Source organism: Xanthomonas sp. D-36-1 (assembly GCF_017746155.1).
GTDB classification, from domain to species: Bacteria; Pseudomonadota; Gammaproteobacteria; order Xanthomonadales; family Xanthomonadaceae; genus Xanthomonas; species Xanthomonas cissicola.
In genome coordinates this window covers 1-115,343 of the sequence record NZ_JAGHWR010000018.1, presented here as the reverse complement: position 1 = coordinate 115,343, position 115,343 = coordinate 1, and the positions used below count along the sequence as shown (strand labels likewise).

Here is a 115,343-nt window from a genome sequence, read left to right as displayed (position 1 = left end):
GTATGCGTTAGACCACCCTCACCAAGGGCCTGTGCAGCTATACCGGCTTGCAGAACACGGGCAGTGGGATGCGGTGCAGATCACCTTGCCAAAGACGCTACCGCCACCGCGTGGGCTGCGCAGTACGCGTACCGGGCGACTCCAGGTGCAGTTGGGCGCGCGCTGGCACGCCGTGTTGCCAGCAATGACGGCTGCAGATGGCACCCTCCTGGCGGCACGCGTTGCCGCGTCTCCGTCACTCGAGGAAGTCGCCGCTGCCAGTACCCAGTCCGGTACCAATGCCCACATAAACCAGCAGCAGGCAAGTCGGATCAGTACGCCCGACCACGACGCGGCGATCAGCACGACCTTGCTGGGCACCACGTCCACCGATCCGTTAAGTTTGAGCTCGAATGTGCAGGTCCTGGTCGAGAGTGGTCGCGCTCAGGCCACCGCGCTCGCGCAAGTGATGACAGACATAGTCGGAGGTGCTGTGCGCACGCTGGCCGGATGGACCGGCGTGACACAGCCACCCACACCGCAGCAACAGCGACTTGCCGGCGTCCGCCAGGAGGCGATGCAGGCCCAGTCGCTTGCGCTGGAACTGTTCGAGAGTTTGCCTGTCCTGGCCGAGGTGCGTATTGCCGCTGCGGCGTCTGAGCGCCAACCGGTTGATGGGCTTTCGGCTGAACAGAATGCGCGCCTGGTGGCCTTGCGCGAAACGGCCTTGACCGGGCTGTTGCGCGATCTGCGCAAGATCGGATTCCGCGATGGCGCGCTGGCCGCCGATTTTTCCATGGCGGACGGGGCCTCCATCCAGCGGACAAGTTCGACTCCCAGCTATCGCGTCGCCGAACTTTGGCGGCGGGCGCGTTCTGCGGTCACTCGCGCTGTGGTGCAGAAGGATGATGACCTGATGCCCTCATTTGACCGTTGCATCGCTGCGCTGGCCGGTGGCGCAGCGCTACATCCGCAGGCACTGAGCGACATCGAGCATGCGCTGCTTGCCGAGTTGCGTGAGGTCGTCCATCGACTCAAGACCGCCAAGGTCGCTTTGCCGGCCCAGAAGGAGCAAGCCGCCAACGCAGCCGATGCGCCCAATGCGCTGCGCAGCGCCTGCCTGCTCGCAGGCTTGGTTGAGTACGACGCGCTGCTGGGCGTTCACGACGCGCAGGCGCTGGAGGCAGCCGACGCCAGGCGGCAGCAGTCCGGGTTGCATGCGCTGGCCAAGCTGGGGCTGTCGTCCTGGCGCGAACTGGAGGCATTCGATGACGTGGTGTCGACCTTTCGGCAAGAGGTCACTACTCCCGGCAGCGCCCGCCAGCTGCAGCTGCTCAAGAGTCTTGGTCTGCCGCAGGGGAGCGCCCCAGATGAAATGGCATCGCGCATGATCGATGTGCTGCAGGACCTGTTCAATCGCAGCACCTTCTTCTCGACTCGGGTGCGCTCGGCCGAGCTGCGCGGCTCGCTGGGGTCGGTGCAATGGATGCATGTAAATCTGATCAATGTCGGTATGGGAGGGGAGGCCATCCACGCGCTGGGCGTCGAGCGCATCGGCGATTCGAAGGACGGCGACGCGGGATTGGTGGCCTTCTTCGTGCGCCACGCAAAAGCGACCGCGTCCGCAACCGCAGGGCTGAGCATCGATCTTAAACCGGGCCCGGGGACCGGCGGACATGTGTATGTGGACGCCCCGGGGCAAACAGTGTCTGCAACCTGGGGCGGCGCGGCCAATCTAGGCGTGGGGGGGACCTATCAACATGGCGTGGGCGCGGCAGTCATCCTGTCGCCGGACACCATCCCCGAATTTGCCAGACTGTTGTTCGACCGCTACGCCGGCGATACCACCTGCCTGTTACGTGCAGGTGTGAATGATGGGGCGATCGGCCTGGATCTGTTTGAAACCAACATCAACGCGTCGCTCAACGTCAACCTGGCTGTGAATCCCCTGGCAGTCAGGCATCCCTTCGGCGCGAAACAGCCCACCGCACAGGGCGCAGCCACCGGCAGTCCGCGCAGCGCGATTACGGTGTCGGTGCCGGTCGGCATGACGGCGCAGATCGGGGTGCAATGGAGCCAGATGGAATTGCATCTGGACCACGCCTGGCAAGACATCATCGGCCTGGAATTCCAGGGTCGCATCGGCATTAATGCCGAGGTCAATGCCGGCATCAATTCAGGTGGCACATTGACTTCGGTACTCGGACGCAATTTCAAACGGCTGGTCAATGCCGTCACCGGTGCCGGCACGCTGCAGCTGGCCGGTGTGCGAGTGGCGTCTAGCGACGTGCAGTTGCCAACCAACGCAATACTGGACGATACGCGCACCGGTCCGTTATTGGGCACTGCCAGCTACAAGCGCACCCTGGATACGCATGCCGCGCAGCCGGTGACGCGGCATCGATGGGACACGTTGCGCGCACGGCTCACGGCCGTTTTTCCAGAAAGCAGCGCCGAACTGGGCGCGATGGAGTATCCGTCCACGCCGGAAGAGCGCAGTGCCGTGCTGCGCAAGGCGCTCGAACGTATCCAGGGTCCCGACGCGCTGGCCATCGAAGCTGGCGCGGCACTCGGCGGAGCAGCCCTGGCGCGACAGCGGACGCTCGCCGCGCAAGCGACTGGTGCCGCGGCGGCATCGCTGTGGAAAGGCGGTACGGCGGCCGAGCGCGCGGCAGTGGTCGACATGCTGCATCAGCTGCGGCAGGAGGACGCTGCAGCCATCCAGCAGCGGGCGCGCGTGATTCCCGGCGCCCGCGTAGAGATCAACATGTTCGGACGCGAATCGCTCGACGCGGTAATCAGTCATGCCATCGGCCACTGCGCGCTGGGCGAGAAGATGCGCGACGTTGCCGAGATACGACGCAAGATTCCCGGGCTGGATGAGGCGTTGCGCAGATTCAAGGACATCCCGTATGTCAATCAGGTTCGTTTCGTGTTTGAGATGCGGCCGCAGGCGATGGTGGCGATCAACGACGCCCTAGCCGCCAGGCAGCATGCGCAGTCAGCAGCTGCACTGGGATTGCCGGTGTCCAGCGACGGGATGTCCTGGCAGGACGTTCTGGTTGCCGCGCAGCAATCGCCGGATCTGTACCGGCTTGCGGCCATCGCCGTTCACAATACCGACGAAAATCCGGTCACCAGTCGTGTCGGTCTGCCGCTGCTCAATGTGGTGTCGACGGCGGTCGCCTCGCACCAGTTGTTCGAGGCGGAGATTCAGTTCCGTTACGGGTTGTACGACCGCATCGAAGGGGCGGAAGTCCTCGAAGCCGGTGCGCGTGCGCTGCGCCGCCCCCTGGACCGTCTGCAGCAGGCCGGCGTGCAGGCGCTTGGGCAACCTCAGCGTGCGCAAGTGCCGCAACCGGGCAGGGTCTCCCCGCGGGCCGAGCGCCCAGGGTTACAGGAGGCGCGCGAGCTTGCATTTGAACGGCATCTGCAGACGGGCACGCCGCCGGAGGGTCCTCATCTACGCGCGTTGACGCGCGAATTGGCACGCCTGGAAGAACAAACGCTTGGAGTTGATGCGCAGCGCCGCAACTGCGCTGCGCTGATGGAGGCAGTGGGGCTCGCACAGGCCAAGGCAGGCGAACGCATCGACCGCTTGTTGGCCAGACTTGCGCCAACAGGCCAGGACATCACCGAAGCGGCGATCGCGCCGTGGAGCTTGCGCCAAGCGCTTGCGTCGTTGCACGCCTGCAGGGAGGTGGTGACACAGGCCGAGCATGCGCTTGACCAGGCGCACGGTCGCCTAAATCACCTGATGGCCGGGCGCAGCGCAATGGAGGAGATTGCGGTAGCTCAGCATGCGTTCGAATTACTGCGGCAGGCTGCACAAAGTGAGTCGTCACTGATTGCAGCGATCGACTACCTTCTGCGCCAGACTGCAGAGGCGTATAACGCGCAAGAGGCGCAACTGCAGGACCTGGACGACAGGTTGAACGACCTGTTGCAGCGTCTGGCGGATCTGCAGCGCGTGTCTGAGCTAGAGCGTCAGTCTATCGAACATGCCGAGCGCGATGCCGACATCCGACGCCAAGCGCTGCGGGTATTGCGCATGCATGCCACGAGCACCGATGCGTTGGCGAACGACACCGCCAGCGAGGATGAGGCAGTGCGGGTACTCGAAGAGGCGCAAACGAAACTGAGCAGGGTCCAGCAGCAATCGGCAGAGACACGCGATCGCATCGTTGCGCTGATGTCGTTAGCGCACGGCGTGCGCGCCAGGCTGGCTGAAGAATCAGATGCGTTAGGCGACATCGATGCACAGACACGTGCAGCACGGCAAACCATGACACGTGCGCACGACCTCGGTGAAAAGGCGCGGGCTGCCATGCTGGCGATGTTGGGCGCACCCTTCGGCGACGATGCCGCGCTAGCGGCCGATGCCGGCGATGACATCACCCTGGCCGATGAGCAATGAGCCTGATGCGCCGGGCACGCTTGAATGCCGTCCTGACCGCGCAGGCGTACGCGCGATGCGCGGGCGCGCTGCATGACAGGAGGGCGCGAGACCGGCGGCGGGGCGCTGCGGGTTGGAGCGTCAACCAGGCGCGTGTAGCCGAGGATGATCGCGACGTAGCGATTATATAGATAGACCGTACCGATGGCCTGCGCAGCACGCTGGTCATCGCAGTGTGCATCAGCGCAGCTGTTCAAAACTGGCCGACACAACCGGTAGCGTCGGGCGGCCGTGTCACCCACATATCGAACAGCTCCCGCTCCAAGGTCGGCGGTGTGGCCGGAGTAGCTCAGCGGCTCACCGGGCGCCAGCAGCGCCAGGTCGGCACAGCGCCCGGCTGCTACCTGGGGTCTGCAGCGCTCGGATAGCGGGTGGGCGCAGGTGCAGCGCTCCGCGGCCTGCGGCAGGCCGAGGTTTGTCATTCGGTGGCGTTCTTCGCCACTGGTCGCGCAACAGACCTGATAAGTGGCCGAAACCGCGTGCGCAACACAAAGGACCTGCAGACCGAACTACGGCATCAGTTCGATACACGGGTGGTGGAAGCCGTAGCGGCGGTGGTCGATTCGGAAAACGGCACTGGTCAGCAATTGCGGCGCGCATGCGCCCGAAGCATTGGATGCGCTTTACCGGCAGCTGGAAGACACCCTGGTGCAGCTGTTGCGCCTGCATGTGTGCAGGGGCCGCGGAATGTCGGCCGACGATTCGACCAAATCCTGCGCTTGCGACCAACCGGCCTGAAAGCGTCGGCCAACAACGAGTTGGTCTTGAGGCGGCTGTTGCCTGCCAGATCACCATAGCTGTGGTCACGGTGCGCATAGGTGCTAGCGAGACATCAGGCAAGAAGAAGTCCGCGCGACGCTGATGCGGCGACTGGCATGTACTGCACCGCTCACACTCGACGCTGCACCGCTCCGATAACACGATGGGCCCAGTGCACCGAATGCATTGGGCCCATTGTCGTGACCCATGAGAGCAGCGGCAACGTGGCTGCGTTTTCGTAACCCGTCTTATCGCTGCGCCATGCATTCATACAGGCGCAACGTGCCACGCAGGTCAGTCCGCCATCACCTTGTCCGGTGTCATCGGTGTGCTGCGGATGCGCTTGCCGGTCGCGTGGAAGATGGCGTTGCAGATTGCCGCAGAAACGCCGACCAGGCCGATTTCGCCAACGCCTTTCGCCCCCAGGCTGCTGACGACACGGTCGTCTTCGTTCGCGAAGATCACGTCGATGTCGTGGATGTCGGCGTTGGCGGAGACGTGATACAGCGCCAGGTCGTGATTCATGAAGCGGCCGAAGCGATGGTCCGATTGGGTGTGCTCGTGCAGCGCCTGGCCAATGCCCCAAACCACGCCACCCACGATCTGGCTGCGTGCGGTGATCGGATTGAGGATGCGCCCGGCGGCAACGGCGCTGACCACGCGGGTGACCCGCACCGTGCCCAGTTCTTCGTCCACCCGCACCTCCACAAAAACGGCGCCGTGCGTGGCACGGGTGTATTTGCGTTGCTTGAGTACGTTCGGCAGCAGCAGGAACTTATCTTCGATCTGTTCCAGCCCTGCAGTGCGCAGCAGGTCGGTCAAGGCGATGGCGCTGCCGGCATCGGCCCGCAATGCCAGCTTGCCGTCGGCAAAGACCACATCGTCAGGCTTGGCTTTTGCGAAGCGCGATTCGGGCAGCGCCTGTGCCAGCCGTAGTAACCGGCCACGCAGCTTGCCGCACACGCCATCCACCGCCGAGCCCACCGTGGTGACGTGCGAGGAGCCGCCTTCGATCGGCGCGACCGGCAAGGTGGAGTCGCCAAGTTGAAACGTCACCCGCTCCAATGGCAGGCCCAGCGCTTCGGCAGCGATCATCGCCATCACCGTGTAGGTGCCGGTGCCGATATCGCTGGCCGCGCTGCTGACCACCAAACGGCCGTCGGCATGCAGCGCCGCATGTGCGCGCGCGAACATCTGCATCGCATCCCATTGCCCGGTGGCCATGCCCCAGCCCACCCACTCGCTGCCTTCCTTGCGCGCGCGTGGTTGCAGGGGTCGTTGCGCCCAACCGAAGCGCTCTGCCCCTTGCTCGTAACACTGGCGCAGCGCCTTGGTGGAGTAGGGCTTGTCGTCGGCCGGATTGACCTCGGCGTAATTCTTCAGGCGCAGTGCCAACGGATCGATGCCGACCTCATAGGCCAACTCGTCCATCGCCACTTCCAGCGCATGCACACCGTGCGCGGCGCCGGGTGCACGCATGTCGATCGGGCTGTATTGGTCCAGGCTCACCAGCTTGTAGCCCAGGTGCACGTTGTCGCAGGCATACAACTGCCCGCTCCAGTTGACCACCACCTCCACGTAGTCTTCGATGCGCGAGGTTTCGGCGATGGCTTCATGCCAGACCGAACGTAGGGTGCCGTCGCGGTCTGCGCCGAGCTTGAGCCGCTGCAGCGTTTCCGGGCGGTGGCCGAAGGTGAACATCTGTTGCCGTGTCAGCACCACACGGACCGATCGATCCAGCAGGATCGACGCCATCACCGCCAGCGGCAGTTGATACTGCGGGCGCAGCCCGGAGCCGAACGCGCCGCCCACGTACGGGTTGCGCACGGTCACCTTGCGCTTGCTGAGCCCAAACACGTGCGACACATACCAACGGCTGTTCTGCGACCCCTGGGTTTTGTCGTAAATGGTGAAGTGGCCGTCGGCGTCGCGGATGACGGTGGAAGCGAACAACTCCATCGGGTTGTGGTGCTCAACGCCGCTGTAGTAGTCGGCCTGTACCTGGCACTCGGCATTGTCGAATGCGCTCTGCGGATCGCCCTTGTCCTTGGGCGGCGGCGAAAAACCGGCCTTCAACGGCTTGGGCGTGTGCGCACGGTCCAGGTTGGTCATCAGGTTGGTGTCGTGTGGATCCTGCAGCAACTCCACTTCCACCAGATGCGCCGCATGGCGCGCCGCTTCGAAGGTCTCGGCAACCACCAGCGCGATGGGCTGGCCGCTGTACAAGATCTTGTTGTCGTACAACGGACGGAACGGCGAACCGGCCGGCGCCGTCATGTCCTTGTAGAACAGGTCCATGCCGCGCATATGCGGGCGGTTTTCGTGGGTGACGATCTCCAGCACGCCGGGGACTGCGCGTGCTGCATCCAGATGGAAGGCAACGATCTCACCCTTGGCAATGCTGCTGTTGACCACCACCCCATAGGCCAGATCCGGCACCGGCCATTCGGCGGCATAACGTGCCTGTCCGGTGACTTTTGCGCGTCCGTCGATGCGCGTGACGCCGGTGCCGGTGGGGCGATAACCGGTACCGCTGTCGGCAACCGGCGGGTTCAGCTCGCTGTCGGACAGGTCGGTGCTGCGTGCGTTCATGGCGATTCCTCCAGCGCACTGGTGCGCCCGCGGTTGTCGATGGTGCCCTCGCGCGCAACGCTCAATGCGCGCACGATGGCGCGGCGTGCCAGCGGCAGCTTGAAGGCGTTTTCGCCTTGCGGTTGCGCACCTTGCAGCAGCGTGTCCGCCAGGCGGCCGAAGGTGTCGGCATTGGCCGGCTGGCCGACCAGCTGTGCTTCTGCATCGGCATTGCGCCAGGGTTTGTGCGCCACGCCGCCCAGTGCCACACGCACGTCGCGGATGCTGCCGTCTTCGTCCAGATCCAACGCGGCCGCTACCGAGACCAGCGCGAACGCATACGAAAGGCGCTCGCGGATCTTGAGGTAGGCGCTGTGCGCAACGAAGCGCTGCGCATCGGGCAGATCGATATGCACGATCAATTCGTCCGGCGCCAAGGTGCTATCCAGTTCCGGGCGATCGCCAGGCAGGCGGTGGAACTGCGAGAACGCAATGTCGCGCTCTCCCCGGGCGCCCTGCACATGCACCACGGCATCCAGCGCAGCCAAGGCCACGCACATATCCGATGGATGCGTGGCGATGCAGTGCGCGCTGGCGCCGAGAATGGCGTTGTATTTGGTCAGCCCGCCAATGGCCGAACAGCCGGTGCCCGGGTCGCGTTTGTTGCAAGGGGTGGCATGGTCGTAGAAATACATGCAGCGCGTGCGCTGCAGCAGGTTGCCGCCATTGCTGGCCATGTTGCGAATCTGCGGCGAAGCGCCGGCCAGAATCGCCGCGCTCAACAAGGGGTAACGCGTTTCGACCTCCGGGTGATATGCGGTGTCGGCATTGCGCGCCAACGCACCCAGGCGCAGGCCGCCGTCGGGCTGGGCGCTGATGCTGTCCAGCGGCAGCCGATTGATGTCGACCAGGCTGCTGGGGCGCATCAGCTGCAGTTTCATCAGGTCGGTGAGATTGGTGCCGCCGGCGATGAAGCGCACCGGTGCCTGGGAGGGCACCGGCTGCGTGTCGCCGCTGCGCACTGCAATGGCGCCAAGTGCGGCATCGACGGTGTCCGGGCGTGCGTAGGTGAGCGGAATCATGCCGGCACCGTCCCGGGCGTCCACGGCGTGGCCGCGCTGTCGCTGCTGTCGCTGGGCATGCCCAGCACCTCCATCACGGCATCGGTGATCTGCGGATAGGCACCGCAACGGCAGAGATTGCCGCTCATCAGTTCACGCACCTGGTCGCGGTCGTGCGCCTTGCCTTCGTTGATCAAGCCCACGGCCGAGCACAGCTGCCCCGGAGTGCAGTAACCGCACTGAAACGCGTCGTTGGCGATGAAGGCGCGTTGCAGCGGATGCAGTGCATCGCCATCGGCCAGCCCTTCGACGGTGGTGATGTCGGCACCGTCCTGCATGACGGCCAGGGTCAGGCAACTGTTGATGCGGCGGCCATCGACCAGCACCGTGCAAGCGCCGCATTGGCCATGGTCGCAACCTTTCTTGGTGCCGGTGAGGTCGAGGCGATCGCGCAGCAGGTCGAGCAGGCTCACCCAGGCTTCGAGCTGCAAGTGATACGGCTGACCGTTGATGCGCAGGTTGACTGGGTAGGTCGGCGCACTGGTGGTGGCAGTGGCCGGCGCCGTGTCATGGGCAGTGGCGGGTGTGGCAGTCATGCGAACCCCGTGGCGATGGCTGAGGAGGAACACCACCTTGACGGCGCTGCGGTCAACGCAAAGTGACCACGGCTGCGATTGGCGGCGATACAACGCGGCGTACGCGCATTCAGGAGCGGCATCGTGGTCCTGCACGCTCGTGCCTGCATGCGGTGCGTGTGAAGTGCCATCCCATGCGCTGAATTCGTCAGCTTTCCGCGCGCGTCAGCGCGCTGGTGTCCCAGTTGTTGCGACGTGCCGCCGTTATCCTGACCGCATGAAGAAGAGGCGGCAGCAATGAGCCGGCGTGGTGGCAGTGCGGATCTTCCCTTGCATGGAGGTCGCGTCCCGCGTTGGTTGGGCGAGCGGATGACGCGGCTTGGCGCAGTGATGTGCGAGGCGATCGTGCACAGCTATGGGCGCGATGAATTGTTGCGGCGGCTTGCGCACCCGTTCTGGTTTCAGTCATTCGGTGCGGTCATGGGCATGGACTGGCATTCGTCCGGCATTACCACCAGCGTGATCGGCGCGCTCAAGCGTGGGTTGACGCCACTGGCCGGCGAACTGGGCATTCATGTCTGTGGTGGGCGCGGCCGGCATTCGCGTGCCACGCCTTCCGAATTGCTGGCGGTGGGCGATGCGGTCGGGCTGGACGGCGCCGCTTTGGCACAGGCCAGCCGCCTGGTCGCCAAGGTGGACAGCGCTGCCGTGCAGGACGGCTTCGATCTGTACCTGCATGGTTTCATCGTCAGCGACGATGGCCGATGGGTGGTGGTGCAGCAAGGCATGCACGGGCAGCGCAAGCAGGCGCGCCGGTATCACTGGCTCTCCGAAGGCCTGAGCAGTTTTGTGGATGCGCCGCATGCTGCCATCGATGGCGCGCATCAAGGCAACATCGTCAATCTCGCCGACCACCGTGCCGCTGCCTCGCGCGATGCGCAGGTGGAACTGCTGCGCAGCACAGCGCCGGACCGGCTGGCACGCCAATGGCAACGGATTGCGGGTGTGGAGGCGCCTGCGGCACGAGGTCCGCTCACCGGCGATCTGTTCGCCGGCCACGCCTGGGACCCGGCACAACACCCGCATCTGTCCATGCCCGATCATCATGACGTGCGCAGCTAAAACGTGATTACACGACGACTGCACGCAAGCTTGGCCGCCGCCGCCGAGGCGGGACCGCGCGATTTCACCGCGCTGCTGCAAGTGCCTGGTGTGGGTGCGCGCACGTTGCGCTCGCTGGCGATGGTGGCCGAGGTGATGCACGGCACGCCATGCCGTTTCAGCGACCCGGCGCGCTTTTCGCTTGCGCATGGCGGCAAGGACCGGCAACCGTTCCCGGTGCCCACACGCGTGCTCGATCACACCATTGGCGTACTCAAGCAGGCGATGCAGCAGGCCAAACTGGGCAACGACGAACGCCTGCAGGCGATTGCGCGGCTGGACGCACAGGCGCGTCGGCTCGAAGCCAGCGCACGAGGGCCGACGGTGGACGACTACATCGCGCAGGAACGTCGCGATTCGCATCGCTATGGCGGGCGCAGCGTGTTCGGCTGGGAGCCGGCGCCGGAGGATGCGTGCGCGGTGCAAACCCAAGCGCATGCAGGTCGCCGATGAGCGTGCGCGCACGTAGCAGCACGCCAGTGGCCATCGACGGACGCTGCTTCACCTATGTGTTCCCGTGCCAGTGGGAAGACCATTGCAAGATCGGTTTCTCGCGCGACCCGCTGGGGCGCATCGCTAGCCTGCATCCGCGCTGGTTCGATTTTTTCGATCTGGAGCACGGGCTGCTGGTGGAAACCGAGCGCGAGCGCGATGCGCGCGATCTTGAGCTGCAACTGCGGCGCCCGCTGCTTGCGCACAACGCACCGGCACCGATGGCGATCCGCGCAGTGGCCGGTGGGCATACAGAATGGTTTCGGGGCGTGGGCGATGCATTGCAACGTGCAGTAGCGCAACTCCAGCAGGGCGGGTATCGCGTGTTCGTGTTGCGCGAGTGGCTGCAGGCGGCGATGGCTCAGCGTATCGATCGGCTCTACTACTGGGCCGCGGTGCAGTTGAGTGCGGACGAACTGGATGGCCTGGTCGGTCCTACGCCAGCACAACGTGCGCTGCGCGATGTGCTCGATGGCTATCGCGCATTGGATTTTCCCATGCAGCAACATCTGCCCGAACACATTTGGGCTTGGTATTGCCGCAACAGCTGAGCATGTTGCCAGCACGTTGACGTGCGTCGCCTCAGCATCGCCTCAACCCTGAGGAGTGCCTTATGCAGATTGCACAACTGACATTGACCGACGCGTTCAAGGTGCTGTTTTCGGTGCGCCAGGTGCAAGCCGCCGAAATGGTGATTGCACCTGGCGAGGGCGAAGGCGGGCCAGACAATCGCCACCGAGGTGCCGATCAATGGTTGTACGTGGTGGATGGCACCGGCGAGGCGGTCGTCGAGGGGCAGACGCATGCACTGCAGGCCGGTAGCCTGATCGCCATCGAGCGCGGTGAAACGCACGAGATCCGCAATACCGGGAACACACCGCTGAAGACGGTCAATTTCTATCACCCGCCCGCCTACGATGCCCAAGGCGAACCCTTGCCAGCCGGTGAGGCGCAGTGATCGCTGGCGGTGCCGCATGTGGTCGATTGGATCGGTCACTGCGCAAGTGCATGACTTTGGAGAAGCGACAGGCGTGCTTCAACGCCAGGTGAGCAATGCGCCCACTGCGCGTTGACGCCGCGCTTGTTACATCGAGCTGCCGTTCACAATCTGGGAAGTGCCATGCCACAGACCAAGACACGCCGCGCTGCTGCCAAGGACAAGCGCGAAGGAAAATCGGCCAGCACCCAGGCCGGCGAATATGTCAAAGAAGAAATCGACCAGGTGCGCGACGGCGCGCATGGTGTGAAAAGCACCAAGCAGGCCATTGCGATCGGCTTGTCCAAGGCGCGCCGCGATGGCGTGGATGTTGCACCGCGCAGTTCCGCGTCCAAGGCCACCAAGAAAAAAGCCGCGCAGGACAAGGCAGCTGCAACCTCCAAAAAGCCGGTGTCGCCTACGCGCTCGGCCGGTGCCAAGAAAGCCCTCAAGACCGCCAGCAAGGGCACTACCGCCAAGAAGACGGTGGGGAAAAAGGCATTGTCCAAACAGACCACGAGTGCCGCAAAAAAGCGCACCGCCAGCGACCGTTCGACGGCAGCAAAGAAGGCGGCAAAGACCAAGGGCCCGGCAATACGCAAGGCCGCCGCGAAGAAAGCGGCAGCGACGCGCAAGCGTGCCGAAGCCAAGAACGCTTAGCGCGACAAGCTAAGCGTGGCGAGCAGTTTTCAGGTGCGCAGGACGGAGCGGAGTCGTTGAGGATGAGTGGTAAACGCCGTCTCGGGTATCGACCTTGCCCGCCTGTTTGCTGTGCAGCCATTTTTGAAGTTGCTTCTAGAATCCGGCAAATAGGTGTCCGCGCATCAGGCATGAGTAGCGGGTCTGATGCGGCATGTCTTTCACTTCAGCCGTAGTTCGGTGCTGACTCATGTACGCGTTGCTGGTGCCGGGATTGCAACCGTGGACGTAGCCATGCTGCGCACGCTGCTTCATCGAGCGAACCCTCTGCCAGACCGATATAAAAACCGTAGAGTTCCAGGTCACCTGCCTGCAAGGTGGCTCCATTGAGCACGATGAAGGTTTCGCAGGCCACCGCTGCTGTGCGCTTGTTGCCGTCGACAAATGGATGATTACGGGCCAGGCCATATGCCAGGCTCGCTGCTAGCGCCGCCAAGTCCGGAGGTGGGTCGCCATATGCCGATAGTTGTTTAGGTCTAGCAAGGGCGGAGTCGAGTAACGCATCGTCGCGCACACCGCTCCCGCCACCATGTTCGGCCAGCTGGCGGTCGTGGATAGCCAAGACAAGTGGCCGCTCGATCCAGATGATCATGCGTGTGCGTTACTGCGCCAGTTTGTTGAGCAAGGTGCGGCGCTCACGCATCACCTGCTCGGCCACATCCATCTGCGCGGCCAACGTCGGGTCGAATGCGGTCAGCTTGATGCCGTCGGGCGTTTCCAGTGCATAGAGTTCGTCGCCCTTTCCAAGCCGCAGGCGGGCCAGCAGTTCCTTGGGCAGGATGACGCCGGCGGAATTGCCGATGGCAGTGATCTTGAGTTTCATGGCGGCATCTCACGTTAATACGAAAGTTATAACCCTGTCGTCAGCCAGTCGCAAGTGACGTGCTGAAGCGGCTCAGCAAGCCGGTCTCGCCTGCTGCGATCGATAGGTGTACAAATGTACACCTTGTCCCGTTCTGCTGCCGCGCCCCGATGCCATCGCTTCCCCCCCAACGTGCCGCCGTGCTGGCGTTCCTGCAGGAGCAGGCCCAGGCAGGCGTCTCGCCCAGTCTGGCCGAGATCGCGCAGGCCTTCGGGTTTGCCTCGCGCAATGCCGCACAAAAGCACGTGCAGGCGCTGGCCGATGCCGGATTGATCGAGCTGCTGCCCAATCAGAAACGTGGCATCCGTCTGCCGGGGGGCGCCGGTCGCGATGAATTGCTGGCCTTGCCGGTGCTGGGGCGGGTGGCAGCAGGCCTGCCGATCGGTGCGGACATCGGCCTGGAGCGTCAGCTCTGGCTGGACCGCGCGCTGTTTTCGCTGCGTCCGGATTACCTGTTGCAGGTGCAGGGGGATTCGATGATCGATGACGGCATTCTGGATGGCGACCTGGTTGGCGTGCATCGCAGCAATGAGGCGCGCGACGGGCAGATCGTGGTGGCGCGGGTGGATGGCGAAATCACCATCAAGCGCCTGGAGCGCGGCGCCGAACGCATCCGCCTGCTGCCGCGCAATCGTGCGCATGCGCCGATCGTGGTGGCGGCCGATGCCGACTTCGCGATCGAAGGGCTGTACTGCGGCCTGATCCGGCAGGGCTGAGATGAGCCAGGAGCCGGCGCGCATCAGCCAGGACGGGAATGCGGCAGTGGCACTGCCGCTGGACGCCCTGCTGGCCGCGCGCACCGTCTGGCGTGCAGGCCAGGGCACGGCCACCGTCAATGGCGGCGAATCCACCGGGCATGTGGCATTGGATGCGTTGCTGCCCGATGGCGGCTGGCCGCGGCGTGCCTTGACCGAGTTGTTGTTGCCTGCGCACGGCATCGGCGAGATCGCCTTGTTGCTGCCCACGCTGGCACGCATGACTGCCAGCAGCAGCCGGGTCGTGCTGGTCGCGCCGCCGTTCATTCCTTACGCGCCGGCCTGGCAGGCGGGCGGGGTGGTGCTGGAGCATCTGGAAGTGGTGCAGGCCGAGCCGCGCGAAGCGTTATGGGCGTTCGAACAATGCTTGCGCAGCGGCGCTTGCGCTGCGGTACTGGGCTGGCCGCAAACCGGCGATGCGCGTGCGCTGCGCCGGCTGCAGGTGGCGGCCGATAGCGGCAACTGCTGCGCCTTCGCGCTGCGCGACCGCCGTCATGCGGTGAATGCATCGCCGGCGGCCTTGCGGCTGGAATTCCTGCCCGAGCGCGATGCCTGGCAGGTGCGCAAGTGCCGCGGCGGGCAGGTACCGTCGCAGCCGTTGCGGCTGGCGCATTGAGGCGCGCGCATGTTGTGGGCCTGCATCTTGCTGCCGCAGCTGGCGCTGGACGCCGTCCTTCGGCGTCTGGAAGCGCCGCAGGCGCCGCTGGTGCTGGTGGAAGGCCCGGCGCAGCTGCGCAGCCTGCATTCGGTCAATGCCGCCGCTGGTGCGGCTGGGTTGAAGGCCGGCATGCGGCTATCGGCGGCGCATGCCTTGATGACTCAGGTAAGCACCATCGATTACGACGCGCAAAACGAAGCGCGCACGCAGCGCTTTCTTGCGGCCTGGGCATATCGGCATAGTTCGCTGGTCAGCCAGCAGTGGTCGCGCGCCATCGTGCTGGAAGCCGGTGCCAGCTTTCGCCTGTTCGGCCCCTGGCCGCGCTTCGAGCGTCGCCTGCGCGATGAGCTGCAGGCCTTGGGCTTCCAGCACCGGCTTGCGCTGGCGCCCACGCCGCGCGCCGCGCGCGTGCTGGCAGGGCTGCGCGACGGCATGGTGGTGACGCAATTGCCGGCCCTGCACAGCACGCTCGACAAGGTGCCTGTGCGCCGCGCTGCATTGCCCGACGATGCCGGCGAGCGCCTTCAGCACATGGGCGTGCGCACGCTCGCGGCGGTGCGTGGGTTGCCGCGCGACGGGTTGCGCCGGCGTTTCGGTGCGGGCCTGCTCGATCATCTGGATCGCCTCTACGGGCAGGTCGACGACCCACTGGAGTGCTACGCGCCGCCAGACCACTTCGACCACCGCGTGGAGTTGGGGTATGAGGTGGAAACGCATCCGGCGCTGCTGTTTCCGTTGCGTCGGTTGATCGGCGACCTGTGCACGTATCTGTCCATTCGCGATGGCGGCGTGCAGCGGTTTTTATTACGCCTGGAGCACGAAGAAGGTGCGACCGATGTAGAGATCGGCCTGCTCACGCCGGAACGCGCGCCCACCTTGCTGTTCGAGCTGGCCCGCAACCGGCTGGAGCGGGTGGAGATTCCGCGGCCGGTGGTGGCGATGCGCTTGCTGGCACGGCAGCTGCCGCCGTTCGTACCGGCCATGCGCGACCTGTTCGATCAGCGCGCGCAGCAATCGGTGGAGTGGCCGCAACTGCGCGAGCGCCTGCGTGCACGGCTGGGCGATGACGCGGTCTATCGCGTCTTGCCGGCCGACGACCCGCGCCCGGAGCGCGCGTGGCGCCGCGCCATCGGCGATGCGATGCGCGAAGCCGCCGCGCCGCAGCGTCCGCCGCGCCCCACCTGGTTGCTGCCGCAGCCGGTGCCGCTCCACGACCCGCACCTGCGCATCGTGTCCGGCCCGGAGCGGCTGGAAAGCGGTTGGTGGGACGACGATGAAGCGCGTCGCGATTACTACGTGGTGGAGACAGCACGCGGCCGGCGTGGCTGGGCATTCGCCGCGCCCGGTCGGGTGGACGGCTGGATGCTGCATGGGTGGTTTGCGTGAGCGCAGGGATGCCATTGCAGGATCCGAGCACGGGCCGCCTGGCGCTGGTCGCGGGGTGGGTGCAGGCTGCAGGTGCCGGGCCTTCAAAAAGAACGCAGCAGGAGCTGCAGCGACGCGATCCACCGCGGACTGCAAAGGCCGTGCGAGACAGCATGGCGCTGTTGAAGGCATCCAGCATCCATGAGCTGGGATGACGCCATTGATGGCGTAGACCGCGACACGCCCGGTGGGCGCATGCCGCGTGCCTGGAATGTGGCTGCACGCCTGCGCGCGGCCAATGACGATATCGTCCATGCGCAGCAGGCCGATGATCTGCCTGCATATGCCGAGCTGCATTGTCTGTCGGACTTTTCGTTCCTGCGCGGTGCCTCCAGTGCCGAGCAGTTGTTCGCACGCGCGCAGCATTGCGGCTACAGCGCCTTGGCCATTACCGACGAATGCTCGCTGGCCGGCATCGTGCGTGGCCTGGAAGCGTCGCGTGCCACCGGCGTGCGGTTGATTGTCGGCAGCGAATTCACCCTGGTCGATGACATCCGCTTGGTGCTGTTGGTGGAAAATGCGCACGGTTACCCGCAGCTGTGCGGGTTGATCACTACCGCGCGGCGTGCGGCAAGCAAGGGCGCCTATCGCTTGGGTCGCGCCGAGGTGCAAGCGCAGTTTCGCGACGTGGTGCCGGGCGTGTTTGCGCTGTGGCTACCCGGCGCGCAGCCGCAGGCAGAGCAGGGCGCCTGGTTGCAACAGGTCTTCGGCGAGCGGGCGTTTCTGGCAGTGGAACTGCATCGCGAACAGGACGATGTCGCGCGCCTGCAGGTCCTGCAAGCGCTGGCGCAGCAATTGGGCATGACCGCGTTGGCGAGTGGCGATGTGCATATGGCGCAGCGTCGCGAGCGCATCGTGCAAGACACCTTGACCGCCATCCGCCACACGCTGCCGCTGGCCGAGTGCGGCGCACACCTGTTCCGCAATGGCGAGCGGCATCTGCGAACCCGGCGCGCGTTGGGCAATATCTACCCGGATGCGTTGTTGCAGGCCACCGTGGAGTTGTCGCAGCGTTGTACCTTCGATATTTCCAAGATCAGCTACACCTATCCCAGAGAGCTGGTGCCGGAAGGCCACACGCCCACCAGCTATCTGCGTCAGCTCACCGAAGCAGGCATCCGCAAGCGCTGGCCGGGCGGCATCTCGGCAAAGGTGCGCGAGGACATCGAAAAAGAGCTGGCGCTGATCGCGTTCAAGAACTACGAAGCGTTCTTCCTCACTGTGCAAGATGTGGTGCGCTTCGCACGCGATCAGGACATTCTCTGCCAGGGCCGTGGCTCATCGGCCAATTCGGCGGTGTGCTATGCGCTGGGCATCACGGCGGTCAACCCGGATGAAACGCGGTTGTTGATGGCGCGCTTCCTGTCCGAAAAACGCGACGAGCCGCCGGACATCGACGTGGACTTCGAGCACGAACGCCGCGAGGAAGTGCTGCAGTACGTCTACAGCAAATACGGGCGCGAACGCGCGGCGCTGGCGGCGACGGTGATCTGCTATCGCGGCAAAAGCGCCGTGCGCGATGTGGCCAAGGCCTTCGGCCTGCCGCCGGACCAGATTGCGTTGCTGGCCAATTGCTACGGTTGGGGCAATGGCGAAACGCCGATGGAACAGCGCATCGAAGAAGCCGGGTTCGATCTGGCCAACCCGCTGATCAACAAGATCCTGGCCGTTACAGAGCATTTGCGCGATCACCCACGGCACCTGTCGCAGCATGTCGGCGGTTTCGTGATCTCCGACGAGCCGCTTTCGCTGCTGGTGCCGGTGGAAAACGCGGCCATGCCTAATCGCACCATCATCCAGTGGGACAAGGACGATCTGGAAACCATGCAGCTGCTCAAGGTCGATTGCCTGGCGCTGGGCATGCTCACCTGCATCCGCAAGACGCTGGAGCTGGTGCGCGGCCACCGTGGGCGCAATTACAGCATTGCCACGCTGCCAGGCGATGACGCGCCAACCTACAAGATGATCCAGCGCGCCGACACCGTCGGCGTGTTCCAGATCGAATCGCGTGCGCAGATGGCGATGCTGCCGCGGCTCAAACCTGCAGAGTTCTACGATCTGGTCATCGAAGTGGCGATCGTGCGCCCCGGGCCGATCCAGGGCGACATGGTGCACCCATATCTGCGCAGACGGCAGGGCCGCGAAGAAGTGAACTACCCGTCGCCTGCGGTTGAAGACATCCTCAAGCCCACGCTGGGCGTGCCGTTGTTTCAGGAGCAGGTGATGGAACTGCTGATGCATGCTGCCGATTACAGCGAGGACGAAGCCGACAACTTGCGTCGCTCGATGGCCGCATGGCGGCGCGGCGGCGACATGGAACAGCATCGCACGCGCGTACGCGAACGCATGCAGGGCAAAGGCTACGCCTCCAGCTTCATCGACCAGATCTTCGAACAGATCAAGGGTTTTGGTTCCTACGGTTTTCCGCAGAGCCATGCCGCCTCGTTCGCCAAACTCGTCTATGCCAGCTGCTGGCTCAAACGCCACGAGCCGGCCGCCTTCGCCTGCGGGCTGCTCAACGCGCAGCCGATGGGCTTTTATTCGGCCAGCCAGATCGTGCAGGATGCGCGCCGCGGCAGCCCCGAGCGCGAGCGCGTGGAGGTGCTGCCGGTGGATGTGTTGCACAGCGACTGGGACAACACCCTGGTCGGCGGCCGGCCGTGGCGCAGCGCTGCCGATCCCGGCGAACAACCGGCGATCCGGTTGGGCATGCGGCAGGTCGCCGGACTGTCGCAAGTGGTGGCGCAGCGCATCGTTGCCGCACGCACGCAGCGGGCGTTCGCCGATATCGGCGATCTGTGCCTGCGCGCCGCACTCGACGAAAAAGCACGCCTGGCATTGGCAGAAGCAGGCGCCTTGCAAGGCATGGTGGGCAACCGCAATGCCGCGCGCTGGGCAATGGCCGGTGTGGAGGCGCGTCGCCCACTGTTGCCGGGCAGCCCGGAGGAGCGCCCGGTGGAGTTCGAGGCACCGCGCGCGGGCGAAGAAATCCTTGCCGATTACCGCTCGGTCGGCCTGAGTCTGCGCCAGCATCCAATGGCGCTGCTGCGCCCGCAGATGCGCCAGCGGCGCATCCTGGGTCTGCGCGAATTGCAGGGCCGCCGCCACGGCAGCGGCGTGCATGTGGCCGGCCTGGTCACCCAGCGCCAGCGCCCGGCCACCGCCAAGGGCACCATCTTCGTCACCCTGGAAGACGAGCAGGGCATGATCAACGTCATCGTCTGGTCGCACCTTGCGCTGCGTCGCCGCCGTGCGCTGCTGGAATCGCGCCTGCTGGCCGTGCGTGGTCGCTGGGAACGCGTGGACGGCGTAGAGCATCTGATCGCCGGCGACCTGTACGACCTCAGCAACTTGCTCGGCGACATGCAGCTGCCCTCGCGCGATTTCCATTGACGCTTTTCGGGCCTTGGATTGCGGCTAGATTCTATGTGCGTTCCATACCCAACTGCTGGCTTTTGGGAACGCTCCGACCTTCCTGACAACCGTTTTTTTCAGGAAGAGGCCTTCGCGGTAGAGCGTCACCATGAAGATCATATTCGTCATGTTGCTGGCGTCGGTTGCAGCTAGGGCGCAAGCTCCGACACCTCAAGCACGGTGTAGTGAGAGTGAAGCAATGAACAACGACGCAAGAATAATCGCGGTGGACCACACAGGCTTCGCGGTATCGTCATTGGACGAAGCTGTTCGGTTCTGGACAGGAGCACTCGGCTTCAAGCTTGAGCGACAGTCGGAGATGGGGGGCGATTTCCTGTATCAGGTGACTGGCGTCGATGATCCCAATGTAAAAACGGCAATCGTCAGGGCACCAGACGGTTATGCGATCGAACTATTACAATATTCAAAAGGGCGCCAGAACGGGGCGGTGCCGAACAGCGCGGGGGCGATTGGTGCGGCCCACCTAGCTCTGACCGTAAACGACATTCATGCCGCTATTGCCCGCGTCGAGGCAGCAGGATGGAAGGCGAAGGGTAGTCCACTGCCGATCGCGGGTGGGCCAAGGAAGGGAACGCTGGTGGCCTACGTTTCAGGCCCCGACCATATAACGATAGAGCTCATGCAGCCGTAGGCCCATTAATGGGTCTACGGAAGTTTTCCCGCTTACCATCGTTATTGGGAAGGATGCCGATATTGGTCAGACGCTGACGGGTTCGCGCCGTTGCTCCAATGTCTGGACGAATACGGCTAGGCTGATCGATGCCAGACGTTCGACCAGCAGCCGTTCGGCTTCCTGTAGCGCATCGCTCACCGCCTCGTTGACGACTGCCGCGATCTGGCACCCGGGCTCAGGACGTTCGATTCCGGTCGCCAATAGGCGGGGCCGCCAATCTGTCCAAATCGCTGGGTGGTGCCAAGGCCGACTGACGCAATCGATGCGGTCATGTGCCAGTAAGTTGTCGAGCTCGCTTGCTGGGCTGGCTGTTTCAGGCCAATTGGCGAAGCAACGTCCTGTGCAACGCAGCCACAAGCGTGAGTGAATGCATCTGCACGCCGGTCATTGGCAGTAAGCCGGTCCGTGCTACACCATGCAGGTCCGCGCAGCCGCGCTGGCTTGTCTTTCACCCACCAGGCGATCATGAAGTTGGAGGCGTTGTTCGACCAGTTGCACACCTTGCCCACCGTGCCCAAGGTGGCGCAGGACCTGATCCGTCAATTCGACGATCCGCAGACCGATATCGATACGCTGGCGCACAGTATCGAGCGCGATCCGGTGATTGCCGCCAAAGTGTTGCGGCTGGCCAATTCGGCGCGCTTCCATGGCTTGCGCGATTCCACCAGCGTGGAAGACGCGGCCATGCGGCTGGGCTTCAACACCCTGCGCACGCTGGTGCTGGCGTCGGCGATGACTGGCGCGTTCCGGGCTGGCCCGGGCTTCGACCTCAAGGCCTTCTGGCGGCACAGTTTCGAAGTGGCCGGCATCTGCCGCCTGCTGGCGCGCCAGCAGGGGGTTGACCCGGAGACCGCCTTCACCTGCGGGATGATGCACAACATCGGCGAGCTCTTGATCCAGTCCGGAGCGCCGGAATACGCCAGCCGCATCAATCACGAAACCTCCTCTGCCGGTCATGCGGCCGAAGAAACCCTGCAACTGGGCTTCGGCTATCCGGAAGTCGGGGCCGAGCTGGCACGTCGCTGGCAGTTGCCCGTGGTGATCCAGGAAGCCATCGGGTATCAGGTCCGGCCTGCCGCGGCCCCGGACGGTGCGCGCATGCCATTGCTGGTGGCCCAGGCGGTACTGGTCTGCGATGCGCTGCATGCGCATGGCGGCGCCAACGCGGCGGCATTGGAAGCGATACGCAGCCCGCTGATGGACGGTGTGGATCTGGACGCGTTGTTCGCCGCGTTGCCGGAGGTCATCGAGGCAGATCGCGCCTTTGCCGAGTTGCTGCACTAACCCAGGGCAGGACGCTGCATCATTCCCCGCGCAGCGGCGCATGCGCAGTCTGTTGCGCCTTGCGTCGCACGCGCGGTGTCGGGCTGCTGCCATGCAGTGATCGCCGCGTCGGGCGCAGATGCCGACAGGCACTGGCCCGATAACGCCCCCGCCTGGCGGCAACTGGCGCCAGGTGACAGACGCGGCGCACTTGTATCGACGCTGGCGCGAACGTGCTTCGAAACGTGCCCGCGTCCTCAAGAGCAACGCGCCGGATACCGCCGCGCTTGGCAGATTGCAACCCAGGCAGCAGCGCGTGCGTCGGGTCGCCCCTGTGAAGCCCACCCGCCACAGCGCGCACACTGTCACGCCGCGCCGCAGCTGGACGCGGATGGGCGCAGGCGCTAGCGTTGCAGGGATTTTTTGCCTACAGGGGAATGCCCAATGAGCCACGACGCGCAGCCGCGCCAGCTCACCTTCCGTGCCGTGGCGCTGGCCATCGTGCTGGCGGTGGTGCTTTCGGCCGCCAATGCCTACCTCGGCCTGTTCGCCGGTCTGACCATCGCCACCGCCATCCCGGCAGCCGTCGTGTCGATGGGCGTGCTGCGCCTGTTGGGCGGTGGCACCATTCTGGAAAACAACATCGTCCAGACCGGTGCGTCGGCCGGCTCGTCGATCGCAGCCGGAGTGATCTTCACCATCCCCGCGCTGGTGATCATGGGCTACTGGCCGGACTTCAAGTACTGGTGGGTGCTCGGCATCGCCGGTATGGGGGGCCTGTTGGGCGTGTTGTTCTCGGTGCCGCTGCGGCGCTCGATGATCGTCGAAGACCCGCTGCCGTTCCCCGAAGGCAAGGCGGCGGCCGAAGTGCTCAAGGCCGGCGAAAACCCCGGCCCAGGCCTGAAGATTCTTGCCATCTCCGGCGCCATCGGTGCGCTGGTCAAGCTGGCTGCGGCCAGCGGCCTGCGCGTGATTCCCGACACCTGGGCGCAGGCCACCTACCTGGGCAGCAGCCGGCTGGTGGGCTATATCGGCACCAACCTGTCGCCGGCGCTGCTGGGCGTGGGCTACATCGTCGGGTTGAATGTGGGCATCGTGGTGCTGTCCGGCTCGATCCTGTCCTGGCACATCGCCATCCCGCTGTATCAGCAATTCTTCATGGGCTCGGACCCGGCCCTGGCGCAGAGCCTGGTCGGTGCGTCGGCTGCCGATGCAGCGTTCGGCATCTGGGGCGCGAAGATTCGCTACCTCGGTGTCGGCGCGATGTTGATCGGTGGCGTGTGGACCCTGTTTTCGCTGCGTAAATCGCTGTTTTCCGGCGTCAAGAGCGGCTTTTCCGCTGCGCGCAAGAGTGGCGGCGGCGTGGTTGCAGAAACCGAGCGCGATCTGCCGATGAAGTGGATGCTGGTGGCGCTGGTGCTGTGCACGCTGCCGCTGCTGTGCCTGTATCAGGCCATCGTGCAGCAGTGGCATGTGTCGATCCCGATGACCATCATCATGATCGTGGCCGGTTTCCTGTTCGTGTCCGTTTCGGGCTATCTGGCGGGTCTGATCGGTTCGTCCAACAACCCGGTGTCGGGCATCACCATCTCCACCATCCTGTTCGCCTCGGCGGTGCTGGTGTTGCTGCTCGGCAAGAGCGGCCTGGTGCCGGTGGGCATCGGCGCTGCGCCGCTGGGCGCAGTGGCCGCCATCATGATCGGTGCGGTGGTGTGCTGCGCGGCGGCGGTGGGCGGGGACAATCTGCAGGATCTCAAGGCCGGTTATCTGGTCGGTGCCACACCGTGGAAGCAGCAGCTGATGCTGGGTATCGGCGCGTTTTCGTGCGCATTGATCATGGCGCCCGTGCTGAACCTGCTGGCCCAGGCCTACGGCATCGGCCCAGCCACGCCACAGCATCCCAACTCGCTGGGCGCGCCGCAGGCGACGCTGATGGCTTCGGTGGCCAAGGGCCTGTTCGGCGGCCAGCTGCCGTGGAGCATGATCGCGATCGGTGCCGGCGTGGGTGCAGCCATCATCGCGTTGGACGAATGGTTGAAGGCCACCGGCAAGCGCTTCCGTGTACCGGTGCTGGCCGCGGCCATCGGCATCTATCTGCCGCTGGAATTGATGGTGCCGATCTTCCTCGGTGGCCTGATCGCGCATCTGGTGGAGCGCTTCCACAACATCCGTGCCGACGACGAAGACGGCCGCGACCGCGTGCATCGCCCGGGCGTGCTGTTTGCCGCTGGCCTGATCACCGGCGAGGCGTTGATGGGCATCGCCATTGCGGTGCCCATCGTGCTGTCCAGTCGCGCCGACGTGCTGGCATTGCCCGCCGCGCTGCAGCTCAACCAGTGGATCGGCCTGGCGATTCTGGCCCTGGTCGGCTGGCTGCTGTATCGCATCGGCAAGCGCGGCGAACAGGCCGCCTGAGTGCGATGCCGGATGGCGCATGCGCCCAGCATGCGCCATCTGCAAGCCGGCGCCTGGTTGTGTGCGCAGCTTGATCCAGTACAGATGTGATGGAACGGGAAACAGCTGTTTGGGCCGCCGGTCTCTACCCGGCGAAGACATGCCAGCGCTGCAATGGCGCCAGGTCCTCTGTAAGACGGAGGGTGATTCGCCGTTTCGATTGCATGGCTGCGACTGCGTCCGACACACCGCATGCGAACCGTGCAGGATTACCGCATGCAGGGCATTTATGCCTGCATAGCCATCAGCTACCGCCATCGACATTCAATGTCTTTGCGCCGGCTTTACGCCCTGCGCAGCTGCCATGCATAGCGACTTTATGCCGCTGCTGCTTATCGTGCCGTCTTCCGCACAACGGTGCGCCCTGAGTGCTGCATGCCCGGACTGATCTGATCCCCATCACGCTGTAGAACGTGGCGCGCTCACGCTGTGCATGACCCCGCAAAGCCAGGCAAGTATCTGGCAGTGCAAGCCTGCGCACTTCCCTACAGTGGGCGCGTGCATCGCATCGCGACCGCCTTGGCGCCGCCCTGAAAAACGCAGTTGCGGCGCCGCCGACCAGGCGCAGCGGCACCCTGCCGCGCGTCGTAACGCACCATATCCCACTCTTCAACGTTGCACGGTCATGCGATCCGTGCCGCGCTTTGCCCTGGAATCACCGCAATGCCCACCATCACCTCGCGCTCGTCCACCCGCAAGACACCCACATCGCTGCTCGCCATCATCGTGACTGCAGCGCTGAGCGGCCTCGCAGTTCAGGCGCAGGCGCAAGACGCGACCGAAGCGGCGCTCTGCACCGATCGGCCGACCAAGGCCAATGCCACCTGCACCGTACCGGCTGGCAACTGTCAGCTGGAAACCGACATCGGCAATCACACGCGCGACAGCCAGCCCGGCACACGCACAGAGACGGCGTACTTCACCAATCCCACGCTCAAGTACGGCATCAGCGACCGCATCGATCTGCAGCTCAATTGGGCGCCGCAGCTACAGGTCAAGACCACCGACCGCGCGACCGGCGCGCGCAGCAGCCTGAGCGGCGGCGGCGATCTCTATCTGCGCATGAAGGCGCGTGTGTACGAGAGCGACACCGCCAGCGTGGCGCTGCTGCCCTTCGTCAAGGCACCCACCGCGCGCACCGGATTGAGCAACGACGAATGGGAGGGCGGCGTCGCATTGCCGATCAATTTTGCGCTGCCCAGCAGCTTCTCGCTGACATTCGGTCCGGAACTGGATTGGTTGGCCGACAGCGATGGCAGCGGCAAGCATGTCGCCATCGTCAACGTGATCAATCTGGCGCGCCCGCTGACACCGAAGCTGTCGATGGCGGTGGAACTGTGGTCCTCGATCAACCGCGACCCTGCACGGACCGCGGAGCAGTACTCGGCCGATATCGCGGCGTCGTATCTGCTCAATCCGCTATTGCAGCTGGACGTGGGTGCCAATTTCGGCCTCAACGACCGCACGCCCGACAGGCAGGTCTACGTAGGCCTGTCGCACCGCTTCTAAGAGCAGCTAACAAAACGACTGCGCAGCCACCAGGCGGGCGCGGCCTGTGCTCGGAATCGGCATGTACCACGCGTACACTCCGGTTCTGAGTGCGCCGTCCGCACCCACCTGACGACTGCTCGCTACGTTTTGTTAGTCGCTCCAAAGCGCCCAGACGCCCGTGCCGCGTGCAGGCGGCATGGGTCAGGCGCGTGCGTGCGCGGCGCATCACGTCGCGCACGCATGACCTCCTGCCTTTGCGCGTGCGCCGCAGCAACGCCTACCATCGACGTTTTGCCGTTGCCGGAGAGCTCGATGAAGCTGCGTCACGCCGTATTGCCCCTGTGTCTGCTGGCTGCCCTGCCAAGCCTTGCCGCCGCGCGCGGTTTCGATGTGCGCGACATGGTGGCGCTGGACCGGGTGTCCTCGCCCACGCTCACGCCCGATGGCAGCAGCGTGCTGTTCGCCAAGCGCCAGGCCAAGACCGCCAATGGCAAGCCGGCCACCAGCCTGTGGGTGCGCAATCTGCGCACCCGCGATTTGTCTCCGCCCAAGCGGCTCACCCCGGAAGGATGGAACGTCAACAGCCCGGCGTTGTCGCCGGACGGCAAGACGGTGTACTTCCTCAGCAGCAAATCCGGCAGCCAGCAGCTCTACGCGCAGCCGATGGCCGGCGGCACCCCGCAGCAACTCACCGCATTTGCGGTAGACGTGGACAGCTACAAGCTCTCGCCGGACGGCAAGCGCATCGCCTTCAGCGCGGGCGTGTTCCAGGACTGCGGTTCGGACCTGGGCTGCACCAAGAAGAAGCTGGGCGAGCTCAAGAACAACAAGGCTAGCGGCGTGGTGTACGACCAGTTGTTCGTGCGTCATTGGGACACCTGGAACGATGGTCGCCGCAATACCTTGTTCGTGGCCGAGTTGCCTGCGGCTGGTGCGAAGGCAGTGGTCGGGGCATCGGCGATCAGCGCCACGCTGGCCGGCGACGCGCCGTCCAAGCCGTTCGGTGGCAACGACGATTACACCTGGTCGCCCGACGGCAGCAGCGTGGTGGCCAGCGTGCGCATTCCGCAGCCGCATGGCCCGGAAGCAGGGAAGAACGCCAAGGCCGGCGGCAAGCCCACCGGCAACGACGAGTCGTTGCAGACCAACTTCGATCTGTACCGCCTGGATGCGAGCGGCAAATCTGCGCCGGTCAACCTGACCGCGGCCACCCCGGCCTGGGATGCCGGCCCGGTGTTCAGCACCGACGGCAAGACCCTGTACTACCGCGCCATGAAGCGCCCGGGCTTCGAGGCCGACCGCTTCGGCCTGATGGCGATGGATGTGGCCAGCGGCAAGACCCGCGAGATCGCGCCGAAGTGGGACCGCTCGGCCGGCGAAATCGTGCCGAGCGCCGACGGCAGCAGCCTGTACACCAGTGCCGACGATCTCGGCGAGCATCCGCTGTTCAAGATCGATATCGCCAGCGGCGAGGCCACCAAGCTGGTAGGCGAGGGCAGCGTGCACGCCCCGACGCTGGCCGGCAATACGCTGGCGTTTACGCGCAGCTCGCTCAAGAGTGGCGACCAGGTCTTCGTCAGCGACGCGCAAGGCCAGGGCCTGCGTGCGATCAGCCAGAGCGCCGGCGAACTGCTGCCAGAGGTGCAGTTCGGCGACTACGAACAGTTCCAGTTCAAGGGCTGGAACAACGACACCGTGCATGGCTACGTGGTCAAGCCGTACAACTACCAGGAAGGCAAGACTTACCCGGTGGCGTTCCTGATCCACGGCGGCCCGCAGGGCAGTTTTGGCAATGGCTGGAGCAACCGTTGGAATCCGCAGACCTACGCCGGCCAGGGCTACGCGGTGGTGATGATCGATTTCCACGGCTCCACCGGCTACGGCCAGGCATTCACCGACGCCATCAGCCAGCATTGGGGCGACCGCCCGCTGGAAGATCTGCAAAAAGGCTGGGCCGCTGCGCAGAAGCAATACGGCTTCCTCGACGGCGACAAGGCCTGTGCATTGGGCGCCAGCTACGGCGGCTACATGGTCTATTGGATGGCAGGCAACTGGAATCAACCATGGAAGTGCCTGGTCGACCACGACGGCGTCTTCGACAACCGCACCATGGGCTATGCCACCGAGGAACTATGGTTCAGCGAGTGGGAAAACGGCGGCACGCCGTGGCAGAACCCGGCCGGCTACGAGAAGTTCAACCCGGTGCTGCATGTAGACAAGTGGAAGGTGCCGATGCTGGTCATCCACGGTCAGCAGGATTTCCGCATTCCGGTCGAACAAGGCCTGGCTGCGTTCACCGCGCTGCAGCGCAAGGGCATCGATTCCAAGTTCCTGTATTTCCCCGACGAGAACCACTGGGTGCTCAAGCCGGATAACAGCATATTGTGGCATGACACCGTCAACAGCTGGCTGAAGCAGCATATCGGCCAGTGACGGGCGACCGACACGCCGCCAGGCGCGGCGTGTCGGTTGCCTGAGCGAATGCGTTCTCTGGGCGATGGGCGCTGTCGACGTCGCCGTTTCGGCAACCGCATCCTGACTGTTGCGCCTGGAGTAGCTAGCGAGCCGACTGCGCGTACTGCCAGACGCACGCTGCCGTTACTGCATGTCGCATCTGCCGCGCGTGCACTGCAGTTCTTCCTGGCAGTCCATGCCCACCTGACACCTGCGCAGTGCTAGCCGCGCCTGGCCAGCTGGCCTTCCACGATGTCCAGAATCTCGGACACCGCAATCCCGAACGAGCCGGCGCGCCCGGCGTCGAACGCCGCCTTCCACTCGGCGTACCCGGGCAGATACGCCTGATTGGGTGCACTGGCGCCGACGTATTCGGCAGCGCTGCGCTCCAGCGTCTGTGCAATGACCGGAATGTGCGGCAGCGTGTCCAACGTCCCGTTGGGCATTCCCGCATGACGTACCTGGATGTCGCTGATGGTCACGTGCAGGATCTGGCCGCCCTGCGGATGCGTATCGATCTGGTTGATCAGCAGTAGCGGCGTTTCGGCGGCACTGCGCCCGCGGCAGCGCCACAGCTGGCCGACTGCATAGGTTGAAGAGGTCGTGGTTGAAGAGCTGGCCATGGCCATCGGTGACTCCGCGAGCAAACCGCAATGATGCAGCTTGCTCGCGACGATGGCGACCGGGCAGTCGCTGGTCGCGTTGGTATCGATGAGTCTGCCGTTGGCTGCAATGACGGATGGCGACGGCGAATGGTGATCTGCAGCGTTGTCAGCTCCATTGCTGCGCGCTGGATGAGCACGCTTGGAGTGAACCGGTTGCAACGCCGCTGTCCAGATCACGGGCCAATGCATCCCAAATGCGATTGCCGCAGCACATCACGGGCATGTCAAACTAGCGCATCTTCCTCTTCCCAGTTCCCTGCCAGGACCGCAAGGACCGTTTGCATGCGCACGTCGTTCCGCCCCGCATTGTGGGCAATCGCTCTGATCTGCAGTCCTGCTCTGGGCGCTGCGTCGCGGCCGGCCGTTGCGCCTGCGCGCGCTTCGGTGGCGCTGCCTGCGTCGTCCGAGCAAGGCGGCGACGCGAGCGTGCCATTGCCGGCCGTGCTGAAATCCGGCATGGGGTATCGCGCGTTTGCGCAGGCGATGATGGAGCAAGGCTGGCAGCTGGTGGACCCACTTGCGGCCGATAGCTGCATGGCCGCTGGCGACTGCGAGATCGAGTTCGTTGCGCCCGGCGGCAGCGCGCGCCTGCGCGTGCAGGTGGGCTCACAGGCCGGTGCGGCGGTCGTGCAGGGCTGGCGTGCGCGACAGGTGCCGCTGGATCGCATCGGTAACCCGACCGCTGCGGCGGGAGATGCCAAGCCTGCACCGGCGGCAGTGGACGCAGGCAACAACTCGCGCTGAGTCCCCTGGCCGCAGGCCGATCGCGCATGCGGGGTATCATGGCGCGGCAGGGGCGGATTGTCTCGATCGCGCCCCTGGTTTGATGCGCCTTTCCCGGTCTCGAGCACCTTGCCCTGCATGAACCCTTTCGCATGAAGAGCATCGATCCTGCCGATCTTGAAGCCTTGTTCGATGCCGTGCCGGACGTGTTGTTCTTCGTCAAGGATCGCGAGGGCCGCTACACCCACGTCAACCAGACCATGCTGCGGCGGCTGGGGCTGAAGTCGCGCAAGGACCTGATCGGCAAGCGTGTGGCCGAGGTCTATCCCAGTGGCCTGGGCGCCAACTACGCCAATCAGGACGAGCAGGTGCTGGCCGGCGAGGTGATCGACAACCTGCTGGAGCTGCACCTGTTCGCCAACCGTGAGCCTGGCTGGTGCCTGACCTGCAAGCGGCCGTTGGTGGTGAACGGCAAGGTGCAGGGCATCATCGGCATCTCGCGCGATCTGGGCCCGCAGGATGGCCACGAATCGCAATACGAAAAGCTGCGACTTGCGCTGGCGTATCTCAACGCCAATTACGCGCAGAACGTGCGCATGCAGGCTCTGGTGGAGATCACCGGGTTTTCCATGTCCAAGCTGCAACGCTCGTTCCGCAAGGTATTCCAGCTCACGCCGCAGCAAGTATTGGCCAAGCTGCGGCTGCAGATGGCGATGCATCTGCTGCACGGAAACAAGAGCCTCACCGAAATCGGCCACGCTTGCGGCTTCAGTGATCAAAGCGCGTTCGCGCGGCAATTCAAGCAAGCGGTGGGCATGACGCCACGCGACTATCGTGCGTTGGCGAATGCGCAGCAGTTTCCAACCGAAGCAGTGTAGAGGGCGGGGCGATCTCAACGTGCATGCGCAAGACGTGGGTTGCGCCTGAATTCTCTTGAACTGCCTGATGAGGTGTTTCTCAAACAAGCGCCCTGTGACGCGCCGATGCCGCGTTGCGCGCCTTGCCCAGGGGGACCGCCTGGGCCGTAGCGCGCACCTTGTCTCGACGCGTCACAGGTCGTTTCGCACTCACCTCAAAGTGCATAGACGCTCCAAAGGGCGTCGGGCGTGGTAACGGGCCTTGATAGGTGCCCAAGGTATTGGGAAATGCCTTGATCGCCTTGCCTGGTCCTTGAATAACGGCGTGTGCAGCCGGGCCGTCTTCGTATCGGTCACCAAGCATTCGCGCGGCATGCCAACAGCGCGGCATTCGGTGGTTTACTAAAGCAGCGACGTCACGCACATCGACATGAGTGGGTCGGGCTTCTTGCGGTGAACCGGTAATACGGATTTCGCTGCACACGTCATGGCGGAATTGCGTGATCCAACATGCCGGGCGGAGCCGGCAGCGAGCGACGCAGGCACTGCAGCATGCAGCACGACAACGCAGGCGGATCGAGCGCCATGGCCCAGGTAACGCGATTACTGCGCGACGCATTGGCGACACGCATCGCTGCTGGCTGGCAAGGCCTGGTGTACGGCATCACCCACGTCCCACGCACATTCCGGGGACTGGGGACTTAGAACGCTGTGTGCGAGCAAATTGAATGGCAATATCGGAGGATGCACCGTGCCTAAGATTGAATCGACCAAGCAGGCCGCGCCGGATCCCGCGCAATTGATTCAAGCTGCACCGACTCCATCGGGCTCAGGATCAGCCGCGAGCACGTCTGCCGACAGTGCGGCGCCCTCAGCGCAACTCGGCGGGCTTTCCATCAGGCCGCGGCGGCTGGGCCGAGCCTCCAGAGCCAATCTCCCAGCGGCATCGTCTACCAACGCACAGGACGTCATGACGGCGCTCTTTGCCGCGACGCCAGTTTCGCAAGGGCCAGATCCTTTGGAGGTATTGAAAAAGGCCTCGTCCAGGCTGACCCGCTTCAACAACCTGGTGCAAAACGTAGTGCCGACACAACCAACGGATATCAGAGCCCTGGAAGCAAGACTCCGGTCGGGAACGTCCGCGATCGAATCGGCTCGACAAGGCTTGCAGGCGCTGGCCGAGCTAGATATTCAAAAATGCATGCCGGTCGACAATATCGAAGAACACGAGAATTTCTTGGTGACCCATCTCGCAGCCGCCGCGTGCCTGCACCACGACTCATGCAAGGAGATGATCGATCAGAAAGTGGCCACCGAATTGGGCCATGTGCGGACCCAAAGGGTGGAGATGGTGGTGTTTTCCCCTGACGCCATCCGTTTGCAACAACCGCAATCATGGCTTGCGCTGCGCGCTCATCTTCTGAATGCCCTTGCAGCGATGGAGGAGGTTTGCCAGCGCATCAAATCGCCGATGACGGGCCAGGGTCCACGCGACTCGCTCAAGGACCATCTCCCGGTCGTCAGGGCGATGATGGGATCGTGCCATGAGCGGATGCAGACGGTCCGCGGAATACTCGTCGAAATACATTCAAGGAGACTTGCCGATGAGGCCTGCGATTGCGGCCTGCCCGAGGTGCTTGACGGACTGAGGGAACTCGAAGAAGTCGACAGCCTTCACCACGCTGAGGTGGGCGAAGCGCTCAATCATGTGATCCAGGTTCATGTCGAACGCCTGTCCTCAACCGAGCACTCACTGACGCCGCAGATGCTGGCCATATACAAGGAAGTGCTCGTCGAATACGCCGAGCTGCGTGGCCGTGCGGCGATGCAACTGTGTATGGATGCCGCCGCGCTCATCGAAGACGGGGGGCATGCCAGAGATCATCTATGGCCAACGATGCTCGATCTTGCGCAGGCACTTACCGACCAACGCCAGGCGATTGTTGATATGTGCCAGTTCGCCGTCCAGGACAGACAGCTGATTGGCGCAGCAGCGGCTTCACCCGAGCAAACACCGGCGTCGATCACACCAAGCGTGCCGACAACGACAGCAGGCAAATCGAGCAGGTCACGCAAGGCGCGCAAGCGCACGCCTGCTGCTTCCAGCTCGGCGGCAGTGCCAACGCCGCAGGCGATTGATGCGCGCAGCGCAGCGCAAAAACAGGCCGACGAGGCACTGAGAGCCGCTCCCCTGGAGTCGTTGCCAGTGGCAGAACTGGGAGGAGATTTCATCGCGCTCGCCAGGCGCCTCGGCAAGGACACCACCGACGTGGAGCGCCTGATCGGCGACTCCCGACATGACGCGGCGACGGCCTTCGATTTTGCCAGAACCTCCATGCAGGGCTGGTTCGGATCGAGTGAGCGTCTGCTGCAGCTCAAAAGCAAGCTCCGTGCAGGAGACGGGCGCATCGCACAACTCGATACGCGTCTGCGTCTTCTCCAGAGGATCGAGCACGAGTTCGAACGGCGCGAAGCCGATGCGCTCAAGACCGATCCGCAACCACGTGCGCCGCATCTGGAGCGCCTGTTGGCGATGCATGGACTGGCACGCGTCACAGCCCCGAACCGCCGTCCCTCGGAGGGCGACCGTGGCGACCGTGGCAGGCTATTCGAAGTGCGTATCGAGCACGCGCCGCAGTCGAATGGTGACATTCCTGCGCCCTGGTTCGTCCACGTACATACCGAACAACCGGTAACGCCCGCTGGGCTGCGCGCGCTCCACTATAGGGACTTGGCCGCCGTCCACCTGAAGACGCAGAGGGAGGTGAACCTGGGCCCGCGCTGGGAAGAGATGATGCGCGCCCTGGGAAATACCGAGGCCAAGGTGCACCGGGCAACCATCGGCTCCAAGCTGCTTGGCCAGCTTTGGGCGCTCGGCTCTGGTGGGCAACAATAATCACGGCGCTCGGTCCGTCCTCATCACGGAAGAAGATCTCGAAACGGGCGCCCTCAGCGCTGCACGGATCACTCAATGTGAGTGGCCAGTTGCAGCAGGCCAGACAGGGACCTGAAAACGGTGAGCATCTGATAGAAGCGATTCGGCGCGCAGGGAGCTCGGGTCTCTCTGCCTGCCAACGCCTTGCAGGAAGAAAGCCGGTGTCAAACGCCTGAGCCAGTGCACGCGCAGGCGTTGGCGCGCGGCGAGGGAGGCGTGTTTTATCCAAGACCTTCGCGGTGGGCAGTACCGGTATCGCGCACTTGCAGTCCGTAACACGCGCTGGTCGCAGCCGTCATTTCCGGGATTTTTGAACCACGTTGCTGAGGAACGAGCAATTGCGTGCCAGCACCTGGCTTACCAGCGCGGCATCCGGCATCCAACCCGCGGCAGACATGCCTTTCAATTGATCGCCCAACGAGCGCAAGGAGGACGTGGCGGAACCCACATCGAGCGCGGCGTACCACTGCTTGACCATCTCCACCTCAGGCGTGGCTTGCCAGGCAAGCGCCTCGCGGATGGCCTCGATGACCATGGCATGGACGCCATCCAGGCCTTTGGCGTAACGACCGCTCATCACGCTTGCATCAAGCAGCACCTGCAGCGCCCGTGTCGGGTTCTGGATGACGTCTCCCCAACCATACCGAAGCGGCTCCTGCGAATTTGCCGGCGTATCCTTCTCCCGGTCGTAGCGAAAGCCGGTCACATCAATACTGATGACCTTGTGGCGTGCATCTTCTCCGGGAATGACCAGCATATTGTCAGGACCGAGATCAGACGCTTCGCCCAGGGTCAGCCTGGCCAGCAGCGAGGCGAACAGCCCGTCCAGACCGCTGTTGCGCAGCGTATCGATCAATGCCTGTTTGCCCGAACGAAGATTGACCGGATCGTTGATTCGCGCAAGCAGCGCGTGGTCTGCGGCCAGTTCATTTACCTGCGCATCGCTGCCGGCGGTGGCTCTTTTGACACGCAAAGCGGCTTGCTTGGCCTGCGCAAGCGAAACGTCAGGCGGCAGAAACGCCTTGGTCAGGAATGTATCCAGCGGCTCTGCATCATGAATGATCCGCGAGGCGATCAAGGCGTTGTTGGGCAGTGTCAGCAGTGATGAGTCCGGAATATTTTGCCGCGAAAGATGGTGTTCCTGCAGCGCATTGACCAAGTCCTGTGCGGCCGCGACGTTGATGACGTCAAATAAGGCAGGGATGCCAAGCGGATTGCGTAATCGAGGATCAGCGGCAACCAGGCTGTCGTGAATCTCGCAGACATCGTCGATGTCCAACGCACCGGTCTTGGTCTTTTCCGTCAATGTCTTCCCTGCCTCGGTATCGAGAAAGGCATGGAAGGCCAGTGTCAGCCATTGTTGCGTGGCCTCTTTGTCCAGGGTGCCTTCAAGCAGCCTGGCTGCCGAGCCGACGATGTAGCCCAAGCGCTTGTTGGCCTCCGCGCCTTGCCCCTTCGCGCAACATTCCACTGCCTGCCCTAGCAGGCTTCGCGAGATTCCGGTTTTGACAAGATGTTCCTGGCCATCGAGCATCCCGACCATGCCGACATCGCTGCCTCCCAACGTCGCCTTGGAGCGCGAAAAGACAACAGCGCTTCCGGACAGGCTCATTGCGCGGCGATGGCCGCCAATGTCGGCCCTGGTTGCTAGAAACGCGATAGGCCGAATGATCGAGAATAGAGGCCCATCCGGCCGGTTTGCGACTGGAGCCGAGGCAGGCGCACGTCTGCTTTTGCTGCACGCGGCGTCCGGCGTTACGCCATCGAGCGCGGTGGCTGCGCTGGCCCGCGCCACGCTGCGGCGGGACGTCAGTCCAGCCAATCGGGCATCAGTGCCGTGATGCCGATCGTCGGCGGTCGCCGGGCTGCGTGGTAACGCCGCGTCATCGGCTGCAGGACGCGGCAAGCTTGCTGCGCCAGAGGTCGGGGTGATACGAGATTCCATACCGTGCTCCAGTGACTAGCGGCGCATTCTGCAATGCGGCCAATCCCGAGCAACGCGGCTTGGCGTAATCGTCATCCGGTAAGCGAATATCGACCGGGCGTCATCATCGACGCCTACCCACATGACCTGGAACGCGAGCGGCATGTAAACGTCGCTCGCGTCAGGGTGCTATCGCGGCTTGGTAACGAACATCGCATAGATGCGCATGCTGCTTGCGCGATCGAAGCTGTGGCTGAAGCGAAACAACCGATCCCTGTCGTGGGAATGGGCGGCGTCACCCGCCGCTACCCCGCAAACGCGCGGCAGCGGCAAAACCGAGTGGCGTGGGGCCGGCAGCGCGGCCGATGTGGCGCCCCTCGGTTTTCAACCGGGTGATCGGACCCTCCCTGGGAGCGGTTACGCCAGCATGCGCACCTTCGGCTCGCGTGCCCACTGGCGGGTTTTTGCTGCGGCAATGAATGCCTTGGTATCGGCGGCGGGAACGACGCCCGCGTCCTTGCCGACGTTGCCGGCCTTCAACAACGACTGCGCGCCTTCGTCGAACGCGATGGCCTTCAGGTGCGCCCAGGCAAAACTCACGAAATCCAGTGCCGCCGATTCGCGTGTCAGCAGCTTGGCCGCTTCCGAGGACAGCAGCACCGCCACCGCGTCGAATACCACCGAGGGCGTCCCCGCCAGCTGCCCGTCGGCGGCCAACTGCTTGCCGTCGTTGAGCTTGGCGCCGCCGAGCTTTGGCGCAACGATCTTGACCGTCGCGCCCGCAGCTTCGGCCGCCTTGCGTACGGCTTTGATCGCCGCTGCGTCCGAGCCATCGTGAATCAGGATGCCCACCGTGCGCCCTTTCAGGGTGTCCTTCATCTTGCCGATGACCTGCAGGGCGGGCGAGAGCGGCATGTCGATCGGCGCCACTGCAGCAGGCGGTGCTGGCGGCAGGGCGGTCATGCCCATGCCATCGGCCACACGCTGCGCCAGCTCCTGGTCGATGTGGCGTAGGTGGCCCACGATCGCCTCGCGCACATGGGCGGTTTCCACCTTCGACAGTTCGAACACCAATGCCGAGGCGATATGCGCCTGTTCCGGTGCGGTCTGGCTGCGGAAGAATAGGCGCGCCTGGCTGTAATGATCGGCAAAGCTCTCTGCACGCACGCGGCCCTTGGCGCCTTCTTCGGCCGGGGTTGCATGGCTGGGGAAGCCACGCAGCGCTTCGCGCGGCGCATCGGCCTGCAGCGAGCTGGGCTCATAGGCGACGCGGCCCTTCGGCACACCCATCTGCATGTGGCCGTCGCGCTGGTTGTTGGCGAACGGGCACTTGGGCGTGTTGATCGGAATCTGATGGAAGTTCGGCCCGCCCAGGCGACTCAGCTGCGTGTCCAGATAAGAAAACAGGCGGCCCTGCAGCAGCGGGTCGTTGCTGAAGTCGATGCCGGGCACGATGTTGGCCGGGCAGTAGGCAACCTGTTCGGTTTCGGCAAAGAAGTTGTCCGGCCAGCGGTCGAGCACCATGCGGCCGACGATTTGCAACGGCACCAGCTCTTCGGGAATGACCTTGGTCGAATCCAGATGATCGAAGGGGAAGGTTTCTGCCTGCGCTTGGGTAAACAACTGCACGCCGAGTTCCCATTCGGGGAAATCGCCATTCTGGATCGCTTCGAACAGGTCGCGGCGGTGGAAATCCTGATCGGCGCCGGCGATCTTGACCGCCTCGTCCCAGATGGTCGATTGCAGCCCCAGCTTGGGGCGCCAATGGAACTTGACGAAGGTGCTTTCGCCCTTGTCATTGAGGAACCGGAAGCTGTGGATGCCGAAACCTTCGATCATGCGGAGCGAGCGCGGGATGGTGCGATCGCTCATCGCCCACATCACCATGTGCATCGATTCGGGTGTCAGCGAAATGAAATCCCAGAACGTGTCATGCGCGCTGGCAGCCTGCGGGAAGCCACGGTCCGGTTCCATCTTCACCGCATGAATCAGGTCCGGGAACTTCATCGCATCCTGGATGAAGAACACCGGGATGTTGTTGCCGACCAGATCCCAGCTGCCTTCCTTGGTGTAGAACTTCACCGCGAACCCGCGCACATCGCGCGGCGTATCCACCGAGCCGGCACCGCCTGCGACAGTGGAAAAACGGGTGAACAACGGGGTTTTTTCGCCAACCTCGGTGAAGATCTTGGCGGTGGTGTACTGGCTCAACGACTTGGTGAGCTCGAAATAGCCGTGTGCGGCACTGCCGCGCGCATGCACGATGCGCTCGGGAATGCGTTCGTGATCGAAGTGGGTGATCTTTTCGCGCAGGATGAAATCTTCCAGCAACGTCGGGCCGCGCGGCGTGGCGCGCAGCGAGTTCTGGTTGTCACCTACCGGAATGCCCTGGTTGGTGGTCAGCTGCGGGTGGGTGCCGCCGGCCTTCTGGTGCAACTCATCGCCAGTACCGCGCGACACATCGACGGTGGCGCTGGCAGGTGCGAGGGCAGGGAGCTGCGCGGATTTGCTGGGGGACTTGGCCATGGGAACTCCACTGTAGGCTGGCTTGGGATGCGGGCTGAGCAATAAAGCCTGGGAGCGGCGCTGTTAATTGCATGTGTCTGCTTGCGAACGAAAACTCACATGCGCACCAACATTGCGCGATGTCGCAATCGCATGTCGCATCGATCACGCCACGTGCGCTGCCGGGCAGATGCGCAACCAAGCGGACGCGACCATGCTGGGTGTCAGAGCAGATCGAGAGGCTGTTTGCGCGTAGGCGGCGCGAAGGCGCGATCGATTTCGGCAAGATCGTCTGCGTGCAATTGCAGCGTGCAGGCAGCGGCATTGGCACGCACATGCGCCGGCGTTCCGGATTCGGGAATGGCGATGACATTGCCGCTGCGGATGGCCCACGCAAGCGCCACCGCAGTGGCCGCAACGCCACGACGCTCGCCGATGGCGTGCAAGACCGGATGCTCCAGCAACGCGCGGCTACCAAGCGGCGAATACGCCATCACGGCTACCTCGTGCGCGGCGCACCACGGCAACAGGTCGAATTCGATGCCGCGGCTGCCAGCGTGGTACAGCACCTGGTTGACCAGGCAATGCGAGCCGCCATCGATTGCCCAGAGCTCCTCCATGTCATCGATGTCGAAGTTCGACACGCCCCAATCGCGGATCTTGCCGGCGTCACGCAGCGCTTCGAATGCGTCCACCACCACGGCCAGGTTGCTGCCACCGCGCCAGTGCAGCAGGTACAGGTCCAGCGTGCGCACGCCCAGCCGTTGCAGGCTGGCTTCGCAGGCATGCGCAATCCCCCGTGCGCTGGCATTGCCGGGCAACACCTTGGACACCACGTAGGGCGGTTGCGCGCGGCCGATGGCCTGGCTGATCAATTGCTCCGAGCGGCCATTGCCATACATCTCGGGGGTGTCGATCAGCTGCATGCCCAATTGCTGCCCGAGTTGCAGCGCTTCGATTTCCTGCTTGGGCGCATGCCGGCCCTGGCCCAGGTTCCAGGAGCCCAGGCCCAACGCGGGCACGCGACGCCCGTTACGCAGGCGCACCTGCGCGCAGGAAGGGGAAGACGATTCGGACATGATGGGTTCCTGCCGCGCTGGAATGAGGGTGATGGCCATTACATCGGTGGCCTTGTCACTGCGACGATGGCTGCCCCGATGTTGTCGCAGTGTCTGCACGCGCATCCCAAAACGCACAACGATGACGCTGCACGAAGTCGGGCGTTGCGCCGATCCCGTGCGGCGACAGCGTCAGCGGCGTGTCGCCGTCAAAACGCGACCACGGCGGGCGCCCGCCGCCGTTGGGGTCGCCAGTGCGTGCGAAGGCACCCCAGTAATCCTGCATCGTATTGGCGAACGCCTGCTGCGCCGGACTGAACTGCGGCGTGCCACTGAGCACCCACGGGCGCTGAAACAGATATACCAGTTCAGAGGCATGGAAAGCGCCCAATGCAGGCGAAAACGGCAGGCGTAACAGACCGTACGGCGCGTGCGGGTCGTCGAACTCGTAGGCATACACCGGCGCATGCGTGCGCAAGGCCCGTCCCAGCCGGCGTGTGGGGCAGGCGAAGCCACCATCGGTCACGATGTCGGCGAACGCCTCCCAGCGCGATTGTGCGGCAACGGCTGCGTATTGCCTCAGGACCGGGACAGGCGAGGCATGCATGCGTTGCACGCGCGCTTCATAGCCGCTGCGCAGGTTGAGCTTGCCGATATAGGACAGCAGTTGCGCAAACAGGCGCCCTTCGTCGCGATTGGTGCCCATCAGTACCGGCACCTGCGCATGCCGGCCGCTGGCGATTGCAGCGGCCGGTGGCAGCGGCAAGGCCTGGCCACCGGACATCGGCGCCCACGCATCGCTGCCGGTCAGGCCGCGGCGTTGTGGTGCTGCATCGGCCAGCGTGTCGGCCGGCAGTGCGCGCAGGCATGCGGCCACATCGCGCGCGTGCGCGCAGCCCAGGCTTTGTGCCATACGCACGCCGCCATTTTCTGCCTCGCGCTGCGGCACGCTGGAATCGCTCGCCAGGCAGCTGCCGCTTTGCAGGATGGCGCGTTGAAACAGCCCCGCCGCGCCGGGCGAAGCGAGCTGATAACAGATGCTCCACGCACCGGCCGATTCGCCGAACACGGTGACGTTGTGCGCATCGCCGCCGAACGCGGCGATATTGCCTTGCACCCAGCGCAAGGCCGCCTGCTGGTCGAGCAATGCATAGGCGCCTTCGCCTTCGCCACGCAGGCCTGGATGCGCGTAGAAACCGAATACGCCCAGCCGATAGTTGGCTGCCACCACAATCACATCCTCGCGCGCAGCCAACGCGCTCAGGTCGTAGTCGACATTGCTGCCCAGTTCCAGCGCGCCGCCATAGATCCACACCATCACCGCGCGTGGATGCGCCGGTGCGGGGCCGGGCGGTGCGTAGACATTGAGCGTGAGGCAATCTTCGGACACGTGCTTCTGCCCGACGCGATAGCGTGGCAGACAAGCCGGGCCGGCCTGGGTGGCATCGCGAACCTGGGTCCATGCGGTCGGCAGTTGCGGTGCACGAAAGCGCAGCGCGCCCACCGGCGGTGCTGCGAACGGCACCCCCAGGAATGCCCGACCCTGTGCACCGGCCACACCGCGCACCGGGCCGGCCGTTGTCTGCACCACCTCGGCACGCGCATCAGGCGCGTGCACCAGCGCCGGCACCTCGCCGGGACGGCGCGGTGCGCAGCCAACCAGCAGGCAGGCTGCCACCAGAAAAGCACCAAGGGAGTTCAGTTCACGCATGCGCCAGGGTCTGCTGTGGGATGAAAGCGTCCGTCATCATCCCGATGGCACGTGTAGGCCAGGAAAACGGCCGGCTAGTGCGCTGGGATGTGTATCGCGCATTGGCATCCACACCTGGCGCAACAAAAAACCCAGCCGTGTTACCGGCTGGGTTTCGTTGACCGTCGCGGGGGCGGCGATCAGGCCTCGGCGTCTTTCTTGTACGCATCCACCGGGATGCAGGCGCACATCACGTTCTTGTCGCCGTAGACGTTGTCCACGCGTGCCACCGGCGGCCAGTACTTCTGCTGCTTGAGGCTGGGCAGCGGGAACGCGGCCAGCTCGCGCGGGTAGGCATGCGTCCACTCGCTGGCCGACACCTGCGTTGCGGTATGCGGCGCGTGCTTGAGCGGGTTGTCTTCGCGGTCCAGGCGGCCGTCTTCGATGGCGCGGATCTCTTCGCGGATCTGGATCATCGCGTCGATGAAGCGGTCCAGTTCGTGCTGCGATTCGCTTTCGGTCGGTTCCACCATCAGCGTGCCGGCGACCGGGAAGCTCAACGTCGGTGCATGGAAGCCGAAGTCGATCAGCCGCTTGGCGATGTCTTCGGCGCCGATGCCGCTGGTCTTCTCCAGCGGGCGCACGTCGAGGATGCACTCGTGCGCCACCAGCCCGTTGCGGCCGGTGTAGAGCGTCTTGTAGTGCGGTGCCAGGCGCTTGGCAATGTAGTTGGCGTTGAGCAATGCCACTTGCGTTGCCTTGCGCAGACCGGCGCTGCCCATCATGGTCACGTACATCCAGCTGATCGGCAGGATCGAGGCAGAGCCATAGCTGGCTGCGCTGACCATGCCCACGTCGCCTTCGCCGCCCAGCGTGCGCGGCAAGAAGGGCGCCAGATGCGACTTCACCGCGCACGGGCCCACGCCCGGGCCGCCACCGCCGTGCGGAATGCAGAAGGTCTTGTGCAGGTTGAGGTGCGACACGTCCGAGCCCCACTTGCCGGGCTTGGCGACGCCGACCAGGGCATTCATGTTGGCGCCGTCGGTGTAGACCTGGCCGCCATGCGCATGCACTGCTTCGCAGATGGCCACCACGTCTTCTTCGAACACGCCGTGGGTGGACGGGTAGGTGATCATCAGCGCCGCCAGGCGGTCGGAATATTTTTCCGCCTTGGCGCGAATGTCATCCACGTCCACATTGCCGTTGGCATCGCACTTGGTCACCACCACGGTCATGCCGCACATCTGCGCCGAAGCCGGGTTGGTGCCATGCGCCGATTCGGGAATCAGGCAGATATCGCGATGCGCTTGCCCGCGCGAACGGTGATAGGCGCGGATCGCCAGCAGGCCGGCGTATTCGCCTTGCGCGCCGGAATTGGGTTGCAGGCTCACCGCATCGTAGCCGGTGCATTCGACCAGCATCGCTTCGAGTTCGCCGATCAACTGCGCGTAGCCGGCGGACTGCTCGGCCGGAGCGAGCGGATGGATGGCGCCGAATTCCGGCCAGGTCACCGGGATCATCTCGGCGGTGGCGTTGAGCTTCATGGTGCAGCTGCCCAGCGGGATCATGGTGCGATCCATCGCCAGGTCCTTGTCGGCCAGCGAGCGCATGTAGCGCAGCAGTTCGTGCTCGCTGTGGTGGGTGTTGAAGACCGGGTGGGTGAGGAACGGAGTGGTGCGCAGCAGGCCTTGCGGCAGCGCATCGGCCGTGGCCGCGTCCAGCGCGTCCACATCGGCCGTGGCACCGAACAGCTGCGCCAGCGCAACCACGTCGGCGCGCGTGGTGGTTTCGTCCAGGCTGATGCCCACCGCCTCGCTGTCGATGGCGCGCAGGTTGATGCCAGCCGCACGCGCACCGGCGTGGATGGCATCGGCATCGATCGCCTTGACGTGCAAGGTGTCGAAGAAGCGCTCGCCAACGGTGACACTGGCGCTGCGCAGTGCGGCCGCCAGGATCGCCGCCAGGCGATGGGTGCGGCGCGCGATGCGGGTCAGGCCGTCGGGGCCGTGGTAGACCGCATACATCGACGCCATCACCGCCAGCAGCACCTGCGCGGTGCAGATGTTGGAGGTGGCCTTTTCGCGGCGGATATGTTGCTCGCGGGTCTGCAGGGTCAAGCGATACGCCGGGTTGCCGGCGGCATCGATCGACACGCCGATCAAACGGCCGGGCATCGAGCGCTTGTAGGCATCGCGGCACGCCATGAACGCTGCATGCGGGCCGCCAAAGCCGAACGGCACGCCGAAGCGCTGCGAGTTGCCGACCACGATGTCCGCGCCCCATTCGCCCGGAGCGGCGATCAGGGTCAGCGCCAGCAGATCGGTGGCCACCGCGACCAGGCCGCCTTGCGCGTGCACGGCGTCGGCCAGTGCAGCGTGATCGCCGATATGACCGAAGCTGTCCGGGTACTGCAGCAGCACGCCGAAGCACTCGGCCTGCAGCGCTTCTTCCGGCGTGCCGACACGCAGCACGATGTCCAGCGGCTCGGCGCGCGTGCGCAGCAGTTCCAGCGTCTGCGGATGCACTGCGTCGTGCACGAAGAACGTGGTGGACTTGGACCTGGCCGAACGCTTGGCCAGGGTCATCGCCTCGGCCGCGGCGGTGGCTTCGTCCAGCAGCGAGGCGTTGGCGATCTGCATGCCGGTGAGGTCGGCGCACAGGGTCTGGAAGTTGATCAGTGCTTCCATGCGGCCTTGCGAAATCTCGGCCTGGTATGGCGTGTAGGCGGTGTACCAGGCGGGGTTTTCCAGGATGTTGCGCAGGATGACCTTCGGCGTGTGGGTGCCGTAATAGCCCTGGCCGATGAAGTTGCGGAACACGGTGTTCTTGTCGGCGATGGCGCGGATCTTGGCCAGCGCTTCTTCTTCGGTGATCGCCTCGGGCAGCGCCAGCGGCGCCGGCGACTTGATGTTGCCCGGCACGATGGCATCGGTCAGCGCATCCAGGCAGGCATGGCCGACCACGTCCAGCATCTGGGCGATTTCCGCGTCGTTGGGGCCGATATGGCGCTCGACGAACGCGCTGTGGTGTTCGAGGTCGCGCAGGGAAGACGGGGTCTGGGACATGGCGGGCATCCGGGGTAGGGGCAGACGAATGGTCGACCCGCACCACGGCCGGTTATGACACGCATGCGCGCACCACGACCTGCCGCAGCAGCGGTCTTCCTCGCGCCCCTCTGTCCTTTTGCCTGAGAGTTTAAAAACGCGGCCTGGCGCGTGGCCTGCCTGCGTTTCGTGCCCCTTCGGCGCCGGCATCGGCCGGTCTCTCCAGAGTTGTACTGCGGATGGTATCGGGCCTGAGCGATTACGGGCTGTTGCGCCTTCGGCAGCGGCAGTGCCGCTTCTCCCACCGTGTTGCGGGCCGATTATAGCGTGGCTGCCGGTTGCCCGGCGCGCCCGCGCGCACCCGTCTGCCTGCCGGCTGCACTTGGGTTTGCTTAACCTTGCCGGCGCAAGCGCCTATCATCGGCGGCCGTGTGCGCATGCCGGTGCCGCAACAAGCGGACGCCGGCGCGCACCCCATGCACTACCGCCGCGGACCCCTGAATGCCCCCCACCACGCCTTCCACCCGTCGCATGGCGCTGCTGCTGGCCGGGCTGGCGATGTTCGGCCCGTTTTCGATCGACACCATCTTCCCGGCGTTCTCGCAGCTTAGCCGCAGCCTTGCGGTGGACCAGGTGGCGATCCAGCAGACCATCAGCGTCTATCTGCTGGCGTATGGCCTGATGAGCATCGCGCACGGGCCATTGTCCGATGCCTGGGGCCGCAAGCGGGTGATCCTGGGCGGGCTGGCCTTGTTTATCGCCGGCTCGATCGGATGTGCACTGTCGCAAGACTTGCCCACGCTGCTGGCATTCCGCGCGCTGCAGGGCCTGTCGGCCGGCGTGGGCATGATCGTCGGGCGGGCGGTGATCCGCGACCTGTTCCATGGCCCGGACGCGCAGCGGCTGATGAGCCAGATATCGATGATCTTCGGGATCGCACCCGCCATCGCGCCGATCATCGGCGGCTGGATCCTGCTCAGTGGCGGCGGCTGGCCGTTGATCTTCTGGTTTCTGGTGGTGTTCGGCCTGGTGCTGCTCATCGCAACCCTGACCTGGCTGCCGGAGACCCATCCGGTGGAGGCGCGTACGCCGCTGCAGTTCAGGTGCCTGTTGCAGGATTACGTGCGTATCGGCTTCAACCCGCGCTTCCAGCGCCTGGCCGCTGCCGGGTCGTTCAACTTCGCCGGCATCTTCCTGTACATCGCCTCGGCGCCGGTGCTGATCATGCAGCACCTGAAGCTGGGCGAAGGCGATTTCGCCTGGCTGTTCATTCCCACCATCGGTGGCATGACGCTGGGCTCGTTCCTGTCCGGGCGCATGGCCGGGCGCATGCAGCCGGTGCGGCAGATCCGCATCGGCTTCATTTGCTGCGGGGCGGCGGCGCTGGTCAATCTGGCCTATACCGTTGCGGTGGCGCAGATTGCGCTGCCATGGGCGGTGCTGCCGATCTTCCTGGCCGGCGTGGGCATGGCGCTGATCTTCCCGATCCTGGCGCTGGCGGTGCTGGACATGTACCCGCAGCAGCGCGGCCTGGCGTCTTCGCTGCAGGCCTTCACCCAGTTGATGACCAATACGGTGGTGGCCGGGGTGCTGTCGCCGCTGCTGAGCGAACATCCGCGGCATCTGGCGATCGGCATGACCGGTTTTTTCTTGCTGGGCTGGCTATTCTGGCGCTGGGAGCGCCGCAGCGGCCGCCGTCTACGGCACCGCCAGGCCACCGAGGCAGTGCCTCTGGAGCCGGCCGACCATCTCTGACCTCACAGGAGCCTGCATGTCCACCGATTCCAAGTTGCGCCGCGATGCCCGCAAGCGCGCCGCCGAGCGCCAGCGCAACCAGGCCGCCGCCAATCCAGCGCCGGTGTCCCCGATCGAACCGCATGCCGAACTCCGCGACCAGCAACGCACCCTGTTGGCCGGCATCGTCCGTCGCGACGGCGAATGGGTGCTGGGCATGGACGGCCGCATCGCCGGCGAAAGCACCAGCGCCGCCCAGGTGCTGGCGCTGATCATGCGCGCGGCCGAGTTGCACGAACGCCAGGGCACCCCGGTGCGGCTGACCTACTCGGACGCCCTCAAGGACGCCGCGCACGCCGAAGCCCGTGCCGACGGCATGGAGTTCGAGCAGTTCAAGACCAGGTTGAGCGAGCGGTTGCAGGGCGGCACCAAGCTCAATTGAGCCGGGTCGCAGAAGCGCGTTCAGCGACAAGGCGTCTTGTCATTGCCGCGATCCGGCAATGACACGGGCAATGCGTGTCAACGAGCTGCAGCAGGCGCAGTCTTCGTTGTAGCCGGAGTGGCAGCCGTTGCCTGCCACCCGCACATCTGCCACTGATTCTGCTGCTTCAGCCAGTCGCTCATCGGCGCGAAGTATTCCAGCATCGGGCCGGCATCGAGTTTGTCGTTGCCGGTGAGTTCCTTGAGCGTGGTCTGCCAGGGTTGGCTGGAACCACGCTGCAGCATCGACCAGAACTTCTGCCCGGCGTCCTTGTTGCCGTAGAAGCTGCATTCGTACAGCGGCCCCTGATGGCCGGCGGCCTGGCACAGGCCTTTGTAGAACTGGAATTGCAGGATATGCGCCAGAAAATAGCGCGTGTACGGCGTGTTGCCCGGCACGTGGTACTTGGCGCCAGGGTCGAAGAATTCTTCGCCGCGCGCGCTGACCGGCGCCACGCCCTGGTACTTGGCTTTGAGTTCCCACCAGGCCTGGTTGTAATGCTCGGGCGTGATGGAGCCGTCGAACACGCCCCAGCGCCAGCGGTCGATCATCAAACCGAACGGCAGGAACGCCACCTTGCTCAGCGCCATGCGCATCTGCGAATTGATCAACGACTCGCGGCCGGTCTGTTGCTCGCCCACCATGCCGATCGATTGCAGGTATTTGGGCGTCATCGCCAGCACGATGGTGTCGCCGATCGCTTCGTGGAAGCCATCGTTGGCGCCATTCTGGAACAGCGGCGGTAACGGGTTGTAGGCCAGGTCGTAATAGATGTGGCCCAGCTCGTGGTAGATGGTGGTGAAGTCTTCTTCGGTCGGTTTGATGCACATCTTGGTGCGCACATCCGCGCCGATGTTCTGGTTCGCCTCGCCGCCCATGTTCATGTCCCAGGCGCTGGCGTGGCACACCACGTCGCGGTCCAGCGGCTTGATGAACTGCGAGCGCTGCCAATAGGTGTCCGGCAGCTTGGGCATGCCCAGCGATGTGTAGAAATCCTGCGCGCGTTCGGTCATCTGCTTGGCGGTGCGCAGCTGCGCTTCGCGTTCGGCGTTGAAGCGTGCGGCCGCGCCACCATCGCCACCGGCGTTGCGTGCCAGCACTGCGGTGAGGTTGCCCTGATACTGCTTTTCCAGCGCGGAGGTGATGTCCAGATCGCCGGCCCCCGGGTAGGGCTGCAGCAGATCCCATAGATTGCTCCAGTCCTGCTGCCACATATTGCCCATCAGATGGGCCGGCAACAGGCCGCCGGCGACCTCGCCCTTGTCTTTGCCGTATTGCGTGTCGAGTTTGCCGCGCGCATAGCACTGCAACTGCGCATACAACGGTTTGACCTGTTCCCATAGGCGGTCGGTTTCGCTGGCCAGTTGCGCCGGCGGCATGTCGTAGCCGCTGCGCCATAGCAGCCCGACGTCGGCGAAACCCAGCCCGCGTGCGCCCTCATTGGCCAGCTCGACGAAGCGTTGGTAGTCCTTGCGCATGGGTTGCGCAGTGCTGTGCCAGCCCTGCCAGGCGTCGAGTTGCTCGTTGTAGTCGCGGCTGCTGGCCAGCACTTGCTCCAACTCGCCGAGCTGGCGGCAGCGGCGCTGCTCGCCTTCGCCCACGCAGTAGCTGCCGGCGCCGTAATCGCCTTCCATCTTGGCGGCGATGCGGGTGAGTTCGGCCAGCTTGGCCGGGTCGCGCGGTGCGGGCAGGGCACTCATCAACTTGAGCAACTGCAGCGCACGCGCACTGTCGGCCGACATCGGTGTGCCGGCGTACTGCTTGGATTGTTCGATCCACCGATCCAGCTGCGCCAGCGAGCGTTCGTTGGCCTTGGCCGCCAGCAACTGCGAATCGCCGTTGATATAGGTCGACGACAGCCACTGCGCAGCGGTGGTTTCCGGATAGGCCGCCTTGTATTCGGCGCTGATGCGCGCAACGAACTGGTCGGCGCTTTCGGCCGGCGCGGTCTTGGTCGCGACAGGTTTGTCCGGTGGTGCCGCATCCCGGCGGCAGGCCGACAAGCTCAAGGTGCCGGCAGCCACGGCCAACGCCAGCAACAGCAAACGAGGATTCACGGGTGGTCCTTGCAGTGAAGTCCGGCGAAGGCTAGAGCGCGCCGGGTTTCAGGGCAAGGGGCAGCGCCCGCCACGCATGCGATGGGGCGGGCAGAGGCAGGCGTTGGCGATCAGCGCAGCGTGGTGCCGGTGCACTTGGCGAACAGGTCGCGCTCGGGCGCATAGACGCTGGTCTTGACCTGCATCAACCCAAGCACAGACGGGAACAGCGCATCCTGATCGGTGTATTGCCCTGCACGGTGGCGCAGGCAGGCTTCATCCAGTCCCCGGTCGCGCGCAAACTCGGGCGAGAACCACATCACCATCGGCACATGGGTCTGCTCCTTGGGCGCGATGGCATACGGGACGCCGTGCAGGTACAGGCCTTTTTCACCGAGCGATTCGCCATGATCGGAGAGATAGATCATCGCCGTGTCGTAGTCCGCCAGGCCGCGCAGCGCATGGATGGCCTGATTGAGGAAATGGTCGGTGTACAGGATCGAATTGTCGTAGGCGTTGACGATGTCCTGGCGGCCGCAGCTGCCCAGGTCCGCGGTCTTGCACACCGGTTTGAAGCGTTCGAATTGCGCCGGGTACCGCTCGAAGTAGCTCGGGCCATGGCTGCCCAGCTGATGCACCACCACCACGCGGTCGCCAGGCTTTGCGCGCACCTGCGCAGCCAGATCGCTCAGCAGGATCTCGTCCATGCAGCGGCCATCGGCGCACAGGCCCGGTGTGGTGGCATCGTCCAGCTTCTGGATCTCCAACCCGTCGCACACGCCCTTGCAGCCGGACTGATTGTCGCGCCACAACGTCGAGATGCCAGCGTGCTCCAGTACATGCAGGAACGACTGATGGCCACGGATCATGTCTTCGTTGTAATCGCGACGGCCGTAAGGGGAGAACATGCAGGGCACCGAGACCTCGGTGCTGGTCCCGCACGAATGCATGTCGGGGAAATTGATCACCCCTGCCTGTGCCAGCTCCGGCGTAGTCTGCCTGGCATAGCCGTTGAGACCCCAGTTCTGCGCGCGTGCGGTTTCGCCCAGCACCACCAGCAACAGGCGCGGGCGGCTACCCGGCGCGCGCGGTGTTGCCGTGGCGTCGTGTTCGATCGGCTGTTTGGGCGCGCGCTTGATCGGCGATTCGGATTTGAGGTTTTGCCGCAACGCCACGATGTAATTGATCGGCGTGGCCAAATAACGCACTTCGCGATGATTGCGCATCAATGCCGAAATATCCTGCGACGAGAGCATGGCGCCAGCAGCGCCGACCACCGCCACCACCAGCAGGAACCCCAATCGCACCAGCACCGTCTTGCCCACGCTGCGTGCGCGCAAACGTGTGCGCCACAGCAATGTGGTCGGAATCAGGAAATAGCACACCAGTGGCAGGATCAGACCCGGCGTGAGCAACTCGCGCGATTCCTTGTGATCGGTATGCAGCACGTTGCGCAGCATGTCCGCATCCAGATAGACGTTGTAGCTGTCCATGTAGTGCGCGGCCAGGGCTGTGGTGAACAGCAGCAGCGTCAGCAGCGGCTTTGCATTCCAGCGCCAGACCAAAATGCCCAGGAGTAGCGCATGCACGGCCACCAGCAACGCCATCAACGAGATCGCAAACCCGATGCTGCCCGGATGCGTGGCCATGGCTGTGCGCCAGAACAACTGATTGCACACCAACGCGAAAAACAGGCTCGACAGCAGCACCAGCGCTTCGGTCGACACCGTCGGCCGCGTACTCCATGTGAGCGCGCGCAGGCCACTACGCTTGCGCGGTTCCGGCAACCAGGTACTCATGCTGCATCCCCCGAGAGCAACATCAATCCAAGCGCGCGACGCGGCCTTTGCAGCATCACGCAGTACAGGGCAAGTGCGCTCACCCAGCACACCGCCAGCGACCACAGGTCGTGCGAGAGAAAATGCGCGCCGCGCAGTTGTTGCGCAACACCGAAAATGAGACCTGCTGCCAAGCCTATGAACAAATCTGCAAACCGCCATGCAGGACGGAGCGCCAGCGCACAAAAATACAGCGCCACCCACGCATAGCCAGCGCTGGCATGGCCGGCGGGAAAGCAACCGGACGCGGCAATACCGTGGCGCGATTCGAATAGCCCGATCATCGCTTGCGTACCGCCATAGCGGCTCAGATCCCACGGGCAATCCATCGCCGTCCACGACTTGAGCAGCGACACCAGCGAAGTCGACAGTGCGACGGAGGCGGCCAGGTAGGTCAGCGGCCAGCGCAGCACCTTCAGGCGTGGCCTGCACCACGCAACAATGGCCAGCACCAGCACGCCGACTCCGGCTGCCGTGCTCAACCATTTACCCACGCGGTGGATCACGCCACTGGTGAACCAGTGGTCCTTGAGTAGCCAGTGCCCGCCTTCCAGCCGATACAACGCATCGGCAACCCATTGGTCGCCACCGGCGCCCATCAGCAGCGCGCTCGCCAACAGGACGCAAGCCAGGGGCAGCCACAGATGGCGCACAAGGAAGTGCGTCTCCATGCCGCTGGCGGTATGCGCCACGGTCGGCGCACGGATGGGAAGCGTTGTCATCGAGATGGCGGCCTGTGTCAATGCCCGACATCTTCGAAACCCGGATGTCGGAAAGCTGTCGGACCGGGGTTGCTCGGCCGTTAATCCGCCACCAAGCGTTCAGTCTGCATCGCCTTCGCTACCGGTTTGTTCGGCGTCGGACGCGGTGGCGATGCAACCGGCATGCCATGCCGTGCCCGGCAGCAATTGCCATTGATTGCGATTGGACTCGCCGATATCGATGCGTTGCGCCGGATCGATACACGCCGGCACCGCCTGCTTGAGCACGAACAGCCAGCGGGTGTGCGGCGCTTGCGCAAGCCACGGGCCGGCCTTGGCCCATTGGTCCTGCCAGCTCGCCTTGAAGCCGAAATCGGTGACCGGGCGATCGGCCTGCAGTAGGTTCTGCTCGCGCCAGGCCAGCATGCCCAGCTCTGCGTCCGGGCCGATGCGCTGGCCCACGCGCTGCATCAAACGTGCGGACGAACTGTAGGGATCCAGCGCCGGCATCAACCCCAGTCCGGACACCGTCCACAGCGTTGCAGTCATGACCACCAGCGCGGCGCCCGCGCGTTTACCGCGCGACCATGCAATCGCGGCCAGGCCGACCACGCCCAGGCCGATCAACCAGAAACCCACCGACTGCAGCGAGGCAAGCTCCATGCCGCGCTTCACTGCAGTGTTTTCGGCCCAGTGCAGATGCAGCGTAATGCCGCCGCCCAGCACCAGCCCGGCGATGGCAAGCAGCAGCACATATCCGGTCAGCAGCATTCGCACGCCGCGCCGGCGCAACAACCCGGCCAGCAAGGGCGCCGCGGCAACGCACAGCGCCGGCAGCATCGGAAAGATATAGACCTCGCGCTTGCCCGGGCTGGCGCTGAAGAACAGCAGCACCAGCATGCTCCAGGCCAGCAGCAGCACATAGCGTGGGTCGCCGCGGCGCAATCGCCTCCACCAGGCCGGCAGCAGCCACGGCAATAACAGGCAGCCGGGCAGCCACAAGGTGGCGATCACCTGCAGGTAGTACCAGAACGGTTTGACGTGATGCCAAGCGTGCGCATAACGCGTGCCGGTCTGCTTGAACAACAGCTCGTGCGCGTAGGCATGCAGCTGCGGGTCGTCGCTGTGCCACAGCGCGATGCCCAGCGGCCCCAGCCACACCGCGGTACCGGCCAAGAAAGCCGGCAGCACCAGTCCCCAGCTGCGTCCTGCCAGCGCGCGCGCCGGCAACACGCTCCAATGCGTACGCCGCAGCGCCATCCACGGCAGCAACAGCAGCAGCGGCAGAAAACCGACGCCCTTGGTCACCGTGCCGACGCCGGCAGCAAACAGGCCCAGCGTCCAGGCGCGCCAGTCCGGCCCGCGCAGCAGGTGCCGCAGCATTCCCCACAACGACAGTGTGGTCAGCGCCACCAGCACCATATCGATCTGCGCACGCTTGGCCATCAGGCCGAACTGCAGCACCGTGAACAAGGCCAGCACCGCATAGGCCGCCACGCGCCGAGTCCACAGCCGGCGCGCGATATCCCAGGTCAGCCACAACGTGGCCAGCGCAGCCAGCAGCGACGGCAGCAGGAAGGCCACCGGCCAGTGCGGTATCAGTTCGTAGGTTGCCGCCTGCAGCCACATGAAGACCGGTGGTTTTTCTGCGTACAACTCGCTGCCACGGTGCGGCAGCAGCCACTGACCGGTCTCGACCATGGTGCGCGCGGCCAGCACGAAGCGCGGCTCGTCCGGCGGATTGGGTTGGCGCATGCCCAGCCCGGCCAGCAGGCTGACAACGATCAACAGCAACGCCACCAGCAGCGCGCGCTGGCGGGATGAGGAGGCAGCGATGGCAGGCGACACGCGCACGCCCTGAGTAAATGCGGGCAGACACTATCTGGCAAGTGGGTCGGAATTTTGTCGGAGCCGAGCCCGCGTGGTCGCGCATCGCAGCGCAGGCATCGTCGTGCGCGGGTGCTGGAGCGCAACCGATTGGAAGGCCGTACCGGCGATACCGGTTGCGTTTGGCCGGCCTCGGTTAGGATGCGCACACTGTGCCTGCCGGGCCGTCCTGGAACCCCGCTCATGCGGCTGCTGGTCATTGAAGACAACCGCAATATGGTTGCCAACCTGTTCGACTATTTCGAAGCGCGCGGGCATACCCTGGACGCTGCGCCCGATGGCGTCACCGGCCTGCATCTTGCGACCACCCAGCATTACGACGCACTGATCCTGGACTGGATGATGCCGCGCATGGATGGACCGGAAGTGCTGCGCCGGCTGCGTGAGCAGCACCAGTCCGAGCTGCCGGTGATCATGCTCACCGCACGCGACGAACTGCCGGACAAGATCGCCGGTTTCCGCGCCGGCGCCGACGACTACCTGACCAAACCCTTCGCGTTGCCCGAGCTGGAGGTGCGCATCGAAGCCTTGCTGGCGCGTGCGCACGGCCGTCGCCGCGGCAAACTGCTGCAAGTGGCCGACCTGCGCCTGGATCTGGCCACGCTGGAAGCGACGCGCGCCGGCCAGGTGCTGCACCTGTATCCGGCCTGCCGCAAGTTGCTGGAAGTGCTCATGCAGGCCAGCCCGGCCGCGGTGACGCGGCAACGCCTGGAGCAATCGTTGTGGGGCGACGACCCGCCCGACGGCGACATGCTGCGCTCGCATATCTACGAGTTGCGCCGCAGTGTGGACGGCCCGTTCGCGCAAAAACTGATCCATACCTTGCCGCGGCTCGGCTACCGGCTGGCGCAGCTGGATGCGGCCGATGCGCCTGGCGCTGGCGACTGTAGCGATGTCTAAACAGCGCCCGTTGGGTCGCCGCGTGCTGGTATGGTTGTTCGGCTACACGCTGTTGATGACGCTGGCGGTGTTCGGCACCGCGCAGTACCTGCACGAACGCGCCGAACACGGCGTGTGGCGCTCGCTGCTGAATTCCGAACTGGACAGCATCCTCGAGCGCAGCCTGCAGGATCCGGATTACCGTTGGCAGGACTCGGACACCTTGCGGCTGTACCGGGTCGACGACGTCGCGCGCACGCCGCCGGTCTTGCGCACCCTGCATCCCGGCTTGCACGACGGTCTGGAGATCGCTGGCCGCCAGAGTGCCGTGATGGTGCGCGACACCGCGCATGCCGGCCGCCTGGCCCTGGTGCTGGACATTACCGATTTCGAAGCGCTGGAAAAATTTCTGACCCGCTGGATGCTGGCCGCTGGCATCGCGCTGATCGGCATCACCTTGCTGATGGGCGCCTATGCGATGGCCCGGCTGGTGCGCCCGCTGGTGGAACTTGCGCGCGACATCGGCGCGTTGCGTCCAGAGCGGCGCGCGCAGCAGATTGCGGTCGGGCCACAGGGCAGCGCCGAGCTGTACGTGATTGCCGATGCGCTCAACGATTATCTCGAGCGCAATAGCCAGTTCGTCGACCGTGAGCGGGCTTTCATCGACAGCGCCAGCCACGAATTACGCACGCCCATCGCGGTGATCGGCAATGCGGTGGAGCTGGCGCTGGACCAGCCCGGCACGCCGCCGGCGGTGCGCCACCAGCTGCAGCGCATCGCGCAGACCAGCGCCTCGGTCGAGCAGTTGATCACCTTGCTGCTGGTGCTGGCCAAAGATCCTGGCCGGCTGGTGCGCAGCAGCGATGCGTTGCGGCTGGATCAGTTGCTGCCGGACATCGTGGCCGACCACACGCACCTGTGCGCCGACAAGGATCTGCAACTGGTCGTGGCCCCGCTGCCGCCGTGCAGCGTGGTCGCCCCGGTCGCCATCGTGCAGACGGCCATCGGCAACCTGCTGCGCAACGCCATCGAAAACAGCGACCGCGGCATCATTCGCATTTCGCTGTCGGCGCCCGGCGTGGTCTGCATTGCCGACCCTGGCCATGGCATGACGCCCGAAGAGATCAGCGCCATCTACACGCGCCTGGCGCGCGGCAACGTCCGCCAGGGGAGCGGCATCGGGCTGGAACTGATCGGACGCTTGTGCGAACACCTGGGCTGGCATCTGCAGCTGGATTCCAATGCCGGGCAGGGCACGGTGGCTACGCTGGATCTCTCCGGCGCCACGGCAACGGGATCCTGAGGGCGATCACTTAACCGACTGCACTCACGCCAGGCGGTGCGTCCGCTATTCGATACTGCAGGTGCCACGCGTCCGCCGCGGGTCCTGCGAAGGCGCCACAGCGGCCCGATGCCTGTTCGCTGCAGACGCTGCTCGCTGCGGGTGGGCCGCCGCCTGAACGCGCCGCGCAAGCTCAGGCAGGCAACAGGCCGCGTGCGTCCAGCCAGCTGCGCGCGTTCTCCGCGTCCTGCTCGAACCAGGCGCGCGTGGAGCCCAGCCGATACGTATAGCCCCAGCTGTCCATGTCCGCCATCAGGCGCGCGCTGCCTACACCAGGCAATTGCTCGGCCAGCAGGATCTGCAGGTAACAGGTGGCGTCTTCTTCCTCCACCGAATCGGTGGCGTCGGTATGCACCGCAGCGCGTTTTTCCGCAGGCAGCACGATCAGATGCCCGGCTTCATGCAGCAGCGAATGCACCGGCGTGTCGTCGCGCACATACACATCGCAGCCGATGATGCCGGCTTCCGGTTCGCCCCAGAAACTGCCGGGAATCGCTGCACCGGCCCCCACGCGATGCAGGCGCAGGCCATAGCGCGCGAGCAGGGCGGCGGGTGCGTCCAGGCCGATATCGGCCACGCACAGGACATCGGCAGCGCTGGGTGTTGCGGAAGTGGCGGTCGTCACACGCAATGGCTCGCGGTCGGGTCACATGCGACAACGGCACCCTGCGAACGCGGTGCCGTCGTTTGCGCTTACTTGTCGCCGTCTTCCGGCAGGGCGACCGAAATATCCAGCACGTCGTGTTCGCCATCCTTGACCAGATCCACACGGACCGCATCGGCATCGATGTTGACGTACTTCTTGATCACTTCCAGCAACTCGCGCTGCATCAGCGGCAGGTAATCCGGCCCGCCGCGGTGGTTGCGCTCCTGCGCAATGATGATCTGCAGGCGGTTCTTGGCCGTCTCGGCGGTGTTCTTCTTGCTCTTGAGAAAATCGAGCAGGCCCATGCTTACCCTCCGAACAGCTTGCTGAAGAAGCCTTTCTTCTCCACGGATGTGAATCGCATCGGGCGCTCCTCGCCCATGATGCGGGCGACTGCGTCGTCGTACGCCTGGCCAGCCGGGGATTCGGCATCCAGGATCACCGGCTCGCCCTTGTTGGAGGCGTTGAGCACGTCGCCGGATTCGGGAATCACGCCGATCGCCTTCAGGCCCAGGACTTCTTCCACGTCGGTGATGCTGAGCATCTCGCCGCCTTCCACGCGGCCCGGGCTGTAGCGGGTCAGCAGCAGGAACGCCGGCACGGCCTTGCCTTCTTCGGCCTTGCGGGTCTTGGAATCGAGCAGGCCGATGATGCGGTCCGAGTCGCGCACCGAAGACACTTCCGGATTGACCACCACCACCGCGCGGTCGGCGAAGTACATCGCCAGGAACGCGCCTTTTTCGATACCGGCCGGCGAATCGCAGACGATGTAGTCGAAGCCGTCGGCGGCCAGGTCCTTGAGCACCTTTTCCACGCCTTCCTGAGTCAGCGCATCCTTGTCGCGGGTCTGCGAGGCGGCCAGCACGTACAGGTTCTCGAACCGCTTGTCCTTGATCAGCGACTGCTTGAGCGTGGCTTCGCCGTGCACGACATTGACGAAGTCGTACACCACACGCCGCTCGCAGCCCATGATCAGGTCCAGGTTGCGCAAGCCGACGTCGAAGTCGATGACCGCCACCTTCTTGCCGCGCTTGGCCAGCCCGCAAGCCAGGCTTGCGCTGGTGGTGGTCTTGCCGACGCCGCCCTTGCCGGAGGTGACTACGATGATTTCAGCCAAAGGATTTCTCCGAATATTTCTGTGGTTGGGCCGCGTCAATCAAGCGCAGCGATCTTGATCTGATCCTGCTCCAGCCAGACCTGGACGGCCTTGCCACGCAGGTCCATGGGAACATCGTCCAGCACCTTGTAGTGGCCAGCGATGGCAACCAGTTCGGCGTGGAAGTCGCGGCAGAAGATGCGCGCGTCGGGGTTGCCCTGCGCGCCGGCCAGAGCGCGGCCACGCAGGGTACCGTAGATATGGATGCTGCCGTCGGCGATGACCTCGGCCCCGGCACCGACCGTACTGAGTACGGTCAGGTCGCAGTTCTCCGCGTACAGCTGCTGACCGGAACGCACCGCGGTGCGCTGCATCCGGCCCGGAGCCGGTCGCGCGGCCGGCGGTGCCGGTTCGGCACGTACGGGCGGCGGCGGTGGCGGCGGGCTGACCGCGGTCGGCTCGTACTGCGCGCGAAATTTGGCCAGCAGCGGCACGCCCAACTGCTTGGACAGCAGGTCGATCTCGCTGGTGCCGTAGGCCAGCGCCACCGGCAGCACGCCGGCATCGCGCAAGCCGTCCAGCAGGGCCTTGGCCGTGGACAGGTCCGGCACCTGCGACAGCCCGCCGAAATCCAGGATCACCGCCGCACGGCCGAACAACTTGGGCGCGCGGGTCACGCGTTCGCGCATTTCCTGCACCAGCCGCGGCACATCCAGGGTGCGCACGCGCAGGTTGGCAATCCCCACTTGGCCGATCTTCAGCTCGCCGGCCTGTTCAAAATCCACATTCACACTTGCCACAACTCAGCTCCCCGTCGATGGGCTAGCGGTGGTGGCGGCATGACGCGGCCGTCCCACCCACGGCAAGTGGTCGGGCAACTTGCCGCCATAGGTCTCTTTGACCCACCGATAGCTGCACATGTCCTTCATCAGCATGCTGGCGCGCACTTCCACATCGGGCATGGTGTTCTGGCCAACCTCGCGGAAGCCGAAACTGCCATGGAACAGCAAGGCCGCATCGGCGCCATGGTCCAGGAACACCTCGCACGCCAGCTGCGGGTAGCGCAGCTCGGTATAGCTCTGCACATCGGCATAGAACGCCCGCCCGACGCCGCCGCCGCGGCGGCGGCTGGCGACCACGATGCGGTCGATATAGAAGAATTCCGGGTAACGGTCCCGGAACCAGGCGAAATTGCTGCTGTCGTGCGCACTGCCGCTTCCGAAACCGACCAGAAACCCGGCCAGGTTACCGTCGCGCTCGGCGACGCGGAAATACTCGGCCTGCTCATAGAAACGTTGCAGCTTGGTTGAATCCAGCGGCAGGATCGCCAGTCCGGCATTGTTGTTCAGGGCCAGGACGGAATCGAGCTCGTGCTCGCGCACGTCGCGGATGACGATCGACATTGGGACTCCGTGAGGTAACGCGTCGACCCGAAATCGGATCTGCGTTGGATTATTACATGCGTGGCCTGAAGCGGCGACCCAGCGCATGCGATCGGCCGGCGCGCGGCAGGTGCCGGCGTGCAACGGCGCGCCAGCACAGGCGCTGTGCGGGCCCGACATCCGCGACCCGTGCGCGCGCAGCATGCATGACTTCCGGCAAGAGGGCAGCGCGCTCGCTTACGCCTAAGATGCGGACATGTTGGGATACCTCAGTCATACGCGCGTCCTGCGCTTCGCCGGCCTGTTCACCTGGGCGATGATCGTCATGCCCTTGGTGTACACCTACTGGCCGCCGGCCGAAGAGGGCGACCACCGCAGCGTGGCCGAGGCGGTGATGATGTCGGCATTCTTCATCGGCTTCGGCGCCAGCTACTTCTGGTTGACCCGCGGCTTGAACAGCGGCGGTCACGCGCACTGGTACGACCGGTTGATCCTGTTGCTGCTCACCATCTGCGCGCTGGCGGTGAGCTATCTGAGCGGAACCGGACTCGGCAGCATCCTGATGATGGTGGCGGCAGGGGTGATCCCGTGGCTGCTGCCGCTGCGCGTGGGCGTGCTGTGGCTGGTGCTGAGCCAGCTGGCGGTGCTGCCGGTGTTCTACTACCTGCGCCCGGACTTCACCCTGTTCGCGGCGCTGATGCAGTCGCTGTTGTATGGCGGATTTTCGATGTTCATCTTCGTCACCAGCCTGGTGGCCCGCCAGCAGACCGATGCGCGCGAAGAGCAGCGCCGGCTCAACGCCGAACTGCGCGCCACCCGCGCACTGCTGGCCGAGAGCGCGCGCATCAACGAGCGCACCCGCATCTCGCGCGAGCTGCACGACCTGCTCGGCCACCACCTCACCGCGCTCAGTCTCAACCTGGAAGTGGCCGGCCACATCACCGAGGGCCAGGCCCAGGAGCATGTGCGCCAGGCGCACACGCTGGCCAAACTGTTGCTCACCGATGTGCGCGAGGCGGTCAGCCATCTGCGCGACAGCGGCGCGATCGACCTGGAAGCGGCGCTGCGCCCGCTGGTGACCCAGGTGCCGTCGCTGGATATCCACCTGGATATCGCCCAGCCGCTGACCCTGGACGACCCCGAGCGCGCCCACGTGCTGCTGCGCTGTACCCAGGAAATCATCACCAATGCGGTGCGCCATGCCGGCGCGCGCAACCTGTGGATCCAGGTGCGCCGCGATGCCGATACGGTGCTGATCGACGCCCGCGACGACGGCCACGGCGCCGATGCGGTCGCGCCCGGCAACGGGCTGCGCGGCATGCGCGAGCGGCTGAACCAGTATGGTGGGCAGCTCGAAATTCAAACCCGGCGGGGTGAGGGCTTTGGCCTGCGCATCGCCGTTCCAGGCGCGCCGGCACTGATGCCTGCGGCCGTGACCCAAGGAGTGTTGTGATGATCCGTGTGTGCCTGGTCGACGATCAAACCCTGGTGCGCCAGGGGATCCGCTCGCTGTTGGCGCTGGACGACGGCATCGAGGTGGTGGCCGAGGCCTCCGACGGCAAGCAGGCGGTGGAGCAGATTCCGCAGATCCAGCCGGACGTGGTGCTGATGGACATGCGCATGCCGGTGATGTCCGGACTGGAAGCGCTGCAGATGCTCTCGCGCAACGGCGCCCTGCCGCCGACGATCATCCTGACCACCTTCGACGACGACCAACTGGTGCTGGCCGGGCTCAAGGCCGGCGCCAAGGGCTATCTGCTCAAGGACGTTTCGCTGGAACAGCTGGTCGGCGCCATCCGCACCGTCGCCGACGGCGGCTCGCTGGTGCAGCCGGCGGTGACCCAGCGCCTGCTGTCGGGCTTGGAGCACATGCGCAACGAGTTCGTCAGCCTGGACCGTCCCGATCCGCTCACCGACCGCGAGACCGAGATCCTGCGGCTGATGGCGAGCGGGTTCTCCAACAAGGAAATCGCCAACTCGCTGGGCGTGGCCGAAGGCACCATCAAGAATCACGTTTCCAACATCCTCTCCAAGCTCGGCGTACGCGACCGCACCCGCGCGGTGCTGAAAGCGTTCGAGCTGCAGCTGGTGTGAGCTCGGCGCCGCGCCCGCCTGCAGCAGGCGCCGGACTCGCATTCAGGCCGCTGCAGCGTCGGTCGGACCGCGAGACGGGCGGCCCATGCCGCCTGGCAGCGGCAACATCACACGCACGCAGCGCGTGATGTGCATGATAGCGGCGCGCAATCGCCCAAGCCCTTGTGCAGGTTGGGATTGCGCATCCCCCAGGCGCCGCGTTACGCGGTGAATGACACCGCAAGACCGCGCTACCCGTCGCACAACTGAACATCTTTCTCGAAGCCTGCTAGGATGGTGGCTTCGCTTCACTCAACCCGGCCGTGGGATCGGCCCCGGAGACCTCCTGAATGACCCGTATTATCGAGTTCCTGATCGCCTTGGGGATCGTGGCTGGCTTGTTTGTCGTGGTGGGCTTGGTGTTGCCCTCGGAGCGGCAGATGTCCGAGAGTGTTGAGACCAACCGCAGGATGACGATTGTTTACGACACCGTGAACAGCTTCCGTCGTTTCAAGGATTGGAACCCGCTTGTGCTGCGTGACCCGAAGATCCAGCTGAAGCTGGCCGGCCCGGAAGAAGGCAAGGGTGCACGCGTCGAATACAGCTCCACCGAGGGCTATATCGGCAACGGCAGCTGGGAGATCACCAACAGCGTCAAGAACGAGCGTGTTGAGATCGCAATCGAAGATCCCACCAAGGGCTACGACAAGGTCACCAATTTCACCCTGGTGCCGACCGGCAAGAACAACAAGAACGTCAAGATCACCCAGGATTACAGCGTCAAGTACGGCTGGAACCTGTTTGGTCGTTATGCCGGCCTGTACGTCAGCCGCCATGTGGGCGACGACCTGAAGCTGGGTCTGTCGCGTCTGGCGACCGCACTGGCCACCGTGCCGAACTTCGACTACCGCGCCGAGCTTGACGGCAAGCCGGTGTTGAGCGACCTCAAGATCGTCGATGTGCCGGCCGAGGACCTGTTGGTCGTCACCGCGGGCAACATCGATCGTGACAACGAGACGATCAAGAAGTCGATCAAGGACAACCAGGAGTGGATCAAGCGCGTGATGGATTCCAACGGCCTTGAGGCGGTTGGCCCGGTGCGCATCGTGACCACCGACTTCGCTTCCGACAAGTACGCCTTCGACGTGGTGCAGCCGGTGCGCAAGCGCGCTGGTGGTGCTCCGAAGACCGATGCCAAGGCCGACGCCAAGAAGGACGACGCGGCTGCTGCGGCACCCGCCGATGCAACCCCGGTGGCTGCAACGGGCGAAGAGCTGAAGCTCAACATTCCGTCCGAGGCACCGGTGAAGTACCAGCGGGTTCCGGCGCACCGTTCGGCATTTGCGACCTACGCAGGCCATATGGCCGGCCTGGATGCAGTGCGTAACTCGCTGCGTGCCTGGGCCGCCACCAGCGGCATGGACGTGACCGATCGTCCGTACGAATCCTGGAAGGGTGGCGTGGACAAGTCGTTCACCCAGGACGGCACGTACGACGTCTACTGGGCCATCAAGTAATCGTCTCACCACGATGAGCTGATCCAGACGAAAACGCGCCGCAGTCTTGCGGCGCGTTTTTTTTTGCGCTGCGGCGCTGTCACGGAAGTTGCCTGCATGTCTTTGCTCGATCGTCGTAAGAAACACCCCTCGCTGCTGGCCTTCTGCGGCGGCCTGCTGGCGGCCATTGCCGTCGGTCTATCGGCCTATGCCTCGCACGGCGTTGCCGATGCGGTGATGCAGTCGCGGCTGCAGGTGGCGTCGTTGTATGCGTTCGGCCATGGCGCGGTCCTCACCGTGCTGGGCGCCACCGAAACGCGCGCACTGGGCCGGGCGGGCTTGTACCTGCTGTTGCTCGGCACCTTGCTGTTTGCCGGCAGCCTGGTCGGGGGGCGTTGCTGCAGTGGCCGACCACCCTGGCGCCGGTCGGCGGAGTTGGCCTGATGCTGGGCTGGGTGGTGCTGGCCATTGGTGCGTTGAGGCGCTGAGCATGCCGCGCCATGCCCGCGGATTCGATGTGGAGGCTGCGTTCGCGCACGTGTCCCGGCGCGATCGCGCACTGGGTGCGTGGATGAAGCGCATCGGCCCGATCGCCCCGCAACCGGGGTGGCACAAACCCTTCGACCCGGTGGACGCGCTGGCACGCGCCATCCTGTTTCAGCAACTCAGCGGCAAGGCGGCTTCGACCATCGTGGCGCGGGTGGAAGTGGCGATCGGCGCGCAGCGGCTGCATGCGGACACCCTCGGTCGTATCGACGATGCGGCGCTGCGTGCCTGCGGCGTTTCGGGTAACAAGGCGCTGGCCCTGCGCGATCTGGCACGCCGCGAAAGCGAAGGCGAGATTCCCTCGCTGCGCAGGCTTGCCTTCATGGACGAGGAAGCCATCGTGCAGGCACTGGTGCCGGTGCGCGGCATCGGCCGCTGGACGGTGGAAATGATGCTGATGTTCCGCCTGGGCCGCCCGGATCTGCTGCCCATCGACGACCTGGGCGTGCGCAAAGGGGCGCAGCGCGTGGACAGGCAGGAGCAGATGCCCACCCCCGGGGAACTGGCCGCACGCGGCGAACGCTGGGGCCCGTACCGCACCTATGCCGCGTTCTATCTGTGGAAGATTGCCGACTTCAGCGTGGCAACCAAGGTGCCGACACCGCGTTCGCAGGAGTAGGGCGCTCGCATGCGGGGCAGACGCGACGGGCGGTTGGGTCCAGCCGGGTTGCGTGGCGCATGACGTTCGGCCGGCTCATCGCGCCGACCAACACCAATGCCACGGTTCGTAGACGATGCCATGCGGGTTGTTGCGTGGATAACTCAGGCGGTAGCCGAACGCGTGCGCGTGGCTGCACAACCAGGCGAATGCGGGCGTGGCTTCGAAGGACTCTTCGGCCGGCGGCTCGCCCGGTGTGCCCAGATCCAGTGCGTCGCCGCTGTGGTGTTCGCTGAAACCCGGCGCTGCGTTGACCGTCAGGATCTGTTCCAGGGTAAGCCCGCGCGCGAACTTGCGCTCGAAGATGCCCAGTTGGTAGTCGTGGCTGCGGTAGCCGGAAATCGCATCGAGCACGATGTCTGCGCGCAGCGCAGCCGCGCGCATCTGTCGCCATGCGCGTGCAGCGCTGGCACTGAGCCACAGCGGGCGGCCGAAGCGATCGCGTCCGGCAAACTGCAGTGCGGCCGGTTCGGCCATCAACTGCAGGCCGGTCCGTTGCACGTAGTCGTCGGCGGCGAGCCCGAGCTGGCTCAGTCGGCGCTGCAATCCGTCGATTGGCAGCGTGGCGTCGTGTACCTGGCCGATGCGGCCGGTTGCGGTCTGCAGACGGTCCAATGCTTCGTCCAGGCCAGGCTCGCGTGCCAGCCGCGGGATCAGCGGCATCAGACCCTGCGGAAGATGTGCAGCCAGATAGCGCCCATCGCATTTGCGTCGCAATAGCCAGTCGGCCTGTGCCAGCACACGTGCATCCGCATTGCCGCGCGCGCGCAGCAGATCGGCCGGCCACAGCTCGATCGCGCTGGTATTGAGGAGTACACGTTGAAGATGACGCATCTACGCAGCTTAGCCGTTGCCAGGTGAGCGCTGCCAGTCCAGCCAGGCGCTGTGACCCCGCGCCGATCCGGACCGGGGAACCGCTACACCGGTGCGCAGTCGCGTCTGGATGATCGGCGGCGCATGATCAATTTTCGGATTTTTCTTTTTCGCCCTGCGGCTTCGGTAGCCGGCCAGCCTTGCGTAACGCATCGCGCAGCACGTATTCGATCTGCGCATTGAGGCTGCGCAATTCGTCGTCGGCCCAGCGCTGCACGGCGGCCAACACATCGGCGTTGATACGCAGCGGGTAGGCTTTTTTTTCGCTCATTTGCCGTCTCTGCGGCCACCGTGACGGCGCAGGTGCAGCACCATCGACACGATCAACGCGTTGACGCCGACGAGCATGCCGATCACCACTGCATAGATGCCGGCGCGGTTGTCGCCAGCCCAGTACAGGCATGCGGCGCCGACCAGAATCACCAGGCTGATCAACGCCCAGCGCAGGCCCAGCCCGCGTGCGCGGTCGTCATCGTCGGCGCCGATGGACGCGGCGATGGCCAGCGCGGACAAGCCGGAAAGCGCAACCACCAGGGGCACCATGACATTCATCGGATCGATCTCAAAGTGGCTGACGCAACGTAAGCGAGCGGTCGCCAGGGGGGGCGTGGAGGGCGCGCCCACAGGCGCAGTGTACGAGTGGCCGATTCCGAACAGTGGCTGCGCCCTTCCGGCGGTGAGAGCAGGCCTCCTGTTGGCTGCCCTCAGTACAACGAGCCGGCGTTGACTACCGGTTGGGTGCCGCGATCCGAGCACAACACGGTAAGCAGGTTGCTGACCATATGCGCCTTGCGCTCTTCGTCCAGCTGCACCACGCCATTCTTCTGCAACTCCGACAGCGCCATTTCGACCATTCCCACTGCGCCGGCAACGATGCGCGAGCGTGCGGCGATGACGGCATTGGCCTGCTGGCGCTGCAGCATCGCCTGGGCGATTTCCGGCACATAGGCGAGGTGGCTGATGCGCGCCTCGATCACATCCACGCCGGCCTGGGTCAGGCGCTCGTCCAGATGCCGCTTGAGCTGCTCGCTGATTTCGGCCGGATGGCTGCGCAGCGAGATCTGGCCGTCGTCGTGCTGGTCGTACGGATAGCTGGTCGCCATCGCGCGCAGCGCCGCTTCGGACTGGATATGCACGAAGCTTTCGTAGTCGTCGACGTTGTAGACCGCTTCGGAGGCATCCAGCACCTGCCATACGATCACCGCAGCGATTTCGATCGGGCTGCCATCCAGCTCGTTGACCTTGAGTCGTCCGCTTTCGAAATTGCGCACGCGCTGGCTGACGCGACGCTTGGCATAGAACGGCACATTCCAGCGCAGGCCAGCGTCCTTGACGGTACCGACGTACTTGCCGAACAGGCTCAGCACCGCTGCCTGGTTGGGCTCCAACGTATACAGGCCGGCCAACATGAAAATGCACGCCGCCGCGATCAGCACCGCGGCGATGAACGCCCCTGGCGTGACGCTGGTGCTGGCCATCATCGTCAGCACGTACCAGGCGGCAGCGAGGAGGCCGGCGCCTGCGACGAGGACGACGGGAATGCCGGGCAACGAACCGATCGGCTTCTCTTTCATGAGCGCGAGTCCTTGTGGAATGGTGAAAAGATATCAATGTGATATCAGTTAAACAATAGCCGTTCGTCGGCGTGGCAGTGGGCAACCGTTAGAATGGCGGCCCCTCTCGCTCTGGACCGCGCTCATGACCACTCTCGGCACGCCGTTATCGCCTTCCGCCACCCGCGTGTTGTTGTTGGGCTCGGGCGAACTGGGCAAGGAAGTGGCGATCGAGCTGCAGCGTTTCGGTGTGGAGGTGATCGCGGCCGACCGCTATGCCAATGCACCGGCGATGCAGGTGGCGCACCGCTCGCATGTGCTGGACATGCTCGACCCCGCCGCGCTGCGTGCGCTGATCGCCAGCGAGCGGCCGCATCTGATCGTGCCGGAGATCGAAGCGATCCATACCGAAACCCTGGTGGCGCTGGAACGCGAGCAAGGCCAGAAGGTCATCCCGACGGCGCGTGCCGCGCGCCTGACCATGGACCGCGAAGGCATTCGCCGCCTGGCAGCCGAAACGCTGGGCCTGCCTACTTCGCCGTATCGCTTTGTCGATACCGTCGAGGAGTATCGCGATGCAATTGCCGCGGTGGGCTTGCCGTGCGTGGTCAAGCCGGTGATGTCGTCCTCGGGCAAGGGCCAGAGCACCCTGCGCAGCGACGCCGATATCGATGCGGCATGGGAGTACGCGCAGACCGGCGGACGTGCCGGTGCCGGTCGCTGCATCGTCGAAGGCTTCATCGATTTCGATTACGAAATTACCTTGCTCACCGTGCGGCATGCCGGCGGCACTTCGTTCTGCGATCCCATCGGGCATTGGCAGCAGGACGGCGACTACCGCGAAAGCTGGCAGCCGCAGCCGATGTCGGCCGCTGCGTTGCGCCGCTCCCAGCAGATCGCCAAGGCCATCACCGACGAGCTCGGCGGCTGGGGCCTGTTCGGCGTGGAGTTGTTCGTCAAGGGCGACGAGGTGTGGTTCAGCGAAGTCTCGCCGCGCCCGCACGACACCGGCCTGGTCACACTGGTCTCGCAGGAACTGAGCGAATTCGCGCTGCATGCCCGCGCCATTCTCGGCCTGCCGGTGGGCGCGCAGGACGGCGGCGTGATCCGTCAGGCCGGCCCCTCGGCATCGTGCGCGTTGCTGGCGCACGGCAATGGCGTGCCGGCGTTCGACAACGTGGCCGAGGCACTGCGCGACCCGGACACCGCACTGCGCTTGTTCGGCAAGCCCCGCGTGTACGGCCATCGCCGCGTCGGCGTCACCCTGGCGCGTGCGGACAGCGTCGATGCTGCGCGTGAGAAGGCGCGCGTAGCCGCTGCCGCGTTGACGATCCAGCTGCAGGCCTGAGCGCGTCAAGCCCGAAGCAGTGCAGCGCAACGCTGCATTGCTTCAACGCGCCAAGCGCGGCAGGCTTTGGTGCGCATTCTCACTGATGAGCCATGCCGCCAGCCGATCGGCCACGCGAGGCAATGCAACGCGATCGATTCACTACAAGCCGGGCTGCGCATCTCGGCACAGCCAGCCGCTCACTTCTGCGTCTCGCTAGTCACCAAGCGCCGAGAACGCAGGCGTTATCAGGAATTCGCCATTCCGAATCCCTAATCCCGACTCCCCAATCTCAGCTACTCAGCCAGGTCGATCCACACCGCATGATGGTCGCTGCCATCGGCGATCGCCGCTTCCGGCGCGTTGCTGGCTGGCCAGAAAATGCCGCTGCCGATCAGGGTGAACTGGCGCGACGGCAGCACGTAGTCCAGGCGCATGGTGCCGGCCTGCGGGCCGAAGTCACCGGTGACCTGATGCGGGTCGCCGCTGTGGGCGATGCCCAGCGCGGCGTATTCGGCGGTTTTTTCCGGGCCGCCATCGCTGTGCGGTGTGGGGTACTGCAGCACGCGCGGGTGATGGATCAACGCGCGGATCGCCTCATGGCGGCCGGCACCATCGACCGGGTCGTTGTTCAGATCGCCCAGGATGACGAAGCGCGCATCGGCAGCCAGGCCGCCGCAACCGCCCTTGTCGTCGCACAGCCAGCGTTGGCTGTCGGGTGCGTTGTCCAGGTACGCGCGCCACAGCTGCAGTTCGTCGTGGTTGCGCGCGGCGTTGCGTTTCTCGGCACCGTCGAACACCGGCGGGGTGGGGTGCGACACCAGCGCATGCACGACACCCACCGGCGTGCGCACCGGCACATCCCAATGCGATTTGGACGACAGCCGCAGTTGCGCCCAGATGGCATCGCTGTAGTAGGACGTCTTGCTGGCCGGATCGATCGGCCGCAGTGCGCCAGGTAGCGCGCTCCACTTCAGCAGCTGGAAGCTCCGCACTGCCTGCGCATCGATCGGATAACGCGACAACACCAGCATGCCGTACTGGCCGGGATGCAGCCCATAGCCCCACGCGTCGTTGCCACGCGCGCGTCCTTCGCCGCCGGCGCTGCCGTTGTTGTCCAGATCCAGGCCGCTCGGCACGCCGGTATTGACCGGTGCCAGATAGCGGTACGGATACCGCAACGCCTCGCCGCCGCCCGGCTGGGCCACCTGCAGATAACGTTGCTGGAACAGGTCGGCAGCGCGATGTTCCGGGTTGAAGTCGAATTCGTTGAGCAGCACCAGATCCGGGCGCACGCGCTGCAGTACCGCAGCGATCTTGCGCGCATGCGCGCTATCGCCCTGCAGCTCGCGAATCAGGCCGCCGGCCTCGTCCGAATACAGCGAGGTGTTGTAGGTGGCGATGCGCAGCTGTGCCGCGGCCGGCCGGGCGGCGAGGGTGTCGGTCTGCATCTTGGGCGAGGGCGCGGGGTGGGCGCAGGCCGCGCACAAGGCGGTCAGCGCGAGCAGCAGGAGAGGTTTGATCATTGCAAGATTCTCGCATGCGGGATGCGACACGCCGATGTCGCAATCCGGCGGGTCAGTCGACCGATGCGTGGGCGGGCAAGCCGCGCCAGTGGCGACCATCGTAGGCTTCCAGTGCGCTGAAGCGGCGCTTGTAGTTCATCTTCGCGTGGCCATCGATCCAGTACCCCAGATACAGATGCGCGCGTCGCTCGCGTTGCGCCCACTGGATCTGCTGCAGGATCGCAAACGTGCCCAGGCTGCGCGCTGCCGCCTCCGGCGCGTAGAACGTGTACACCGCCGACAGCGCATGCTCGGTGACATCGGTCACTGCGACAGCCAGCAGCCGGCCAGGCAAATGCGCAATCGCCGGTTCACGGATCTCCAGAAAGCGCCCGTGGGACCAGCCGCCGATCAGGAACTGGTCGAATTCGGTGGCGCCATGTTCGTCCATGCCGCCGCCGGGATGCCGGTGCTTGAGGTATTGGCGATAGAGCGCGAGTTGTTCGTCGGTGCGCTCGGCGGCCACCACGCGCACCACCAGATCCCGGTTACGCGCCAGGCAACGGCGTTGGCTGCGGTCCGGGTGAAACGCATCCACCGCGATGCGTACCGGCACACAGGCACGGCACCGTTCGCAGTGCGGCCGGTAGACCAGATCGCCGGAGCGACGAAAGCCCCATGCCAGCGCTTGCGGATAGATCGCCCCCAGGCGCGGATCGTGCGGATCCAGCACCAGATCGCGCGCCTGCCGGTCGGACCAATAGCCACAGGCATGCTCGCCGGTCTGGAACAGGCGCAGGTCGTCGTGGGTGTCGGCATGGATGGCCATGGCCGAAGGATAGCGCCTGCGCGTCGCATCAGCGGCGACTGTCCGCCGGATGAATACGTCCGCCCTGGACGTCAACGCGCGCATCGATGGGTCGTTGATGGGGGTGTTGGTGGCAGCGCACGGACGATCCGCACGCACCACCCACGCGATGCGGCCCATGCAGGTGCCGCGTGTGGTTCCTATCTTCCAGGAGTGTCTCATGACGTCACGCAAACCCTTTCTCGCCCTGGCCGTGCTGGCCGCGCTGTCCACCGGCACCGCGTTCGCCGCCACCGTGCCGGCTCCCGGCGATGCGCCGCGGCCTGCCAAACTCGACAAGAACGGCGATGGCGTGATCGACCGCAGCGAAGCGGCTGCCGATCCGACGCTGGCCGCGCAGTTCGATACGCTGGACACCAACAAGGACGGCAAGCTGTCGCGCGACGAGCGCCCGCATCATCGTGGCCCGGGTCGCGATGGGCGCGGCGGACGTGGCGAGTGGATGGCCAAGCTCGATACCAACAAGGATGGCCGTATCAGCCGCGAAGAAGCCAAGGCCGACCCCAAGTTCGCTGCACGCTTCGACCAGATGGATCTCAATAAGGACGGCTTCGTCGACCGTGCCGACCGAGAGTTGCGCATGCAGCAGCATCGCGATGCGTGGTTCGCCAAGGCCGACACCGACAAGGACGGCAAGCTGAGCAAGGCCGAGTTCGATGCTGCGTCCAAGTGGCGTGGCGGGCACGGGCCGGGTGGGATGGGCAGGCACGGCGACGATGGCAAGCCGGCACCGGCAACCGCACCTGCGACCAACCGCTGAGGCATCGCCGACTGCGGCGCTCGTTGCGCATTGGCGAGTGCCGCTCGGGTGAGCGGTGAGTTCACCCAGCTGTTTGCAGTACGTAACAAGGCGCCGATCGACCGCGCCCTTCCGCCTGGCGGGAGGGCGCTTGCGTTTTGGGGCAGACGCTGAGCGCGGCGACAACGCTCAGTCGTGCTTCCAGGACGTGGGAACCGGATTGGAGACGGTGTTCTTCTCCAGCGTGTAGGTGCCGTTCTGCTGCGCGATCGCTTCGCCGGTGTCGACGATGGCGTTCTGGATAAAGACATTCTGCTGGTCGCCGCGCACGAAGGTCAGCTGGTGGAACGCGGTCTTGTTGCCCCAGTCTTCCGAGGGCAGGGAGATGAACCGGATGGTGTAGCTCTGGTCGTCGAATGTTCCCTGCAGCACATAGACGCCGTAATGGTTTTCGCCCTGGGAAATGATTTTGTACATGCCGTTGCTGAAATAATAGATTTCCGCATCGGGGAACGGCTTCTTGTCGTAGAGCTTGCGGTAGTGGAGCACCTGCTTGAAGGTCGGTGCTCCGAAGCTCACCGATAGCGTCTTGCCATCGGCGGACTTGGTGAGTCCGTCCGCATGCGCGCTCATGCTGACCATCATCAGCAGACTGGTGAACAGACTTGCCTTCACGTCATGACTCCGGGGTCTGGTTGGATCCTGGCCGCTTATAGCAGCGCAGGCGTTGCCCGATGACTGCGACAGTCGGATACGAACCCATCGCTTCGGATCGTGCGACGTTGCTCGCTAGGCGCCTGCCTTCGCATGCCATGCGACGCAGGCCGGCACGGATGTGACCGCGCCGACGAGCAGGACTGTCGTACCAGCGGGTGGCCGCGCCGGGTCGCTGCGGTCAGCGGGTCGGCTGGATCCGCACGCGCAATTCGTCGTCTTCTGCTGCCGGTCGTGCGGCATCTGGCGCCGGCGCCTGTTGCGATGCCGGCTGGGCCGCTGGTGCCAGTTGCGTCGGCGCGTTGCGATGGCGCATCACCACCACCATCGCCACGGCGCCGATCACCAGCAGCAACACCAGGCGGATACGCCAGGCCCAGCTGCGCGCACTGGAGCTGGAGCCGTTTTCGCCTTCGCGGAAGGTGTATTCCACGTTCGGCAGGTCGCGGCGGGTGGTATCCAGCAGACGGGCGTCGCGCAGCAGCTCGCGTGCGCGCGGCTGGTCGTTGGCATGCACGATCCAGACGGTGGGCTGCGCCTGGGCATTGCTCTGCTCCAGGTAGCTGAACTGGCCGCCGCGCTTGCTTTGATAAGAGCGACCGTTGCTGATGCGGATCTCGATTCCCGCATCGCGCAAGAGATTGGCCACGCCTTCGGCGGTTTCGATACGTTGACTGCTGAAGATCTTGCGCATGGTGGAAAACGCCGTTGGGTCCGGAACAGATGGCACCCTTGAGGCGCCAGTTCAAGATGAAACATCAAGGTGCGGGTGATGCGGTCAGGGGATCGCATGCGCATGACCGTGGCAGGCAAGCATGCCAGCTTGCGGTGTCTGCAGTGCGCGCGAAGCGGTGTTCGGCTGCCTTCACCCAGCCAGGGTGCGCACTGGCCATCAAGCAGGGTGCAGTGCCGTTGCGATGTGAGGTCTACTCCTTGGCCGGCACGGCAATCGCGCTGCCGTCGGGCACCACCCGGATCAGGCCTTCCTGCGTGGTGCTGGCCACCAGCATGCCGTCGCGGGTGAAAAACTGCCCGCGAGCCAGACCGCGCGCGCCCTGCGCGGTGGGGCTGTCGAGCGAGTACAGCAGCCAGTCGTCGGTACGGAATGGACGATGGAACCACAGGGCATGATCGAGCGAGGCCATCTGCACGTTCGGCGTGTAATAGCTGATGCCGTGCGGAAATGTCGAGGTGCCCAGCAACTGAAAATCCGACGCGTACGCGAGCAGCGCTTGATGCAGGCCTACATCGTCGCCGATGGGATCGTTCAAGCGCAGCCACATCTGCTGGAACGGCGGGCGCTTGGGCGGCTTGAGTTCGTCGCGCGGAAAAACATGGCGAAACTCGAACGGGCCACCGCGCGACAGCCAACGCTGCACCTTGGCCGGCAGCTTGGCCAACACTTCCGGTGCCAGCGGGGCGGCCGGTTCGATGTCTTCCGGTGGTGGCACCACCGGCATCGCCGACTGATGCTCGGCGCCTTCTTCGCGCTCCTGAAACGAGGCCGCGCAAAAAAAGATCACCTTGCCGTGCTGGATCGCCGTGACCCGGCGTACCGAGAAACTGCCGCCATCGCGGGTGCGATCGACGTCGTAGACGATGGGGTGGTCGATATTGCCGGCACGCAGGAAATACGCATGCAGCGAATGCGCCTGGCGGCCGTTTTCCACCGTCGCCTGCGCTGCCGCCAACGCCTGGCCCAGCACCTGCCCACCGAACACGTATTTGGTGCCGATGTCGCGGCTCTGGCCACGGAACAGGTTGTCTTCCAGGCGCTCCAGCGACAGCAGGCTGATCAGTTCGGAGACGACGGGTTCGGCGGTGGCGGACAAGAGGCTGGCCTGGGCATGCGACGGACAGCGAGTATACCGGCCCGCCCAAGGGGCGCCGCGACGGCAGGGCTCAGGCTTTCTGCAGGCGCGCCACCAGGCCATGCAGCGCGGTCTGCGCGTCCGGCGCGTACCAGCCATCGATGAAGCGCTCCAGCTGGATCAACTCCGGCGCCAATGCCGCGCGCAGGTCGGCACGCGCAATCGCGCGCGTGGTCAACATCGGTTGGCGGGGAAGCTGCTGCAGCTCCTGCAGCCACGCCACCGCACGCGCGGTGACCAGCTCGCCATCGACCAGTTCGTCCACCAGCCCGACCGCGACCGCCTGTTCGGCCGGCAGCAGTTGCCCGGAGATCAGCAGGCGTTCGGCGCGGTGCGCACCCACCACGCGGCGCAACAGGCGTTGGATACCCTCCGGCGCAGCAAGGCCAACCTGCACTTCGTTGAGGCCAATCGTATAGGGTCTTGCGGTATCGGCACTGCGCGCCATCACCCGGTAGTCGCAGCACAGCGCCAGCACGCAGCCGCCGGCCGGCGCATGCCCGCCGATGGCCGCTACCACCGGCACGCGGCTGTTGGCCAGCGCCTGCGCCGCATCGAAGAACGCGGTCCAACTGGCCAGCAGCGCAGCGCGGTCGGTGCCATGGGCCAGCAGATGCGGCACATCCATGCCGCCGGAAAAAATCCGCTCGCTGCCCGACAGCACGATGCCGTCGACCTCCTCGCCCGCCTGCTGCACCGCAACGCTCAACGCCTGGCACAACGCGCTGTCCAGCGCGTTGACCGGCGGACGCGCCAGACGGATTTCGCGAAGACGGCCATGGTCTAAGATCTGGATGCTCATTCGGGGCTCCTGGAGGTCAGGTCATGATAGACGGCAGTCGAAGCAGGCGGGTTAGGTGTGCCGGCGCGTTGCTCGCGGCGTTTGGGCTGGCGGCAAGTGCGGGCGTGTCGGCGCAATGCCTGCCCGAATTCAAGAATGGCTGGATCCGCATCCCGCCGCCCGGTGGCATGGGCATGGCCGCCGGGTTCGGGCAATTTCATAACGGCTGTGCGCAGCCGCTGACCATCACTGCTGCCAACAGCAGCGTATTTGCCGATGTCTCCTTGCACGAAACCACACAGGTCAATGGCGTCAGCCGCATGCGTGCGGTGCCCGAACTGGCATTGCCGGCCGGCAAATCTGTGCCGCTGGCGCCGGGCGGCCTGCACCTGATGCTGATGGACGCCAGTGCGCCGTTGCAGGAAGGCGCGCAGGTGCCGGTGAGCTTTACCCTGCAGGACGGTCGCCAAATCAAGGCCACCTTGGAAGCACGCAAGCGCGCGCCCGGCTCTTGAGTGTTTGATGGCTGTTGCGCACTTGCGCCAGCATTGCAATGAAAGCGGCGGCTCCACATGGAGCCGCCGCCGATCTTTCGCGTTGCTGCAACATCAGCCACTGAGCCGATGGGAATTCAGCTACTGGCCGCGCGCACCGCATCCGGTAGCGCAGCGCTCTTGCCGGTCTGCGTATCGATCCACACCACCACCACGTTGCCATCGGAGTACAGCTTGCTGTCGTCCTTCTGGTCGAAGATGCGGTGGCCGATGGTCACGCTGCTGGTGCCCAGGCGTTCGACGAACAACTCGACGGTGATGTCGTTGGGCCAGATCAACGGCTGCTTGTAGTTGACATTGGTGGCGGCAACCACCGGCGCGATGCGGTCGGTCATCGCCACGCCTTGCACGCCCAGCATCCAGCGCACGCGCGCTTCTTCCAGATAGGAAATGTACTTGGCGTTGTTGACATGGCCCATGCTGTCCATATCGCGCCAGCGCACGCTGATCGGGATGCGTGCTAGAACCTTGTGTTCGCTCATCAGCTTGCCTTCTTCTTCGCAGTCTTCTTGGTGGCGGATTTGGCGGCCTTGGCCACCTTCTCCGGTTTGACCTTGCGCGGCGGACGCGCATCGGGCTTGTTGGCCATTGCCGCCGGACGCGTCTCGCGCGCCTTCACCGACGGCAGCATCTTGGCCAGGAACTGCCCGGTGTAGGACGGCTTGTGCGCGGCCACTTCCTCCGGCGTACCAGAGACCAGGATGGTGCCGCCACGATGCCCACCTTCCGGGCCCAGATCCACGATCCAGTCGGCGGTCTTGATCACGTCAAGATTGTGTTCGATCACCACCACCGTGTTGCCTTCGTCGCGCAGCTTGTGCAGCACGCCGAGCAACGCTTCGATATCGTGGAAGTGCAGCCCGGTGGTCGGCTCGTCCAGGATGTACAGGGTGCGCCCGGTATCGCGCCGCGACAGCTCCTTGGACAGCTTGACGCGCTGCGCTTCGCCGCCGGAGAGCGTGGTCGCGCTCTGGCCCAGCTTGATGTAGCTCAATCCCACATCGACCAGCGTTTCCAGCTTGCGCGCGATCGACGGCACCGGCTCGAACAGGCGCAGCGCATCTTCCACGGTCATCTGCAGCACGTCGCTGATGTTGAAACCCTTGTAGCGGATCTCCAGCGTTTCGCGGTTGTAGCGCTTGCCGTGGCAGACGTCGCAGGGCACGTACACGTCGGGCAGGAAGTGCATCTCCACCTTGATCATGCCGTCGCCCTGGCAGGCCTCGCAGCGGCCGCCACGCACGTTGAAGCTGAAGCGGCCCGGCGAATAGCCGCGTGCACGCGCCTCGGGCACCTGCGCGAACAGCTCGCGCAAGGGCGTGAACATGCCGGTGTAGGTCGCCGGATTGGAGCGCGGCGTGCGCCCGATCGGCGACTGGTCGATATCCACCACCTTGTCGAACAGGTCCAGGTTCTCGACCTCGCGATGCGGCGCCACCGTGTGCGAGGCGCCGTTGATCTCGTTGGCCGCCAGGGTGAACAACGTATCGTTGATCAACGTCGACTTGCCCGAGCCGGACACACCGGTGATGCAGGTCAGCAGACCGGCGGGAATATCCAGGTCGACATTCTTCAGGTTGTTGCCGGTCGCCCCGCGCAGATGCAGCATCATCTTCGGGTTGGGCTTGTGGCGCTGCCTTGGAATCTCGATGCGGCGCTTGCCGGACAGGTATTGGCCGGTCAACGAGCGTGGCGATTTCAGGATGTCGTCCAGCGTGCCCTGCGCGCAGATTTCGCCGCCATGCACGCCCGCACCGGGGCCGATGTCCAGCACATGGTCGGCCAGGCGGATCGCATCTTCGTCATGCTCGACCACGATCACGGTGTTGCCCAGATCGCGCAACCGCGTCAGCGTGCCGAGCAGGCGTTCGTTATCGCGTTGGTGCAGGCCGATCGAGGGCTCGTCCAGCACGTACATCACCCCGACCAGGCCGGCGCCGATCTGGCTGGCCAGGCGAATGCGCTGCGCCTCGCCGCCGGACAAGGTGTCGGCCTTGCGCTCCAGGGTGAGGTAATCCAGACCCACATCGACCAGGAAGCCCAGTCGCTCGCCGATTTCCTTGACGATCTTGGCCGCGATCTCGCCGCGCCAACCCGGCAGCGACAGGCCACGGAAAAAGCTCAACGCCTCGTTGACCGGCAGCACCACCAATTCCGGTAGTGGGCGATCGGCCACGAACACGTTGCGCGCAGCGCGATTCAAGCGCGTGCCGTTGCAGGCGGGGCAGGGCTGCTGGCTGACGTACTTGGTCAGTTCTTCGCGCACCGCCGGCGATTCGGTCTCGCGGTAGCGACGTTCCAGGTTCGGCAGGATGCCTTCGAAGCGGTGCTTGCGCGTGGTGCGCCCGCCCGCATCGGTGAAGTAGGTGAAGCTGATCACCTCATCGCCACTGCCGAACAGCACCGCCTGGCGCACCTTGGCCGGCAGCGTATTCCACACCGCATCCACGTCGAACTTGTAGTGCTTGGCCAGCGAAGCAATCAGCTGGAAATAATAGGCATTGCGTCGGTCCCAGCCGCGCACCGCGCCGGCCGACAGCGATAGTTCGGGATGCACGACCACGCGATCGGGGTCGAAGAATTCGGCCACGCCCAGGCCATCGCAGCTCGGGCAGGCACCCACCGGTGCGTTGAACGAAAACAGGCGCGGTTCCAGCTCCGGCAGCGAGTAGTCGCACACCGGGCAGCTGTACTTGGACGAGAACAGGTGCGGCGCTGCGGCCGGGTCGTCCAGCGATTGCACCGCCACCATGCCTTCGCCGAGCTTGAGCGCGGTTTCGAAACTCTCCGCAAGACGCTGCTTGATGTCTTCGCGTGGACGGAAGCGGTCGATCACCGCTTCGATGGTGTGTTTCTGGCGCAGTGCCAATGCCGGCACCGCATCGATTTCATACAGCTCGCCGTCCACGCGCACGCGCACGAAGCCCTGCGCGCGCAGTTGCTCGAACACCTGTGCATGCTCGCCCTTGCGCTCGCGGATCACCGGGGCCAGCAGCATGTAGCGCTGCTCCTGGTCCTGGGTGAGCATGTGGTCGACCATCTGGCTGACGGTCTGCGCTTCCAGCGGGAAGCCATGGTCCGGGCAGCGCGGCTGGCCTACGCGTGCATAGAGCAGGCGCAGGTAGTCGTAGATCTCGGTGATCGTGCCGACGGTGGAGCGCGGGTTGTGCGAGGTGGATTTCTGTTCGATGGAAATCGCCGGCGACAAGCCTTCGATGTGGTCCAGGTCCGGCTTTTCCATCACGCTGAGGAACTGGCGCGCATACGCCGACAGCGACTCGACGTAGCGGCGCTGGCCTTCTGCATAGATGGTGTCGAACGCCAACGACGACTTGCCCGAGCCGGACAGGCCGGTGATCACGATCAGTTTGTCGCGGGGCAGGTCGAGGTCGATGTTCTTAAGGTTGTGCGTCCGCGCGCCGCGGATGCGGATGAAATCCATCGCCATGGGGGATCCGATGTCGGGCCGGCGAACCGGCAGTGGTGCGAGCGTGCTCAGCAGGAATGAGTGGCAGTCGATCAGCCTACCCGCCGACCTAGGTGAGGGCAATTGCCCCAAATGCCAGTCTGCCGGGGCCGTTGTGGCGGCCGGATGATGCGTTCTACCAGCCCATCGCGGGCCATTCGCGGCCAGACGGCTTGCGACTTGACCCGAAACCGGCTAGGCCAGTACAATTCCGCTCCTGTCTGCCCCATGGGCAAGTCAGGCGACCATAATAACTACAGAGGAACACCTGGTCATGTACGCAGTTCTGGTAACCGGCGGTAAGCAATACCGCGTCGCGCAGGGCGAAACGCTCCGCGTGGAAAAGCTCGAAGTCGAAGCTGGCAACGAGATCAAGTTCGACACCATCCTGATGCTGGGCGATAGCGATGGCATCAAGCTGGGCGATGCGCTGAAAGGCGCCTCGGTCACCGCCAAGGTCGTGGCCCACGGCCGCGCCGACAAGGTGCGCATCATCAAGTTCCGTCGCCGCAAGCACCACATGAAGCGTCAGGGACACCGTCAGCACTACACCGAAATCGAGATCACCGGCATTGCCGGTGGCGACAAGAAGTAAGGAGAACCAGTCATGGCACATAAAAAGGGCGTAGGTTCCTCGCGCAACGGTCGCGATTCCAACCCGAAGTACCTCGGCGTGAAGATCTTCGGTGGCCAGGCCATCGACGCCGGCAACATCATCGTGCGGCAGCGCGGCACCCAGTTCCATCCGGGTGCTGGCGTCGGCCTCGGCCGTGACCACACCCTGTTCGCCCTGGTGGACGGCAAGGTGGAGTTCTCCACCAAGGGGCCGAAGAAGCGTCGCACCGTCAGCGTGGTTGCCGAGGCGTAATCGCCCGCTCCATGCAGGCCAGTTCGCATGTGCCGCAAGGCGCTGCGAACGAGACGGAAAGCCCCGCTTCGGCGGGGTTTTTCGTTTGAGGGCCGGGAGTCGGGATTCGGGATTGGGGATTCGCAAGAGCGGATCCCTTGGCGTCCTGGCGTTCTCATCCTTCCCTGCTGACGGGCTCGCCAAGGTTGCGTTGCCGCGTTGTCACCAATCCCAAATCACGAACCCCGAATCCCATGAAATTAGTCGACGAAGCAGAAATCCTGGTCACCGCCGGTAATGGCGGCAACGGCTGTGTCGGCTTTCGCCGCGAGAAGTTCATTCCGCTGGGCGGGCCCGATGGCGGCGATGGCGGTGCGGGCGGTAGCGTCTGGATCGTGGCCGACGAGAACGTCAACACACTGGTCGATTTCCGCCATGAGCGCACCTTCAAGGCGCAGCGCGGCGAGAACGGCATGGGTCGTCAGGCCTACGGCAAGGGCGGCGAAGACCGCATCATCGTGGTGCCGGTCGGTACCGTGGTGATCAATGTGCAGACCGATGAAGTGATCGGCGACCTGACCCAGCACGGCGACCGCTTGCTGGTGGCCAAGGGCGGCAAGGGCGGCCTGGGCAACATGCATTTCAAGAGCTCGGTCAACCGCGCGCCGCGCCAGGCCACCACCGGTGAGGAGGGCGAAGAGCGTCTGCTCAAGCTGGAACTGAAGCTGCTGGCCGATGTCGGCCTGCTGGGTTTCCCCAATGCCGGCAAGAGCACCCTGATCCGCGCAGTGTCCGCGGCAACCCCGAAGGTGGCCGACTACCCGTTCACGACCCTGTACCCGAATCTGGGCGTGGTCAGTGTCGAGGCGTACCGCAGTTTCGTCATCGCCGACGTGCCGGGCCTGATCGAAGGCGCGGCCGACGGCGCCGGTCTGGGCACGCAGTTCCTGCGCCATTTGCAACGCACCCGCCTGCTGCTGCATCTGGTGGATATTTCGCCTGCTCTGGGCGTATATGGCGAGGGCGGCGTGGACGGCGTATCGCCGGCCGATCAGGTGCGCACCATCGAGCGCGAGCTGGAACGCCACGATCCCGAGTTGCTGAAGAAGCCGCGCTGGCTGGTGCTCAACAAGGCCGACCTGATGTTCGAAGACGAGGCGCGTGCCGCTGCAGAAACCATCGTGGCCGAGTTGGGCTGGACGGCGCCGTGGTACCTGGTTTCCGCTCTCGGGCGCGATGGCACCTTCCCGATCATGAAAGACGTGATGGCGTTCTTCGATCGTCAGCGCGAAGACGAACTCGAAGCGCGCAATGCGGGCTGAGTGCAGGCGCAGACACACAAAAAACCCGGCCTTGGCCGGGTTTTTCTGTACTGCCGGAAGCCAGGCTTCCGGCAATGCGCCAACTGGTCGCTTACGCGGCCTTGATGGCCTTGATGCGCGCGGTCAGGCGGCTCTTGTGGCGTGCAGCCTTGTTCTTGTGGATCAGGCCGCGGGCGCTGAAACGGTCGAGGATGGGCTGAGCAACGGCAAAAGCAGCTTCGGCGCCTGCAGCATCGTTGGCGTCAAGGGCCTTGATCACCTTCTTGACGGCGGTGCGCAGCATCGAGCGCTGACCGGTGTTGCGCTCGTTGCGCACAATGGTCTGCTTGGCGCGCTTCTTGGCGGACTTGATATTGGCCACGGTGGTGGGTTCCTGAAAAATCGGTATGGTGGAAAAAGCAAGCGCGAAAGTATGATGGACCCGGATATGTACGTCAAGTCAGTTGTCAAGAGGGATGCAGCGTGAGCAAGCCCGGCATGTTGAGAGGCCTGCTCTCATTCAGCAGTATGACCATGATCTCGCGGGTGCTGGGCCTGATCCGCGACCAGGCGATTTCCACCACCTTCGGCGCCAATGCGGTGACCGACGCGTTCTGGGTGGCCTTCCGCATTCCCAATTTCCTGCGCCGGCTGTTCGCCGAGGGCTCGTTCGCCACCGCCTTCGTGCCAGTGTTCACCGAGGTCAAGGAGACCCGCCCGCATGCCGATCTGCGCGAGCTGATGGCGCGCGTGTCCGGCACCTTGGGCGGGATGTTGCTGCTGATCACCGCACTGGGGTTGATCTTCACCCCGCAACTGGCCTCGGTATTTTCCGATGGCGCGGCCACCGATCCGGAAAAATACGGGTTGTTGGTCGATCTGTTGCGGCTGACCTTTCCATTCCTGCTGTTCGTCTCGTTGACGGCGCTGGCCGGTGGCGCGCTCAACAGCTTCCAGCGCTTTGCCATCCCGGCGCTGACGCCGGTGATCCTCAATCTGTGCATGATTGCCGGCGCGCTGTGGTTGGCGCCGCGGTTGGACGTCCCGATCCTGGCGCTGGGCTGGGCGGTGCTGGTGGCCGGTGCGCTGCAGTTGCTGTTCCAGCTGCCGGCGCTGAAGGGCATCGGCCTGCTGACGCTGCCGCGTTGGGGCTGGAATCACCCGGATGTGCGCAAAGTGCTGACCTTGATGATCCCGACCTTGTTCGGCTCGTCGATTGCTCAGATCAACCTGATGCTGGATACGGTGATCGCCGCGCGCCTGGCCGATGGGTCGCAATCGTGGCTGTCGCTGGCCGATCGCTTTCTGGAGCTGCCGCTGGGTGTGTTCGGCGTGGCGCTGGGCACGGTGATCCTGCCGGCGCTGGCCCGCCATCATGTCAAAACCGATCGCACAGCTTTCTCCGGCGCGCTGGACTGGGGCTTCCGCACCACCCTGCTGATCGCGATGCCGGCCATGCTGGGCTTGCTGCTGCTGGCCGAACCGCTGGTGGCGACGTTGTTCCAGTACCGCCAGTTCACTGCGTTCGATACCCGCATGACCGCAATGTCGGTCTACGGCCTGAGCTTCGGTTTGCCGGCCTACGCCATGCTGAAGGTGCTGTTGCCGGCCTTCTACGCGCGCCAGGACACCCGCACACCCGTGCGTGCAGGCGTGGCGGCGCTGATCGCCAACATGGTGTTCAACTTCGCGCTGCTGGCGGTCGTGTACCAGATCATGGTGCCGCCGGAACTCAAGGCGCAGGGTGTGATGCAGGCGCTGGGCAAGCAGCCGGGCCTGCATCTGGCATTGGGTATCGCCAGTGCACTGTCGAGTTATCTCAATCTGGGATTGCTGTGGTACTGGCTGGGCAAGTCCGGTGTGTACCAGCGCCGGCCGGGCTGGGGCGGCTATGCGCTGCGTCTGCTGCTGGCATGTGCGGCGATGGTGGCAGTGCTGTTGAGCTTGCTGTGGTGGCTGCCGTCGTTTACGCAGATGGACAAATGGAACCGCATCGGCTGGCTGGCGGTACTGGTGGGCAGTGGCGGGGCGACATATCTGGTCGCGCAGTTGGCGCTGGGGCTGCGGCCGCGGCATCTGCGCGAAGGCTGAGGCGACGACCGAATCAGCGCGCTGCAGGTCGCCTGCACTGTCCAGGGAACGCCCATCCCTGCGCAACCGCAGGCGGTGACGCGCTGCCCGCCCCAGGTACGCCCATGCGGCTTGACAGGCACGGCTATACTTGCAGGTTATGTATCAACGAGGGCCGGCCGGCGGGCCGGCATCTGTTTGGATCGAGGAATGAGCAGGCTGTTTAGAGACGTCGAGGGCGGGACGCTGTTCCCGCGCGGAAGCGTGGTCTGCATCGGCGCCTTCGATGGCCTGCATCTGGGGCATCGAACGCTGGTGCAACACGCAGTGGCGCGTGCTCGCGCACTCGGTGTGCCGGCAGTGGCGGTGAGCTTCGAGCCGCTGCCGCGCGAGTTCTTCGCACCCGCCGCGCTGCCGCCGCGTCTGACCCTGGCACGCGCCAAGATCGAAGGCTTGTACGGCTTCGGTGCCGACAGCGTGGGCATGATCCGTTTCGACGGTCGCTTGTCCAAGATGTGTGCGGAAGATTTCGTGCGGCTGGCGCTGGTTGGCCGGCTTTGCGCGCGCGAAGTCTGGATTGGCCCGGAATTCCGTTTCGGCCATCGACGCGCCGGCGACATCGGCCTGCTGCGTACGCTTGGCGAGCAGCACGGCTTTGTGGCGGGCGAGATTGCGCCGGTGCATTTGCATGGGGAGCGGATTTCGGCAACGCGAATTCGCGAACTGCTCGGCGCCGGCGAATTCGCCCACGCCGGCGACTTGCTCGGTCGCCCGTACGCCATCGGTGGCCGGGTCGTGCGCGGCAAGCAGCTTGGTCGTACCTTGGGCTATCCCACCGCCAACCTGCGCTTTCCGCGCACGCCGGCGTTGTCGGGGATCTATGCGACCTGGGTACATGGCGTGGCCGAGCGGCCGTGGCCGTCGGTCTCCAGCTTCGGCACGCGTCCCACGGTAGCGGGCGTGGAGCCGCTGCTGGAAGCGCACTTGTTCGATTTCCAGTGCGATCTGTATGGCCGGCACATTGCCGTCGAATTCGTCGCCAAGCTGCGCGACGAAGAAAAGTTCGATGGCCTGGAGGCGCTGACCGTGCAGATGCACCGCGATGCCGAGCAGGCACGTGAGGTACTGGCGGCGCATATGCGTTCTGAGCAACAACCCTCGACGACGGCGAGTCCCTCGCAAGAGCCCGCACATCCATGTGCGGACTTCTCAAGCAATCCAGCGCAACGGTAGGTTCCTGTGACCCAAGATTACAAAGCCACTCTTCATCTGCCTGCGACGGAATTTCCGATGCGTGGCGACCTGCCCAAGCGCGAGCCGGCGATGCTGGAGCGCTGGGAGCGCGAGGGCTTCTACGCGCAACTGCGCGCCAATGCCGCGGGGCGGCCGCTGTTCGTGCTGCATGACGGCCCGCCGTATGCGAACGGCCAGATCCACCTCGGCCATGCGGTCAACAAGATCCTCAAGGACATCATCGTCAAGTCGAAATATCTGGCCGGCTTCGATGCACCGTATATCCCGGGCTGGGATTGCCATGGCCTGCCGATCGAGATCGCGATCGAAAAAAAATACGGCAAGGTCGGCGTCAAGCTCGATGCGGCCGAATTTCGGCAGAAGTGCCGCGAATACGCCACCGAGCAGATCGATCTGCAGCGGCGCGATTTCAAGCGCCTGGGCGTGATCGGCGATTGGGACAACCCGTACAAGACGCTGGATTTCCGCTTCGAAGCCAACGAAATCCGCGCGTTGGCCAAGGTGGTCGATAACGGCCACCTGACCCGCGGCGTCAAGCCGGTGCACTGGTGCTTCGATTGCGGTTCGGCGCTGGCCGAGGCCGAGATCGAATACGCCGACAAGGTGTCGCCGACCGTGGATATCGCCTATCCGGCGCGCGACCCGGCTGCGGTGGCTGCCGCGTTCGGCGCCTCGCTGCCCGCCGGCGTGGGCGTGGCGGTGCCGATCTGGACCACCACGCCGTGGACGCTGCCGGCGTCGCTGGCGGTGAGCCTGGGCGCGGAGCTGGACTATGTGCTGGTCGAAGGTTCGGCCGATCGCGGCCAGCCGCGCTGGCTGGTGATCGCCGAAGCGTTGGCTGCCAAGGCGCTGGCGCGGTACGGCGTGGGCGAGGTCGTGGTGCACGGGCACGCCAAGGGCGCGGCGCTGGAGCACATGCTGCTGAATCACCCGTTCTATGCCGAACGCGAGATCCCGCTGCTGCTGGGCGACCACGTGTCGGCCGAGGATGGTACCGGCGCGGTGCATACGGCACCCGGCCACGGCCAGGAGGACTATCAGGTCTCCAGGCAATACGGGCTGCTGGAGCGCTACGGCGCCGCGCAGATCAATCCGGTGGACGGGCGCGGCGTATATCTGCCGTCGACCCCGCCGCTGGGCGACACCGTGCTGGCCGGGCTGCATATCTGGAAGGCCAACGACGTCATCATCGACGCGCTTCGCGAGACCGGCGTGCTGCTGGCGGCCAGCAAGATGGAGCACAGCTATCCGCATTGCTGGCGGCACAAGACGCCAATTGCGTTCCGCGCCACGCCGCAGTGGTTCATCTCGATGGAGCAGGCCAACCTGCGCGCCGATGCGCTCAACGCCATCGAAGACGTGCATTGGTATCCGTCCTGGGGCCAGGCGCGTATCGCCGGCATGGTCGACGGGCGCCCGGACTGGACCATCTCGCGGCAGCGTACCTGGGGCGTGCCGATCGCCTTGTTCGTGCATCGCGAAACCGGCGAGCCGCATCCGCGCAGCACCGAGTTGCTGCGCCAGGTCGCCGACCGCGTGGAGCAGGGCGGCGTGGATGTCTGGTACACGCTGGATGCGGCCGAATTGCTGGGCGAAGAGGCGGCAGCTTACGAGAAGATCACCGACATCCTGGATGTGTGGTTCGACTCCGGCGTGACGCACGAGGCGGTGCTTCCGGATCGTGGGCTGCCCAAGCCGGCCGACCTGTATCTGGAAGGTTCCGACCAGCACCGCGGCTGGTTCCAGTCGTCGCTGCTGAGCGGCGTGGCGATGGACAAGGTGGCGCCGTACAAGCAGTGCCTGACCCACGGTTTTACCGTGGACGAGCACGGCCGCAAGATGTCCAAGTCGCTGGGCAACGGCATCGAGCCGCAGGACATCATGAAGACACTGGGCGCGGACATCCTGCGCCTGTGGATCGCCTCGGCCGACTACAGCAACGAGATGTCGCTGTCGCAGGAGATCCTCAAGCGCAACGCCGATGCCTACCGCCGCCTGCGCAATACCGCGCGCTTCCTGCTCGGTAACCTGCATGGCTTCGATCCGCTGCAGCATCTGGTGGCGCTGGACGAGATGGTGCTGCTGGACCGCTGGATCGTGCATCGCGCGCACGAGCTGCAGGAAAAGATCGTGGCCGCCTACGCGCGCTACGACTTCGCCGAGATCGTGCAGGCACTGCTGAACTTCTGCAGCGTGGACCTGGGGTCGCTGTACCTGGATGTCACCAAGGACCGCCTGTACACGATGGCCGAAGACGCACGCGGCCGCCGTTCGGCGCAGAGCGCGATGTACCACGTGGCCGAGGCGTTCGTGCGCTGGATCGCGCCGGTGTTGAGCTTCACTGCCGAGGAACTGTGGGGCTACCTGCCGGGCAAGCATGTCGACAACGTGCTGTTCGCCACCTGGTACGACGGCCTTGCGCCGTTGCCGGCCGACGCTGCGTTGACCGGTGCGGATTTCGACAAGTTGCTGGTCCTGCGCGAGCAGGTGGCCAAGGTGCTGGAGCCGATGCGTGCCAATGGCGCGATCGGTGCGGCGCTGGAAGCGGAAATCACCGTGGCCGCCGATGCGCAGACCGCCGCGCGCTGGCAACCGCTGGCCGAGGAACTGCGCTTCCTGTTCATCAGTGGCGATGTCACCGTGACCGCGGCCAGCACCGACGACATCTTCGTCAGTGCGCAGCCCACGACCAAGGCCAAGTGCGTGCGCTGCTGGCACCATCAGGCCAGCGTGGGCAGCGACCCGCGTCACCCGGACCTGTGCAGCCGTTGCGTCAGCAATATCGAAGGTCCGGGCGAGCAGCGTCGCTGGTTCTGACGCCGCCTCGCCGGCGGGACGTGGCAGGGATCTGGCCACGGACTGCCGGCGTCTGGCGCTGGCGCAGCCCGCGTCAGCTGCCGGGGTAGCCCCTGGTTGCTCTGCAGCGACGCGTCCGCTGCCGCCATGCGCCTGGCTTGCTGAAGCTTGGGGCACGCATTGGGGCAGGGCGGCGCGGCTGGTCGAGCCGCCCGTGCCATCCTTGTCCGCCTGCAATCCAGCATCTGTCGTTTTCTGCCACTCCAGTCACTACCTCCCACCCAGGCGTCTTCTCCGGCATCGGAGCAGCGGCCACCAACTGCGATCTTTCGACATGAGTCAACGCCCCAACCCCTCGGCCCTGATCTGGCTGCTGCTCTCTGCGCTGGTGGTCTGCCTGGATCAGTGGAGCAAGGCCTGGGTGCTGTCCAGCCTGCCCGAGTACACCCCGGTGCCGGTGATCGACGGCTTCTGGAACTGGTACCGCACCTATAACACCGGCGCGGCCTTCAGCTTTCTGAGCGATGCCGGTGGCTGGCAGCTGTGGTTCTTCACTGCGTTGGCGGTGGGCATCAGCGGCCTGCTGGCGTTCTGGCTCTCGCGCACCGCGCGCGGGCATTGGCGCAGCGCGCTGCCATATGCGCTGGTGATCGGCGGGGCGATCGGCAACGTGATCGACCGGCTGATGCACGGTCACGTGGTGGATTTCATCCAGTGGTACATCGGCAGCCACACCTGGCCGTCCTTCAATATCGCCGACTCGGCGATCGTGGGCGGTGCGATCGGAATTGCCGTGTTCGGCTTGTTCGACAAATCCGGCAAGCAGCAGGCGGGAACCGGGAATCTGCGCTGAAGCCTGCCTGCTCGCGACTGCTGCCCGGTCCGACCCCTCGTTCCCCATTCCCGTAGAATGCCCGCCATGGATGTCCTGCTCGCCAATCCCCGTGGTTTTTGTGCCGGCGTCGACCGTGCGATCGAGATCGTCAAGCGTGCGATCGAGACGCTGGGCGCGCCGATCTATGTGCGGCACGAGGTCGTGCACAACCGCTTCGTGGTCGACGACCTCAAGCAGCGCGGCGCGATCTTCGTCGAAGAACTCGACGAGGTGCCCGACGACGCCACGGTGATCTTCAGCGCGCACGGCGTCTCGCAGGCGGTGCGTCAGGAAGCCGAGCGGCGTGGACTGAAGGTGTTCGACGCCACCTGCCCACTGGTGACCAAGGTGCATTTCGAGGTGGCGCGGCATTGCCGGGCAGGGCGCGACGTTGTGCTGATCGGCCATGCCGGGCACCCGGAAGTGGAAGGCACGATGGGGCAGTGGAGCCGCGAGCGCGGGGTGGGCACGATCTATCTGGTCGAAGACATCGAGCAGGTCGCCACGCTCGATGTCCGCCAACCCGATAACCTTGCCTATACCACCCAGACCACCCTGTCGGTGGACGACACCATGGGCATCATCGAGGCCTTGCGTGCGCGCTACCCGGCGATGCAGGGCCCGCGCCACGACGACATCTGCTACGCCACCCAGAACCGCCAGGACGCGGTGCGCGATCTGGCGCGCCAGTGCGATCTGGTGCTGGTGGTCGGTTCGCCCAACAGCTCCAATTCCAACCGGTTGAGCGAGCTGGCCCGGCGCGACGGGGTGGAGTCCTACCTGATCGATAACGCCAGCGAGATCGACCCGGCCTGGATTGTCGGCAAGCAGCATATCGGCCTGACCGCCGGCGCCTCTGCGCCGCAGGTGCTGGTCGATGGCGTGCTGGAGCGCTTGCGCGAACTGGGCGCGGCCGGCGTCTCCGAACTTGAAGGCGAGCCGGAATCGATGGTGTTTGCGCTGCCCAAGGAGCTGCGCTTGCGTCTGGTCAGCTAGGGCGGCGTGTCATTCCGGCTGCGGCGCTTGCAGCGATTGACCCGGGGGGCGCTGCGCTCCTACAATTCACGGCTCGCCGGAATAGCTCAGTTGGTAGAGCGGCGCATTCGTAATGCGTAGGTCGTAGGTTCGATTCCTATTTCCGGCACCACTTCCAAAGCCCCGAAAAGCCTAGGCTTCTCGGGGCCTTTTTCATCGTAAGCGCCTGAATTTTCGGTAGGTCTGACGATGAACGGATGCGCTTCAGAGGCGCATTTTGTGATTGCCAGTGATCCCGGCTGATACGCCGGTATCCCGGAAATCCCGCTCGGCAGTGGGACAGGATTGGCGCAAATGTGGACGATATGGATTCTGGTCCATCTGACAGACGGTGCTTGACAGATGGACTATAGTCAGTCTTGCGCGGCCTAATTCCTGCGAGTACGGTGATCACCAGTGATCATTGCCTTGCAGCGTCCTATGAGCCGAGAAAAGTGGAAGCAAGAACGTGCGCGGCAGCGACGCCGTCGTCACTTCGAACAGAAGTTCTTCTTCCCCGTTTGCAAGCGAGCGATGTGGGTTATCGCGGTAATGCTGCTTGTTGGCTTGGCTCTGCAGACGATGGTGGGGCAGCAGGAATCCCTCGCTTCACTTGTTCTCGGGGCGTCGAGCATCCTCGTCGGGTTCGCGAGCGTGCTGCTTTGGGTCCTTGCGATGACGAGCCTGCTCTTCTTCACGAGCTTCAATGCATGGGTTCCGAAGGGCTGCGTCTCTGCGCGCTCTGCCGGCTATCCTGGTCCGAAAGAAGCGCCTGATCGCAATCCAGATTCCGATACGCCGCCGCCGCGTCGTCGCCCTCGGCGCTGATCCGTAACACACTTTCCGCGGCGGCTACTCGGATCAAGCGCCTCATCGTGCACCACCGCTGTTGGCGGTGGATGCCGCGAGCTTGAGGGCTTTCAAAGTGAACATCCAAATCCAAGAAGCGCAGTTCGGGCTTGCTGCGCTAGCGGCGCACATCACCAAGACTTATAACCGTCGCTTGACAACGCTCGAATACCTATCGGCGTTGTATCCACCGACCTTATCCGTAGAGCAAGTCGCGCAGATCACAGGCTTGCAGTCGCGCACGATTCGCAACCAATTATGCGGTGCGAATCAGAAGTTTCCGGTCCGAAGCTTTGTCCAAGGGCGCAAGCGCTGCTTTGCGCTGACGGACGTGGCCGAGTACCTGGACGGTCTTCGAGCTACCCAGCCAACCCGTCGGCGTGGTCGCCCCCGCAAGGCCGAGCAAATCGAACGCCAGCGATTGGCTGCTGGAGGGTGAGTCATGGCTTACCCTCAGACGCAAAAAGAAACCCCCGCCGGGCAGGGCGGGGGTGATGAAGCCATGTGCGAAGGCTCGCAGGGGAAGGTTAACAGAAGTGGCGGCATGGAGATCGTTCGGGCTCCTCGAAAGGGCCAATTTGAGGTCATCCCCCACTCAGTGCTTCGGGATTCCAGGTTGAGCTATCGAGCAAGGGGCGTGCTCGGCCGGCTTTTATCGAACGCCCCTGGCTACAGGATGGCTGCAGAAGCTCTCGCACGTGAAGGGGTCGAAGGTCGTGATGCCATTAAAGCGGCACTGAGGGAACTCGAAGCAGCAGGCTATCTGCTGCGTAGAAGGCGTAGGGACGAGAAGGGGCGATGGCATTGGCTGTCATTTGTGACGGATACTCCATTTGCTTTCGAGGGGCTTGACGATACGGCCATCGACGGATTTCCAGTCGATGGGTTTCCAGATCATGGAAATCCAGTCGCCGGAGAACCAGTCGTCGGATTTCAAGGCGTCAATAGCACTACCAAGACCAGCACAAATAGCTTAACCAAACCTAGTACCAGTACCAATCAGCACGTGGCCGTCAGTGCGAGTAAGAACAAGGGCCGAAACGGCGGAGAGAGGCCAGAGGTCATGCATGGCCTGTACTGCTTTGGGGACCGTGACCGAGGACAGATCGCCGAACTTGTGCGCGATTTTGGCGCGTCATCAGTCGAGAGAGCTGCTCGGCACGTTACGAAATTGGATAGCCGAGGCAGGACAGTTGCATTCGTCAGTGAAGCGCGCCATTGGCTGACCGCTAACAGCAACTCGGCAGCAAAGCACTTGACTGATATAGCGGAGGTGCTGGGGCGGTCGATGTCGATGGGGCCGCCATAGCCACAAGGGCGTTATCGTAACGCTACGATATCGTAGCGTTACGATCCTGACGCACGGCATCAAGTCGCTAACGGTTCCGGTCGCTGTTTTTCCAGCTTGGGGAAAGTCTTTGACTCGCCGGACCATTCCGTCGCAGTGACGGGCGGCGGAAGCGCGTTGAGCGCGGCCACTATCGGGCCGAGCGGGATGCCCTTCTCATCGCTGGAGAAGAGGTAGAAGCGCGACCCGATATCGGGTGCGTACATGCCGGGCCATGACGGGCGAACTATCGAGTAGCCGTGATAAGCGCACCAACGCTCTCGGTTTTCCTGCTCGCGATCAGCACGCGCCCCGTAGGGCTCGTCCACGATCAGATAGCGCTTCGTCGCCGGGTCGAACCAAACACTGATGTGATCCTGTCCGGGAATATGGCGATGATTTCGCTCGGGATTGCTGTTACCCCACCAGTGATCGCGCTCGCGTGGATATGCCCGGCTATGGCCGGAGGATTCGCGCAAGCCAGTCGCGGCGGCGAAGATCAGTGTCCTCGCAGCCCCGCACACGACGACTCGGGCGCGATCTTGCGAATCATGAATCCGCTTGCTCGCCAGCATGTTCGGCTCTGAGCCGACATCGAAATAATGGGTGTACCGGCTGTGGACCAGTCGGTTTCGAGGGATGGCTTCCTGCCACGGCTTCGGCAGCGAAATCGTCAGCGTTTCTAGGCCACGCAGGCCATCCTTGTCGCGCCACGGGCCGAAGAGCGTCACCGGGTACGAAGGCGTACTGACGGGTCGCCCAGCCTCGTTCTGAGCGTGGCGGAAGTTCTGAAAACCGGACGCGATAGCCGCAACATCCAGTGCTTGGATGTGGGTAATGCCCTGGCTCTTCTTGATGGACTTGGCCTGACGCTTGATGTGCGAAAGGACTGGTGCAGAGGTAGAACGGGTGTCGGACATGGCAGCCTCCTGGTCTGATCGAACGTCGCCCGCCTACCGCTCCAGACCTGAAGTGCTCAAGTCGAAGACATGCTCTGCAAACAGTGCTGTTACAGCTTTGCGCTGACGGGCGGCAGGCCCCTGCCTTGGGCCGGGTATCAAGATACCCGGCGACAAGCTCCGGCGCAACTTGCGGCGCTTTCAGGGCCGGTAGCTCCTATTGCCGCTCCTGAGCCAACCCAATGCCGGTGATGATGGCGATACTTACAACTACTTACCCAACCTAGATAAGTAGTGGTAAGTAGTCAGTACAACTCGCGCCACGCCTGCGGATGGATCGGTGGCAGGTCGATATAGCGCAGATGGTCGAACTCATCCCACAGGTCGGCCAATGTGCAGGAGACGCCGTGCAGGCAGACCCGGATTTCCGCCCCGGCAGCGAAGCGAGTGCCTTTCCAGCGGCTGAGAAGTACCCCAGTGGTGTGGCGGCCCCGGCGATGGCGGACGCCGAATCGGACTTCAGCCACGCTGTCGCCGTGCAGCGTCAGGGAGAGGAAGGCCAGTTCATCGGCAAACTCCCGGTGCGTTGGGTGCTTGGGAGAGCGGCCTTCGCGGTCGAGCAGGCGCGTCCGAATGAGCCCGGTGAAGCCGAGTCGAGCACGCATCCTGAGCCCGGCTGCGCACATCTCCGCTCGAAGCGCGGCCAGCTCGGCCTCGGCGAGAGGCCGAGGGCCATTGACGCGCACTACTGCACCTCGTGCCGGGCCTGCTGGGCGACGGCCCGCCGCCGTGCTTGTTCGGCCTGCTGCCGCTGGCTGGCCAGCTTCTGGCTGGTGTAGACCGCCAGCAGGGCCTCGACCCGCTGTTTTTTGTGGCGGATCGTGTCGGCCAGATGGATCGATACGCCGTTGGCGCGCACGTAGTCCACCCACAGGGCCCGGCTGCTCACCTTCGGCAGTTCGTTCGCCCAGTCGGCGCTGGCGAAGCGCCGGGTCGCTTCCGTGAGCAGCCATTCCCGCGCCGACTGCGTTTCGGACGTGCCAATGGGCGGTCCCGGCAAGGCGCCGTAGCCGTCCGAGTCCGTCAGGAATTCTTCGATTGACTGGCCGTTCGCGGCGGCTTCGGCCTGTTGCATGCGGGCAGCCGCGAGTTCCGGCGGAGCACCGCCATCGGGGGCGTCGCCATAGAGCAGAGCGTATTGCTCCTTCGTTGTCTTGCCGAAGCGGTCGCCGCGCCCGTCTTGGATCGGGAACGCTTCGCAGAAGTAGGGGCTCGGGTCCGTCTTCCAGCCAAGTCCTCGGCCGCCATTACGCAACACGGTGGGCAGTTGGGCCGGGCTCAGCGACTTCAACCTTCCGGCGTCAGCGTAGAACTGCTTCGCACGGACTTCTTGCTGGCCAGGGACGCCGTGGGAAAAATGCAGATGGACGGCCATGTTGCCGCCACCGGTGTTCCCCGCGATGCCCAGCTGCTGCCCGGCCTTGACCTCGCTGCCCTCGCCAAGGCCGTCGGCGAAACCCGACATGTGCGAGTAGCGGAACGTGTGCCCGTTCGGGCGTTCGATCACGAGGCTGTTGCCATAGCCGCCCCAGTATCCCTCGAAGACGATCTTGCCGTCAGCTGTCGCATACAAGGGCGTTTTCCCGCCGGTACTGAAATCAAGGCCGTCATGCATGTGCCCTCGTTTCGCGGCCGAACCGTGTTGCCCGGGCGTGCGGAAGATGCCGAAGCGGCTGGACACGGTTTTCAGCGGATTGGGTGGAACCATGCACGTGCCATTGGCGACAGCTGGGGCGGATGCGCCGCCACTGGCCGCAGCAAGAAGGATTGCGAAGGGAAGAGTTGCGCGGTGCATGATCAGTCCTCCGGCTGGAAGTCGCTTTCGCTGTAGGCACCGAGGACAACGCAACTCAATTGCCCGATGTCGTCCAACTCTAGCGTGCCGATGGTCGCCTCACGGCGGCCTTCCGCATCGAGCTTGGCGGCCGCCTTGATTGCCTGCGTGGTGCTGGCGAGCTTCGCTGTATAGCTGTCGCCTTCGACGCCCTCCGGATCGATGGAGACCGACACCTCGGTAACCGGCAGGCCGAACACCGAGAAGGGACTGGGTGGCTTGATTGGCGCGATCCCGCCGAAGCGATCACGGGGCAGTGCTTCCCATCCCGCCGTGCTGGTGTCTGGTTTCGCGTGGCACTCGATGGCCGCTTGCAGGGCGGGCGCGACCGCTTGCCATTGCGCCGCATCCAGTGCGTGAGCGGCTGGGGCCAGCGCCCATAGCAGGAGGATCGGAGGGAGGGTCTTCATGCTTTCATCTCGCAATGGATTGGAGCCATCAGCGCACCGCGCTGGCGAACCTCAGCCGGGGTGATGGCATGCAAGCTGTTTCGCTGATGCAGGAACGAGCGGACAAAGCCCGCGCCGCCCGCTTGCATCCCGGCGGCGTCGATGAACGGCCGCAGTGCGTCGGCGACAATGACGTAGTACAGGTGCAGGATGCCGGATTCCTTGACGGCTTCGATCTTCATCACCGGGATATCGAAGGCTGTGACAAGCGTGCCGAACTGGACCCCCTTGCCATCGGTCGGGATGCCGTAGTCCGCCAGCACCGTTTCGGCTTGCGCAGTGGGCAGGCGGCATTCGAGCGCGTCGCTCAGCGAAGGCGCGGCGGCATGGACCGAGGGAGCGAGCGCCGCAAGCGACAGCAGGCACAGAGCCATTCCGGCGGCCAGCAGCAGCCGACGGGCGAGCCGTGAGCGTCGTTCTCGTTGGACGCCCTCGGCGACGGCCAGCAGAACGGCAAGGACATCGGACGGGACGGATTGCGGATAGATCATGGCGACAACTCCCTTGCGCCAGTGGCGCGACGGTTAACGGATCAGCGGAACCACCTTTCGTTGTGGAAGAAATGCCTGAACGCACCGGGCTGGAACAGCGTCCCGGTTTCGACCTGCCACGCCCGATAGGCGCGCTTGAGGCCGAAAGTGCCTGTCAGTACGGCGAAAGCCAGCCAGTTCACGGCGACCATAGCCGGGGCTTGGTTCGCGACCATGTAGAGCGCACCCGCGAGGCAGACGGCAGCGCAGCCCCACCAGAACCGGCTCACCCGCGCGTGCCCGGCGACGAGCTGCTGGCGCTCGATGGGCCGGAGTTGGGCGAACCGTTCCAGCACCTGCGCGGCATGCGCTGTGGTATCGACCGGGGTACGGGCGGACCGCCACAGATCGGCGATGAGTCGGTTGTTGGCCTTGATCTGGTCCCAGCCGATCAGGCGCTTCGGCAGGCCGATGACGGCGAACCTGGTCACTTTCTTGGCGGTCTCTTTCATGCGGGTGCTCACCAGGACGGATTGGCGTCGTACGCCGAAGAAGACGCATAAGTGTTCAGGCGCGCAGCGATGTCCGGTAGCCAGTTGGCAACGGCCGGTTCCCGATGCAGCACCGTCGGATCGACGTGGGGTTCGCAGCGCAGCACGGAGCCGACAAGCTGATTGCAGCGCTGGCTGTAGCTCTGGAGAGCGGCGGCCTGCACGTCAGCCGGGGCGCTGTCGAGCGCCGACAGCGCGGCGGCGGCGATGGCGGCGAGTGCATTTGCCGCCCACGCGAGATCGTCGCGTTCGCGCTCCACGGCGGCGGCATAGGACATGCCGTCATTGAAGCCTTCGTTGTAGCCCCGCCGCAGGCCATTGGCGGTGCCGATGTTCAAGCCCTCGATCTTGTCCAGATAGGTCATGGTGTTATTCCTTCGAGCGGTTACCTGGGGCGCTGCCGGTCGGCGGCGGGGGTTGCCCGTCGAGCGACGGGCGCGGGGTAATGCCCTGCGGGCCGCTGACGCCCGGTTGCGGACCGATGGGGGCCAGTCGTGCCCCGCCGGAGCCGCCGCGATAGCCGCCACTGGGCCCAGTGAGACGCGGGAGCGACCGGGGCGGTGGCGGCGAGGATGGAGACGGGCCGACGCCCTGCGGTCCCGTGGACAACGGTGGGGCCGAGGGTCGCCCGCCCCCGCCACCCGGTGGTGGGATGCCTCCGCCACCGCCCGGCGGCAAGCGGCCACCTCCACCCCGGCGTTGCCCATCGACCGGGAGGCTGCCGCGCGACTGCGCATGTGCCATTCCAGTACGCATTTCGCCCAGCGCGGCCGTCTCGCCAAGGTCGTGCACGCCGCCGCCGATCCACTGCAACACCTTGTCCGGCAGCGCCTGCGGCAGGCCGAACGACATGTAGAGGATCGGGAGCAGCGTTGCCCCGAAGACGATCAGCCACCATGCGAACGTGAGGAACTCGCTGATTGCGCCGATGGTGCCGGTCGAGGCCGACACCGCACCCCGCATGCTGAAAAACGCCTTGGCGGTGAAGTCGATCAGCGGGTCGCTGATCAATATCCCGGCGAACAGTCCGACCACTGCCAGCGCTGGGCGAACGAACAGCGATAGCAGCAGGAGATAGCCTTGCCGCTGGCTGCCGACGAAGGTGCTCTCCGGCGTCATGTGCATGATCGCCCACAGCGGCGCGGCAAGGCAGGCTTGCAGCACCGCCAGCACCCAGCCGCAGACCACGATCATGAAGATCGTGTACGGGAGCGAAGGCAGGAAGACGCCGAAATAGAACGCCAGCGGTTCCAGGTAGGCGGACATTGTGGCGAGACCCGCCAGCGGCACCTCCAGCACCCAGTCCCAGATGGGTTCCACGATCTTGTCGAGGTCGAGGCCGGTGCCGACGCCCTTGACAGAGGACAGCGTGCCTGCCCCCACGCGCAGTACCGCCATTGCCGTCTTGACGGCAGCGGAAATGGTCTTCGTCGCGGCGAGCATGACCGTCAGGTAATCGCCGACGCACTTCATGCGGTTGAGGCTTCCGCCGATTTCACCGGCCGTGCCGCACAAGCGGCCCACGTTTCCATTGGGATCGGTGACGCCCGGGATCACCACAGGGGAGGTGACGCTCGGGACCGTCCCGTTGCTGTCGGCGCCGATGGCGATGTCCACCACGTACTTCATGCTGTTGTTGATCCAGCTCGAAGTCTTGGCGTCCATGTCGGCGCGCATCTGGCCGATGTTGACCGCTGCCTGAGGATCGGTCGGGATTGCCGAAGCAATGTCCTCCGGTCGCACTTCCTCGCGGCTGTAGTCCTTGTGCGTTTCCGCCTTGCGCGTGACTTCGGCCGCCATCGATACGCTGCTGACGAACTCGGCAGTGGCTGCGCTGTTCGGCAGGCCGGTGAGCGTCGGCGGACTGACGCTTCCGACCGGCTCCGCAAAGATGCCCGAGAGCTGGCCGCGCACCTGGCCTACGCGCTGGAACCAGCCGCCCGCATTCGCCCAGCCGTCCATCGTCAGCGAGTTGAGATAGGCACTCATGCCAGCGCCGAGCTGGCTTTCGCTGTTGGTCGCGTTCTCGGCCAGCGCGGTGGCGACGCGCTCCTCGGCCTCGCTGACAATGCGGTTGAACTCGGCCGAGTGGACGGTGTTCCAGTTGTCGGCCGAGACCTGCGCCGGCCACGTGTACACCCATCGGTCGATGGCAGCCATCATGTGCACGGCTGCCTGCTTCTTTTCTTCCATCGCCTGCGAGCGGACCTGCTCCATCGCCTGTGCGGTCGCATCGGCGCGGGCCTGCGGGGTGTACTCCCCGACCTTCACCGTGCCGCAGAGCGGCGCGCCACCGGCAACGTTCGTGTGCTCGTTGCGGTCCTTGATCTCGAATACGTACTCCCGGCGTCCACCTTGGTCGAACACGGCATCCGGTGCGCTGTCCGCCTGGACCCGTGGCGCCGTGCCCGTATTCGGATCGGCGTAGGTGGCATTGGCGGCCCGTGCGCAGTAACTCGCGGCCGTGTACTGGCGGGCGAACTCGCGCAGGCCGTGGTAGCTGCCGGGGTCGTGGACGGCTGCCACGAGGCCGTTCGGCGAGAGGATGCCGAGTGCGACGCCCTTGTCGTACACGGCATTGGCAAGGCCGATGCCCCAGAGCGCAAGCATAAAAACAATGAGCTGGAGGAAGCTGTAGCCACTCGCAGTCGGTAGCAGCACTGAGCCGCCAGAGACAATGCGAACTGGCGTCCACAAGGACGACCACTTGCGGCCCATCGCCTCGCCGTCGCTGGCGGTGTTCAGCACGCCCATCACAGCCACATAGGACACGATCAGCGAGCCAATCATGAGGATGCCGCTGTTCAGGACCGAGAACATGGACCCGAGCAGCGAGGCGGCTGCGTTGACCTGATCGGGGTCGGCGCCGACGGTGAGCTTGTCGATGACCGGGCCGAAGATGTGCCGCAGCATCGTGACCGACTGGTCGGGGCATGGGCCGGTCGAAGGGTCCGGGCACGGTGTGAAGGGCATCGCCATAGCAGCACAGACTCGTCAGGGAATGCTGTCGTGAAAGGAGTCGCACGGCTGTGCGGGCGGTTCGAGAGAATCAAGTAGCTTGGCGGCGTCGGGGATCAGTACGGCCCATTGCGGCCCGATCCGCTCGATAGCCTCCGCAATGGTGTAGTCCATCTTGGCCAACCAGTCGGAGCGATTGAGAACAAGGGCGGTGGCGAGCTTTTCGCCCGTGGAAAGCACATCGAAACCGCCGTGCTTGGCATCGCGCGACTTGCCGACGATGTGCCGAAGATCATCGTGCATCGGTCACTTCTCCGTGGTCCGGCGGACTTTCCGATTGGCCTCGCGTGCGGCGAGTTCGCTGTCGCCAAGCTGCTTGAGCGTCTGATACTGGTCTGTAGTCCAGGTCGGTCGCGACATCTCCCCTTGGGCGCGAAGTAGGACCCCCAGCAGGAAGCCTCGATCCTCGTTGAGGAGACCGGCAATCTGTGCCAACCCGCCGATCTCGAACTTCCGATGGTGCATCTCACGCCGTTGAACGGACTTCATCAGTTTCTGTCGCTGGGCGGCCAACCGCTCCATCTTGCGAGTGCGTACTTCGTGTTCCCGGCGGAGCGCGTTGATCTCCTTCTCCAGCCGTGCGGCCTCCGCTTTGGCTTCGTCCCGCGTCTTGCGTCCGCGCCGTGAAGCCTCGATGACCGCAGTACTCGGGGCGGGAGCCGTCTGCATTGGAGGCGCCGGGTTAGGTTCTGACAGCATTTCGTGGACCTTGGATCGCCAGCATTCTGCAGACAGTAGCCAGAAGGCAGGCGAAATGCAACCTATGAATGATGGTATATCACTGGGTGTCATTTAACACCGTGCCGTCATCTGAGGATGGGGTATTCAGGGCCGCTCTTCCCTAGGGATCTACAGCGGCAATCATGTGCCCAGCCGCGAATCATGTCGCCCATAGGGTGGCAACGCGAGCGCCCGGTGCTGCCATTGAACAGCAAGTGCGCCATGACGCCATATATTTGAATTAATTTGACGCCAGTAGTAGCGTTGCCGTGGTTCCTGCAAGCAGCTTTCGCTGTTTTCCGAAGCTCGCCTCCGCGAGCTGAGGCGCAGTTAGTTGTTTCTCCTGACGGAGAAACACTGCGGTCAGGGTGCGAGCACCCCGACACCCCAGAGCAGCGGAGCTGGCATCAGACCGCATGAAGATTGGCGTCAGGAGGCGCAGCGATGAGCAGCATGCAGCGCATTGGTTACTATCGCTGCGCCGTGCATGTCGGCCGCAAGGGAGACGCGGCGGAGCGCGGCGAGTACGTTGTGCGCGAGGGGCGCTATAGGAACTTGCTGCTCAGACCGGAGCGCCGTGCCAAGAGCGAGGTGTTCGTTGCGGGCGGGTTCGGCAATATGCCGACTTGGGCACAGCACGAACCGCATCTGTTCTGGCGGGCGGCAGACCAGTACGAGCGCAGCAACGGCTCGACTTATCGGGAGATCGAGGCGGCTTTTCCGCGCCAGCTCTCGGCAGAAGGCCGCCTGAGAGTGGTCGCTGCCCTGATTGACCGGATTCCCGGCAAGTTCCATGCCTACACGTGGGGAATTCATAACCAAATTGCCAGCGATGGCGGCGAGCAGCCGCACGTGCACCTGATCTGGAGCGAGCGGATACAGGACGGCATCGACAGGTCGCCGGAGCGATTCTTTGCGCGTGCCGCCGCAGCGACCACTTGCAGGGAGACAGGCAAAAAGAGACCTGTGGCCCCGGCTGCCGGCGGCTGCCGCAAAGCAGGACATGGGTCACCGGAATTCCTTGCCTACATACGCCAGACCTGGGAGGAGCTAGTCAATCGTCAGCTCACTCTCGAAGGTAGCCAGATCAGGGTTGATCGGCGCTCATACGCGGACCGCCGGGCCGCAGCGGCAGCCGATGGCGACATGGCGCTGGCGCAGACGCTGGAGGTCACTCCGGGCTTTCATCTCGGACCGAAGGCATCGGCGATGGAACGGCGGGGCGTGGCTACCGAACTGGGCGAGCGCAATCGGCTGATTCGGGCCAGGAACGCACTTAGGCAAGCGGGAGCCGAAGAGTACACGCTATCCACGGAGCAGGTCGAAACGGAGATGCTGATCGACATGAAGCTCGCCCAGCTGAACATTGCGCGGCGCACCTACATGGTGGGGCGCGATGATCCTCGTTGGGGCGCATACGAGCGGGAGCTTCGGCGAATTGCGGGTTCAGAGCTCTCCGTTATGCCAAGCCTTGTGGAATCGAGTCTTCAGGATATGGACGATCTGTTCACCGCACTCGCAGATGCTTTGGAGACACAAGGTTTCGGCGTGGATGAATTGGCTCGCCGGGTGACAGTGGCGCTAGATCAGGTGGAACCCTCCCTTGAGGAGATTTCTCGCGAGGGTGGCGACGACTTCGACACCGCATTCGAGCCATCATGATGTTGTAATCGTGGCGTGTTGTCGGCGTCATCGTGCAGCCATGCTGAGTGCATGTCGAGATGATGGTGGTGGAAAGGTGGGCGAAGAGCGGCTTCATGGTGTCGCGGGGAAGAAAATCGCCACGGTTGGATCACCTTGTTGACCACTTGCTACCACCAGGGTGCCACTTTTTCTACAACAGGATGCCAAGTTGTGCCCAGCATGTCGCCACCGTTGGCCGACGACTCAGGGGCAGTCGTCCATGACGCGGTCCCGCAAGCTCGCTCGCATCACTTCGATCTCGTCTGTCAACCCCGGTCCTCGATACGCCAGAGAGGTTTCGTGGCGGGCGTACTGTGCGTCCCGTCTGGCACTGAACCAGTTGAACGAACCGACGCAGTACAGATCGTCGTCGCCGATTAGAACCTTGCTGTGGACTCTGGCGACGAAAGCGACTTGAATTCCCGCATCGCGCAGGATGCCGGCGGTGGCATGCAGTGTCTTGCGCTTTTCATCGCGATTCTCAGGGTCACCACCGGTGTTGAGTTCCGGATCCGTGTAAATCGTCACATTTACACCACGCAGGGTTGCAGCACGCATGGCGCGGAGGGCGCCGATCTCTTCGATACGCTCAAGGATGATCCAAGGCGACACGATGTGGATTTCTCGTCCCGCTCTGGCGAAGGCGTCCAATAGGAAGGTATCGTGTTCCTGCGCGTCCCGTAGGGGATGAATAGCAGTGCCCGCTCCTCGCAGGTCCTGTCGTGTCCGGTGCTCGAAGTGGAGGGCGTTGGCCGAATCCCGAAAGAGATAAGCGGCCAGCAGGCCGCGAGGCGTCGCTGTAGGAACCGACTCGAACACATCCATGTCGCCAAACACCAGAAACGTGCTCTTCGCCCGCGAGACTGCAACATTCAGCATGCTCGCACTGCGGTCGATGAAGCCGCCGTCGGCATGCTTGGTATACGTCGGAGAGAAGATCACAACCGGACGCTCGGCACCCTGCAGCGAGTGCACGGTACCGACAGTCATGCTACCGTCGTCATTGCCAACCTTAATGCCCACGCTGTGGCAGGCATCGGAGATGGCTTGCACCTGTCCCCCGAAAGGTGTCACCACCCCCACGATCCTATGCAGTGGCTGCCGGTAGGCGGCTTCCAGCGAGGCACGGTGCTCGGCAAGCCAGGCGGCGATGGTTTCTGCCTCATGCATGTTGCGTCGGCTGCCGCCGCCGCTCTTCTGGCAAATGCCGTCGATGTGGAGGTATCCCATCGCCGGCAGTCCATCCTGTTTGTCGGCAGGCGCCTGGGCCTTCGGTCCGCCCCTCGGAAGTAGCTTGCCCCGATAACACAGCGCGTTGCAGTAACCGATGATTTCGTCGAAGCAGCGGCGGTGTTCGTATAGGAACATGCCACGGGCGAGATCGGGGTCGTAGTGATATCGGGTCAGCGTTTGCGCAATCCGCATCACGCTGCCCCGAGCGACTGTCTTGCCTATCTCGGAAAGGCGGTCGTAGTCATCCTCATGGTTTTCGTTTGAAAGCAGCTTGGCACTGTGCAGGTTGCCGATGTCAACGCTCGGCGGAATCGACCAGATCGGTTCGATCTGCAAAGTGTCGCCGATCACCAGAGCTTTCTTGCCGAGCGCAAATGAAGCGCCGGCGACTTCCGGAAGCACTTGTCCGGCTTCATCGACGATCAGCAGGTCGGCAAAGTCGTAGAGGTAGTCTGGAACAAATCCGCTTCCGTCGTGCCGAGAAACCAGCATTTCCTTGGGCAACATGAAGAGCGTCGAGACGATGCAGGGCGTCAGTTTCATACGGCGCCGCCAACGCTTCTCTAAAGTGACTCGGCCAGTTTTCTTCCGTTCCTGTGCAATCCGTGGTAGCAGTTCCTGCATCTCCAGTAGCCATCGGCCTTCCCAGTAATGTGTGGTCAGCAGAAAGATTGGGAAGCGGATGTACATGTCAGCAAGCGGATCGCAATCGGCTATAGACAAGCTGCTTGCCCGATCCGAGACGCCGAGCGGAACAAGTGCGGCTTGCCAGCGCGTCAGATAATCGCGCTCCACTTTCAGGACAGCTTCGCCACGCTCGACGCTGTGGGTCTGCTCGCGTAGGGCTCTGTCGGCCTGGCCAGCAATGGCCTTGATGGCGGATTCGATCTGATCGATAGTGTCCCAAGCGCCTTGCGGATGCTGAGCGGGCCAGACCGGCTTCAGGAAGAGGCGAGCCAGCCGTACACGCTTCTTCGCGACAGGTGGCAGCCAGGAGAAGAGGGTATAGAGAAGCGGCTCCTTTGCGAGATAGTGTTCCCATCGCTCCGACAGCTCGTCGATGGTGCGTTTCTCGGCCATCGCCGTTTCAAGCAGCTGGCGGCGCTGCGCCATACTGGTGGTCGGCTCCTCGCCCAACTCGGCCCGAACCGCAGAGCGTGCGGCGATCACTTCTGACCAGGCGCCTTCGATGGCGGCAAGCTTCTTCGCTTCGGCTTGAATCGACGCTCGCAATGCGTCCACGACGGTCCGGACTTCGAGCTGTTCCTTGGCAATGTCGGGGAATGCAGCCGAAGCGGCACCCAGATACGCCTGCTGCGCTTTGGCGACATAGGCTTCCGACTCCACCATCTCGAAAAAGCTGCTGGTCTGGTACTTTTGTGATGCCTCGGCCTCTTTGCCTGCGGAAGGGAAGTAGGCGCCGAAGCTGTTGACGCCGGGCAGCCAGCGGCCGGCGAACGGGCCTTCGCCGGTTGCAAAATCCTTCCCGAACGCATCGATGACGTTGGTGACGGCTTGATTGTTGGTGGAGGCCGCGACCACGACCGGCGGCTCTGCGTCGGCGATTGCCGCTTCGGCCCATAGCGTGGCTACCACCGATAGCAACAGCGTGGTCTTCCCGGTGCCGGGAGGTCCATTGACCGCAAGGATTTCTCCTGTTTCAGTAGCCAGCAGGTGAGTCAAGGCGTCGCGCTGTGCTGTCGCCAATGAAAACTGGTCGCTGGCATGCGCCAGCCGCTTGGAGAACGCGGCGTTGTCAGGCAGGCAAGGCTCGGGAGGAGAAATATCGGTACTGGCGTAACGGTCAAACAGAGGAGCGGTCGGCGAATTGGCGCGGATGTGGTCGTAAAGGGGGAGGATGTGCCGGCTGGCGGAGAACGACTCCTTTTTCAGGAGATAGCCATACTCGGCAAGCTCATACCTGTCTTCGGCGCCGGGCCAGCCTTGACCAACCTGCTCCAGCAGTTGATCGCAAGCGGCTACATAGCTTGCCCATTGCTGATCGAATTCGGCATCGCTGAGCGGGTCGCCGTCATCCGCTGCAACGTCGATTCCGGCAATGGTGTTCGTAGTGAGAAAGGCGTCCTGATCGGATACGCTGCCAATGGAGAACGTACCGCGTTCCAAGGGCTCCAGAATGTCGCGGGGCACCACCGTTCGGGATAGAGGGTGCAACCTGCCGTCACGTGCCAGCATGGCAGGTGCAACGATGGGTGTCACGATGGTCGGCGTTCCAGTGCGCCGCTGTTTGCCGTGTTCGAGCCGAGAAACGTAGACCTTGGGGCGGATCACCACTTCGACGAACTGGGTCTGCTCGGCTTCCTTGGCGAAGCAGGCATCGATGGTGCTTTGGCTGACGCGGCCAGTTGCCAATTCCTCTCTAGGCAGGTTCTGGAATTCCTTGGTGTCAGCAGCTTGAAAGGCTCCGTTTCCTACTTCCGCGTCTGCAAGTGAATTGCGCCAGTACCCTGCGTACGCAAGTGAGTCTTTCTGCATTCTCTGTTGTCCCAATGCGTGTGATGAAACCGTTCAAACATCTCGATCACCGACCTCGTTACCCACCCGGTACCCCATCGCCCGATAACCGCGTTGGCGCTTGTCCCACATCCGTAGCAAAGCCGGATGCCCGGTATCGATGAAATCAACGATGCGCACTTCGGTCTTACTGGTGTGCTCCCGATGCAGGCGGCCCGCATACTGTTGCAAAGTGCCTTTCCAGGAGACTGGCATCGCCAGCACCAGCGTATCCAGTGGCGGATGATCGAAGCCTTCGCCAACCAACCTGCCAGTTGCCAGCAGGATGCGTGGCGCTTCTGGCGGCAGTGCATCAAGTTCAGCGATGAGGGTTGCCCGCTGCTTCTTCGACATCCGGCCATGCAGTACGAGCGGCGCAGGCGCTTGCCCACCTAGAGCCGCCAGGATCGCAGCGAGGTGCTCGGTACGCTCGGTCAACACCAGCACCTTACGACCCTGCTGGAAGGCATCACGGACTTCGGTGGCGATGGCGTCGGTCCGGGACTGGTCATTGGCAAGATGCCGGAACACATCTTGAATCCCGGCTTCGGGTGGCAAGTCGATGTGTGAGATGCGTGATCGCGGCACGACTTCGAGGTCGTGTGGCGCGCCCGCCGGCTTGGCCGCCGTGTACCGGATCGGTCCACATTGCATGAAGATGATCGGCTGCTGACCATCTCGACGAATCGGGGTCGCGGTCAGGCCGAGCACGTACTTCGCCTTCGTCCGTTTCAGGATGGCGTCAAAGGAGACGGCGCCGACGTGATGGCACTCGTCCACGATTACCTGGCCATAGTTCTCAATCAGCGGATTGACTTCGCCTTGTCGGGATAAGGACTGCATGACCGCGATGTCGATCCTGCCCGTTGGTTTGGGTTTGCCGCCGCCAATGGTTCCGACCACATCCTTGCCCGTGCCAAGGAATGCCTGTAGGCGCTCCTGCCATTGCTTCAACAACTCGGTGCGATGCACCAGTATTAACGTGTTCACGCCTCGGCGCGCAATCATGGCGGCGGCCATGACCGTCTTGCCAAAGGCGGTGGGCGCGCACAGCACGCCGGTGTTATATTGCAGCATGGCCGAGACGGCAGCCTCTTGATCGAGGCGCAGCGTACCGGCGAAGGTTACATTAGCAGGGTCGCCGCTGAACCTCTCGTCGCGCAGCTCGCAGGCAATGCCGTTGTCTCGCAGAAGGGACAATGCCGCATCGAGACAGCCGCGCGGCAATGCGATGTGCTGCGGGTAGTTTTCGGCACTACCGATGACACGCGGCTTGTCCCAGACCGACATCCGCATCGCTTGGGCTTTGTAGAACTCAGGATTCTGGAAGGCAGCCAGCCGAATCAGGCGGTTGGCCAACGCTTGCGGCAGTTGAGCTTTCTCGAAGTAGATCAAGTTCGCCAGTGTCACAGTCAGCGAAGTGGGCATCACACCGGACAGCTTCTGCGGCGATGCGCTCCCGCGTTTCCACGGTGTAGCCATGTCCTCATCGTCGATGAAAGTGACGTCCAGCGGGTGGATGCCATCCGCGGCGCGCAGGATGATCGGCTCGATGTCGTGGGTGGACACGGGCTGGATCGCGGCCAGGAATGCCCATTGGTCGGGACAAGGGCGCAGGTCGGCATCGACGAACACACTGCATCCCTTTTCGCGCGGCCACTTTTGCAGCGGCAATGCGATCAGATTGCCGAAACCACCCTTGGGCATCGTGTCCTGGTTGGGGAAAAGCCGGTCGTAGGAGGTCAGCTTCAGTTGCCGCGTGCGCGAGCAGGTATGGCTGATGATGGCCGTACCGAGGCGCCGGGCATCCCGGGCAGGCACCTTGGACGAGAAGAAGATCCAGGCATGTGCGCCTTGGCCCGACCGGGAAATCTCCAGCGCTGCCGACACACCAAGTTCCTTGCACGAGCGCATGAATGCATGGGCATCATCCCGCCACTGCGCATCATCGAAATCGACGGCGAGGAAATAGCAGGTGTCGTCATCCAGCAGCGGGTAGATGCCGATCGTGTGATCGCCAGCCAGATGGCTGTAAATGACCGCATCGGACAGCGGGATCAGCAGGCGGTTGCCACAGTCGCCACACTTGATGCGCGGCTTCTCGCACACCCCTGAACGCCACTCATTGGCGCAGGCCGGCGAGTACCCGGACTTGCCAGTCGTTTTGCTCTCCCAGCGGATCGGGTAGACGTCAGTTCGCCCGCGAAACAGACGGCGAAACAGTGCGACCTTCTCGTTGGGCGATAACCGCGACTGCTCGACGGGGAGCGGCGTGGTTGCCGGCGCTGGCGGCAGGCGCCACTCGATGGCATGAGCCTCAAGCAGCGCAATCAGACGCGCATTTTCAGCCTGCAACACTGCCAAATCATCACAGCCCGCCATCGGCGCCGTACTCGACATGTAGAGGATATGCGATTGTTTTCAGGCGACCTTTTCTTGCAACGCCCGGATTGGCGGCTGTTTGTGTTGCATGGCTTGCCACAAGTCGTAATTGGCCTGCATGGCGAGCCATGCGCGGGCCGTGCTGACACCGGCTTGTTCCAAGCGAACGGCCAAGTCTGGGCTGATCGCCGCGTGGCCGTTGAGCACGCGCGACAGCGCAACTCGCGACATAGCCAGCCGCTCGGCCGCCTCGGTCACGGACAAGTTCAACTGGGCGAGCACTTCCTCTTTGAGGATTTCGCCGGGGTGCGGAGGGTTATGCATCATGGTGCAGCTCTTTTCAGTGGTAGTCCTGGTAATCGACCAGTTCGACATCGGCTCCAACAAAACGGAACGTGACTCGCCAGTTGCCGTTCACCCATACCGACCAGTTGCCTTTCAAATCGCCTTTGAGCGGATGTAGCTTGAACGAAGGCAGGTTCATATCGCCCGGCCCGGCAGCGACTTCCAGAAGCCCAAGAATATTTCGGAGCTTCTTGACGTGCGCCGCCTGAATGCCTCGTGTGGAGCCGGAGCGGTAGAACGTCTCAAGGCCTTTGTGCCGGAATCCGATGATCATGGCTTAGTGTATCGTTATGCGATACGGGCCGCAACGGGGCTGGGGACGATGGCCTGCGGCCACCGTGTGCACAGACCGGGGACAAGCCGATGGACGGCTGGCGCCGCCCACACCTTGCCCCCCGCCTGCACCCACTTCGCCCCCAGAAAGGCCGATAGCGCCACCACCCGGCAGGCGAGCCGCAGGGCACGCCTGCCCGCCTAGAGACCGATGGACATCAGCGCCGACGCTGGGCACCCATCTTAATATCTGGAACAAAGCGACTGGTATCCATCCATCGCTTTCTGTTCGACATCCGGGGCGCATGCACCGTGACTTGCGGCGGAGGATCGAACTCCTGATCGTCCAATTGGATGTTCTTGCATGCGGCTGCCATCCGCACGTAGCCCCTGACCATCGCTTCGCGGAACCGGTACAGCCGCCTACTGGGGATGCCTTCCAGGATTTCGCCTTGGGCTTCCGCCTTGAGGCTGCGCAATTGGCTCAGGAATTTCTTCTTCTCCAGCGCCTCAATCTCCAGCGTGTCGCATATCTGCGTATAGGATTTCCAGATCGCATCCGTGGTTCGTTCTAGGTCGAAGGCGTCGGCTGTCGCCCACAGCACGTAGGCGACCTGATCCCTGCCTCGTGTCGCCTTGTCGTACGGCTTACGCAAATCGGCATGCACTGCATCTGTGGCCGAGAGGAAAGCCTTGTGCAGGTGATCCATGCTGACCTGCTGTGCCGAAGCGTCGCCATACCAAGCCCAGAGCAGATGCTCGGTCAGCAGGTGCACGTAATAGGGAAACCCGTTGCTGACGTTCGCTATCCGGTAGATCACGCTCGGATCGGCATCTAGATCGAATGCAGTCAGCGCTTTCTTGGTGATGTCCAGGCGCGGCTGATAGGCGAGGCGTTCTAACTGGATCGTATCTAATTGCCTGTGCGCGGATGCATGTGAGGCGAGCAGTTCGTCCAATGCGGACGCCACGCCCGTGAAGATCAGCTTGACCTCGGATTTGCGGTCGCCAAGCGCTTTGATCAGCTCGGCAAACTTGTTCCGCTCCGCTTCGTCGGGGATCAAGTCGAATTCATCAATGACCGCTACCGTGCGCTGTGAGTAGGCGCTGAAGGCGGTGTCCAGACGTTTGGCAGCATCTTCGATGTCGAGCGGCGCGGTCGCAGGCTGCGTGCTGGTCTCAACATGCCGGGCCAAGGACAGTCCCTTGCCCTCCACGCCGCGCTTATCGTGCACGGTGACCGAACTGTTTGACTCGGTTCCGGTGGCGCGGATTAAGCTCCAGACGACGCCTGCGAACGATGAACTCGATCCGCAGGATGCATGCAAGGGTGCGGCATCGCTCGACTGGCACTCCGCCGCAGCTGCTCCCGCCAACGAAGATTTGCCGACACCACGCTCGCCGTATATGAAAACCTGGCGTCCTGGCGCCATCAGCGCTCGCCGTATCCGTTCCAGCTGATCGTCGCGTCCGAACAGGAATTCGTGCGATAGGATCGGCGACGATGGGAACAGCACGGCATGGATACGTTTGCCGAATTCTTCCTCTTCAAGCTCATGCAAGTTTGCACTATCCATCCGATTGCCCAGATGCCCCAAGACCAGCCAATTATGTGGCATGTGTGGTACTACCGGGATATCCAGCTGTACTCCTGATGTGCATCTGGGGGGACTACTTGCGATCTGGAGGGATGAAGTTCGGAAGAGCAGCCAGACGCTCTTGAACATCCGCCAGCTCGGCGCGCAGCATCGGGTCGTCGTATGGCGACAGCAGGTCCTCGGCCATGACGACGTCCTCCTTCGCCGGACGGCCACGTCGGTCCTGCTTGGGCTTGGGGTACCCAGCGCCGGAGAGCGCCCGCGTCAGCACGTCTACTGCTGACCACAGCTTGTCGGGGTCGCGTGGCCGGATACCGGCGTCGAGGGCTCGGCTGACGTTGGCCAAGGAGATGACAGCATCGTGGAGGTACGCGGCCGCCATGACGTACTGGCGCTGCTCAGCCTCCTTGGCCCGGTTCTCATCGCGTTCGCGGCACCATGCTTGGAATTCTTCGCGTTCCTCCGGCGTGAGCTTCTTCGCCAGGTCGCGTGGCAGGCTGTTGGCGTTTCGATCTAACGAGCCGACGAGGGTATACCGACGCTGGCCACCGCTGTTGTCGATCCGACGCAACTCGACAGTCTTGTAGCGTCGGATGCGGCCGTTCTTGTCCCGGTAGGTTTTGACGTGGAACCACATGCATGAACCCTCTAATCAAGCCGCTTGGCCAAGTCTTCGGCACGTGGGTGGTAGTAGCGCATCAGCATACGAGGGTCCTTGTGCCCGGTGATCTTCGTCAGTTCGTGCATTGGGAAAATGGCTGCCAGCCGGGAGGTGGCCTCGTGACGAAGGTCATGGAACCTTAGGTCGGTGAGAAAGCGCTTCTGGGGTTTTACGCCTTGCTCCTCGCACTCCCTTACGTACCGCTTCCGAGCACGTGCCACGGCGCGGACAAATGCACGGGTGATGGCGTCACTGGTGACCTTGAACACGCGATCATCGTCCTCGTCCTCGTCCTCGTCCTCGTCGTGTCGCTCGGGCTCGCCCGAGTCCTTCGGGAGCATGCTCTCAAGCACGGCCACGGCTCGGGATGACAGGGGCACGTCCCGCGAGCTTCCGTTCTTGGTATCCGGAAGATGGGCGACCCGTTTGGCCAGATCGATGTGTTCCCAGCGCAGGCCGACGATCTCGCTTCGCCGCATGGCTGTCTCAAGGGCCAGGCGGAGCACGGCGGGCAGCACCCCAGAGCCACTAGCAGCGATGATGCGCTCCAGTTCCCCGTGATCAGGAGGTAGCGCGTCTGCCACAGTGGGTTGGACAGGTGCGACGAGGGCGATCCGTCGGGTCCGCGCATTGTTCGGTTGAGGCTTGCGGATCAGCTCCACGGGATTGCTCAGGCTCTCCATGCCCCATTCCCGGCGGGCGATATTAAAGACGTGGGAGATCAGGGCGAGACGCCGGAGCACGGTGGCCGGCTTGCATCGCTGGAGCCACAGGTCTCGTTGCGCAACGATATCGGTGCTGCGGATGGAGGCCATCGACCGCTTCGCGATGGCGGCGGCCTTCCACAGCCGGATGATCGACTGCTCCTGCACCTTGCCCTTCTTGGTTTCCACGACCTCACGCTCGTACCTGTCGAGGGCTTCTTCGAGGGACGTGGCTTCGGCTTCGGTGCGGCTAACGAAGACGCCCCGGTCGATCTCGGACTCGATCTTGCGGGCCCACGCCTCGGCTTCCGCCTTGGTGTTGAAGGTCTTGGTCTGCTCCGGGTACCCTTTGCGGCGAACCCGTGCCTGCCACTGGAACTCTTCCCGTCTGCGAAATGACGCCATTTTCTTGGTCAGCGCTTTCTGGGAGTGGGACAAAAGTGGGTACAAAAAATAATTTTTGCCCCGGAATAGCTCATCCTTGCCCTACGTTAAAGCGCGCTAAGTTGTTGAATTGACAGCATGCTGGCATAGTTCGTAACCTAGATCAATAGGTTGCATTCGTAATGCGTAGGTCGTAGGTTCGATTCCTATTTCCGGCACCACGCTCCAAGACTGGGTCGGCTCATGCCGGCCCAGTTGCGTTTTGAAGCGTCGAAAACTCCGCGTTTCACGTGGTTCTCGCATGCATTGCACGCGTGCAAACCTGCCCCATTTGCGAACGCAACGGCGCAATTCTGGCCTCGCGCTGCGCTGCGACAACATGTCGCACAAATTGGCGCGCTTTTATTGCGTCAGATCATTGCCAATGGGTTTCGTGCAGGTGCAGCAAAGACTAAAATTACTGCGCTAACCCGTGTCTTCGGTCTGCGCAGTTCCTCTCCTCTAGGGAGACGGCTGCGTCGGGAACATCCCAGGACGGATACGACGAACGAGGCTGGCGTTCCTTCGCACTTGGATCGACCGATGATTCCGCTGAAACAGCTCGGGCGTTTACTTCGTCCAGGTCTGATGTTGCCCTTCCTGCTGCTGGCAGGCTGCAACTCGGCCATCCTCAATCCGAAAGGCCAGATCGGCCACGACGAAAAGCAGCTGCTGATCACCTCGGTGGTGCTGATGCTGATCGTGGTCATCCCGGTGATCGTGATGACGATTGCGTTCGCGTGGAAATATCGCGCCTCCAACACCAAGGCGCGCTACGAGCCGGACTGGTCGCACTCCACCGCCATCGAAGTGGTGGTGTGGTCGATCCCGTGCGTGATTATCCTGGTGCTGGCGGTGCTGACCTGGCGCTCCTCGCACGCGCTGGACCCGTACCGGCCACTGGATTCGGAAGTCAAGCCGATCACCATCGAAGCGGTATCGCTGGACTGGAAGTGGATGTTCATCTATCCCGACCAGAACATTGCCACCGTCAACGAGATCGCGTTCCCGGTGCACACGCCGCTGAACTTCAAGATCACCTCCGACACGGTGATGAACTCGTTCTTCATCCCGCACCTGGGCACCATGATCTACGCCATGGCGGGCATGGAAACCAAGCTGCACCTGGTGGCCAACGAGCCGGGCGAATACTTCGGCCTGTCGACCAACTACAGCGGTCATGGCTTTTCGAAGATGAGCTTCAAGGCGCATGCCGTCGATCAGGCCGGCTTTGACGCCTGGGTGGCCAAGGTCAAGGCATCACCGACCGCGTTGAACGCTGCCGAGTACCAGGTGCTGGCAGCCAATCGCAACGACAAGGAACAGTATCCGGTCACCTACTACTCGTCGGTGCAGGACGGCATGTTCCGCTCGCTGGTCGACAAATACATGAATGGTCCGGGCCACAGCAAAGGCCACGGCGACCATCAGGCATCGGCTACGGAGCCGGTCGCCATGTGCACTTCTGGAGACAAGTGATGCTAGGCAAACTCACCATCGAGGCAGTTCCGTACCACGAGCCGATCATCATGGTCGCGCTGGGTGGTGCCGGTCTGCTCGGCCTGCTCATCGCGGGCGCCATCACCAAGTACAAGCTGTGGGGCTATCTCTGGAAAGAGTGGTTCACCTCGGTGGATCACAAGCGCATCGGCGTGATGTACATCATCGTGGCGCTGGTCATGCTGCTGCGCGGCTTTGCCGACGCGGCGATGATGCGCACCCAGCAGGCGCTGGCCGGTGGCGGTGGCGAAGGCGTGCTGCCTCCGCACCACTACGACCAGATCTTTACCGCGCACGGCGTGATCATGATCTTCTTCATGGCCATGCCGTTCATGACCGGCCTGTTGAACCTGATCGTGCCGCTGCAGATCGGCGCGCGCGACGTGGCGTTTCCGTTCCTGAACTCGCTGAGCTTCTGGCTGTTCGTGGCCGGTGCGGCGTTGATCAACATCTCGCTGGGCGTGGGTGAATTCGCGCAGACCGGTTGGCTGGCGTACCCGCCGTTGTCGGGTCTGGAATACAGCCCGGGGGTCGGTGTCGATTACTACATCTGGGCGTTGCAGGTGTCCGGTTTAGGCACATTGCTGACCGGCATCAACTTCTTCGTGACGATCATGCGCATGCGCGCGCCGGGCATGACCCTGATGCGCATGCCGATCTTCACCTGGACCGCGCTGATCACCAACATCCTGATCATTGCCGCGTTCCCGATCCTGACCGTGGCGCTGGCGCTGCTGGGTGCCGACCGTTACCTGGGCACGCACTTCTTCACCAACGACGGTGGCGGCAACGCCATGATGTACGTCAACCTGATCTGGATCTGGGGTCACCCGGAGGTCTACATCCTGATCCTGCCGGCGTTCGGCATCTTCTCCGAGTTGATCGCGACCTATAGCCGCAAGCGCCTGTTCGGCTACACCTCGATGGTGTACGCCACCTCGTGCATCGGCGTGCTGTCGTTCGTGGTGTGGTTGCACCACTTCTTCACCATGGGCTCGGGTGCCAACGTCAATGCCTTCTTCGGCATCACGACGATGATCATCTCGATCCCGACCGGCGTGAAGATCTTCAACTGGCTGTTCACCATGTTCCGCGGTCGCGTGCACATGACCTCGCCGGTGCTGTGGACGATCGGCTTCATCATCACCTTCACCATCGGTGGCATGACCGGCGTGATGCTGGCGATTCCGGCGGTGGACTTCGTACTGCACAACAGCCTGTTCCTGATCGCGCACTTCCATAACGTGATCATCGGCGGCGTGGTGTTCGGTTACCTGGCGGGCCTGACCTACTGGTTCCCGAAGGCATTCGGCTTCAAGCTCAACGAAAAGATCGGCAAGGCCTCGTTCTGGTGCTGGATCATCGGCTTCTTCGTGGCCTTCATGCCGCTGTACGTGCTCGGCTTCATGGGCATGACCCGTCGCATGAACACCTACAACCACCCTGAGTGGGCGCCGTGGCTGTACGTTGCCGCCGTGGGTGCTGCGATCATCGGCATGGGCATCTTCCTGAACCTGGTGCAGATCGGTTACAGCGTTTGGAAGCGCAAGGAGCACATGGACTACACGGGCGACCCGTGGGATGGCCGTACGCTGGAATGGGCAACCTCCTCGCCGCCGCCGTTCTACAACTTTGCCGTGCTGCCGCACATCGACGACCGCGATCAGTTCTGGGCCGACAAGCAGAACGGCAAGGGCTGGGTGCGTCCGTCCAAGTACGAAGCGATCCACATGCCGCGTAACACCGGCGCCGGCGTCTACATCGGTGCCTTCAGCGTGCTGCTGGGCTTCGGTCTGATCTGGCACATCTGGTGGCTGGCCATCATTGGCCTGGTGGGCATGATCGGCAGCTTCATCGCACGCACCTTCGATGACGACATCGATTACTGGGTGCCAGCCGACGAAGTGGAGCGCATCGAAAACGCACGTTTCGCCCTGCTCGAACAGCAACAGGCGGCGCAGGCCGCGAAGGTGGTATGACCATGGCTTCTTCGACCTCGCTTGACCACGCCGCCCACGCGGGCGGCCACGATCACGACCACGAGCATCACGACGGCGGCGGCAACACCGTCTTCGGGTTCTGGGTCTACCTGATGAGCGACTGCCTGCTGTTTGCCGGTCTGTTCGCCACCTATGCGGTGCTCTCCGGCGCCACGGTGGACGGGCCGACTGCCAAGGAGCTGTTCGATCTGAAGTTTGTGCTGGTGGAAACCTTCCTGCTGTTGTTCAGCAGCCTGAGCTTCGGCTTTGCGATGATTGCCGCGCACAAGCGCAAGATGGGCGGCCTCTATGGCTGGCTGGCGGTGACCGCACTGCTGGGTATCGGCTTCCTTTGCATGGAAGTGTGGGAGTTCAACCATCTGATCCATGAAGGTGCCGGTCCGGGTCGCAGCGCGTTCCTGTCGGCCTTCTTCACCCTGGTGGGCACGCACGGCCTGCACGTGGCCTCCGGCCTGCTGTGGATGGCAGTGCTGGTGATCCAGATTTCCAAGAATGGCCTGACCGCGCGCAACAGCACGCGTCTGGCCTGCCTGAGCCTGTTCTGGCACTTCCTGGACATCATCTGGATCGGTGTGTTCACCGTCGTCTATCTGCTGGGAGCGCTGTAATGGCCAATCACCACCACACCGATACCGCTGCCGACGCACATGCCGGCGGCCTGAAGTCCTACCTGATCGGCTTTGTGATGGCCGTGATCCTCACCGTCATCCCATTTGCGATGGTGATGAGCGGCGCATTCTCCAAGGGCGTCACCATCGTCGTGATCTCGGTCATGGCCGCGGTGCAGATGCTGGTGCACATGGTGTACTTCCTGCATATGGACCGCACGCCCGAGCAGCGCTCCAACGTGCAGGTGGGCCTGTTCTCGCTGCTGATCATCGGCATCGTGATCGTGGGCTCGCTGTGGGTGCTGCACAACATGAACGTCAACATGATGCATTGAGACGGCCGCTAGCCGGATCGACGTCCCGTTGAAGAAGAAGCCGCCAAGCAATTGTCGGCTTTTTTTTCGCCCGCAGCATGACCAATGGCATACGGGGAAGCACGGGCAGGCGCTTAGCATCGTGGACTTGCCTGTTTCAGGTCACCTGCGGAGTTGCGATGAAAATGCCCACCCTGTTGTCCGTGTCGTTGCTGGCGGCGTTGTCGCTGCCCGCGGCCGCGCAAACCGCACCGCCGCAGGACGTGCCGTTCGACGGCACCTTGAAGATCGACGTGGATGCCACCGATCTGGCGCACCGCATCTTCAAGGTCAAGACCACCATGCCGGCCAAGCCGGGCCCGATGACGCTGCTATACCCGCAGTGGATTCCCGGCAACCATTCGCCGACCGGACCGATCGACAAGCTCGCCGGTCTGGTGATCAAGGTCGATGGCAAGGTGGTGCCATGGAAGCGCGACCAGTTCGACGTCTATGCGTTCAAGGTGGATGTGCCACAGGGCGCCACCGAGCTGACGGCCGAGTTCAAGTTCCTCTCGCCGCAGGCCGGCAACCAGGGCCGGGTGATGATGACCCCGGAAATGCTCAATCTGCAGTGGAACACCACGGCGCTGTACCCGGCCGGTTATTTCGCGCGCAACATCAAGGCGCAGGCCAGCGTCACGCTGCCGGCCGGCTGGAGCTATGCCACGGCACTGGAAACCGATCGCCGCGTTGGCGACACGGTGAGCTTCAAGCCGATCGATTTCGATGACCTGGTCGATTCGCCGATGTTCGCCGGCAAGTACTACAAGCGCGTGGAACTGAGCACCGGCAAGCAGCCGGTCTATCTCAACGTCTTTGCCGATGAAGCCAAATCGCTGGAGGCCAAGCCCGAGCAGATCAAGGCCCATGCTGCGTTGGTACAGCAGATGGACAAGCTGTACGGCGCGCGTCACTTCGACCATTACCAATTCCTGCTGGCGCTCACCAAGAAGCTGGGCGGCATCGGCCTGGAGCATCACCGTTCCAGCGAAAACAGCGGCCCGCCGAATTACTTCACCGAGTGGGACAAGAGCTGGATCATGCGCGACCTGCTGGCGCACGAGTTCAACCACTCCTGGAATGGCAAGTACCGCCGTGGCGCCGACCTGGCAACGCCGAACTTCAACGTGCCGATGGGCGACAGCCTGCTGTGGCTGTACGAAGGCCAGACCCAGTTCTGGGGCGAAGTGGTGGCGGCCCGTTCGGGCCTGTGGACGCAGGACCAGGCGCGCGACATGCTGGCCGGCGTCGCGGCAACCTACGAGCGCGGCCGCCCCGGCATGGCCTGGCGCACGGTGCAGGACACCACCAACGACCCGACCATGTCGATGCGGCGTCCGAAGGCGTACCGCAGCTATCAGATGAGCGAGGACTATTACTCCGGCGGCCAGATGATGTGGCTGGAAGTGGATAGCAAGCTGCGCGCGCTCACCAACAACAAGCGTTCCATCGACGATTTCGCCAAGGCGTTCTTCGGCATGAAGAACGGCGATTGGGACGTCAATCCGTACACCTTCGACGACATCGTGAGCACGCTCAACGGTGTGGCCGCATACGACTGGGCCAGCCTGTTGCGCGAGCGCATGGACGGGCACGGTTCGTTGAACGGCGGCATCGAAGCCAACGGCTGGAAGCTGGTCTACAACGACGAGCCGAACCTGGCGATCAAGACCTACGAGAGCAACGAGAACGACGTCAGCCTGACCTATTCGCTGGGCCTTTCGCTGGAGGGCTCGGGTGAAGTCAACGAGGTGTTGTGGGACAGCCCGGCGTTCAATGCCGGCATCATCAACGGAAACACCCTCGTGGCCGTCAACGGCCGCGCCTTCAGCGCCGATGTGATCAAGGATGCGATCAAGGCGGCCAAGGGCACCACTGCGCCGATCGAACTGCTGGTCAAGCGTGGCGACCGCTACGAAACCGTCCGCATCGACTACCACGGCGGTTTGCTGTATCCGCATCTGGAACGCATCGCCGGCAAGCCGGATCGCCTGAGCGAGTTGTACAAGGCGCGCTAAGGAAGGTCTGAACAACGAGACCTGACAGGGCGGAAGGTGGCGTCGTTCCGAAGAGTGGCTTTTGGA

At 64.1% G+C, this 115,343-nt stretch carries 95 protein-coding genes, 1 tRNA gene, 1 other RNA gene, 2 pseudogenes and 1 riboswitch (1 of these 100 running past the window's edge); of the genes and pseudogenes, 48 read left to right on the top strand and 51 right to left on the bottom strand.

What is annotated here, in order from left to right:
* Positions 1 to 4,396, top strand: partial view of a hypothetical protein gene (locus J7367_RS05650; protein ID WP_057658445.1) — the 3' portion only. Its footprint begins 1,610 nt before the window's first position; 4,396 of the gene's 6,006 nt are visible here — the last part of the coding sequence; the start codon falls outside the window, past its left edge; the stop codon is at positions 4,394 to 4,396.
* A gap of 1,092 nt (positions 4,397 to 5,488) precedes the next feature.
* Here J7367_RS05650 and J7367_RS05645 read toward each other — a convergent pair.
* Genes J7367_RS05645 through J7367_RS05635 form a run of 3 tightly spaced genes read right to left on the bottom strand, consistent with a single transcriptional unit; the run spans position 5,489 to position 9,422 of the window.
* Positions 5,489 to 7,786, bottom strand: a complete 2,298-nt coding sequence (locus J7367_RS05645; protein ID WP_057658443.1) for a xanthine dehydrogenase family protein molybdopterin-binding subunit — start codon at positions 7,784 to 7,786, stop codon at positions 5,489 to 5,491.
* On the bottom strand, positions 7,783 to 8,871 hold the full coding sequence (locus J7367_RS05640; RefSeq protein ID WP_057658441.1) for a xanthine dehydrogenase family protein subunit M: 1,089 nt from the start codon (positions 8,869 to 8,871) through the stop codon (positions 7,783 to 7,785). Before J7367_RS05640 ends, J7367_RS05645 begins: the two co-directional genes overlap by 4 nt.
* Positions 8,844 to 9,422: a (2Fe-2S)-binding protein gene (locus J7367_RS05635; RefSeq protein ID WP_007965498.1), complete on the bottom strand. Its 579-nt coding sequence runs from the start codon at positions 9,420 to 9,422 to the stop codon at positions 8,844 to 8,846. Before J7367_RS05635 ends, J7367_RS05640 begins: the two co-directional genes overlap by 28 nt.
* 276 nt (positions 9,423 to 9,698) lie before the next feature.
* Between J7367_RS05635 and J7367_RS05630 the strand changes: the two are divergent.
* From J7367_RS05630 to J7367_RS05615, 4 genes and pseudogenes are all read left to right on the top strand, one after another.
* Positions 9,699 to 11,015: pseudogene (locus J7367_RS05630) on the top strand (DUF763 domain-containing protein).
* Positions 11,012 to 11,605 (top strand): GIY-YIG nuclease family protein, encoded by a 594-nt coding sequence (locus J7367_RS05625; protein WP_057658439.1) that lies wholly within the window; start codon positions 11,012 to 11,014, stop codon positions 11,603 to 11,605. Before J7367_RS05630 ends, J7367_RS05625 begins: the two are co-directional and overlap by 4 nt.
* A 62-nt stretch (positions 11,606 to 11,667) precedes the next feature.
* Positions 11,668 to 12,012 carry a cupin domain-containing protein gene (locus tag J7367_RS05620; protein WP_057658436.1) on the top strand — a complete coding sequence of 115 codons (345 nt, stop codon included), beginning with the start codon at positions 11,668 to 11,670 and terminating at the stop codon, positions 12,010 to 12,012.
* A 162-nt stretch (positions 12,013 to 12,174) separates the two neighbouring features.
* Positions 12,175 to 12,690 (top strand): DUF6496 domain-containing protein, encoded by a 516-nt coding sequence (locus tag J7367_RS05615; RefSeq protein ID WP_057658435.1) that lies wholly within the window; start codon positions 12,175 to 12,177, stop codon positions 12,688 to 12,690.
* Between the two features lie 205 nt (positions 12,691 to 12,895).
* On the opposite strand, the gene J7367_RS05610 is transcribed toward J7367_RS05615, so the two are convergent.
* Both J7367_RS05610 and J7367_RS05605 read right to left on the bottom strand, forming a co-directional pair.
* Positions 12,896 to 13,321, bottom strand: a complete 426-nt coding sequence (locus tag J7367_RS05610) for a type II toxin-antitoxin system death-on-curing family toxin (protein WP_007971826.1) — start codon at positions 13,319 to 13,321, stop codon at positions 12,896 to 12,898.
* A 9-nt stretch (positions 13,322 to 13,330) separates the two neighbouring features.
* Positions 13,331 to 13,552, bottom strand: a complete 222-nt coding sequence (locus J7367_RS05605) for an AbrB/MazE/SpoVT family DNA-binding domain-containing protein (RefSeq protein WP_014502325.1) — start codon at positions 13,550 to 13,552, stop codon at positions 13,331 to 13,333.
* A 149-nt stretch (positions 13,553 to 13,701) separates the two neighbouring features.
* On the opposite strand from J7367_RS05605, the gene lexA reads away from it, so the two are divergent.
* The 5 genes from lexA (at position 13,702) to J7367_RS05580 (ending at position 20,495) form a co-directional block, all read left to right on the top strand.
* On the top strand, positions 13,702 to 14,307 hold the full coding sequence (gene lexA, locus J7367_RS05600; RefSeq protein WP_057658432.1) for a transcriptional repressor LexA: 606 nt from the start codon (positions 13,702 to 13,704) through the stop codon (positions 14,305 to 14,307).
* 1 nt (position 14,308) lies between these two features.
* Positions 14,309 to 14,962, top strand: a complete 654-nt coding sequence (imuA, locus tag J7367_RS05595; protein WP_007965488.1) for a translesion DNA synthesis-associated protein ImuA — start codon at positions 14,309 to 14,311, stop codon at positions 14,960 to 14,962.
* Between the two features lie 9 nt (positions 14,963 to 14,971).
* A complete protein-coding gene (locus J7367_RS05590; protein ID WP_057658430.1) occupies positions 14,972 to 16,390 on the top strand; it encodes a DNA polymerase Y family protein in 1,419 nt (472 codons plus the stop codon).
* A 180-nt stretch (positions 16,391 to 16,570) separates the two neighbouring features.
* Entirely contained in the window at positions 16,571 to 19,822 is a 3,252-nt protein-coding gene (locus J7367_RS05585) for an error-prone DNA polymerase (protein WP_057658428.1), read from the top strand.
* 238 nt (positions 19,823 to 20,060) lie between these two features.
* Positions 20,061 to 20,495, top strand: a complete 435-nt coding sequence (locus J7367_RS05580; RefSeq protein WP_172955903.1) for a VOC family protein — start codon at positions 20,061 to 20,063, stop codon at positions 20,493 to 20,495.
* A gap of 66 nt (positions 20,496 to 20,561) precedes the next feature.
* On the opposite strand, the gene J7367_RS05575 is transcribed toward J7367_RS05580, so the two are convergent.
* Positions 20,562 to 20,738, bottom strand: coding sequence for a hypothetical protein (locus J7367_RS05575; RefSeq protein WP_162829048.1), 177 nt, complete (start codon positions 20,736 to 20,738; stop codon positions 20,562 to 20,564).
* A gap of 264 nt (positions 20,739 to 21,002) precedes the next feature.
* On the opposite strand from J7367_RS05575, the gene J7367_RS05570 reads away from it, so the two are divergent.
* The 5 genes from J7367_RS05570 (at position 21,003) to J7367_RS05550 (ending at position 28,178) form a co-directional block, all read left to right on the top strand.
* Positions 21,003 to 21,821 carry an HDOD domain-containing protein gene (locus J7367_RS05570; protein WP_003490255.1) on the top strand — a complete coding sequence of 273 codons (819 nt, stop codon included), beginning with the start codon at positions 21,003 to 21,005 and terminating at the stop codon, positions 21,819 to 21,821.
* Positions 21,822 to 22,244: 423 nt separating this feature from the next.
* Entirely contained in the window at positions 22,245 to 24,215 is a 1,971-nt protein-coding gene (locus J7367_RS05565; protein WP_057658426.1) for an oligopeptide transporter, OPT family, read from the top strand.
* Between the two features lie 702 nt (positions 24,216 to 24,917).
* On the top strand, positions 24,918 to 25,763 hold the full coding sequence (locus J7367_RS05560) for a transporter (RefSeq protein WP_057658424.1): 846 nt from the start codon (positions 24,918 to 24,920) through the stop codon (positions 25,761 to 25,763).
* 61 nt (positions 25,764 to 25,824) lie between these two features.
* Positions 25,825 to 25,901: non-coding RNA, sX9 sRNA (locus J7367_RS05555), on the top strand.
* Between the two features lie 135 nt (positions 25,902 to 26,036).
* Entirely contained in the window at positions 26,037 to 28,178 is a 2,142-nt protein-coding gene (locus J7367_RS05550) for a S9 family peptidase (RefSeq protein ID WP_343124452.1), read from the top strand.
* A gap of 242 nt (positions 28,179 to 28,420) precedes the next feature.
* On the opposite strand, the gene J7367_RS05545 is transcribed toward J7367_RS05550, so the two are convergent.
* Positions 28,421 to 28,828, bottom strand: coding sequence for a hypothetical protein (locus J7367_RS05545; RefSeq protein WP_211115976.1), 408 nt, complete (start codon positions 28,826 to 28,828; stop codon positions 28,421 to 28,423).
* 318 nt (positions 28,829 to 29,146) lie between these two features.
* Between J7367_RS05545 and J7367_RS05540 the strand changes: the two genes are divergently transcribed.
* From J7367_RS05540 to xopP, 3 genes are all read left to right on the top strand, one after another.
* Positions 29,147 to 29,608, top strand: coding sequence for a hypothetical protein (locus tag J7367_RS05540; protein WP_057658419.1), 462 nt, complete (start codon positions 29,147 to 29,149; stop codon positions 29,606 to 29,608).
* 131 nt (positions 29,609 to 29,739) lie between these two features.
* Positions 29,740 to 30,465, top strand: coding sequence for an AraC family transcriptional regulator (locus J7367_RS05535; protein ID WP_007962846.1), 726 nt, complete (start codon positions 29,740 to 29,742; stop codon positions 30,463 to 30,465).
* Between the two features lie 730 nt (positions 30,466 to 31,195).
* Positions 31,196 to 33,340 (top strand): type III secretion system effector XopP, encoded by a 2,145-nt coding sequence (gene xopP, locus J7367_RS05530; protein WP_057658417.1) that lies wholly within the window; start codon positions 31,196 to 31,198, stop codon positions 33,338 to 33,340.
* Between the two features lie 334 nt (positions 33,341 to 33,674).
* Here xopP and J7367_RS05525 read toward each other — a convergent pair whose 3' ends face one another.
* The 5 genes from J7367_RS05525 to gcvP all read right to left on the bottom strand — a co-directional run bounded on the left by J7367_RS05525 (position 33,675) and on the right by gcvP (position 43,630).
* Positions 33,675 to 34,913, bottom strand: a complete 1,239-nt coding sequence (locus tag J7367_RS05525; protein ID WP_057658486.1) for a hypothetical protein — start codon at positions 34,911 to 34,913, stop codon at positions 33,675 to 33,677.
* An 807-nt stretch (positions 34,914 to 35,720) separates the two neighbouring features.
* Positions 35,721 to 37,829 carry a catalase gene (locus tag J7367_RS05520; protein ID WP_057658415.1) on the bottom strand — a complete coding sequence of 703 codons (2,109 nt, stop codon included), beginning with the start codon at positions 37,827 to 37,829 and terminating at the stop codon, positions 35,721 to 35,723.
* 203 nt (positions 37,830 to 38,032) lie between these two features.
* On the bottom strand, positions 38,033 to 38,887 hold the full coding sequence (locus tag J7367_RS05515; RefSeq protein WP_057658484.1) for an aldo/keto reductase: 855 nt from the start codon (positions 38,885 to 38,887) through the stop codon (positions 38,033 to 38,035).
* 55 nt (positions 38,888 to 38,942) lie between these two features.
* Positions 38,943 to 40,577: a carboxylesterase family protein gene (locus J7367_RS05510; RefSeq protein ID WP_057658413.1), complete on the bottom strand. Its 1,635-nt coding sequence runs from the start codon at positions 40,575 to 40,577 to the stop codon at positions 38,943 to 38,945.
* A gap of 179 nt (positions 40,578 to 40,756) precedes the next feature.
* Entirely contained in the window at positions 40,757 to 43,630 is a 2,874-nt protein-coding gene (gcvP, locus tag J7367_RS05505) for an aminomethyl-transferring glycine dehydrogenase (protein WP_176214954.1), read from the bottom strand.
* A gap of 91 nt (positions 43,631 to 43,721) precedes the next feature.
* Positions 43,722 to 43,836: riboswitch (glycine riboswitch) on the bottom strand.
* 265 nt (positions 43,837 to 44,101) lie between these two features.
* Between gcvP and J7367_RS05500 the strand changes: the two genes are divergently transcribed.
* Entirely contained in the window at positions 44,102 to 45,355 is a 1,254-nt protein-coding gene (locus J7367_RS05500; protein ID WP_057658410.1) for a multidrug effflux MFS transporter, read from the top strand.
* A 16-nt stretch (positions 45,356 to 45,371) separates the two neighbouring features.
* Positions 45,372 to 45,776, top strand: a complete 405-nt coding sequence (locus tag J7367_RS05495) for a hypothetical protein (protein ID WP_003484384.1) — start codon at positions 45,372 to 45,374, stop codon at positions 45,774 to 45,776.
* Between the two features lie 77 nt (positions 45,777 to 45,853).
* Here J7367_RS05495 and J7367_RS05490 read toward each other — a convergent pair whose 3' ends face one another.
* The 4 genes from J7367_RS05490 to J7367_RS05475 form a co-directional block, all read right to left on the bottom strand.
* Positions 45,854 to 47,872, bottom strand: coding sequence for a M2 family metallopeptidase (locus tag J7367_RS05490; RefSeq protein WP_057658408.1), 2,019 nt, complete (start codon positions 47,870 to 47,872; stop codon positions 45,854 to 45,856).
* Positions 47,873 to 47,982: 110 nt separating this feature from the next.
* A complete protein-coding gene (locus J7367_RS05485) occupies positions 47,983 to 49,650 on the bottom strand; it encodes a phosphoethanolamine--lipid A transferase (protein WP_057658406.1) in 1,668 nt (555 codons plus the stop codon).
* Positions 49,647 to 50,411 carry a phosphatase PAP2 family protein gene (locus tag J7367_RS05480; RefSeq protein ID WP_057658481.1) on the bottom strand — a complete coding sequence of 255 codons (765 nt, stop codon included), beginning with the start codon at positions 50,409 to 50,411 and terminating at the stop codon, positions 49,647 to 49,649. Before J7367_RS05480 ends, J7367_RS05485 begins: the two co-directional genes overlap by 4 nt.
* 99 nt (positions 50,412 to 50,510) lie before the next feature.
* Positions 50,511 to 52,244 carry a glycosyltransferase family 39 protein gene (locus tag J7367_RS05475; protein ID WP_033480948.1) on the bottom strand — a complete coding sequence of 578 codons (1,734 nt, stop codon included), beginning with the start codon at positions 52,242 to 52,244 and terminating at the stop codon, positions 50,511 to 50,513.
* Positions 52,245 to 52,460: 216 nt separating this feature from the next.
* Between J7367_RS05475 and J7367_RS05470 the strand changes: the two genes are divergently transcribed.
* Positions 52,461 to 53,177, top strand: coding sequence for a response regulator transcription factor (locus J7367_RS05470; protein WP_003484375.1), 717 nt, complete (start codon positions 52,461 to 52,463; stop codon positions 53,175 to 53,177).
* On the top strand, positions 53,143 to 54,459 hold the full coding sequence (locus tag J7367_RS05465; protein WP_057658404.1) for a HAMP domain-containing sensor histidine kinase: 1,317 nt from the start codon (positions 53,143 to 53,145) through the stop codon (positions 54,457 to 54,459). Before J7367_RS05470 ends, J7367_RS05465 begins: the two co-directional genes overlap by 35 nt.
* A 172-nt stretch (positions 54,460 to 54,631) precedes the next feature.
* Here the strand turns inward: J7367_RS05465 and J7367_RS05460 are convergent, their stop codons facing one another.
* The 5 genes from J7367_RS05460 to J7367_RS05440 all read right to left on the bottom strand — a co-directional run bounded on the left by J7367_RS05460 (position 54,632) and on the right by J7367_RS05440 (position 57,643).
* Entirely contained in the window at positions 54,632 to 55,123 is a 492-nt protein-coding gene (locus J7367_RS05460) for a hypothetical protein (RefSeq protein WP_007967551.1), read from the bottom strand.
* 68 nt (positions 55,124 to 55,191) lie between these two features.
* Positions 55,192 to 55,449: a cell division topological specificity factor MinE gene (gene minE, locus J7367_RS05455; protein WP_003484370.1), complete on the bottom strand. Its 258-nt coding sequence runs from the start codon at positions 55,447 to 55,449 to the stop codon at positions 55,192 to 55,194.
* A gap of 2 nt (positions 55,450 to 55,451) precedes the next feature.
* Positions 55,452 to 56,261 (bottom strand): septum site-determining protein MinD, encoded by an 810-nt coding sequence (minD, locus tag J7367_RS05450; RefSeq protein WP_005930297.1) that lies wholly within the window; start codon positions 56,259 to 56,261, stop codon positions 55,452 to 55,454.
* A gap of 35 nt (positions 56,262 to 56,296) precedes the next feature.
* On the bottom strand, positions 56,297 to 57,040 hold the full coding sequence (gene minC / locus J7367_RS05445) for a septum site-determining protein MinC (protein ID WP_057658403.1): 744 nt from the start codon (positions 57,038 to 57,040) through the stop codon (positions 56,297 to 56,299).
* A gap of 3 nt (positions 57,041 to 57,043) precedes the next feature.
* On the bottom strand, positions 57,044 to 57,643 hold the full coding sequence (locus J7367_RS05440) for a GNAT family N-acetyltransferase (protein WP_022559866.1): 600 nt from the start codon (positions 57,641 to 57,643) through the stop codon (positions 57,044 to 57,046).
* 235 nt (positions 57,644 to 57,878) lie between these two features.
* Here J7367_RS05440 and J7367_RS05435 point away from each other — a divergent pair, with 235 nt between their 5' ends.
* From J7367_RS05435 to J7367_RS05415, 5 genes and pseudogenes are all read left to right on the top strand, one after another.
* Positions 57,879 to 59,075 carry a sensor histidine kinase gene (locus tag J7367_RS05435; protein WP_007967548.1) on the top strand — a complete coding sequence of 399 codons (1,197 nt, stop codon included), beginning with the start codon at positions 57,879 to 57,881 and terminating at the stop codon, positions 59,073 to 59,075.
* The gene (locus J7367_RS05430; RefSeq protein ID WP_005915638.1) at positions 59,075 to 59,716 is read left to right on the top strand and encodes a response regulator transcription factor; all 642 of its coding nucleotides are present in this window, start codon (positions 59,075 to 59,077) and stop codon (positions 59,714 to 59,716) included. The genes J7367_RS05435 and J7367_RS05430 overlap by 1 nt, the downstream gene beginning before the upstream one ends.
* Positions 59,717 to 60,045: 329 nt before the next feature.
* On the top strand, positions 60,046 to 61,212 hold the full coding sequence (locus J7367_RS05425) for an SRPBCC family protein (protein WP_007967544.1): 1,167 nt from the start codon (positions 60,046 to 60,048) through the stop codon (positions 61,210 to 61,212).
* 96 nt (positions 61,213 to 61,308) lie between these two features.
* Positions 61,309 to 61,679, top strand: a pseudogene (locus tag J7367_RS05420) (DUF423 domain-containing protein).
* Between the two features lie 2 nt (positions 61,680 to 61,681).
* Positions 61,682 to 62,356 (top strand): DNA-3-methyladenine glycosylase, encoded by a 675-nt coding sequence (locus J7367_RS05415; RefSeq protein ID WP_057658401.1) that lies wholly within the window; start codon positions 61,682 to 61,684, stop codon positions 62,354 to 62,356.
* 75 nt (positions 62,357 to 62,431) lie between these two features.
* Here J7367_RS05415 and J7367_RS05410 read toward each other — a convergent pair whose 3' ends face one another.
* The 4 genes from J7367_RS05410 to J7367_RS05395 form a co-directional block, all read right to left on the bottom strand.
* Complete coding sequence (locus tag J7367_RS05410; RefSeq protein WP_057658399.1) at positions 62,432 to 63,229, bottom strand: M15 family metallopeptidase; 798 nt, start codon at positions 63,227 to 63,229, stop codon at positions 62,432 to 62,434.
* 127 nt (positions 63,230 to 63,356) lie between these two features.
* On the bottom strand, positions 63,357 to 63,539 hold the full coding sequence (locus tag J7367_RS05405) for a hypothetical protein (protein WP_003484354.1): 183 nt from the start codon (positions 63,537 to 63,539) through the stop codon (positions 63,357 to 63,359).
* The gene (locus tag J7367_RS05400) at positions 63,536 to 63,820 is read right to left on the bottom strand and encodes a hypothetical protein (protein ID WP_057658397.1); all 285 of its coding nucleotides are present in this window, start codon (positions 63,818 to 63,820) and stop codon (positions 63,536 to 63,538) included. Before J7367_RS05400 ends, J7367_RS05405 begins: the two co-directional genes overlap by 4 nt.
* Positions 63,821 to 63,972: 152 nt before the next feature.
* A complete protein-coding gene (locus tag J7367_RS05395; RefSeq protein WP_057658395.1) occupies positions 63,973 to 64,842 on the bottom strand; it encodes an SPFH domain-containing protein in 870 nt (289 codons plus the stop codon).
* Positions 64,843 to 64,966: 124 nt separating this feature from the next.
* Here J7367_RS05395 and purT point away from each other — a divergent pair, with 124 nt between their 5' ends.
* Entirely contained in the window at positions 64,967 to 66,169 is a 1,203-nt protein-coding gene (gene purT / locus J7367_RS05390; RefSeq protein ID WP_057658392.1) for a formate-dependent phosphoribosylglycinamide formyltransferase, read from the top strand.
* 275 nt (positions 66,170 to 66,444) lie between these two features.
* Here purT and J7367_RS05385 read toward each other — a convergent pair whose 3' ends face one another.
* Entirely contained in the window at positions 66,445 to 67,773 is a 1,329-nt protein-coding gene (locus J7367_RS05385; RefSeq protein WP_057658389.1) for an endonuclease/exonuclease/phosphatase family protein, read from the bottom strand.
* Positions 67,727 to 68,641: an arginyltransferase gene (locus J7367_RS05380; protein WP_007967532.1), complete on the bottom strand. Its 915-nt coding sequence runs from the start codon at positions 68,639 to 68,641 to the stop codon at positions 67,727 to 67,729. The genes J7367_RS05385 and J7367_RS05380 overlap by 47 nt, the downstream gene beginning before the upstream one ends.
* A gap of 40 nt (positions 68,642 to 68,681) precedes the next feature.
* On the opposite strand from J7367_RS05380, the gene J7367_RS05375 reads away from it, so the two are divergent.
* Positions 68,682 to 69,281, top strand: coding sequence for an EF-hand domain-containing protein (locus J7367_RS05375; RefSeq protein WP_007967529.1), 600 nt, complete (start codon positions 68,682 to 68,684; stop codon positions 69,279 to 69,281).
* A gap of 168 nt (positions 69,282 to 69,449) precedes the next feature.
* Here J7367_RS05375 and J7367_RS05370 read toward each other — a convergent pair whose 3' ends face one another.
* From J7367_RS05370 to J7367_RS05355, 4 genes are all read right to left on the bottom strand, one after another.
* Positions 69,450 to 69,935, bottom strand: a complete 486-nt coding sequence (locus tag J7367_RS05370) for a hypothetical protein (protein ID WP_022559859.1) — start codon at positions 69,933 to 69,935, stop codon at positions 69,450 to 69,452.
* Between the two features lie 220 nt (positions 69,936 to 70,155).
* Complete coding sequence (locus J7367_RS05365; RefSeq protein ID WP_057658387.1) at positions 70,156 to 70,668, bottom strand: DUF2007 domain-containing protein; 513 nt, start codon at positions 70,666 to 70,668, stop codon at positions 70,156 to 70,158.
* 232 nt (positions 70,669 to 70,900) lie between these two features.
* Positions 70,901 to 71,806: an acyl-CoA thioesterase II gene (gene tesB / locus J7367_RS05360; protein ID WP_057658385.1), complete on the bottom strand. Its 906-nt coding sequence runs from the start codon at positions 71,804 to 71,806 to the stop codon at positions 70,901 to 70,903.
* 70 nt (positions 71,807 to 71,876) lie between these two features.
* Positions 71,877 to 72,647, bottom strand: a complete 771-nt coding sequence (locus J7367_RS05355) for an enoyl-CoA hydratase/isomerase family protein (RefSeq protein WP_057658383.1) — start codon at positions 72,645 to 72,647, stop codon at positions 71,877 to 71,879.
* Between the two features lie 23 nt (positions 72,648 to 72,670).
* Between J7367_RS05355 and J7367_RS05350 the strand changes: the two genes are divergently transcribed.
* Positions 72,671 to 73,141 carry a copper chaperone PCu(A)C gene (locus J7367_RS05350; protein ID WP_057658381.1) on the top strand — a complete coding sequence of 157 codons (471 nt, stop codon included), beginning with the start codon at positions 72,671 to 72,673 and terminating at the stop codon, positions 73,139 to 73,141.
* 116 nt (positions 73,142 to 73,257) lie between these two features.
* Here the strand turns inward: J7367_RS05350 and J7367_RS05345 are convergent, their stop codons facing one another.
* Complete coding sequence (locus tag J7367_RS05345; RefSeq protein WP_007967522.1) at positions 73,258 to 73,662, bottom strand: thioesterase family protein; 405 nt, start codon at positions 73,660 to 73,662, stop codon at positions 73,258 to 73,260.
* A complete protein-coding gene (gene uvrA / locus J7367_RS05340) occupies positions 73,662 to 76,628 on the bottom strand; it encodes an excinuclease ABC subunit UvrA (protein ID WP_007967520.1) in 2,967 nt (988 codons plus the stop codon). Before uvrA ends, J7367_RS05345 begins: the two co-directional genes overlap by 1 nt.
* A 292-nt stretch (positions 76,629 to 76,920) precedes the next feature.
* Between uvrA and rplU the strand changes: the two genes are divergently transcribed.
* From rplU to obgE, 3 genes are all read left to right on the top strand, one after another.
* Positions 76,921 to 77,241 carry a 50S ribosomal protein L21 gene (gene rplU / locus J7367_RS05335; RefSeq protein WP_003484328.1) on the top strand — a complete coding sequence of 107 codons (321 nt, stop codon included), beginning with the start codon at positions 76,921 to 76,923 and terminating at the stop codon, positions 77,239 to 77,241.
* A gap of 12 nt (positions 77,242 to 77,253) precedes the next feature.
* Entirely contained in the window at positions 77,254 to 77,514 is a 261-nt protein-coding gene (rpmA, locus tag J7367_RS05330) for a 50S ribosomal protein L27 (RefSeq protein ID WP_003484326.1), read from the top strand.
* Between the two features lie 233 nt (positions 77,515 to 77,747).
* Positions 77,748 to 78,815 (top strand): GTPase ObgE, encoded by a 1,068-nt coding sequence (obgE, locus tag J7367_RS05325; protein WP_003484324.1) that lies wholly within the window; start codon positions 77,748 to 77,750, stop codon positions 78,813 to 78,815.
* 91 nt (positions 78,816 to 78,906) lie between these two features.
* On the opposite strand, the gene rpsT is transcribed toward obgE, so the two are convergent.
* Positions 78,907 to 79,176: a 30S ribosomal protein S20 gene (rpsT, locus tag J7367_RS05320; protein WP_003484323.1), complete on the bottom strand. Its 270-nt coding sequence runs from the start codon at positions 79,174 to 79,176 to the stop codon at positions 78,907 to 78,909.
* 116 nt (positions 79,177 to 79,292) lie between these two features.
* Between rpsT and murJ the strand changes: the two genes are divergently transcribed.
* The 9 genes from murJ (at position 79,293) to J7367_RS05275 (ending at position 88,960) form a co-directional block, all read left to right on the top strand.
* Positions 79,293 to 80,885 (top strand): murein biosynthesis integral membrane protein MurJ, encoded by a 1,593-nt coding sequence (murJ, locus tag J7367_RS05315; protein ID WP_057658379.1) that lies wholly within the window; start codon positions 79,293 to 79,295, stop codon positions 80,883 to 80,885.
* 189 nt (positions 80,886 to 81,074) lie between these two features.
* Positions 81,075 to 82,097 (top strand): bifunctional riboflavin kinase/FAD synthetase, encoded by a 1,023-nt coding sequence (locus J7367_RS05310; RefSeq protein WP_057658378.1) that lies wholly within the window; start codon positions 81,075 to 81,077, stop codon positions 82,095 to 82,097.
* Positions 82,098 to 82,103: 6 nt separating this feature from the next.
* Positions 82,104 to 84,935: an isoleucine--tRNA ligase gene (gene ileS / locus J7367_RS05305; protein ID WP_057658376.1), complete on the top strand. Its 2,832-nt coding sequence runs from the start codon at positions 82,104 to 82,106 to the stop codon at positions 84,933 to 84,935.
* A gap of 313 nt (positions 84,936 to 85,248) precedes the next feature.
* Positions 85,249 to 85,767: a signal peptidase II gene (gene lspA / locus J7367_RS05300; RefSeq protein WP_057658374.1), complete on the top strand. Its 519-nt coding sequence runs from the start codon at positions 85,249 to 85,251 to the stop codon at positions 85,765 to 85,767.
* Positions 85,768 to 85,833: 66 nt separating this feature from the next.
* Positions 85,834 to 86,784, top strand: a complete 951-nt coding sequence (gene ispH, locus J7367_RS05295) for a 4-hydroxy-3-methylbut-2-enyl diphosphate reductase (RefSeq protein ID WP_007967513.1) — start codon at positions 85,834 to 85,836, stop codon at positions 86,782 to 86,784.
* Positions 86,785 to 86,859: 75 nt separating this feature from the next.
* Positions 86,860 to 86,935: transfer RNA gene (locus J7367_RS05290), tRNA-Thr, on the top strand.
* A gap of 308 nt (positions 86,936 to 87,243) precedes the next feature.
* A complete protein-coding gene (locus J7367_RS05285) occupies positions 87,244 to 87,630 on the top strand; it encodes a hypothetical protein (protein ID WP_139792579.1) in 387 nt (128 codons plus the stop codon).
* A 97-nt stretch (positions 87,631 to 87,727) separates the two neighbouring features.
* Entirely contained in the window at positions 87,728 to 88,090 is a 363-nt protein-coding gene (locus J7367_RS05280; RefSeq protein ID WP_139792577.1) for a hypothetical protein, read from the top strand.
* Between the two features lie 3 nt (positions 88,091 to 88,093).
* Positions 88,094 to 88,960: a phage replication protein gene (locus J7367_RS05275; RefSeq protein WP_244672269.1), complete on the top strand. Its 867-nt coding sequence runs from the start codon at positions 88,094 to 88,096 to the stop codon at positions 88,958 to 88,960.
* A gap of 59 nt (positions 88,961 to 89,019) precedes the next feature.
* On the opposite strand, the gene J7367_RS05270 is transcribed toward J7367_RS05275, so the two are convergent.
* From J7367_RS05270 to traD, 10 genes are all read right to left on the bottom strand, one after another.
* A complete protein-coding gene (locus J7367_RS05270) occupies positions 89,020 to 89,898 on the bottom strand; it encodes a hypothetical protein (RefSeq protein ID WP_057658368.1) in 879 nt (292 codons plus the stop codon).
* Positions 89,899 to 90,182: 284 nt separating this feature from the next.
* On the bottom strand, positions 90,183 to 90,623 hold the full coding sequence (locus J7367_RS05265) for a hypothetical protein (RefSeq protein WP_057658367.1): 441 nt from the start codon (positions 90,621 to 90,623) through the stop codon (positions 90,183 to 90,185).
* Positions 90,623 to 91,732, bottom strand: a complete 1,110-nt coding sequence (locus J7367_RS05260; RefSeq protein WP_081027421.1) for a M23 family metallopeptidase — start codon at positions 91,730 to 91,732, stop codon at positions 90,623 to 90,625. Before J7367_RS05260 ends, J7367_RS05265 begins: the two co-directional genes overlap by 1 nt.
* A 2-nt stretch (positions 91,733 to 91,734) precedes the next feature.
* A complete protein-coding gene (locus J7367_RS05255) occupies positions 91,735 to 92,181 on the bottom strand; it encodes a hypothetical protein (RefSeq protein WP_057658364.1) in 447 nt (148 codons plus the stop codon).
* Positions 92,178 to 92,711 carry a hypothetical protein gene (locus tag J7367_RS05250; RefSeq protein WP_057658361.1) on the bottom strand — a complete coding sequence of 178 codons (534 nt, stop codon included), beginning with the start codon at positions 92,709 to 92,711 and terminating at the stop codon, positions 92,178 to 92,180. Before J7367_RS05250 ends, J7367_RS05255 begins: the two co-directional genes overlap by 4 nt.
* A gap of 41 nt (positions 92,712 to 92,752) precedes the next feature.
* Complete coding sequence (locus J7367_RS05245; RefSeq protein WP_057658359.1) at positions 92,753 to 93,202, bottom strand: hypothetical protein; 450 nt, start codon at positions 93,200 to 93,202, stop codon at positions 92,753 to 92,755.
* 8 nt (positions 93,203 to 93,210) lie between these two features.
* On the bottom strand, positions 93,211 to 93,606 hold the full coding sequence (locus tag J7367_RS05240) for a hypothetical protein (protein ID WP_057658357.1): 396 nt from the start codon (positions 93,604 to 93,606) through the stop codon (positions 93,211 to 93,213).
* Positions 93,607 to 93,610: 4 nt separating this feature from the next.
* Entirely contained in the window at positions 93,611 to 96,154 is a 2,544-nt protein-coding gene (locus J7367_RS05235) for a DotA/TraY family protein (protein WP_057658355.1), read from the bottom strand.
* A gap of 81 nt (positions 96,155 to 96,235) precedes the next feature.
* Positions 96,236 to 96,502: a hypothetical protein gene (locus J7367_RS05230; RefSeq protein ID WP_057658353.1), complete on the bottom strand. Its 267-nt coding sequence runs from the start codon at positions 96,500 to 96,502 to the stop codon at positions 96,236 to 96,238.
* Between the two features lie 3 nt (positions 96,503 to 96,505).
* The gene (gene traD, locus J7367_RS05225) at positions 96,506 to 96,928 is read right to left on the bottom strand and encodes a conjugal transfer protein TraD (RefSeq protein WP_057658350.1); all 423 of its coding nucleotides are present in this window, start codon (positions 96,926 to 96,928) and stop codon (positions 96,506 to 96,508) included.
* Between the two features lie 495 nt (positions 96,929 to 97,423).
* Between traD and J7367_RS05220 the strand changes: the two genes are divergently transcribed.
* Positions 97,424 to 98,641 (top strand): MobA/MobL family protein, encoded by a 1,218-nt coding sequence (locus J7367_RS05220; protein ID WP_057658348.1) that lies wholly within the window; start codon positions 97,424 to 97,426, stop codon positions 98,639 to 98,641.
* 225 nt (positions 98,642 to 98,866) lie between these two features.
* On the opposite strand, the gene J7367_RS05215 is transcribed toward J7367_RS05220, so the two are convergent.
* The 7 genes from J7367_RS05215 to J7367_RS05185 form a co-directional block, all read right to left on the bottom strand.
* The gene (locus tag J7367_RS05215) at positions 98,867 to 102,391 is read right to left on the bottom strand and encodes an AAA domain-containing protein (protein ID WP_057658346.1); all 3,525 of its coding nucleotides are present in this window, start codon (positions 102,389 to 102,391) and stop codon (positions 98,867 to 98,869) included.
* A gap of 33 nt (positions 102,392 to 102,424) precedes the next feature.
* Positions 102,425 to 104,809 (bottom strand): DEAD/DEAH box helicase family protein, encoded by a 2,385-nt coding sequence (locus tag J7367_RS05210; RefSeq protein ID WP_209028900.1) that lies wholly within the window; start codon positions 104,807 to 104,809, stop codon positions 102,425 to 102,427.
* Positions 104,810 to 104,830: 21 nt separating this feature from the next.
* On the bottom strand, positions 104,831 to 105,118 hold the full coding sequence (locus tag J7367_RS05205) for a HigA family addiction module antitoxin (protein ID WP_057658342.1): 288 nt from the start codon (positions 105,116 to 105,118) through the stop codon (positions 104,831 to 104,833).
* A gap of 13 nt (positions 105,119 to 105,131) precedes the next feature.
* The gene (locus tag J7367_RS05200; RefSeq protein ID WP_057658340.1) at positions 105,132 to 105,410 is read right to left on the bottom strand and encodes a type II toxin-antitoxin system RelE/ParE family toxin; all 279 of its coding nucleotides are present in this window, start codon (positions 105,408 to 105,410) and stop codon (positions 105,132 to 105,134) included.
* 217 nt (positions 105,411 to 105,627) lie between these two features.
* Positions 105,628 to 106,971, bottom strand: a complete 1,344-nt coding sequence (locus tag J7367_RS05195) for an ATP-binding protein (protein WP_176214953.1) — start codon at positions 106,969 to 106,971, stop codon at positions 105,628 to 105,630.
* A 109-nt stretch (positions 106,972 to 107,080) separates the two neighbouring features.
* The gene (locus J7367_RS05190) at positions 107,081 to 107,644 is read right to left on the bottom strand and encodes a hypothetical protein (RefSeq protein ID WP_057658336.1); all 564 of its coding nucleotides are present in this window, start codon (positions 107,642 to 107,644) and stop codon (positions 107,081 to 107,083) included.
* 11 nt (positions 107,645 to 107,655) lie between these two features.
* Positions 107,656 to 108,810, bottom strand: a complete 1,155-nt coding sequence (locus J7367_RS05185) for a site-specific integrase (protein ID WP_244672268.1) — start codon at positions 108,808 to 108,810, stop codon at positions 107,656 to 107,658.
* A 528-nt stretch (positions 108,811 to 109,338) separates the two neighbouring features.
* Between J7367_RS05185 and cyoA the strand changes: the two genes are divergently transcribed.
* The 5 genes from cyoA (at position 109,339) to J7367_RS05160 (ending at position 115,277) form a co-directional block, all read left to right on the top strand.
* The gene (gene cyoA, locus J7367_RS05180) at positions 109,339 to 110,274 is read left to right on the top strand and encodes a ubiquinol oxidase subunit II (RefSeq protein WP_057658334.1); all 936 of its coding nucleotides are present in this window, start codon (positions 109,339 to 109,341) and stop codon (positions 110,272 to 110,274) included.
* Positions 110,274 to 112,274, top strand: a complete 2,001-nt coding sequence (gene cyoB, locus J7367_RS05175; protein WP_003484298.1) for a cytochrome o ubiquinol oxidase subunit I — start codon at positions 110,274 to 110,276, stop codon at positions 112,272 to 112,274. Before cyoA ends, cyoB begins: the two co-directional genes overlap by 1 nt.
* Complete coding sequence (gene cyoC / locus J7367_RS05170; RefSeq protein WP_172955790.1) at positions 112,271 to 112,903, top strand: cytochrome o ubiquinol oxidase subunit III; 633 nt, start codon at positions 112,271 to 112,273, stop codon at positions 112,901 to 112,903. The genes cyoB and cyoC overlap by 4 nt, the downstream gene beginning before the upstream one ends.
* Positions 112,903 to 113,238: a cytochrome o ubiquinol oxidase subunit IV gene (gene cyoD / locus J7367_RS05165; RefSeq protein WP_003484294.1), complete on the top strand. Its 336-nt coding sequence runs from the start codon at positions 112,903 to 112,905 to the stop codon at positions 113,236 to 113,238. The genes cyoC and cyoD overlap by 1 nt, the downstream gene beginning before the upstream one ends.
* Before the next feature lie 158 nt (positions 113,239 to 113,396).
* Positions 113,397 to 115,277: a tetratricopeptide repeat protein gene (locus J7367_RS05160; RefSeq protein WP_157825995.1), complete on the top strand. Its 1,881-nt coding sequence runs from the start codon at positions 113,397 to 113,399 to the stop codon at positions 115,275 to 115,277.
* The last annotated feature ends 66 nt before the right edge of the window (positions 115,278 to 115,343 follow it).

Coding starts and splice junctions, on each gene's coding strand:
- J7367_RS05645 (WP_057658443.1), bottom strand. CDS start 7,786: ATGAACGCACGCAGCACCGACCTGTCCGACAGCGAGCTGAACCCGCCG.
- J7367_RS05635 (WP_007965498.1), bottom strand. CDS start 9,422: ATGACTGCCACACCCGCCACTGCCCATGACACGGCGCCGGCCACTGCC.
- J7367_RS05625 (WP_057658439.1), top strand. CDS start 11,012: ATGAGCGTGCGCGCACGTAGCAGCACGCCAGTGGCCATCGACGGACGC.
- J7367_RS05620 (WP_057658436.1), top strand. CDS start 11,668: ATGCAGATTGCACAACTGACATTGACCGACGCGTTCAAGGTGCTGTTT.
- J7367_RS05615 (WP_057658435.1), top strand. CDS start 12,175: ATGCCACAGACCAAGACACGCCGCGCTGCTGCCAAGGACAAGCGCGAA.
- J7367_RS05610 (WP_007971826.1), bottom strand. CDS start 13,321: ATGATCATCTGGATCGAGCGGCCACTTGTCTTGGCTATCCACGACCGC.
- J7367_RS05605 (WP_014502325.1), bottom strand. CDS start 13,552: ATGAAACTCAAGATCACTGCCATCGGCAATTCCGCCGGCGTCATCCTG.
- lexA (WP_057658432.1), top strand. CDS start 13,702: ATGCCATCGCTTCCCCCCCAACGTGCCGCCGTGCTGGCGTTCCTGCAG.
- imuA (WP_007965488.1), top strand. CDS start 14,309: ATGAGCCAGGAGCCGGCGCGCATCAGCCAGGACGGGAATGCGGCAGTG.
- J7367_RS05590 (WP_057658430.1), top strand. CDS start 14,972: ATGTTGTGGGCCTGCATCTTGCTGCCGCAGCTGGCGCTGGACGCCGTC.
- J7367_RS05585 (WP_057658428.1), top strand. CDS start 16,571: ATGAGCTGGGATGACGCCATTGATGGCGTAGACCGCGACACGCCCGGT.
- J7367_RS05570 (WP_003490255.1), top strand. CDS start 21,003: ATGAAGTTGGAGGCGTTGTTCGACCAGTTGCACACCTTGCCCACCGTG.
- J7367_RS05565 (WP_057658426.1), top strand. CDS start 22,245: ATGAGCCACGACGCGCAGCCGCGCCAGCTCACCTTCCGTGCCGTGGCG.
- J7367_RS05560 (WP_057658424.1), top strand. CDS start 24,918: ATGCCCACCATCACCTCGCGCTCGTCCACCCGCAAGACACCCACATCG.
- J7367_RS05545 (WP_211115976.1), bottom strand. CDS start 28,828: ATGGCCATGGCCAGCTCTTCAACCACGACCTCTTCAACCTATGCAGTC.
- J7367_RS05540 (WP_057658419.1), top strand. CDS start 29,147: ATGCGCACGTCGTTCCGCCCCGCATTGTGGGCAATCGCTCTGATCTGC.
- J7367_RS05535 (WP_007962846.1), top strand. CDS start 29,740: ATGAAGAGCATCGATCCTGCCGATCTTGAAGCCTTGTTCGATGCCGTG.
- J7367_RS05525 (WP_057658486.1), bottom strand. CDS start 34,913: ATGCTCGATGGCCAGGAACATCTTGTCAAAACCGGAATCTCGCGAAGC.
- J7367_RS05520 (WP_057658415.1), bottom strand. CDS start 37,829: ATGGCCAAGTCCCCCAGCAAATCCGCGCAGCTCCCTGCCCTCGCACCT.
- J7367_RS05515 (WP_057658484.1), bottom strand. CDS start 38,887: ATGTCCGAATCGTCTTCCCCTTCCTGCGCGCAGGTGCGCCTGCGTAAC.
- J7367_RS05510 (WP_057658413.1), bottom strand. CDS start 40,577: ATGCGTGAACTGAACTCCCTTGGTGCTTTTCTGGTGGCAGCCTGCCTG.
- gcvP (WP_176214954.1), bottom strand. CDS start 43,630: ATGCCCGCCATGTCCCAGACCCCGTCTTCCCTGCGCGACCTCGAACAC.
- J7367_RS05500 (WP_057658410.1), top strand. CDS start 44,102: ATGCCCCCCACCACGCCTTCCACCCGTCGCATGGCGCTGCTGCTGGCC.
- J7367_RS05495 (WP_003484384.1), top strand. CDS start 45,372: ATGTCCACCGATTCCAAGTTGCGCCGCGATGCCCGCAAGCGCGCCGCC.
- J7367_RS05485 (WP_057658406.1), bottom strand. CDS start 49,650: ATGAGTACCTGGTTGCCGGAACCGCGCAAGCGTAGTGGCCTGCGCGCG.
- J7367_RS05480 (WP_057658481.1), bottom strand. CDS start 50,411: ATGACAACGCTTCCCATCCGTGCGCCGACCGTGGCGCATACCGCCAGC.
- J7367_RS05470 (WP_003484375.1), top strand. CDS start 52,461: ATGCGGCTGCTGGTCATTGAAGACAACCGCAATATGGTTGCCAACCTG.
- J7367_RS05465 (WP_057658404.1), top strand. CDS start 53,143: ATGCGCCTGGCGCTGGCGACTGTAGCGATGTCTAAACAGCGCCCGTTG.
- minE (WP_003484370.1), bottom strand. CDS start 55,449: ATGGGCCTGCTCGATTTTCTCAAGAGCAAGAAGAACACCGCCGAGACG.
- J7367_RS05440 (WP_022559866.1), bottom strand. CDS start 57,643: ATGTCGATCGTCATCCGCGACGTGCGCGAGCACGAGCTCGATTCCGTC.
- J7367_RS05435 (WP_007967548.1), top strand. CDS start 57,879: ATGTTGGGATACCTCAGTCATACGCGCGTCCTGCGCTTCGCCGGCCTG.
- J7367_RS05430 (WP_005915638.1), top strand. CDS start 59,075: ATGATCCGTGTGTGCCTGGTCGACGATCAAACCCTGGTGCGCCAGGGG.
- J7367_RS05425 (WP_007967544.1), top strand. CDS start 60,046: ATGACCCGTATTATCGAGTTCCTGATCGCCTTGGGGATCGTGGCTGGC.
- J7367_RS05415 (WP_057658401.1), top strand. CDS start 61,682: ATGCCGCGCCATGCCCGCGGATTCGATGTGGAGGCTGCGTTCGCGCAC.
- J7367_RS05410 (WP_057658399.1), bottom strand. CDS start 63,229: ATGCGTCATCTTCAACGTGTACTCCTCAATACCAGCGCGATCGAGCTG.
- J7367_RS05405 (WP_003484354.1), bottom strand. CDS start 63,539: ATGAGCGAAAAAAAAGCCTACCCGCTGCGTATCAACGCCGATGTGTTG.
- J7367_RS05400 (WP_057658397.1), bottom strand. CDS start 63,820: ATGAATGTCATGGTGCCCCTGGTGGTTGCGCTTTCCGGCTTGTCCGCG.
- J7367_RS05395 (WP_057658395.1), bottom strand. CDS start 64,842: ATGAAAGAGAAGCCGATCGGTTCGTTGCCCGGCATTCCCGTCGTCCTC.
- purT (WP_057658392.1), top strand. CDS start 64,967: ATGACCACTCTCGGCACGCCGTTATCGCCTTCCGCCACCCGCGTGTTG.
- J7367_RS05385 (WP_057658389.1), bottom strand. CDS start 67,773: ATGGTCGCCACTGGCGCGGCTTGCCCGCCCACGCATCGGTCGACTGAC.
- J7367_RS05380 (WP_007967532.1), bottom strand. CDS start 68,641: ATGGGCCGCATCGCGTGGGTGGTGCGTGCGGATCGTCCGTGCGCTGCC.
- J7367_RS05375 (WP_007967529.1), top strand. CDS start 68,682: ATGACGTCACGCAAACCCTTTCTCGCCCTGGCCGTGCTGGCCGCGCTG.
- J7367_RS05365 (WP_057658387.1), bottom strand. CDS start 70,668: ATGCGCAAGATCTTCAGCAGTCAACGTATCGAAACCGCCGAAGGCGTG.
- J7367_RS05355 (WP_057658383.1), bottom strand. CDS start 72,647: ATGAGCATCCAGATCTTAGACCATGGCCGTCTTCGCGAAATCCGTCTG.
- J7367_RS05350 (WP_057658381.1), top strand. CDS start 72,671: ATGATAGACGGCAGTCGAAGCAGGCGGGTTAGGTGTGCCGGCGCGTTG.
- J7367_RS05345 (WP_007967522.1), bottom strand. CDS start 73,662: ATGAGCGAACACAAGGTTCTAGCACGCATCCCGATCAGCGTGCGCTGG.
- uvrA (WP_007967520.1), bottom strand. CDS start 76,628: ATGGCGATGGATTTCATCCGCATCCGCGGCGCGCGGACGCACAACCTT.
- rplU (WP_003484328.1), top strand. CDS start 76,921: ATGTACGCAGTTCTGGTAACCGGCGGTAAGCAATACCGCGTCGCGCAG.
- rpmA (WP_003484326.1), top strand. CDS start 77,254: ATGGCACATAAAAAGGGCGTAGGTTCCTCGCGCAACGGTCGCGATTCC.
- obgE (WP_003484324.1), top strand. CDS start 77,748: ATGAAATTAGTCGACGAAGCAGAAATCCTGGTCACCGCCGGTAATGGC.
- murJ (WP_057658379.1), top strand. CDS start 79,293: ATGTTGAGAGGCCTGCTCTCATTCAGCAGTATGACCATGATCTCGCGG.
- J7367_RS05310 (WP_057658378.1), top strand. CDS start 81,075: ATGAGCAGGCTGTTTAGAGACGTCGAGGGCGGGACGCTGTTCCCGCGC.
- lspA (WP_057658374.1), top strand. CDS start 85,249: ATGAGTCAACGCCCCAACCCCTCGGCCCTGATCTGGCTGCTGCTCTCT.
- ispH (WP_007967513.1), top strand. CDS start 85,834: ATGGATGTCCTGCTCGCCAATCCCCGTGGTTTTTGTGCCGGCGTCGAC.
- J7367_RS05285 (WP_139792579.1), top strand. CDS start 87,244: ATGAGCCGAGAAAAGTGGAAGCAAGAACGTGCGCGGCAGCGACGCCGT.
- J7367_RS05275 (WP_244672269.1), top strand. CDS start 88,094: ATGGCTTACCCTCAGACGCAAAAAGAAACCCCCGCCGGGCAGGGCGGG.
- J7367_RS05270 (WP_057658368.1), bottom strand. CDS start 89,898: ATGTCCGACACCCGTTCTACCTCTGCACCAGTCCTTTCGCACATCAAG.
- J7367_RS05260 (WP_081027421.1), bottom strand. CDS start 91,732: ATGCACCGCGCAACTCTTCCCTTCGCAATCCTTCTTGCTGCGGCCAGT.
- J7367_RS05255 (WP_057658364.1), bottom strand. CDS start 92,181: ATGAAGACCCTCCCTCCGATCCTCCTGCTATGGGCGCTGGCCCCAGCC.
- J7367_RS05250 (WP_057658361.1), bottom strand. CDS start 92,711: ATGATCTATCCGCAATCCGTCCCGTCCGATGTCCTTGCCGTTCTGCTG.
- J7367_RS05245 (WP_057658359.1), bottom strand. CDS start 93,202: ATGAAAGAGACCGCCAAGAAAGTGACCAGGTTCGCCGTCATCGGCCTG.
- J7367_RS05240 (WP_057658357.1), bottom strand. CDS start 93,606: ATGACCTATCTGGACAAGATCGAGGGCTTGAACATCGGCACCGCCAAT.
- J7367_RS05235 (WP_057658355.1), bottom strand. CDS start 96,154: ATGCTGCGGCACATCTTCGGCCCGGTCATCGACAAGCTCACCGTCGGC.
- J7367_RS05230 (WP_057658353.1), bottom strand. CDS start 96,502: ATGCACGATGATCTTCGGCACATCGTCGGCAAGTCGCGCGATGCCAAG.
- traD (WP_057658350.1), bottom strand. CDS start 96,928: ATGCAGACGGCTCCCGCCCCGAGTACTGCGGTCATCGAGGCTTCACGG.
- J7367_RS05220 (WP_057658348.1), top strand. CDS start 97,424: ATGAGCAGCATGCAGCGCATTGGTTACTATCGCTGCGCCGTGCATGTC.
- J7367_RS05215 (WP_057658346.1), bottom strand. CDS start 102,391: ATGCAGAAAGACTCACTTGCGTACGCAGGGTACTGGCGCAATTCACTT.
- J7367_RS05210 (WP_209028900.1), bottom strand. CDS start 104,809: ATGTCGAGTACGGCGCCGATGGCGGGCTGTGATGATTTGGCAGTGTTG.
- J7367_RS05205 (WP_057658342.1), bottom strand. CDS start 105,118: ATGATGCATAACCCTCCGCACCCCGGCGAAATCCTCAAAGAGGAAGTG.
- J7367_RS05200 (WP_057658340.1), bottom strand. CDS start 105,410: ATGATCATCGGATTCCGGCACAAAGGCCTTGAGACGTTCTACCGCTCC.
- J7367_RS05190 (WP_057658336.1), bottom strand. CDS start 107,644: ATGTGGTTCCACGTCAAAACCTACCGGGACAAGAACGGCCGCATCCGA.
- cyoA (WP_057658334.1), top strand. CDS start 109,339: ATGATTCCGCTGAAACAGCTCGGGCGTTTACTTCGTCCAGGTCTGATG.
- cyoB (WP_003484298.1), top strand. CDS start 110,274: ATGCTAGGCAAACTCACCATCGAGGCAGTTCCGTACCACGAGCCGATC.
- cyoC (WP_172955790.1), top strand. CDS start 112,271: ATGACCATGGCTTCTTCGACCTCGCTTGACCACGCCGCCCACGCGGGC.
- cyoD (WP_003484294.1), top strand. CDS start 112,903: ATGGCCAATCACCACCACACCGATACCGCTGCCGACGCACATGCCGGC.
- J7367_RS05160 (WP_157825995.1), top strand. CDS start 113,397: ATGAAAATGCCCACCCTGTTGTCCGTGTCGTTGCTGGCGGCGTTGTCG.